A 92,602-nucleotide genomic window follows, 5' to 3' on the forward strand; every position below is an offset into this window, starting at 1 on the left:
GCTTAAATTCAGATGGTAGTATTGATATGGGTTTTAATGTTGGAACTGCTTTTAATGATGAAATCCATGCAATGTCCTTACAATCAGATGGAAAAATTATACTGGGAGGTGAATTTACAGATTATAACGGAATTGCTGCTAACAGGATTATTCGGCTGAATTCAGATGGATCAATCGATTCTGGTTTTCTTTCAGGAACAGGTTTCAATAACGGTACTGTAAACGCTATAAAAACAGATCTGTCAGGAAATATTATGCTCGGAGGTTCTTTTACAGCTTTATATAATGGAATTGAAGTAAACAGATTAATACTTTTAAATCCAGACGGGATAATTAAAACGGACTTCAATGCAGAAGGCGGACCTGGCTCAGCATCAGTATTTAGTTTAGAAAATTCAGATGATGGAAGTTGGTACATTGGCGGGTCATTTTCAGTATTTGATTCTTTAAATCAGGGAAAACTGGCTAAAACAGATGCTAGTGGAATTCACGATATTAGTTATCTGTCGGCGGGAGTCGGATTTGATAATTCGGTTTCAAAAGTATTACCATTGCCTGATAATACTACAATGGTTTTTGGTAATTTCTCAAATTTTAACGGAGTTGCGTGTTCAAAAATTGCGCGTATTTTGCCAGAGGGAGATTTAGATAATACATTTAATTCAGCACAATCAGGAGCTAATAATGGTATCAAAACGGCAGCCTGGCAACTCGATGGAAAAATGATTATAGCTGGAAGTTTTACGACTTACAACAATACAGTCTGCAATCGCATTGCCCGAATCTTACCTGATGGAAGCTTAGATAACAGTTTTGTTTCCGGAAGTGGTTTTAATGGTCAGGTATATTCAGTAACGATTCAATCAGATGGGAAAATATTAGCAGCAGGTAATTTCACGAAATATAATGGTGTTACGTTTGGTCGCATAGTGCGCCTAATGCAGGACGGTACAATTGATGGTACTTTTAATGCTGCTGTAGGTGCAAATGGAATCGTAGATGCTATGATAGTCCAGCCAGACGGAAAAATTATATTAGGAGGAAGATTTGATACATTCGACGGCATAGTATATTCGAAGTTAGTACGGTTAAATGCGGACGGAAGTATAGATAGCAGTTTTTCTACAGGTACTGGGTTTGACAAAAATGTATATGCACTTGATTTGCAATCTGATGGGAAAATTATTGTGGGTGGTTCTTTTTTAAATTATAATGGAGTTTCAAAAAAACGAATTTTAAGACTTAATTCAGATGGTACTTTAGATATGGCTTTTAATTCCGGAACCGGTTTTAGTAACGGTGACGTACGAAGTATTTTAGTACAGCCCGATAACAGGATTTTGATTGGAGGAACATTTTCAGGAAATTATAACGGAACAGCTTCTTTACGATTATTACGGTTATCTTCTAATGGTGTTTTTGATTCCTCATTTTCAGTGGGTTTAAATGGGGCTTTATATACTATGGGTTTTACATCTGATTATAAACTGATTATCGGGGGGAATTTTAACTCGGTATCAGGAATGGCAAAACATAGAATTGCCCGTTTGAAGTTATGTACTAATAGCTCAAAATGGAATGGCACGAATTGGTCAAATGGATTTCCTTCATTCGAAAAAGAATTAACTTTTGAAGATGATCATTTGTTTTCTTCTTCAACAAATGCATGTAGTTGTAATATAAAATCTGGTAAGACAGTGACAATTTCAGCAGGAAAAACTTTGGGATTAAACTTTGATTATTCGGGATCCGGAATTTTGACTTTAGAAGATACAGCAGCTTTATATCAATCTGATGATGAAATAGTAAATACAGGTATTATTTATCTTAAACGCAAAACTACACCCATTCGAAAATTTGATTATACTTATTGGTCTTCACCGGTTGAAAACCATAAACTAATCGATGTTTCTCCAAATACATTATTAGATAAATTTTTCTCTTTTGATTTTAATGCAAATAATTGGAAAGAGGAAAATCCATCAGGAAATATGGAATTAGGGAAAGGTTATATTATTCGTGGGCCACAGGATTTCTCAGTTACGGTTCCGGAAAAATATGAGGCAACTTTTAAAGGAATACCAGTTAACGGAAAAGTAAAAATAAATGTTGGCAATACAGATAGTTTCAATTTAATTGGAAACCCATATCCCTCAGCTCTTGATGCGGATATATTTTTAAAAGACAACAAAGATGTTATCAAAGGAACTCTTTATTTCTGGACCCATAACACACCTTTTGCTGATAAATACACTTCTGATGATTATGCGGTTTATAATCTATTGGGCGGTGTGGGTACAAGAGCAGCAATGGCTTCAGGTGAAAATGAAACTTTGCCTGACGGAAAAATTGCTTCAGCACAATCTTTTTTTGTTCAGGGTTTAACTGCTGGGGAAGTGAAATTTGAAAATAGTATGCGAATTACAGAAAACAATTCACTCTTTTTTAAACCTGCAAAAAGCGCTAAAAAAATGAGTAAAGTGCAAAAAAGCAGAATATGGCTTAATCTTACCAGCCAAGAAAGTGCATTCAAACAGCTTTTAATTGGTTATATTGAAGGAGCAACAAACGGGTACGATTCGGCTTTTGACGGAGAGTCATTCAATGGAAACAAGTATATTGATTTTTATAGTTTTAATGAAGAAAAAAGGTGGACTATACAAGGCAGGGAATTCCCTTTTGAAGATTCAGATGAAATAGTCCTGGGTTATAAAACAGAAATCAAGGGAAATTTTACCATAAGTATAGATCAATTGGATCAAACTTTTACGGACCAATCCATTTATCTTGAAGATAAGGACAAAATGATTTTACATGATTTAAAAAAAGAACCTTATGTATTTTCTACTGAAAAAGGAATTTTTAATACTCGTTTTGTTTTAAAATTTACAGCTAAAACATTGCAGGTAGAAGACATTTCGCCAAATAAAAAAGATCTTGTAATCTATCAAAAGAAAGGACAATTAGTCATAGAATCAGAAGATTCAAATATTCAAAAAGTTCAGGTTTTCGATATAACTGGAAAATTAATTTTAGAACAAAATGCCAGCCAAAAATCAATAATAATTTCTAATCTTAAACCAGAAAATCAGCTTCTTTTACTTAAAATTCAAACAGCAGACAGCCTGAAAATGGAAAAAATAATATATTAATTATATCGGTAAAATTAAGATAGAAGAACAATGGAGTCAAAGGTTTTTCCTTTTTAAAAAGTCTTTGACTCCGATTATATAAATTAAATCAGATTTAAATTCGTCTTTTTCAGTGGATTTAAACAGCTTCTTTTAATAGATTTTCATGTGTATTCTGAATTGCCTTTTCATTTTTATAGTCAATCCATTTTTGACCTTTGAATTTTCGCATCAAAATATCAAAATGGCGCATGATAAAAACATTATAAGCCGCCTTGGATAAGTTGGTAATGTTTTTAGGAAAAGAGCGTAAGCTCATTGAAAACCCTGGTGTAAGATACTTCATGTAGTGCCAGTAACCTTCAGGCATATATAACATTTCACCATGTTTCAGGTTTGTGATGTATCCCTGGGCATTTTTCAGTGCAGGGAATTTTTCATAATCAGGATTGTCAAAATCAATATCTTCCCTCGAAATTAACGCATGAGGAACCTTATACATATATTTTGACTGATCAGGAGGAAAAATCATGCATTGCTTTTCTCCATGAAAATGGAAATGAAGAATATTGGAATAATCTATATCAAAATGCATAAACACTTTGGAATTTTGACCACCAAAAAACAGCATAGGCATTTGCTTGACTAATTTTAAGCCAATATCCGGCCATAAAAAATCATTTTTTAAGACAGGAACATCTTTCAATAAATTGTAAAGAAAAATGCGGTAATTGGTTGGTTTTTTTTCAAGTAAATCAATATAATCGCTCATCTTCATAGAAGTATGTGCTTCATTAAAACCATCTTCGTGGTTTACCGGTCTGTCATCATATAAAGGAACTATTTTATCGCCTGCTATTTCTTTGATATAGGACAATTTCCATTTTTGATAGGCTGGCCAGTCTTCTGTCAACTGTTCAATAACAACCGGTATTTGATTTTTTACATATTTGGATATAAACTCAGACCTTGAGATTTTCTTTACCCTTTCTATTTGTGTTAATTTCATCTGTTTTAAAAATAAAAAAAAATGCTTATAGTATTAGCTATAAGCAAGTTAGGGATATTTATTTAGATTTGTTAACTCTATTGATTAAATTTTTGACTTTATCGAATGTTCAACATTTCTTTCAATAGTGTGTCCAGGTCTTGACCATTTTGGTTTTTCTCCAAGAGGAATAAATTGAGAATCAGCAGCTTCAACTGTTTTAGGCTGAGATACTTTTGTAAAAGGCTTTTGCGGATTTAATCCTAATAACTCGAACATTTTCATGTCTTCATGTACATCCGGATTTGGAGTAGTAAGCAATTTATCTCCTGCAAAAATAGAATTGGCTCCTGCAAAGAAACACATTGCCTGACCTTCGCGGCTCATATTGGTTCTTCCTGCAGATAAACGTACCTGCGTTTCAGGCATTACGATTCTGGTAGTGGCTACCATTCGGATCATCTCCCAGATTTCTACCGGTTTTTCATCTTCCATAGGAGTTCCTTCAACGGCAACCAAAGCATTAATCGGCACTGATTCCGGCTGTGGATTTAAAGTAGAAAGCGCAACCAGCATTCCGGCTCTGTCTTCGATACTTTCTCCCATTCCGATAATTCCTCCGCTGCAAACAGTAACGTTAGTTTTACGAACATTTTCAATTGTTTCTAAACGGTCTTCAAAAGCACGTGTTGAAATAACATCTTTATAATAATCTTCAGAAGTATCTAAGTTGTGATTGTAAGCATATAATCCTGCTTCTGCCAGACGCTGCGCCTGATTTTCGGTAATCATACCCAAAGTACAGCAAACTTCCATATCCAGTTTGTTGATGGTACGAACCATTTCTAAAACCTGATCAAATTCTTCACCGTCTTTTACATTTCTCCAGGCCGCTCCCATACAAACACGGGATGATCCGCTGGATTTGGCACGTAAAGCCTGAGCTTTCACCTGACTCACACTCATTAAATCGTTTCCTTCAACGCCTGTATTGTAACGTGCAGCTTGTGGGCAATACCCGCAATCTTCCGGACAGCCTCCTGTTTTGATAGAAAGTAAAGTAGATACCTGAACTACGTTCGGATCGTGTTTTTGTCTGTGAATCGTTGCTGCTTCATACAGCAAGTCCATCATAGGTTTGTTATATATGGCGATTATTTCGTCTTTTGTCCAGTTGTGTTTTGTAACGCTCATTGATACATTGTTTTTGATGCTTCAAAAGTAGTTAAATAGTTCTAATCAACCAATGGTGATTGCTGTAAATGAATATTTGGTAGTTATTTTCAAAAAAGAAACACCCTAAATCATAGAATTGTAGTTTTTTATGATTTTAGAGTGCTTAATAACCCTTTTATATTTTAAAAATTTAATCGGCTATATATTTGTTGTTCCAGTATAACATCATCATCAAGGTAACAATAACTGAAGACGCAAGTCCTTCAAATAACAAGCAGATGCAATAAGTAGGTACTGAAGGATTTCCTCCAAACATAAAGGTCTCAGATAAAGACTGAACGTAAGCATCTCCGCCTCTTGCATAGCTGTAAACTAACAGACCAAAAACGCTCATCGATACACCAACTACAGACGTAGCCATAGCTGAAACAGCATTGGATACAAAATTAGTTTCTCCTTCGTGAAGGTTCATCTGCATGGTTCTGTTTACTCCGTAAAAAATAAACAACACATTCAGGGTACGTAAATAAAATAAATCGGCTAAACCTAGTACATTCATCAATAAAAAATAAATGCCTATACCAAGGAATATTAGTGATCCGTTGACAATTTCTTTTGGTAATTTCATGATGGTTATTTTTAAAGAGATTAATAGTAAATATTTGGTATTCAGTAAAGTGTATTAAATTTACTAAAAAAATAAATACGATGATTTAAAAATAACGAAAAGTATAGTATTGGAATTTTTAGCTTTTGCTTATGAATTCTAATGCCGTTTTTTTGTCCTGATTTAATTGGTCTTTTAACAAATCAACCGAACCAAATTTTTGTTCTTCCCGAAGGTATTTTAGTAGTGAAATCTCCAGTTTTTGCCCATAAATGTCAGCATCAAAATCAAAAAGATGTACTTCGATGGTTTGTTTTTGCCCATTTACAGTTGGATTGAAACCAATATTCATCATTCCGAAAACTTCTTTTTCATTAATAAAAGTCTTTACAACATAAACACCATTTTTTGGAATCAGTTTGTAGTCTTCTTCAATCTGAATATTAGCCGTTGGAAAACCAATTGTTCTTCCCAGCTGTTTTCCTTTTACAACTTCGCCGGTTAAAAAATAAGTATAACCCAGATATTCATTCGCTAAGGACATTTTACCGTCCTGCAATGCTTTTCTGATTTTGGTTGAACTTACCGAAACATCCTGAATTTCCTGAGCTGAAATTTGTTCCACCTCAAAACCATATTCAGCTCCAAAAGCGATTAAATTATCAATATTGGCTGTTCTGTTTCTCCCAAAACGATGGTCATGGCCAATAATTATTTTATGGATATGAAACTGCTCTACTAAAATGGAGTGTACGAATTCTTCGGCGGTTAATCTTGAAAAGTTTTCGTTAAACGGATGGATAACAAGATTTTCAATTCCGGTTGCTTCCAGAAGTTTAGATTTTTCCTGAATGGTATTTAAAAGTTTTATCTCTGATTTTTCCTGAAGGACCATTCGGGGATGTGGAAAAAAAGTAAGTACCAGACTTTCATATTTTCCGTTTTCAGTGTTTTGAGTAATTCTTTCCAGAATTTTTTTATGACCAATGTGCACGCCATCAAAAGTGCCAAGAGTTAAAATGGTTTTCTTGGCCGAGTGGAAATCGTTAATAGAATGAAAGAGCTTCAAAACAAATTATTTAAGATGCTGCAAATTTATACTATCTATTTTAAATCTGATAATAACCTGAATTGATTTTTAATTTGTTTCTTTTAGTTTTTGTGAAAAAGGAGTAATTTGTCGATCCAAAATAAATATCTGTCGAGAATAGGGAAGAATTTGACTTAATTAATTTAATTTTGATTCTCTAAATAACCTCTTGATTATGAAAAAACAGCTACTAATTCTGCTTTCTATTTTTTTCTGTATTACAGTTCATGCGCAAACCAATGTTCTTTGGGAGAAAGTGAATTCGGTTTCGGCAAAAAAAACAGGAAACGTTCTTAATCAGGAAAAGCTATATTATAAGCTAAATGAAAATCTTTTAATTCAGAAAATTGCCGATTCAGGCAAAACGGCAAAAAGTGCCTTTTCTGAAATCACGGTTCCAAATGCTGAAGGTGTTTTAGAACGATTTATGGTTTGGGAATCCTCCAATTTTGATCCGGAATTGCAGGCACAATATCCTGAAATCAGGGCTTATTCAGGTACGGGATTAGATGATAAAACTGCAAAAATCCATTTTAGTGTAGCTCCAATAGGAGTTCAGACTATGGTAGTCCGTTCAGGAAAAGCATCTGAATTTATAGAGCAAAATCCAGAGAATAAGTCAGAATATGTATTGTTTACCTCTAAAAATAAAGATACTTCAAAATCGCTGATTTGTAAAACAAAAGGGGAAACCACTAAAAAAACTTCTGATAAAACAGCAAAAACGACATCTAATACTAAAACCTTAAAAACGCTTCGGCTTGCATTATCATGTACAGGAGAATACACAGCATTTTTTGGAGGTACAAAAGCAGGCGCATTAGCCGGAATGAATGCCACTATGACAAGAGTCAATGCTGTTTTTAATAAAGATTTAGCTGTGCAATTAACTATAATACCAAATAATGTAGATATTATTTATACAAATGCATCAACAGATCCTTATTCTAACGCACAGCAGGGTGCAAGTGGCGCCTGGAACTTAGAAGTTCAGCAAACATTAACTACAGTTATTGGCAACAGTGGTTATGATATTGGACATTTATTTGGCCATTCAGGTGGTGGAGGTGATGCAGGTTGTATAGGTTGTGTATGTGATAATCCTGTTTCTTCGTCAGATGACCAGGCAAAAGGGAGTGCATATACCTCTCCTTCAGACGGAAAACCTCAGGGAGACACATTTGATATTGATTTTGTAGCACATGAAATGGGGCATCAGTTAGGAGGGACTCATACTTTTTCTCATGAAATTGAAGGAACAGGGACAAATGTAGAACCGGGTAGTGGTTCGACTATTATGGGATATGCAGGTGTAACAAATGATTATGATATCCAAAATATTTCGGATGATTATTTTGCGTACGCAAGTATTTTACAAATCCAGGATAATCTTGCTACTAAATCATGCCCGGTTAATTCGGCAATCAATAATAATCCGCCGGTTGTAAGTGCAGGTTCCGATTATACCATTCCATTTAACACCCCATTTATTTTAACGGGAACAGGCTCTGATCCCGATGGCGATACTGTTACTTATTGCTGGGAGCAAAATGACAGTGCGACCACTACATCCGGAAGTAATAGTATTGCTTATCCGGCTAAACCAGACGGGCCATTATTTCGATCTCTTCCGCCAAACAATTCCCCTGTTAGGTATATGCCAAGCTTAAATACAGTACTTCAAAACAGGTTAACCACAACCTGGGAATCAGTTTCGTCAGTCGCAAGAACTTTGCATTTTTCACTTACAGGAAGAGATAATGCAGCCTTAACAATACCTCAGACTAATACTGATAACATGATTGTTACCGTAAATACTGCGGTCGGTCCGTTTGCAGTAACTTCACAAAATGCCAACGATATAGGATGGCAAAAAGGTTCTTTTCAGACCATAAACTGGGATGTAAAAAATACGAATACATTATCTGGTTCCAACAATGTTAATATTAAATTGTCTATAGATGGAGGTTTGACTTTTCCTGTCATTCTTGAAGCAAACACACCAAATGATGGCTCACAGACCATAACGGTACCTTCGGATATTGCCGCTACAAATTGCAGGCTGCTAATTGAGCCGGTTGCTAACATTTATTATGCTTTAAACGCTAGCCCTTTTGCTATAGGTTATACGTCAGCAACGGCTTGCGATTCTTATAGTTTCGGAAGTTCTTTTACTATACCGTTTGGATCTTCCTTTACTACAAAAACAGTAAATGTGCCTGCTTCCACAGGAATAGTTTCTGATGTAAAAGTCGCTGTAAATGTAACACACGAAAGGTTTTCAGATTTAGAAATTCAAATAGTAAGTCCATTAGGAACAGTCGTAAAATTGTTTGAAAAAAATTGTGGCAGCACTAATTCTACTTTAACACTGAATTACGATGATTCAGGGGCCGAATTAGATTGTTCTAAAACAACGAGTCAGATGGTTGTGCCTGCAGAATTTTTAAACGCATTCAAAGGGCAAAATCCTCAGGGGACATGGAAATTTGAGGTTCGTGATGCTGTTTCGGGACGTTTCGGAACTATAAATTCGGCATCTGTAACTATTTGCAGTCAGACATTTACTCTGGATGATTCTGAATTCGAAAGTGTGGATTTTGCATTATATCCAAATCCAAATAATGGTAATTTTACTGTTCAGTTCGAATGTGAGCCTACTAAAGATGTAGAAGTATTAGTACATGATATCCTTGGCCAAAATGTATATGATGAAAATTTTGGTAAAGGAGCTTATTTTAATCAAAACATTCAGTTAAAAAAAGCATCTGCCGGATTATATTTAGTAACCATCCTTAATGGCAGCAAAAAGATTGTCAAAAAGATACTGATAAACTAATTTAAGAATTTGCCATTGCCATACATACTATACTGATTTTTGTCCCGGGAATTTTGAGTAATGCCCGTGAGCAGGCTTCTAATGTGGCACCTGTTGTGAGAACATCATCAACCAGTAAGAAATGTTTGTTATGATTTTCTTCTGAAAAATACACATCAAATAAGTTTTCTATTCCTTCTGATCTTCCCAAAAGATTCTTTTTGGATTGGGTTTTAGAATATTTTTTCCGAAATAAAACAGTATCATCATAAGCAATATCCAATCCTTTGGATAAAGCATTCCCAAAAGTGGCTACCTGATTATAGCCCCTTTCCTTAAATTTCTTTCGATGCAGTGGTACAGGAATTACAGCATCAAAAGGTACTTTAGGCTGAATGGTTTTTAAATCTTCCACATACCAGTCTCCCAGGACTGTTCCAATTTCTTCGCATCCTTTGTATTTCAGATTGTGTATCAGCTCCTGTACAATTCCTTTTTTGTTGAAATACAAAAATGCCGATGCATGTTCAATGTCAATTTTCCCATAAAATTTCTTGACTGCTTCATTATTTGTATCTAAATAGTATTGAGTCAAAGGCATTTCATGGCGACAGCTGGTACATAAGACATTTTCATTTGTCATTAAAAGCGAATGGCAGCCGGCACAAACTTTAGGAAAAAATAGGTTAATAAGGTAATTAAGCACAGTTGAATGATTTAGTTAAAAAACAGGAATAATATCATAAAAAAAAGACTGATGTTGTGACGATAAAACGCTATCGACTTTTGAATAAATATAACTAAAATATTAATTTTAATAAAAATATTTTTACAATAAAATTTCGTAGGAAGTAGCTGAAAAGATTTCAAGTTTGAGATTTATAATTTAAAAGGTTCTTCATGCTATTTTACTAATAAAAATATCAAAGTTTTCAGAGTCACTTTGGTATTAGATATCTTAATATTTCAAAAGAGATGAATAATACTGCCCATCTTTAAATTATTTACCCTACCCTACAGGTTAGATATGTAAAATCTCATAATCTAACGCTGAAACACAATTAAAAAGGTGAACAATTTACTCACCTTTTTAATTGATTTTGATTTAATAAATTGTTTAAAAGCCTTTTTAAATCATAATGTTTTTTTTAAGATCATTGAAACTTATTCATTGCACTTAATATTTCGTGGCTTTTAAGAGGTATGAATTTTTTCGTATAAATAATAGATCCTTTATTCTCAGGATAGGTAACTATGAGTTTGATGACTTCTCCTTTAAACTTGTCTTCAATCCCGGCAAACAAAACCAACGTTTTATTCTCTGTCACATTCTGGCGTAGAAATATCTCATACCCCTTGCCGGTTTTACTATTAGATATAACTTTTTTGATTCTTTCTCCTTTGTAAATGGTGTCAGTTATTTTATAACTTTCATTTTCAAGCCATTTATTGTGAAAATAAAATCCTAACTCTTTTTTTGCAAGCTGTATCCATGGAATATTTTTAGGATCTTTTTCTAGATTTTTTCCAATATCCTTGTATTGTCCTTTTTTGAAGTCAATAAAATAATATGTGTCAACAGATTCTTTTACATCACTTTTATCATTGAAAATAAATTCATCTAATCTCATTATTTTTTCAACAGCCAATTCCTTGTAAACAAAAATGCTGTCGTCGGGAAATGTGATAGATTTAGTTGTATGGCTTTCAAGAGATATCACATATACACCTTTTGTATTTTGTTCGCTACGACAGTTTACAAAAAAAAGTACTAGAAGAATAACCGAAGTAATTACTTGATTGTAAGTAAAAGTGTAATAATGCCAAAAAGGGTGGAAATATTTTTGTTAAAAAAAACATAATTTTTCAAGTATTTTATTTAATTATTTGTTTTCCAGTGAGTTGTTGAAATTATAATTTTTAGCACTTTAGAATAAGTCAATATCAAATTGAAATTAAGAGATTCTTTGAATATTGCTTTTACCGGAAGATAAATTTTAAGGCTGCTTAAATAAAAATCTTAGAGTTATAAAAAAGCAAATTATATTAATGAATTTAAAACATTAGCAGTCGATTAAATTACCAGCGAGAAATGTATTCTGGTAGAACTTATTAAATGAAGGGAACAAGTAAGAGTCAAAAACTCATTCGCACACAAATCTCTGTGTATATTGTATAATGATTTGAATAAAAAAATTAAAGTCTGTTACTAATAATTAACTTTGAAAAGAAATAATATTCAAGTAAAAATGGAATAATTTCATTTATATTCGTCCAAAAATGTATTTATTAATAAAAAACTTCAAATAAAGGTTTCAATCTTAGTTGATTTCCTTTTTTTTAAATTCACTTTTTATATTTTTGCACCACTATGGCAAAACAAGAAGATATATTTAAGAATGTGGTTTCGCACGCAAAAGAGTACGGATTTATTTTTCCGTCAAGCGAAGTGTACGATGGACTGAGTGCTGTATATGATTATGCACAAAATGGCGTCGAATTAAAAAAGAATATCCGTGAATATTGGTGGAAATCAATGGTTCAGATGAATGAAAATATTGTTGGCCTTGATGCTGCAATATTGATGCATCCAACAACCTGGAAAGCTTCAGGCCACGTTGATGCCTTCAATGATCCGTTAATTGATAATAAAGATTCCAAAAAAAGATACAGAGCAGACGTCCTGGTTGAAGATTATGCTGAAAAGTTAAATCAAAAAGCTCAAAAAGAAATCGAAAAAGCGAAAGCTCGTTTTGGAGATGCTTTTAATGAAGAAGAATTTGTTACAACCAATGCACGTGTTGTAGAATATCTTTCAAAAAAGAAAGAAATTTTGGCAAGGCTTGCAAAAGGGATGAGTGAAGATCTTCAGGATGTAAAAGCTTTAATTGAAGAATTGGAGATTGCTGATCCTGAAACCGGTTCTAAAAACTGGACAGATGTAAAGCAGTTTAACCTGATGTTCGGAACAAAACTGGGAGCTTCTGCAGATTCTGCAATGGATCTTTATTTGCGTCCGGAAACGGCTCAGGGTATTTTTGTAAATTTCCTGAATGTACAGAAATCTGGCCGTATGAAAGTTCCTTTTGGAATTGCACAAACCGGTAAGGCATTCAGAAACGAAATTGTGGCAAGACAATTCATTTTCCGTATGCGTGAATTCGAACAAATGGAAATGCAGTTTTTTGTACGTCCGGGAGAAGAAATGCAATGGTACCACCACTGGAAAGAAGCACGTTTGAAATGGCATTTGTCTTTAGGATTAGGGAAAGAAAATTACCGTTTTCACGATCACGAAAAATTAGCGCACTACGCTAATGCCGCTGCAGATATTGAATTCAACTTTCCATTTGGATTTAAAGAATTGGAAGGAATTCATTCCCGTACCGATTTTGACCTAAAAGCACACGAACAATATTCAGGAAGAAAACTGCAGTATTTTGATCCGGAACTGAATGAAAACTATGTTCCGTATGTTGTAGAAACCTCTGTAGGTCTGGATCGTATGTTTTTGGCAGTTTTTGCAACTTCATTGCAGGAAGAAACTTTAGAAGATGGCTCATCAAGAACAGTGCTGAAATTGCCTGCAGTTTTAGCCCCAACAAAAGCAGCAGTTTTACCACTGGTTAAAAAAGACGGATTACCAGAAATTTCTAAAAAAATCATTGAAGATTTGAAATGGGATTTCAATGTAGCGTATGATGAAAAAGATGCTGTAGGACGTCGTTACAGAAGAGCAGATGCTCTTGGAACGCCATTCTGTATAACAGTAGATCATCAAACTATTGAAGACGAAACGGTAACAATTCGTCATAGGGATACCATGAAACAAGATCGTGTGAAAATTTCTGAATTAAGAGATATTATTGAAAACGAAGTTTCGATGAAAAACTGGTTGATGAAAATGTAATTTTTTAATTTTCAACATATTAAATCCCAAATTCCGAATAGGAGTTTGGGATTTTTTTATACGTTTAACTCAAGTGTTTTTGTTTATGTGGACAGGTATTTCAATATTTTTTATAACTTTAGATGTTCTCTTTTAAGAAAAAATAGCTCCAAATTTAAGATTAACCCCAAAATTTAATCCAAAAGCAATGAATTACACCTACATTATTTTAGATGATGATCCGGCAAGCGTTGAACGAATCAGGACACTAGCAAATGAGTTTTCAGAGCTGAATTTTATAGCTTCTGCAGACAATTATACTGATGGTATAAACCTGATTTTAAAACACATGCCTGATCTGGTTTTTTTAGAGATTGATCCCAAAGATAAAGCCAGCGGACTCTCTCTGACTTTAATTAATGGTTTATTAATGTATTTAAAAGAGCTGCCAAAAATTATTATCACAACAAAAAGTAAAGATTTAGCGTTTGACTGTATTCAGTATGAAGTAAATGATTATTTTCTAAAACCAATTGAAGCAATTGATCTGGTAAAGTTGATTCATAAATTGAATAAATTATACAATGAGGATGAAGTGCTTCTGGTTCAGAAACTCAAGCCAAAAGAAAAAAAACAAAATCAGGAAGAGGGAATTCAAATCAATAAAAATCGAAAATCCTTTATTTTATGTGTAAAATCATATGGCGATCACCGTTATATTGATTCAAATGAAATCTGTTATTTTCAGGCTGATAATAATTCGACTGATATTCATCTGAAAAATGGAGAAATGATTACGGCTTTTAAAACCTTAAAACATTTTGAAACCGTTTTGTCAAATCCATTTATCAGGATTCATAATAGTTATATCGTAAACAGAAATTATATTTCAAGAATCCATACAGGGAACTCCTTATGTTATATAAAAAAAACGACTATAAAGCTTCCTTTTTCAAAGTCTTATAAAGCAAATGTTGATTTTATAATTAGTGAATTTGCCAATGAAAATTATATAGAAACTTAAAATAAAACCATCTGCCCTGATTTGCTATCCATTCACTAATGAACGGATAGCATTGACCATAAACGCCTTTTTTTTAGGTGATTGTTGCGCTTTACTGTTTAGTTTTACCAAAGAATTCCGAACAAAACGGGATAAAAAAGTAAAAAAGTATAACAATATAAAACTCGACAATCATGAAAAAATTAGCTTTAACAACTGGATTATTTTCTTTAGTAATGGTATTAACTTCTTTTAATACTTCTGCAAAAACTACTAATGATGTTATAGTAAACAATACAACAATTGGTATTGATGGAAATCAGTCAGCAGGACAAAGCAGAAAAGTGGATATGATGGGTTCTGATTTATCAAATCAAAAACTAAGCATTGACGGGAATCAGTCAGCAGGACAAAGCAGAAAAGTGGATTAATTAGCTGTAATTCATTTAAATATAGAAAGGACCGTCTAAATTAGACGGTCTTTTTCTTTATGTCTAATGTATAGTTTTGTATTTTTGAGTAAATTTTTAAGACAGAATTGAAAAAAAACTATCTGATATTACTTCTATTTTTTATTGGCTGTACAAAGCAAAATGAAAACACTCGTGTGTCCAGTCAGTCCAGAGATAGTCTTGATCTGTATTTGTCATTGGCTAACGAATACAAACTGCCCGTCGCGATAAAGCAAAAATACAATCAAAAAGCTTTTGAAGTCATTATGAGTCAGCCCGATGATTCAATGAAAAGGGTAAATCTTTTTAAGGTGGCCAATCGTTATTTTAATATGAGGGATTGGAACAATTATAATAAAACCGTTAAAATTGTATTAGAGAAAGCTGAAAAAGCAAAGGATTCGGTTTCAATGTCTAAAGCTTATATTTATTTAGGGGATTATTACAGCTCTCAAACATCTTCAGACAGTGCATTTGCCTTTTATTATAAAGCCGAAAAACTGTATTTAGCAAGTAATGACTATTATAATTTAGCTAAAACAAGACTTAGCAAAGCTTTACTGCAATATAACGAAGGAGATTTTTACGGCAGTGAGAAGGCTATTTTCAATGCCTTAAGGGTCATTAGGGGGAAAAACAATAATGATATTTTATATGAGGCTTATAACCTGCTTGGAATTCTATACAATGAATTAGGCGAGTATGAAAAGGCGATTGAATTTCATAATAAAGCGATTGCGAGTATAGATGATAAGATCATTCCGGCTGAATTCCAGTCAAAAGCAACGTCATTAAACAACCTTGGATTCGTATATCAAAACCTTAACGATTACAAAAAAGCTAATTTTTATTTTCAGGAAGGATTAAAAGAAAAAAACCTCTTTAATCAAAAACCTGAATTGTATGCCATTCTTATGGATAATTTAGCGTATTCGCAGTTTAAACTAAATCAAAACAAAGAGCTTCCCGGTTTATTTTACAAGGCACTCAAAATAAGGGATAGTTTGAAGCTGACAGCAGGTATAACAGCGAGTAAAATGCATTTATCTGAGTACTTTGCAGCAAAGAAAGATACGGCTAAAGCTTTACACTATTCAAATCAGGCACTTATAGTTTCAAAACGCACTAAAAATTATCGTAATGTACTGGCCGCTTTGAAGCAGTTATCTTTAATTCATCCCAAAAAAGCTTCAAAATTTTCAGAAGATTATATTCGCATAAATGACAGTCTGCAAATGGCTGAACGTAAAATGGGGGATAAGTTTACCCGAATAGAATATGAAACCAATGAAATAAAAAGCGAAAATTCGAGTTTAGAAATACAGAACAGGACTTTGGTGTATGTTTTTTGTGTTCTTTCACTGATAGGTTTGTTTTTATACATTTACAAAACACAGCAGGCAAGAAACAGGGAATTGCTTTTCAAGCAGCAACAGCAAATTGCAAACGAAGATATTTATAATTTGATGATTTCGCAGCAAAACGCAATCGAAACTATGCGAATCAGGGAAAAGAAAAAAGTAGCCCAGGAGCTGCACGATGGAGTTTTAGGAAGAATGTTTGGTGTCAGGATCAGTTTAGACAGCCTTGATAAATTAGATGAAGAAACTGCTGCTGATAAAAGAAAAAAATACCTGCTTGAATTAAAAGAGATTGAACAGGATATACGGGAAATTTCGCATGATCTGAACAAAGAAAAATCCGGGTTGATTAATAATTTTGTTGCGATTCTGGAAAAGTTATTTCAAAATCAAATCAATACATTCAATACCAGACTGGTTTATAACATTGATTCGAATATCAAATGGGACCTGGTAAGCAATGTCGTCAAAATTAATTTATACAGAATAATTCAGGAAGCACTTCAGAATTGTAACAAATATGCAAAGGCAAAAACAATTACTGTTGAATTTAAAAGTGAGATCAATTATTTAGTTTTATCAATATCTGATGATGGAATAGGGTTTAATACCCATAAAACCAAAAAAGGGATCGGACTGCAAAATATTGATTACAGAACAGCAGAATGTGACGGAAATGTCGAAATAAACTCGGCAAAGGGGGAAGGAACTGCTATTTTGGTAAAGATACCAATAGATCAAAAAATAAATAAAATTCATAATGAAAGCTGATTTAACACCATCGCTTAAGCAAACAAGCAATATTTTAATTGTAGACGACCATCCGTTTATTATTGAGGGTTATAAAAATGCTATAACACGTTATAATCCTGAAACCCATGAATTTTTGATTTCACAGGCCAAAGATTGTAAATCGGCTTATGAAATTATTACCAACCCTGAAACTATTCCTTTCGATATCGCATTTTTAGACATCAGCATGCCTGCTTATGATGAAAAAGAAATATTTTCAGGAGAGGATATCGCAAAACTAATCCTGGAATACATGCCAAACTGCAAGATTATCCTGCTGACCATGTATACCGAATTGCTCAAAATTAAAACCATCATCCGTACCATACAGCCCAATGGCCTTATTATTAAAAATGACCTGACGTTTGATGAATTGCTTTTTGCTTTTGATAAAGTAATGAAAAGCGATAAATATTACAGTCAGTCTGTTCAGAAAATGCTCAATCAGTCACTTCATAATGCTATTGAAGTTGATGAATTCGATAAACAGATTTTATTTCATTTGTCTAAAGGGACTTCTGAAGAAGAAATGCCACATTATATTCCTATTTCTATCAATGCTATAAAAAGAAGAAAAAAAGGACTTAAAGAGCTCCTCAAAATAAAAACGGATTCAGACGATGATTTGGTAAAAGAAGCCAAAAACAAGGGACTTTTTTAAAGTAAAATCCAAAAAAATAAAAATTCCAAATTCCAATATTTTGTATGGAATTTGGAATTTTTTTATTTGAAATTTTTAAAATTACTCACTCAGGGCATCCCAGCCACGAGCTTTTAAAGCGATTTTAGTATTCGCCCTTGTTACCAGATGAATTCCTTCACTTTCATCTGTCATGTGGCCAATTATGGAGAAGTTTGGATTTCCTTTTATTTTGTCAAAATCATTAATGTCGATTGTAAAAAGCAATTCATAATCTTCACCGCCATTAATGGCAACTGTTGTGCTGTCAATATTAAATTCTTCGCAAGTCGAAATAAACTGTGGATCCAGCGGCAATTTATCTTCGTATAAATTACAGCCCACTTTTGACTGTTTGCACAAATGAATGATTTCAGATGAAAGTCCGTCTGAAATGTCAATCATTGAGGTTGGTTTAATTCCCAGTGCATGTAAAAGAGTTCGGACATCTTTTCGGGCTTCCGGTTTTAATTGTCTTTCAACAAGATATGTGTAAGGATCCAAATCTGGCTGATTGTTTGGGTTTACCTGAAAGACCTGTTTTTCGCGTTCCAAAACCTGCAATCCCATATAGGCAGCGCCAATATCTCCGGTTACAACTAACAAATCGGTTTGTTTGGCACCGTTTCGGTACACAATTTCGTCTGCATCAGCTTCGCCAATTGCCGTGATGCTGATAATTAGGCCTTTTTGAGATGAGGTCGTATCACCGCCAATAACATCTACTTTATATTCATTTGCAGCGCGTGTAATTCCTTCAAACAACTCCTCTAAGGCTTCCAGTGGGAAGCGGTTCGAAACGGCTACAGAAACCGTTATTTGTGTTGGTTTGGCATTCATGGCACAAATGTCGGATACATTTACCACTACAGATTTATATCCCAAATGTTTCAATGGCATGTATGCCAGATCAAAATGTACGCCTTCAATCAGTAAATCGGTCGAAACCACTACTTTTTTATCCTTGAAATCAAGGACAGCTGCGTCATCGCCAATACTTTTTAAGGTCGATTCTTGTTTTACATCAAAATGTCTGGTTAAATGTTCAATTAAACCAAACTCGCCTAATTGCGCTATACTGGTACGTTGTGGGTTTTTATCTTCGATCATGTTTCTATTGCTTTTGGTTTTACCAAGGCTGCAAAGGTACGAAGTTGAGGATTAATAACTAAAATGGAGTTCGATTATTAATTTGAATCAGGAATATTTGGCTTTTTTTTCGCTTAAATAGTACCGTTGTAATTTGGGTCAAATTCTACTATCCATTCGATACCAAATTTATCCCTGAACATCCCGAAATACGAACCCCACGGACTATCGGCAATCGGCATTTCTATTGCTCCTCCGGCTGAAAGACTGTTAAATAATTTATCTGCTTCTTCTTTGCTTTCTGCAGTTATGGAAATTTTGCTTCTGTTTTCATTCTCGTTTACTTTTCCTAAAAAATCCGGAACATCATTTCCAATCAGCCTGTTGCTTTTACCGATAGGTAAAGAAATATGTAAAATCTTATTTTCATCATTTTGAGCTACCGGAAAATCCGGACCGGCTAAATCCTTTAAACGGACTACTTTTGAAAATTCCCCGCCAAATGCAGCTCTGTAAAATTCAAAAGCTTCGAGAGCATTGCCATTAAAATTAATATGTGGATTGATAAGTGCCATAGTTTTATGTTTGATAGTTGTGGTTTATTTTATGAGGCTTTGTAATAATGTTTCGTCTTTTTTACTAAAGAATTTTGGTGCTGGCAAATGTCTCTGACTTGCGATATTTTTAAATTTTATTGAAATAGCAATCAGGCAAAACCGCTGTTGATTTTCAATACTTTTAATCTTCTATTCGTTCGTATTCTAATGTTTTCAAAATAGGATCAAAACTTGCGATAACAATAATTGCAACGTATTCTCCATTTTTAAAATAGCTTTCCCTTATAAATTTATCATTCCAACAATAATTGGAAATAATGATTTTGTTAGTATTTTCATTGTGAACGCTTCCTCGATTCAGAAGCCAACTTTCTTTAGATTCCTTAAAATCAGAAGCATCTTTAATCTCAAGGACGATTCGGAAAAAATCAGCATCTGAAATTTTGAGTTTTGTTTTTTGAAATCTTTCTGGAAATCCAACCACTGAATTTTCTAGTATTTCAAAATCTTCATTTAAATTTATCTTCGCATTTTTGAGATCATTTTTCACATCAGATTTAGAAATTAAAAGCTCATCTAAATTATTAATAAAAAGACAATATAGGACTAGTGAAAGTATTGGTAATGAAATTAAGAATCCAATTTTAGCCTTACCTTTTCTTTTAAAAAAAGAAATGATAAGTACAGCAATAATTGTCAAAATCAGCAGTATAATTAAGCCGTAAATTATTATCATTCCCATTTTTTTCGTTGTATCTATAATTCGTTTGTTTTAAATCTGGTGCTCGTTTGCAACAGAGTATCTGTTTACTTATAGAAAACTAAACAAAGCGTTTGTAACGCGGCTATTTAAATAAATTGGCTATATAAAAATCTTTAAGGGAACTTTTCAGTTAATAACCACGTTATAAACGCTACGACTTATCTTTCTAATTTATGTAGGTACTCGTTGCAGTAGCTGTTAGCGGAAGTTTTTTATGATAGTTATTCCTTTTTAAAATAAAGTTGTCCATTATATTTTCTCAAAATTGGTTCAAATGCTTTAAATGCTATTCCTTGAGGACTGCTTTTTGATTTAGTATAGCTCCAATCAGTCCATTCCAACTGAAGATTTGATAAACTACTTCCAAAAAGAAGATAGTTACACCTTGGACGAATGGAAATTATAGAGTCTTTGAAAGAAACTGCGAGATTATATTTATACCCACCAGTTGAAGTTCTTTCATTTGTAGTTAAACTTAGAAAATCTTTATCCTTTGTTGCAAATGAAAAACCTTGTTCAATCAAGAACTTTCCAAATTTTACAAAATTCTCTTCTGCAGTTTGATTTTCGATAATCAAAATTACATTGTCGTTTTTCACTGGAATAGTACTTTGGGCAATCAAAGTATTTACACTGCTAAGGAAAAAGAATGTATATAAAAACAATTTGCTAATTAAATTTCTCTTTTTCATTTAAATATTTATTAATTTTTGGCTTGTCCGTTTGAGTAAAATTTCCGCTAATTCGCCTATCTACCCAAATTTAGGTGTATATACGAATGTTTGTTTCGTATTATTTCTTCAAATATATAAAAATAATAATCTCAACCTTACAAAAATGTTCTTGTGTCCGCGTGAAGGATGGAAGCAGGTTACCGAAGTAACGCGGACAGCCTGACAGTATCCCGGTAAGTGGGCGAATAATCATACTGTGAGTTAGCCCGCTTATCGGGATGGTGGCACGCCCAAATTTTTATCGTCATACTAAAACGAGCACCAGATGGCGTTGCTAATATTTATACTAATATTAGTTATGTTCTTAAAAACTAATTCAATAAGGTGGTAAATTAGCCTCTTTCATCTTCTCTATAAAAATGTTAATTTCTTTCAGGTTATTATTCTTCAGCTTGAACGAATAAAATAGTTTTTGCTCTATTATTTTAGAAGACTTAATGGGTGTTTTAATTAAATTTTTGTCTAACTCTTCATCACATAAATGTTTAGGAACTATACTAAATCCGCTATTGTTTTTTAAAGCTTCTATGATGTCCAGATAAGAGGGCAATATATATCTTGGGACTATTCTGGGACTGGTATTAAATCTGGAATCCCAGAACTTTTTTATATCATTTTGGTTATTGTCATAGGTAAACCAGGTTTGCTTTTGCAGCCATGTGATGAATTGGGTAACATTTTTTTCAATATTCTCCGGAATAACAATAGAATTGGAGCAGATTAATTCTAACTCTTCATTCTTTAAGTATGTGAATTGGTGGTCGTAAGTATCGTGTTTTTTTATTCCAGCCAATAATTGAATTTTTTCCATTTCAAGAGCTTCAATCAATTCTTTTTCATTTCCAAAATGGATCACTATATACATGTCAAAAGTATAAATATGATGTATTAATTCTTTCCTGAAAAAGTCTGTAGTACAGCCTATTGTTATCGCAGATCGTTGTTTTTTTGCTCTTTGACCTGAATAATATTCTACTTTTTCTAATTCACTTAATGGATTATTGATTTGTGAATATAAAAATTTTCCATATTCGGTAGGCGCTAATTTCCGGGTAGTTCTTTCAAATAGTTTTTTTCCAATATGGCTTTCCAGAGCAGATAAATGTTTACTAACTCCAGGTTGCGTCATATTTAATTTTTTTGAAGCTTCTGTTATATTTTTACATTCATATATAGCGCTGAATGTTCTCAACCATTCTAAATTAATCATAACAAATATTATAAATAGGCAAACAAAAATAATTAAAATTATTAATGTGTTGACTCTATATTTGTAAAAAAAATAGAACAAATGACAAAAACATTAGTAATAAATTACACCCCTAGAAAAGGCTCTTACACCAAAATTTTATTTGATGAGTTTGTGGAACTGGCAAAAGGAAAAACAGAAATGAAACATTTAAATTTAACTGAAACCCCACCAGAATTATTATTAGAGAAAAATTTGAATTTAATAATGGAATGGAACATGGGTAAAAGAGACTTTTCGGAGACAGAACTCTTAACGCTGTCTAATCATCACAAACTTATAGAGGAAGTTATTGCAGCTGATAATATTGTATTGGCTTTTCCAATTTACAATTTTTCAATGCCGGCAACAGTAAAGGCCTGGGTAGATGCTATTGTGGTTAGTGATAAGACATTTTCTTTTAGCCCTGAAACAGGTTTTAGCGGTCTTTGTAAAGATAAAAAAGCTTTATCAATAGTAGTTAGTGGATTCGATTATAATAATTCCGGTACTATCAGGGAATTTGCTTCCTCTACACTAAAACAAAATTTTGATTTTATGGGCATCTCTTCAGAACAGATTTCGGCTTTTGGGGTTGACCAAAACAGAGACCAATTAGATTCAATTCTTGAAAAGGCGAAACTGGAAATAAAAACTTTGATTGACAGATGGTTTCCAAGTTAATCCTGCTATTTCAGTATCCCGCTCTCCATCTGGTGCTCGTTGCAAAGAAGCACCAGATGGAGATTTTCTATTCATGATTTGTTTTCTGCTTCATGAAATTCTTTAAGTATTTTTAAATTTTCACTATAAAAATAGTTGTAGTTTGCTATTACTTCTTCTTCATTTTTTTGAATTGTTAGTTCTCCAGTTTCAATGCTTTTTACTTGTTTGAGGGAAATACATTCGTTTTCTAAATAAATTGATTTAGTGTCAAAAGTGATTTTTTTAAATTTTAATATCTTTTTTATAAATACAAAATACAAAAAGATATTCAAGCCTAAACAAGTCAAAATTGCACTCATTTCATTTATAATTACACTGTAAATTAGAAAACCCAGGAATCCAATTCCGATTATATAAATTACATAAACAAAAACTTCGCCTAAAGTTGAAGTTAAATTATATTTTTTCGATATCATTCTGCTTTTGTGAATTTTCTTTTAGTGGTAAATTTTCTCCTAAACTAGGATAGAACGTTAGGACGCTTCACGACGTTGCCGATAAGCGGATTGAGTTCTCTCTGCCAAGATAAAACTTTCTTTGTGAAAACAAACGTCAACTTACCGAAATCTCGGCAATATCGATGAAACCGCAGTTGTACGCAGTTATTCTCGCATTATTCTTTTATGATAAATATGCTGAAAATTTTCAAAATGGGTTTTAACTTTTTCAATAGTTTCATGCTTCAAATTCGGGTTGAAATATCCTTTTCCAAAATCTGAGAATTTAACTGAACAGCTATCCATTACATATTCACCCATTGTGTTTTTACTTAATCCAAAGCACAAAAGATTCACATACTTTGGGACATCTGTTGAAATTAATCTTTTCATTTGCTGATCAGCAGAATACCACTGAAAAGTATCCATTTTGACTTTGACAAGATAATCTTCTAATGTTTTACCTTTAGCAATTTTTTCATCACCATTTGCTGGAATTGTACAAAAATCTATTTCCCATTTTTCATGGTTGAGTAGAGGTTCTGTCATTGAAATATGCATCAATCCTACAAAAGGAAATCCATCACTAATCAAACCTTTCAATTGAGTTAATCCTAATGAATTTGCATTTCTTTGTGGCTTTGCTCTTGTAGGTCTTACAATTTTAACTTCGCATGCACCTGTTCTTTCGAAGAGTATTTTTTCTTTCGTGAACGGAATAATTACCAAATCAAAATCTCCAGGTTTTTCATTTTTATCAAAACCTAAATCCTGACGCAAGACATTTGTCGCTATATATAAGCCCTTTATTTCTAGATACTCCTGAATTTCTAAATCTGGAGCTACAATGGAATGTAAATGTCTTAAATCGTAAAACTTACCATCTTTCCAGTTTATTAAGACATCAATTGCATCCTTTTCCTCTAATTCGAGTTTTTCTCTATCAAAACTTTCTTGGTAATTTTCATGATTCATTACAGGTAAATTTATTTCGAAATATTCTGAAGCGTCTTTATAATTATTGCCAACGTTCCGGCGCTTGGCGAGGTTGCGAGCTTCGGAACTGATTATTTTCTGTTAAACATAAAATTTTCTTGCGAAATCTAAACGTGAATTTACCACAAAATTCGCAATCTTGCCAAACGCATGTTGTACCTCGTTGTTTTATTTAGTTTGATTTTTTTGTCAATTTATTTTGGGATTGTATAAAAAAACCGCTAATAATGATAGCGGTTAGTTATTTTGTTTTTAAGACTATTAAGTCAAAATACATTAATCTTGTGTGTAAATTTTCATTTAAAATAGGTTTTAAACTTAATTTTTTTCTAAAAAAGTTAATAATTTTTTCTCTTTTTGAAAGATTAAGTTTTAATCCGGCATATATTTTTTCTTCGTCCTCATTATCAAATAAAAATTCAAAACCATTTCTTTTGTAATAATTTATAGGTTTTTCTTTATTATATGCATCAACAACAATATATCTACAACCTGTTTTGTTTTTATCATTAATAAACCAATATTTTATGAAGTCCATGCATTCATCTCCAGCTCTTTTATCTCTGTAATTTACATCGACACCTAATCTGCCGATTAAAACTGCAGGGTAAGAACGCATTTTCTTTTTTTGAGGTATTTTACGTTCTAATTTGTTTTTCTTAGGTTTAGGAATAAAATTTGTTTTAATGCTGTCATTTGAAACAGAAAAAGAACAAACTATTGTTGATGGGTCAGAAATTAACGTAAAACAATAACTTTTCCCAAGTAGTTTTTGTGAATATGCTTCACAATCATTACTGAAAAAATCATCTAAATCATTGTCGCCACAAGAAAAAGATTTACAAGATTCTAAAAGTACTTGGTTTAAAGGGACAAGTGTGCATTCGTCTGCGAGAAACCCCAAATTTAAAATGCTTAAAGGTTAGCTTTCTCAAGTATTTTCTTAGCAACAGCAGACTGAGCAGAAAAATCAACAGTGTGTTTTTTCGCTATAGCATCTTCAGCTTTCTTATTAAAGACTGAAGCTATTTTACCTTTAAGAACTGGTATTTGTCTAATTGCAATTGCCATTATAAATTAATTTTATACAAAAGTAAAAACAAAGAGAGTTTAATAGCAATATAATCGATATTATTTATTGATCAAGAACTGCATCTGTAATTGGTTTAATCTATTTGATTCTTTGTTTTTAGAGGGGTGCTTTTTTTTTTTTGAGGTACAACTTATTTATATACGAACAAACATTCGCCTATCTACCCAAATTTAGGTGTATATACGAACGTTTGTTTCGTATTATTTCTTCCAAATATAAAAAATAAATAATCTCAACCTTACAAAAATGTTCTTCTGCCAGCGTGAAGGATGGGAGCAGGTTACCGAAGTAACGAGTACAGCCTGACAGCATCCTGATAAAAGGGCGAATAATCGTTATGTTGATCTTTCCCTTTTATCGGGATGGTGGCACGCCCAAAAGCTTATCGTTTCATGCTAAAATGTGCCCTGAAAACCTGAGGAGTTCCGTTTAGGGTATAAAAAACCTGAAACCAGTAGTCGGTAGAGGGAAGCAGATCGCCATTGTACTTACCGTCCCAGCCGGCACCGGAAGGTTTTATCTGTTTGATGGTTTTTCCGTAGCGGTCGAAGATATTGATGACGGCATCGGGCTGAAAAGCGAGATCGGGAATGTTCCAGGTGTCATTGTATCCGTCGTTGTTGGGAGTGAAAAATTTAGGGTATTTGAGTACATTGATAATGAGAATCTGGTCGTCGCAGTTTCCTTTGACATCTCGTACTGTGATAACATGCTCTCCGGAAGCAACATCATAAAATACATTGCTGGTTTGAAAACTGCCGTCATCGAGCTGATATTCATAGGTTCCAAAACCATTGTGCAGTGTTACGGTAACATCGGTATTTTCCCGAAAGGAGTCGGTCATGTTTATACTTGCAACTGCAGGACTTGATTTTTCGACGATAATCGTAGCCGGATTGTACCCACAATCATCACCAACATCGGGTGTGTTTTTGGTGATTTGAAGGGTATAAGTTCCATCTTTGGCAGCGGTATAATTCGGACCTGTGCCTACTTTATTGCCGGCTAGATACCAGTCAACAGTGTAAATGGCAGGATTAAGTCCTGACCTTAATTCCGCCGAACGAAGCGTGGTTCCCGTCTGGAAATCAACACAGATAATTTCGTTTGGTAATACCAGATTTTTCAAAGGATATACTGTGATATTAAAATCGTCCTGAGCCGTACAATTGGGGTTTGTTGGAGATGCGGCGTAAATATAGATTTGCTGACTGGCAGTTATTTGCTGCCCGGATGAATAGCGCGTTCCGGTTGCATTTGGCCCGCTGTAATAATTTCCAACAGATAAAGGCGGTAATGTATAGCTTCCGCAAATGGCAACATCTGGAGCGCTTGCGATTACAGGAGTTGCAGAAATGTTGACTAAAAAAATCTTTTCGCTTGTGCAGGTCAGTCGGTTACCGGAAACGGCATAAACATATATTCTTTGTGAGCTTGTTAAAACAGTTCCCGCCGGAATAGCAGTGCCTTTTCCTCCGGGCTGTGGGTAATAATTACCTAATTGCAAGGGTGGCAGGGTGTAGCTGTCGCAAGCATTAACATCGGCAAAGGTACCAACATCTATTCCGTTGTAATTCACCCTGAAAAAAGTTTCATTACTGCAGCTTGTAAAATCGGCCCATTCATTATAGATGTAAATTGTTTGATTGGTGTTGATGAGTGTTCCTTCGGGGATTTGGGTTCCCTGGCCATGCGGACCTCCGGTTGCAGTGAAGTATTTTCCGTTTTTCAATACAGGAAGTTTAAAGGCGTTACAGGTTACCACATCTGTAAAACTATCGACCAGAGGACGTTTTCTGATTTCGACCACAAAACTATGTTCATTGGTACACTCAGGGCCAACTGCATAAATATAAATGGTCTGGGTTGAGGTAATCACATCCCCGGCTTTTAATGCGGTTCCTCCGCCGTTTGTTTTGGTATAATATTTTCCGTTTACCAAAGGAGGCAGGACATAACGCTCGCATTCCAGTCTATTGGGCGGTGTATCTACTAATGGCAGTGTTTTGATGGTAATTTCATAATTTAGGTTGTCAGTACAATTAGGAGAGGTTGTAGTATTGGCATAATAATACACGGTTTGCGAAGTAGTAATGTTGGTTCCAGCCGGAATATTTCGACCCTGTCCGGCCGGGGCAGTGTAATAACCACCCACAGCAACGGGAGGTAAAATATAATTTCCGCATCTGGTAACTGGAACAAAAACGGACGAATTAATGATTTCGATTCTAAAGGAATATTCATTGGTGCATCTTCCGTCATTTGCAAAAACAAATACCATCTGGCTAGTTGTTACATTAGTTCCGGCATTTAAACGAGTTCCTTTACCTCCTGTTGCCGTGTAATAATTCCCATTTACTAAAGGAGGCAGAATATAAGAGTTACAGGTTACCACATTGCCGGGTTTATCGACTATAGGCAAAGGATAAACAATAAATGATAACGCTTCATCACGACAAACTGTTCCATTAATTCTGGCATAATAATAAATAGTCTGACTTGTGGTATAAATTGTTCCTGCAGGAATAGCATTTCCCTGTCCTCCGGGAGCAGTAAAAAAACCACCAGCAGCTACACGAGGAACTGTATATTGACCGCAGGCTTCTTTTTTAAAACTAAGTTCGTATATCAGAATTACATTAAAAGAAGTCTCATTGGTACAACCGTTGGCTGCAGATCTGTTGAAAATATAGTAGGCACCACTTTTGGTAATAATATCTCCAGGATTCAGTTTAGCACCTGTTCCATTTGGTCCCGTATAATATTCCCCAGATGTAATTGGTAGTAAAGTGTAGCTGTTGCAGGCTACTACATCCGGAATATCATCTACTGTTGGAAGAGAAAAAATGTTTATATTAAAATTGACCGTAGCATAACAAACCGAACTCGAAATGTTTTCAACCCGCACCCAAATCGTTTGTGGTGTTTGTGCTGTGGAAGTGTTGAAAGCCTTTGGATCTGCTATGTTATTCGTTGCACTGTTTGCGGCTGTCTGGCTGGTGTAATATCTGATTTTGTAATCCGAAGGGTTCTGCCCATTTAGTATGGTACTTTCCTGAGTAGTTAAATCTACAATGACTCTTCCGGAAATGTTGTTGCAAACGTTAATGTCAGAAGGTTTTACAATATTGATAGCAGGTGTTACCAGCAAATTGAAAGAGATTAAGTTGTTACAGAAAAAGCTATTGTTGTTTACCGGTACGGCTTTTATATAAATAGTCTGGTTTCCTGAACTTGTAAAAGAGTTTAACTGATTCTGAGGAATCGCAGGACCGTTTGCATTGGCTGCCGCTAAAGAATCAAAATAATAAATGGCATATTTAGCAGGGTCAACCCCCAAAGCAGCTATATTATTTTGTGTTAAATCATATTGATATACGCCATTTGTATTGTAGCAGGCGATTAAATCTTTGGGAGTTTTAACGACCAAATCTTTAATCACTACTTCATCTTTGATCACACAGCCTGAAAGTGTTGCTGTAAGTCCGTATATTCCGGCTCTGTTAAGCGTAAGGGAGCTGCTTGTTTCCCCGGGAATTACAGCTCCGTTGAGAGTCCACACATAATCATAATTGCCCACAAGTCCAGATTGCAGTGTGATAGTTTCTCCCTCGCAAATAATTCTGTCAGGACCTAAATCCATTGTCGTTATAAAACTGCCTCCTTTTATAAAAACTGCCGAATCATAATTACTGTCGTTATAATCGCCAATGGCGAGTTTTATGCTGTATGTCCGATTTGGAATCACAGATGAAGAAGCTTTCAAAACTTTGGTTTCCCCTCTCATATTGATGGCCGAAACTGTGGGATTGGTTACATTATAACGGTCAAATAAATTGGCATTGGCAGACAAACAGGCAGAATTGTACTGCTGATCCCGAATGTTTTTAACGGAAACGGGTGTTGTTGTGCCCGGGACTACAGCAAGATTTTTAGAAATTCCCGTTGTTAAATCGGTCAGGATAAAGGCAAAAACATCACTAAAGCCGCATTGAAATTCGCCATATTCATTCGAAGCAAAAAGAAAATCAAAACTAAAATTACTCGACAAAGGGGTGAAATCAAACTGAAGATAACTCACATCGGTAACAGGAACAATTTGACCATTCTCATTGCTAATATTCTGCAAATCGGCATCATTATTATTATTTAACCGACTGCTTTCATTCAAGCCTGTATAAGATCCTTCAGTATGTTTGGCAATACCGTTCCGAATAATAATTCCGTTTGTAATGGGAAAATTAGGATTGGTATTGGTAAATTTTCCAATGCCCAGCCGTGATGAGAATTTGAAATTGCTTTCACTGGCACAGGCATTTTGCATCAGCTCTTGCCGAACCAGTTCCGGTATAGCCAAAGTTGTAGTGTCAACTATGATTCCCTGTGATGAAGATATAGCCGAATAAAATAATAAAAATAGAAGTAGAGCAGATCTCATAATTCATAATTTTATTAGTTGTGCTACTTAAAGTTACGAAATTATTTCTTTTTAATGTTATGATTGTCAGTATTTTATAATTTCGCTATTGATTTCAGAAAAACAGTTCTGATTTGGTTTTGCTAAAAATGGAATGGCAAACGATTCCCTGTAAAGGTGGACTGTGCCACATCTAATCTTTTATTGTGATTAGAGGGTTTTAGAGGCACGACTGTGCGTCTCTACGGCAGGAAATAAAAAAATATTTATTTTTTATTTCCTGCTGACAAACTGTTGTCACCGACCCTCGATAATTTTGAAGTGTTAAACAAATTAAAACTTTAAAATCATGAAAACATTAGAAGCACAAGTAATTTCTTCACAAGATTTATTGAAGCACTGGCAGGGACACAGAGCATTAACACGTCGTTTAATTGAGATTTTCCCTGAAAAGGATTTCTTCGAATTTTCAATAGGAGGAATGCGCCCATTTGCAAAGTTGATTGATGAACTTTTGGCAATTGCAGCTCCGGGACTTAAAGCAATTGTAAACCGCGACAGCCAGCCTTATACTGAAGGAGAGGAAAAACTGATTTTTAAAGCGCAATATCTTGAAAAATGGGATGAAGCTACAGCAGAAATCAATAAATACTGGGAGCAATTGTCTGTAGAAGATTTCAATGAGACTTTTAAGCTTTTCGGACAGTATGAATTTCCGATTATTCAGAATATCTTATATTTTATAGACAACGAGATCCACCACCGCGGACAGGCTTATGTCTATTTAAGAGCTTTAAATATCGAGCCGCCATTTTTTTGGGAAAGATAGTCAGATGAAATTTTCATCGTAACTTTATTAATAAATCTAAAAATAACGGCTATGAGTTTAAAGAAAATAATGTCCAATTATGCAGATTATAATTTATGGGTAAACCACCAATTCGTAAACTGGCTTTCGCCGAAATCTGATGAATTGCTGTATGCAGAAGTATCTTCAAGTTTTTCAACAATTATAAAAACACTGGATCATATCTGGTCAACTGAAGAATATTGGTTTTCTGTTATTTCTGAAACTGATTTATCAGAGAAGAAACCGGAAAGTGAATTGTCGAAAGAAGAAATCTTTGAAGGTTTATTAAATTCATCTCTAAAATTGAAACATTTAATCAATTCATTGTCCGAAGAAGATTTAATGAAAGAAGTCAAAATCGTTAATCCGTGGTTTGAATGCGAATTGCCTATTTCGGATTATCTGCTTCAGGTTATTAATCACGGCACTTATCACAGAGGCCAGATTGTAACGATGGGCCGTAATATCGGAATTACAGATGCCTCAAATACCGATTATAATTTCTATAATGTTGTAAAACAGCAGCATTAAAGACCAAAAAACTCCTAATGCAACTTAGTTTCTTTAGGAGTTTTTTTCTATAAAAGCCTTTGTTTGTTGATTTCTAACAGTTCTAAAGTTCTTGTTTTAAGACTTTCAGGCTCAAGAATTGTGGCATAATCTCCAAACATCAAAAACCATCGGGGAAAACCATTATCAATATCACGGCACATAAAAGTCATTTCGATTTGTCCGTCAACTTCTTTTTCTGAAATGAAACCATGGTATTTTCGTTCTGTAGCTAAATAATGAATTATCTTTCTATCCACTAAAATTCGGACTTTAGTGGTAGGGCAGGTTTCTGTTTTAGTAAGATAGGTTTCCAGTGAATCGTGTTCAATGGTGAAATCCAGTTCTGTTTTTTTAATACCCTGAATCCGGTCAGTTCTAAACTGTCTATAATCTTTTCGCAAATGACAGTATCCCAGAAAATACCAGTTGTTATTGTCGTGAAAAACACCTACAGGTTCTAAATTTCGTTGCGTTGTTTCCTCCTTTGAAAATGTTTTGTACGTTAGCAGTATCTGCTTTTTCTCGGCAATTCCTTCAAAAAGAACCGCTAAAGTATTGGGAGAATTGTCATTAAACATGGGTTCAGCAGTCTGCATCATGACCCTCGATTCAATATTCGAAAGATAATCTTTATCTGTACTTCTCAAAACTGATTTCAGTTTATACATCGCCGATGCATAATGATTTCCAAGAGTCGGATCCGTAAATTTCTGCATCAGTTTTTCGGCAGCTATAAAACTGCTGACTTCTTCACGCGTAAACATCACCGGAGGCAATCGGTAGCCTTCCATCAAAGCATAACCAACTCCGGCTTCGCTATAAATAGGAACTCCAGAAGCTTCAAGTGTTCGAATGTCTCGATAAATCGTTCGCAAACTGCAATCAAAACGATCCGCCAATTCCTGCGCTTTTACAATTTTTTTCGATTGCAACTGAATCAGGATGGCGACAATTCGGTCAAATCGTTTTGGGGTTTCGTCCATTTTAAAAACATTTTTTCAAAGATACTATTTTACGATAAAGAGTTAAAAACAATAAATTTTTGCATCTTTACAGAATTGTAATGTTAAAACACAATTTGAATCGCAATTAATGAAGCTTCCGTTTGAACCAGTCTTGTTTGGTTATGAAATTAATATCCATTTAGTTCTAGAATACCTGGCCTTTTTTATAGGCTATCGGTACTATGCTTTTTTACGAAAAAGAACTACAGACAGCATCATAACAATCAATAGGTTATCTATTATTTTAGGCGCAGCACTCGGCGCTTTTTTGGGTTCCAGGATTGTAGGTTTCTTAGAACATCCTGTTGTTATTCCGGATATTAAATCTTTTTTGAGTCTTTTCAACACTAAAACCATTATGGGCGGATTGTTTGGCGGGCTTTTAGGAGTTGAGATTGCTAAAAAAATCATTGGTGAAAAAGAATCATCGGGCGATTTGTTTACGTTTCCGATTATTCTGGGAATTTTTATCGGAAGAATTGGCTGTTTTTTATCTGGAACAAATGAATTTACGTATGGAAAAGCAACAACTTTTTTTCTGGGTATGAATCTGGGTGATAATATAAAGCGTCATCCGATTGCCTTGTATGAGTTGCTTTTTTTGGTCGTATTATTTATTTTTCTCAAAAATATACAAAGCAAAAACCTGAAAAACGGCTTGTTATTTCAGTATTTTATGATTGCTTATTTTACATTCCGATTTTGTATAGAATTTATAAAACCCAATCATTTCTTTGTTGCAGGCCTGAGTTCCATTCAGATTTTATGCTTAATTTGTCTGCTTTATTATTACAAAACAATTTTAAATTTATTCGTAAAAAATGCCAGTTAGAAAATACACTTATTATGATTTTACCTTAAGCCTTTGTCCGGAATGTTTAAAGCGCATTGATGCTAAAATTGTTTTTGAAGATGAGAATGTGTACATGCTCAAAAGATGTCCGGAACACGGAAATTCAAAAGTGCTGATTGCAGATGATATCCAATATTACAAAAACATCCGAAACTACAACAAACCTTCTGAAACACCTTATACTTTTAATACCAAAACACATTACGGATGCCCATATGATTGTGGACTTTGTCCGGATCATGAACAGCATTCCTGTCTGACGGTTGTTGAAGTTACAGACCGATGCAATTTGACTTGTCCGACCTGTTATGCCGGTTCATCGCCTTCTTATGGAAGACACAGGACTTTAGAGGAAGTAAAAACAATGCTAGACACGATAGTTTTAAATGAAAAAGAACCTGATGTCGTACAGATTAGTGGAGGTGAACCGACAATTCATCCTCAGTTTTTTGAAATTCTGGATTATGCAAAGTCACTACCAATCAGGCATTTAATGATTAACACTAACGGAATCAAAATTGCAAAAGACAAAGCATTTGCCCAAAGGCTAAAAAGCTATTCGCCGGATTTTGAAATTTACCTGCAGTTTGATTCTTTTGAAGATAGCGTATTGCAGGAACTCCGCGGTGCCGATTTGAGCGAAATTCGGAAACAGGCATTAGAAAACCTCAATGAACTTAATTTATCCACAACACTGGTTGTTACGCTTCAAAAAGGTTTGAATGATAATGAAATTGGTAAAATAGTTGAATTTGCGCTAAAGCAGAAATGTGTAAGAGGCGTTACTTTTCAACCCACACAAATTGCCGGAAGACTGGAAAACTTCAATCCCGAAAAGGACCGGATGACACTAACCGAGGTAAGAAGGAAAATTTTAGAACAAACTTCCATTTTCAATTCAGATGATTTGCTGCCGGTTCCCTGTAATCCGGATGCTTTGGTGATGGGATATGCTTTGAAACTGGGTGATGAGGTTTTCCCGTTAACCCGATACATTAATCCGAATGATTTATTGGACAATAGCAAAAACACCATTATTTACGAACAGGATGAAGTGCTTCGCGGAAAAATGATAGAATTATTCAGTACAGGAAATTCAGTAGAAGTGGCTCAGGAAAATCTTAAGTCAATCCTTTGCTGCCTGCCTAATATCGATGCTCCTGAGTTAGGTTACGATAACTTGTTCAGAATTATCATTATGCAGTTTATTGATGCTTATAATTTTGATGTAAGGGCGATTAAAAAATCATGTGTGCATATTGTCAATAAGGATAATAAAATAATTCCGTTTGAAACGATGAATTTGTTTTACAGAGACGAAAAAATAGAAAGATTAGAAGAACTTAGAAGTACTATATAAATTATGATAGCATTAGAAGTAGGCAATTTAGACGGATTGATCGTATTTTTCGTTGCCATTATGTTTGGGCCGCCGGTTGTATTTACAATTATTGGATTCCTTGTAAAAAGAAACAATCCAAAGACCGCAAAAGTGTTGTTTATCTTGGGTGCGGTTTATTTATTGATCGGATTAGGAATTTGTGGCGGATTTCTTTAGTGAAAAAGGAAAACCCAATAACTTTTAGGTTATTGGGTTTGTATTAATTACAAATCTGATTCAGTTATAAATTTTAGAAACTTCCTCCCAGTCTAAAAGCCTTTCAGGATTTGATTTGGCTTTATCCATTCTGTCTAAAACTATTTTCTGATGTTCAGCAGGAATCTCTATTAATGTTGATTTTTTTAGTTTCCATAATTATGAGATTAATTAAAAAATGTTTTTTAGGCTTTAAATTTTCTAAAGGATTGAATCATTTCGTAAATCCCGAAAGCAATTACAATTTTTCCAAATATGAAGATTAGCCAACTGAAAGGATTTGTTAAGTAAACTCTATCTGTTTCTAGGGGATTATAAAAATCGGTTACTAATAGAAATCTAAAGAAACCAGAAAACAATCTTGCCCAATTATCCCAATTTAAGAAATCAATTAAAAAATTACGATTCTCAATAAAGTATAGTATTAAGTAAATTAAAAAACCGCTAACTATTGTAAATCGCAATGCTTTCCTCCAGCTATTGCCAAAATCAGTTGAAATTTTAGTAACATATAAAATTGATTTATCGATAAATCCTGAATTCCATTTCCAATCCAATTCCTTATAATGAGCAGCAAGTTCATATGCTCGAAAGCGATTAAAGTCAATTCGATTTTCAGCCTTTTGAAGTTGCTGTTTGATTGTTCGAATTGTTCTTCTATTACAATCTTCAATTTTTTTTATTTGAATATCATCGAAAAAAGCTCCCTTTTCAAAATTCGTTTTATCTATTTCAATAATGTCAAAGTAGGTTTCTTGAAATGAAACAAAATCATGAAATTTAATTTTATCCAATTTTATTTTGTGAATTTTTGATTTATCAAAATCAGTGAATTTAGTAAAGTCACAAGATGTAAATCTAAAATTCCCATTGATTTCATTATTAATAGATTGAAAATTAATAGGGTTGTTAAATGTACAATTATTAAAATGAGTATCATCATTAAAATTTGTTTCAAAAAAACTAGAACTTGAAAAGTTGCAATGGTTAAAGAAACATTTATTAGCATTAGAAATTACTTTATTTCCTATATAATGAAAATAACTATTAAAGATACAATGAGTAAAAACAACGGTATTTAAAGTTGACTTTATAATCGAGCAGCTTTCAGTATAATTTAAATTTGATATTCCTAATGACCCGTTATTAAAAATTATATTTTCAATATCAATAGTTCTAATTTTGCCTCCATTAATTTTTAAATATCCCGATTCTACTATAGTTGGAATTATATCAGTAAAGTTTTCATTATTCTCTTCAAATAAAAGGTTTTCTACTTTGCAATTTGCAATTTGAAAAGACTTATTGTTTATTTTAGATGAAATGAATTTTAAATATTTGAAAGAACAAGAAGAAAAAAGTATATCGCAAAAGAAAGTACAGTTGTCAAAAACGCAAAATCTATTTAGTGGATCTTCAGAATTTCTATCATGAAAAACAAGAGATTCTCCTTTAAATATCACATTTTTAAATGTCAGTTCAAAGTTGAGACTTTGCATTTGAAGAATAGTCTTGTGTTCTATTTTAATGGTTAAATCACTAAAAGATTTTTCATTAGATGTAATCTTTTGTTTAAAGTCTTCTCCGCTTATTTCTGTCATTTTATTTTTAATTACTCTTTCAAAAATAAACAAAAAACCCAACAACTTTTACGTTATTGGGTTAGTCTATATTCTTTATTCTTTCTTCTAAAAAATCTAATCATTCAATTTCAAAACAGCCATAAACGCCTCCTGAGGAATTTCAACATTTCCAACCTGTCTCATACGTTTTTTACCTTTTTTCTGTTTTTCAAGCAGTTTACGCTTACGCGAAATATCTCCACCGTAACATTTTGCGGTAACGTCTTTACGAAGTGCTTTAATGGTTTCACGAGCTATAATCTTTGCTCCAATTGAAGCCTGAATCGGAATTTCAAATTGCTGACGCGGAATTAATTCACGCAATTTTTCACACATTTTCTTACCAATAGTATAGGCATTATCAGCGTGAATTAAGGCAGAAAGTGCATCTAATTGATTGGCATTTAGTAAAATATCCATTTTAACCAATTTTGATTCTCTCATTCCAATTGGAGAATAATCAAACGATGCATATCCTTTTGAAACGGTTTTTAACCTGTCATAGAAATCAAATACAATCTCCGCCAATGGCATGTCAAAATTCAATTCAACACGTTCTGTAGTTAAATACGTTTGATTGGTAATTTGTCCACGTTTTTCAATACACAAACTCATCACATTACCCACAAAATCAGCTTTGGTAATAATAGTTGCTTTGATATAAGGTTCTTCTACACGATCTAATTTTGTAGCCTCAGGCAAGTCGCTTGGGTTGTTTACGATAATCGGAGTATCTGGTTCTTTTTTAGTATAAGCCAAATACGAAACGTTTGGAACAGTTGTAATTACGGTCATGTTAAACTCACGCTCTAAACGTTCCTGGATAATTTCCATGTGTAACATTCCTAAGAATCCGCAACGGAAACCAAAACCTAATGCGGCCGAACTTTCTGCAGAAAATACCAGCGAAGCGTCATTTAACTGTAGTTTTTCCATTGATGCACGTAAATCTTCAAAATCTTCCGTGTCAACAGGGTAAATTCCGGCGAAAACCATTGGTTTTACATCCTCAAAACCTGTAATCATATTGGTAGTCGGTGCTTTGGCATCTGTAATCGTATCACCCACTTTTACCTCTTTTGCTTCTTTAATCCCCGAAATTAAATACCCAACATCTCCTGTCGAAATCACATTTTTCGGAACCTGATTCAGTTTCAAAGTACCTACTTCATCGGCAAAATACTCATTGCCTGTAGCCATGAACTTAATTTTTTGTCCTTTTCTGATCTCGCCGTTTACAACTCTAAAGATTACTTCAATTCCGCGAAACGGATTATAATGCGAGTCAAAAATCAACGCTTGTAAAGGCTCTTCCGGATTTCCTTTTGGAGCTGGAATTTTTTCAATAATGGCAGCCAAAATATTTTCAACACCAAAACCAGTTTTTCCCGAAGCATGAATAATATCTTCTAATTTACATCCTAATAAATCGATAATATCATCGCTAACTTCTTCCGGATTAGCACTTGGCAAATCGACTTTATTTAAAACCGGAATAATTTCCAGGTCATTTTCTAAAGCCAGGTATAAGTTTGAAATCGTTTGTGCCTGAATGCTTTGTGCAGCATCCACAATCAAAAGCGCACCTTCACAAGCCGCAATCGAACGGGAAACTTCATATGAAAAGTCAACGTGACCGGGAGTGTCAATTAAATTTAAAATGTATTCTTCTCCCTTGTATTTATATTCCATTTGAATGGCATGACTTTTAATGGTGATTCCGCGCTCACGTTCCAGGTCCATGTTGTCAAGCAATTGTGCTTTTTCTTCACGAGCCGAAACGGTTTGTGTGGCACTTAGTAATCGGTCTGCCAGTGTACTTTTACCGTGGTCAATATGTGCAATAATGCAAAAGTTACGTATCTTCTTCATTTTATATTCAGTTCTCTAAACGAGTTTTTAGTAATTTTTGGGTATGAATCTGCCCTGCTGTAAATACTTCAGGGCATGTTATTAAGGCGCAAATATAACGCAAAGTTTTGGATTCTGGAATCTAGTTGCCGGATAGTTAATTTTTGAAAATCAATTTCAGTCTTAAAATTCAAAATTGAACCCTTTTTCAGTCAGTTTTTTGTAAATTTCCGAATCAAATTTGTACAATTTTGCGGCTCTGTGCGATACATCTTGTTGTTTTTCATCTAAGGCAACAAGCAATTTCATATGCAGAATTTTTCTTCGGAAATTGGATTTGTCGAGTTCGATTCCTAATATTTCTTCATAAAGGTGCATCAATTGTAATAAAGTAAATTTTTCAGGTAAAAGATTGAATCCTATTGGGGCCTGACGCACTCTGTTACGAAGTTGCATTAAGCTGAATTGCAGGATTTCATTGTGGTCAAAAATCAGGTCAGGCAGTTCGTTAATCTTGTACCACGTGGCTTCCATCAGGGTAAGTCCAGCCTTTACATTGTAATCTTCACGGTTCACCAATGTATAATAACCAATGGTTACTACCCTTCTTCCCGGCACACGGTTTGGATCCGTAAACGCTTTTAACTGTTCCAGATAGATGTTGTCCAGACTCGTTAATTCATATAAAATTCTTTGCGCTGCGTCATCAGAACTCTCTTCTTTTTTGAGCCAGCCTCCAAGAAGTCCCCATTTTCCCATACTTTCTCCTTCAGCATGATGTGCCAGAAGTACTTCGAGGTTCCCTTTGTTGAATCCAAATATCACGCAGTCAATCGTTACTCCGTCGATTACGGGATTTTGAATATCAGAAGGTCCTCCTACATAAGTTTTAGAAGCTTTCTTTGAGTGTAAAAATGCCATTTGTTGCTTTTATAAGGCTGTTTTAAAATTCAAAATTAAATCCTTTTTCAGTAAGTTTTGTATAAATTTCCGAATCAAATTTGTAGAGTTTGGCTGCTCTGTGAGAAACATCCTGCTGTTTTTCGTCAAGTGCTACAAGCAATTTCATGTGAAGGATTTTCCGCCTGAAATTAGATTTGTCCATTTCTATTCCCAATATTTCTTCATACAAATGCATCAATTGCAGCAATGTAAATTTTTCTGGTAAAAGATTAAATCCAATTGGTGCCTGGCGAACCCTTTCACGCAGCTGTTTTAGACTATAAGTCAGTATTTCACTGTGATCATAAATCAGATCGGGAATCTGGTTAATCTTATACCACTTTGCATCCGATGCCGTAAAACCGGGCTGAATATTATAATTCTCTCTTTTGATTAAGGCATAATAACCAATTGTGATAACACGTCTGAGAGGAAATCTATCTGGATTTCCAAATGCTTTCAACTGTTCAAGATAGATGTGGTCTAACGCCGTAAGTTCATTCAATAGCCGGTGTGCAGCATCATCTATACTCTCTTTTTTATTAATCCATCCTCCGGGGAGTCCCCATTTTCCTTTACTAATACCCTCTCCGTGCTGAATTAAAAGAACTTCGAGGCTTCCCTTATCAAAACCAAATATGACGCAATCAATCGTAATGGCATTCATCACTGAAGGATCATTTTTTACGAAAATGCCATTATTCAAATTGTCGGTCATCTGTTAAAATTTTGACAAATTAAATAAATAAAATAACACTTTGTGCTTAAAGAGTTATATATTTTTCAATATCATGATGTTTGTATGTAAAATTTAAGAATAATGCATGATAATGATGATAAATTACTGAAATAATTACTTTTTTGAATGATTAAATTAATATTTATAAATAATAGTCAATAGAATTTTATGGTTTTAAATGATTTATATATAAAAATGGTTTGGTTATTATTTTAATTACAAAAAAATAAAGGTAATTTTTTGTTAATATATAAAAATTCCCTACACTTGTAGTCAAATTAACCATAAGATAAGTTTATTTTGACCATAAGTTAATATGGTGTATCAAAAAAAACTTACTTAGGAAGTTCTCGAATGATTCATGTGTATTTCATTAAAAAGTTCACCAAAGTACATTTCATAAAATTCAACCTCGATACAGATAGAAATTTAGTAAACTGAGAATGTTAGCAGCTGACAAAAAATGTGACAAATTTTAATGCGTGTTAATTAGATTAAAAACAACTAACAACAAACTTTAACCAAATTATTAATGATTATGAAAAGCAATTATTGTATTAAACCAACGATGCTCCAGTTTTATCTGATGCTGTTGCTTAGCGTGTTTACGATGCAGTCGGGTTTTGCACAAGAGCAATCCCAATTTGTAAGCGGAAATGTAAAATCGGCAGACGACGGAATGGGAATTCCCGGAGCAACTGTAGCAATTGAAGGAACCAAAAGAGCAACTTCAACAGATTTTGACGGGAATTTCAGGATTGAGGCAAAAACTGGTGATGTAATAGCCATCAGCTTTATGGGGTTCAAGACTCAGCGCGTAACTGTCGGAGCACAAAAGACAATTAATGTAACCCTTCAAACAGAATCGGCTGAACTTAAGGAAGTAGTCGTTATTGGGTATGGGACACAGAAGAAAAAGGTAAATACTGCCGCAACCTCATTAGTATCTGGAAAAGATATCCAGCAGGTTGCCAGCCTTGATGTGGTAAATGCTTTGCAAGGTCAGGCTTCGGGGGTTTCTGTAACATCTTCTTCAGGACAGCCGGGAGCTAACATGGTGGTAAACATTCGTGGTGCTGGTACAGCAGGAAACAGTGATCCGTTGTATGTAGTTGACGGAGTTGTGGTTGATAATGGTATAGGATATCTGGATCCCTCCATTATCGAAAGGGTTGATGTTTTAAAAGATGCTTCGGCGGCTTCTATTTACGGTGCGAGAGCTGCAAACGGAGTTATTTTGGTAACAACCAAAAAAGGAAAAGACGGAAAAATGAATGTTTCTCTTAATTCATATGCTGGATTTCAACACGTAGCTAAAAAACTGGATTTAATGAATACGCAGGAGTATACCACTATTATGAACGAAGCCCGTGTCAATTCAGGATATACTCCTTTATATACTAAAGCTCAGGTTGCTGTATTCCCAAACCACGACTGGCAGGATGACTTGTTTAATGAAGGTGCGGTCAAACAAAACCACTCTCTTTTAATTTCTGGCGGTGATAAAAAATCAACCATTGCAACTGGATTATCGTACTACGGACAAGAAGGTATGATTGGCGGTGTTGCCAATCAATCACAATACGATCGTGTTACTTTTAGTGTGAACTCCACTTCAGAAGTAATCGAAAATCATTTAAAAATTGGTGAAAACTTCACATTCGCAAACACAAAAAGCAGCGGAATTGCCGATGACGGAATTTACAGCAACGGTATTAGAAGCTTCTTAAATGCCGCTCCAATTGATGCTGCGTATGATGCAAACGGAGATTTTGCGCATTCTGTTATTTCAGCAGATATCAGCAACCCAGTGGGATCATTGTATTACAACAACTTCAATCAAACGAAAAACAACCGTTATGTAGGTAACATTTTTGCAGAATTAAAATTCTTAAAAAACTTTACGTATCGAACTAGTTTTGGTGTTGATATGACAGATAGTAATTATCGTTCTTTCAAGCCGGTTTATTCACTTTCTTCAAATGATAATAATACGGTTTCGAGCGTAACACAAAGCGCAACGAAATCAATGGGATGGATTTTTGAGAATACACTTCAATACAAAGTAATCATTGCAAATTCTCATAATTTTGATGTTCTGGTAGGTACATCGGCTAAAAAAAATACAGCCGATTATATGGAAGGTCAGGGAAGAAACTTAATCTTCGACGATTTTAAACACGCTTATTTAGATAACGCAAAAGATCCTACTTCAAATGTGGTAAAAGGAAATCGTAGAGATTATGCAATTCAGTCTTACTTCGGACGTTTGCTTTACGATTACAATAATAAATATTTATTCTCTGCCACTATTCGTCGTGACGGTTCTTCAGAATTTGGTCCGGATAATAAATATGCAATTTTTCCATCATTTTCTGCAGGATGGAATTTAGACAAAGAAGCTTTCTTTACAGAAAACAAAGTTTTAAATACCTTCAAATTAAGAGCAAGCTGGGGACAAAATGGTAACGATCAGTTTGCCAGAAGATTTGCTTATATGTCAACGGTAAACTCTACCGATAAAACATATCATTTTGGTACAGGAGACGAGACACTTTTGGTAGGTTCAAGCCCAGATCAGCTCGCGAATCGTGATTTAAAATGGGAAACTTCAGAACAGTTAGACTTAGGTTTTGATGCTACTTTGTTTACCAACTTTACTTTAACTTTTGATTACTATGATAAGAAAACAAAAGATTGGTTAGTACTGGCTTCAATTCCTGCTTATGCTGGAGCAACTGCGCCTTATATTAACGGAGGTGATGTAAGCAACAAAGGTTTTGAGATTGGTTTGGCATACCGTACACATTTTGGAAAAGATTGGAATTTTAATATTAATGCCAACCTTTCGCGCAACCAGAATAAAGTACTTAGAATTGCCAATAATGAGGGAATTATTCATGGAGAAAGTAACGTTTTATTTCAGGGTTTAGACGAGATGAACCGTGTTGAAGTTGGAAAACCAATGGGGTATTTCTACGGATTAAAAACTGATGGAATTTTTCAAAATGCTACTGAAGTTGCTGCAGGAGTTCAGCCAAATGCACAGCCGGGAGATGTTCGTTTTGTGGATTTAAATGACGATGGAAAAATTGATGCTAATGATAAAACGCAGGTTGGTAATCCCAATCCAGATATTAATTACGGGGTTAATTTAGAATTATCATACAAAGCTTTTGACTTGTCGATTAATACATACGGTATTGCAGGTGGACAAAACGTTTTCGGAATCCACGATTACACACGTGCTTACACGAATAATACAACTGATGTTTTAAACAGATGGACATCTGAAGGAACTTCAAACAGAATTCCAAGAGTGACATACGGAACTGATGCAAACGGAAACTACACGAAATTCTCAGATTTATATATTCAGAATTCAGATTTCTTTAGAATTAAAAATGCGACTATCGGATGTGATTTGACAAAACTAACCAACAAGTTAAGTTTCTTCACAAAATTCAGATTGTATGTTGCCGGAAATAACATTTACACATTTACGAAGTATAAAGGAATGGACCCTGAAATTGGTTTCGGAAACGTAAATCAGTCTTGGGCAAAAGGAATTGATGTTGGATATTATCCACAGCCCAGAACCTATATGATGGGGTTAAATGTTAACTTTTAAATTATGAAAACCATGAAAAGATATATAAAATTATTTGCTCTTTCAAGCGTACTTGTTTTAGGTGCTTGTTCAGAGGATTTTTTGGAAAATGAACCATATACAGATAAAGTAACCGAGAATTTTTATAAAACACCATCTGATGCTCTTGAAGGATTGGTAGCAGTTTACGACATATTACAGCGTGAAGCATACGGCGGGCCTTTGTTAATTAGCGAGCAGGCTTCTGATGATTGTTTTGGAGGTTATGGTATCGCCGATGCCCAAACAGATATTGAATGGGATCGTTTCCTATATGTTTCAGATAAAGACATGAACAAAGATGTTTGGTCAAATGCTTATTTAGGAATTTACAGAGCCAATGTTTTATTAGAAAATCTTGACCGTGTAAACTGGGGTTCAACTCCTGAATTAAAAACGCGTTACGAAGCAGAAGCTCGTTTTTTAAGAGCGCACTTTCATTTTACAGCAGCTAAAATGTTTGGGGATATTGTTCCTCTTGATCATACTGTAAATACAAGTGAGTTCGAATTGCCAAGACAATCATCAGAAGTTACCTATGCATTAATTGCAAACGATTTAAAATTTGCAGCTGATAATTTAGGACCAGAGAATTATTCTCAAAACGGAAATGCAAACTATGGTCGTATTACAAAATGGGCTGCAGAAGCATATTTAGCAAGAACATTTTTATTCTATACAGGTGTTTACAACAAAACAGATTTAGCTGGAGTAGTTACAAAACCTCAGGTCATAAACTATATTAATGATGTCGTAAACAACAGTGGCCATGCATTAGTTCCAGATTTTGCAAACCTTTGGCTGGCGGCTTCTTTTGAAAATTTTGCCGGAGAAGATAATACCGAAATGGTTTGGGCTGTTCGTTTTAACGGTTCAGGAAAAGGGAACTGGGATTTACACGAAGGAAACCGTTTTCAGGTAAACATCGCGCCTCGTGGTGGTGCAATTGGAAAATATGCAACAGGATGGGGAGGAGCAACTGTAAACCCGAAATTGGTTGGAGAATACAGCGCTACTGATACAAGAAAAGCCGCTTCATTTATTGACTATGCGGGTGAAGGTTTAAATTTTAATGCCGAAGCCAGAGAACAACGTCAGTACACCGGATATTCATGGAAAAAATATTGCCCCATTACCAACGCTGCTGGTGTAAGCGTAGTAGAAGCAAACGGAGGAAATTTCCAAATAGACAACTATCAGGACTATGCCATCATTCGTTTTGCGGATGTGCTATTAATGGCAGCCGAATTGAATTTAGAGTCAAATCCGACTTTAGCACAAACCTATTTAGACAGAGTTCGTGACCGTGCATTCAAAAATACAACTAACCGTGTTACAGCTACAATTGACAATATTATGAAAGAGCGTCAACTAGAATTGGCACTTGAAGGCTTGCGTTATTTCGATTTATTGAGACAAGGAATGGCAAAAACAAAAACCGCTATTGATAACACAATAGGAGGTTCTCAGTTTGCTGTAACTTTTAGAACAGAAACTCAAGGGTGGTTTCCATTGCCTCAATCGCAGATCATTCTTTCAAATAACACGATAACTCAAAACCCGGGTTGGAATTAATTTTTAAAACAAATGATTATGAAACGTCTATTATATATATTGATTGCGGTAGTAACAATTGGTTCACTTTTGTTTTCATGTGAACCGGTTGAAGATCGTGAAAGCCTGCCAGCCGTAAGTCTTACACCAGAAACCATTAAGTTTTCGGTAACGCAGAATGCTACCAACAAAAACGAGATTATTTTAAAGAATAATGATGCGACTGTAATTCCGTACTGGAAATATGTAGATGCAAGTGGTAATGAATTGGGACACTCGAATAAAAGTGATGATAAAATCACGTTTCCGTTTGCTGGAAAATACACCATTTATTACACTGCTTATGTAAGAGGCGGTTCTATAGATGCTGCGCCTGTAACTGTTGATGTGCCTGAAAATGATGAAACATTCTTCAGTGATCCAAGATGGGAAATGCTGACAAATGGTGCTGCAGGTAAAACATGGGTTTTAGATTTTATTGATCCAGTTGGCTGGTCTGGTTTAGACTATCCGGGAACATCAGGCGATAACTGGAACTGGTTTCCAGATTACGCAAGTAACTCCTGGGTTATGCCCAATAAAAACTGGGGAGAAATGCAATTTAACTTAAATGGAGGATACAATACAAAAGTAATTCAGACCGCTCAAACATCAAGTGCGCAAACAACCAAAGCCGGAACTTTCAGTCTTGATTTGACCAACAACAGACTGATTTTCAACAACGGAGTTGAAATGCAGTATGGAGGAGATTATTACCCTGATTGCAGCAACTGGACGAATGTAAAACTGGTTCAACTTACTTCAACCTCATTACGTCTGGGAGTAAAACGTGATCAGAGCAGAACAGGCGAAGGAGTTTGTCTGATTGTTTTCCATTTTAAACCAAAACCGTAATGAGTTAGTTTTAAAGTCTCAGTCCTAAAAATAACATTTTATAATGTTCTTTAAGACTGAGACTTAAGTTATTTTAGTACGAAATAAGTGAAATCGTTTTTTATTTCTATCTTCAAATTCCAAAATAAAAAAGTACTGATGCATATTAGAAAAAACATAAAATATATAAGTTTATGGGCAGTTACGGTCGGAGTTCTTTTCCTGAATTCCTGTACTAAAAAAGAGAATGCATTTGAAAACCGTAAAGTTTCTTTTAATTCAGATTGGAGTTTTCATCTAAATGATAGCCTTATTGATAAAGATACTATCGGAACTTCAACAAAATGGAGAACTTTAGACGTTCCTCATGATTGGAGCATCGAAGGAAAGTTTAATGAAAAAAGTCCGGCAGGATATGGAGGGGGATCTCTCGATGGAGGTTTAGGCTGGTATAAAAAAACATTTAAAGTCGCTGCAGAAGACAGCACAAAAATTACTTCAATTACTTTCGACGGCGTTTACAGAAACAGCGAAGTCTGGATAAACGGACATTATTTAGGAAAACGCCCAAACGGCTATATTGGCTTTCAATATGAAATGACTCCATACTTAAATTACGGAGACAAAAACAACGAACTCATTGTTAAGGTTGACAATTCAAAACAACCCAATTCACGCTGGTATTCAGGATCAGGAATTTTTAGAAATGTCTGGATCGAAACCACGGATAAACTTCATGTTGGACAATGGGGAACGTACATTACAACTCCAAAAGTTACAGATGAAAAAGCTTCAGTAAATATTGAAACAACGATTAAAAATCAATACAAAGAAGCTAAAAAAGCAAAAGTAACCATAACTATTTTTAAAGAAGACACCAAAGTAACATCGGTTACTCAAGATATAACAATCAATGCCAACGGAAATCAAACTTTGAACCAATCAGCTGAGGTTGAAAATCCTGCTTTATGGTCAGATGAAAAACCGGAATTGTACACAGCAGTTACGGAAATTTCGCTTGACAATAAAATAATTGATCAATACAAAACCACTTTCGGAATCAGGGATTTTAAATTCGATTTGAATAAAGGGTTTATTTTAAATGGAAAACAAGTCAAAATAAAAGGAGTTTGCATGCACCACGATTTAGGTCCGTTAGGTTCTGCAATCAATACGCGCGCTATCGAACGCCAATTGGAGATTTTGAAAGAAATGGGCGTAAACGGAATCAGAACTTCACATAATCCACCTGCACCTGAACTTTTAGTTTTATGCGACAAAATGGGTTTCATCGTAATGGATGAAGCTTTTGACATGTGGAAACAAAACAAAACCAAATACGATTATGCAAACGATTGGGACAAATGGCACAAGCAAGATTTAGCAGATCAACTTCGCCGTGACCGTAATCACCCAAGCATTTTTATGTGGAGTATCGGAAATGAAATTCCGGAACAATGGAACGAAGAAGGTATTAAAATTGCCAAAGAATTAGCAGAAATTGTTCGTTTAAATGATAAAACAAGACCAATTACAGCTGGAATGAATCCGCCGGTAAATATGAATATTGATGCGGTAACTTTACAGTTTGAAAAAAAGAATGTCTCTATTAATCCGCTTGCTGGATCTGGAGTTTTAGATTTGATCGGATACAATTATGCGCATCAAACATTCGAATATCATCAAAAAAACTTTCCAAAAACGCCTTTCATAGCAACTGAAACCACTTCAGGTTTGCAGACAAGAGGTTATTACGATGCCGTTTCAGACACCATCAAAAAATGGCCAGTAAGATGGGATCTTAAATTCACAGGAGGAAACACAGGAAATACGGTTTCAGCTTACGATCAGGTTCAGGCGCCTTGGGGATCTACACACGAAGCCACCTGGAAAGTGGTAAAAAAATATGATTTCCTTTCAGGAATGTATATCTGGACAGGTTTTGATTATATCGGAGAACCAACTCCATACGAATGGCCATCGGTAAGTTCCTATTTCGGAATTGTCGATTTAGCCGGTTTCCCGAAAGACGTTTATTATATGTACCAAAGTGAATGGACAAAAAAAGATGTGCTGCACATTTTCCCACATTGGAATTGGAAAGCCGGACAAACCGTTGACGTTTGGGCCTATTACAATAATGCAGATGAAGTTGAACTTTTCGTAAACGGAAAATCAGTTGGAAAAAGAGCTAAAAAAGGAGATGATTTACACGTAATGTGGAGAATTCCTTTCGAATCGGGAACATTAAAAGCTATTTCCCGTAAAGGCGGAAAAGTAGTTTTAGAAAAAGAAATCAAAACGGCCGGAAATCCGTCACAATTAAAATTAACGGCAGACAGAAGTACGATCAAAGCAGATAAAAATGATTTGTCATTTGTAACGGTAGATATTTTGGATGCAAACGGAACTTTAGCACCAAATGCAAACAACGAAATTAATTTCTCTTTAAAAGGGAACGGAAAAATAGTTGGCGTTTGCAGCGGCGATCCCGTAAGTCACGAACCGTACAAAGGAACAAAACATACGGCTTTGGCAGGAAAATGTCTGGTAATTGTACAATCTGGAGATAAATCAGGAAGATTGGAATTAACCGCCAAAGCGAATGGACTAAAACAAGCGACAATTGTAATTACGACAGAATAATAAGTTACGTATCCTAACAGGTTTCCAAAACATGTTAGGTATGATTTAGACTTTTGATTAAGATAGAAAATAAAATACCACGTTCCTGCAAGGTTTCCAAAAACCTTGTAGATATAAAATAAGTTTTCGAATAAAAATAGTAAGACCTACATGGTTTTGGAAACCTTGCAGGACAGAAAATGTAAAAATTAACTAATGAAAAACTCACAACTAACCACATTGTTTTCAGCTTTTATGTTCGGATGTTTTCTGACACCAAAAGCAACAGCACAAATTCAAAATGCAGATGTACTGAATGCACCAATAGATATCAGTAAAGATTTTCAGAATTATCTGAATACTTTTTATTTCGCTGATGAATTAGCTTCTTTTGATCCCGCAACAGCAAAAGGAACTATAAAATATTTGCGATACAATTATAAAACACGTCAGGCTTTCAACAATATGATGATGAAGCCAGATGTTGAAAAAGCAAACGAATTCCCAACCACAGAATATGCAGAATCTCCAGTTTTGCCATTTGAAATTCAGTTTGTTTCAGATCGAACAGTTCGTATCAAAACCACTTCAGGGCCACAATTTCACCCAGAAAAAGAATCTCTAATGTTGGTTGACGGCGTTGCTCCAAATCATCCGGAATTATGGAAATACGCTAAAATCGAAGGCGGACACAGCTACACAAGCAAACACGGAAAAGTTGAAATTTTGACAAAACCCTGGCACGTAAAAATCTACGACGAAAAAGGAAAATTGCTGACAAGTACGCTTCACGATACTGATTTTAAAAACACATACACACCAACACTTCCGTTTTCTTACGTTCGCAGAAATAGCGATTATTCAAGAAGTATGGGTGCGGCTTTCAGTTTAGAACCAGATGAAAAAATATTTGGTTGCGGTGAATCATTCACACAATTCAACAAACGCGGTTCGAAAGTAGTTTTGTGGACGGATGACGCCAACGGAATCCAAAATGAAACGATGTACAAACCAATTCCGTTTTACATGAGCAGCCGCGGTTACGGCGTTTTCATGCACCATTCAACACCAATTACAGTTGACTTCGGAAAATATTTTGGAAGCGCCAACGAAATGTACATTGGCGACGACGAAGCCGATTTATTTTTCTTTATCGGAGAACCAAAAGATATTTTAGATCAATACACTAATTTGACTGGAAAAGCTGCCATGCCGCCGCTTTGGTCATTTGGTTTTTGGATGAGTCGTATTACCTATTTCTCAGAAAAAGAAGGACGTGAAGTTGCGAAAGATTTACGTAAATACAAAATCCCAACAGATGTAATTCACTTTGATACAGGCTGGTTTGATGTAGATTGGAGAAACAATTACGAGTTTGCAAAATCTCGTTTCCCGGACGCAACCAAAATGATGTCTGATTTAAAGAAAGACGGTTTTCAGGTTTGTCTTTGGCAATTGCCTTATTTCACGCCAAAGAATACTTTGTTCCCAGAAATTATGGATAAAAATTTGGCGGTAAGAGATAGAAAAGGAAATCTTCCGTACGAAGATGCCGTTTTAGATTTCTCAAATCCGGAAACGGTTTCCTGGTACCAGGGAAAATTAAAAAAGTTATTTGATGAAGGAGTTGCAGTTTTCAAAGTAGATTTTGGAGAAGCAGCACCACCGGACGGAATTTACCATTCGGGAAGAACTGGTTTCTACGAGCACAATTTATATCCATTACGATACAACAAAGCCGTTGCCGAAATCACGCAGAAAGAAAAAGGCTATACGTTGATTTGGGCTAGAAGTACTTGGGCAGGATCGCAGCGTTATCCTTTACATTGGGGTGGAGATGCCGAAACTTCAAACGGAGCCATGTCGGCAGAATTGCGCGGCGGACTTTCATTAGGTCTTAGCGGATTCAGTTTTTGGAGTCATGATGTTGGAGGATTTGCAACTAAATCTCCTGAGAATATTTACAGAAGATGGACACCATTCGGAATGTTTACTTCACATGTAAGAAGCCACGGAGAACCACCTCGCGAACCTTGGTTGTACAGCAAAGAATTTTTAGAAGGATTTAGAAAAGCAGATAATATGCGTTACGAATTAATGCCATACATCTATGCTCAGGCAAAAGAAAGTTCTCAAAAAGGATTGCCAATGATGCGCGCCTTGTTCGTAGAATATCCAAATGATCCGGGAGCCTGGTTGGTTGATAATCAATATTTATTTGGTTCAAGTATGTTGGTTGCGCCACTTTTTGAAGAAGTGGAAGAAAGAGACGTTTACCTTCCAGAAGGAACGTGGATCGATTATCAAACTAAAAAAGTCTATCAATCTGGCTGGCATAAAATCAAAGCTGGAGAAGTGCCAATCGTAGTTTTAGTAAAAGACGGAACTGCATTGCCTCACATTGGTTTAGCACAGTCTACAAAAGATATGGATTGGAGCAAGCTGACATTAAAAGTTTATGCAAGTGATAAAACAACTTCGGCTTCAGCCAAAGTTTATTTACCAAACGGAGATGCTTTACAAGAAATAAAAGTGACCAAAACAGGAAACAATTTTGACGTAAACGCAAATCCATTAAACGGAAAAACCACTTTTAAAACCGAGTGGGCAAAGTAAAGGAAGTCTGCCACGAATTACACTAATTTCCACGAATTGAATTTGTGATAATTTGTGGAATTTGTGGTAAAAAAAATAATACCACAGATTAAAGGATTAAAAAAGGATAAAATAAAATTTGCTCAATCTGCAAAATCTGCGAGAGAGAAAAAAATCCTCTCTAATCATTTTAATCAGTGGCAAAAATTAAACGCATAGAAACATAGGTTTTGTTTGTGAATAGAAGGAAGTAGAAAGAAACTAGTTTCTAACACATAGAAAGCTATGTGAATTTAAACAAGTGAAACGCCTTTTTTTAAAGATTCCAATGAGCTATGATTCTATGTGTTAAAAAAGTTAACCACAAATAGCAAAAATTTAATTCGTGGAAATTCGTGCGATTTGTGGCAAAAAAACATAATACCAAAAAACATGAAAAACTATCTTATTCTCCCAGCCGTAATGTTTTCAATGACAATCGGCTACAGCCAAAAAACTAAGAATGCTTACGAATTGGCATCGCCAAACGGACAAAACAAAATCAAATTTGAGCTGGTAAAAAACGCCCCAAAATATGCAGTTTCTCACGGAAAAACTGAAGTGATTTCTCCATCAGAAATGGGATTTGTATTAAAAGGAAACGAAGATTTAAGTACCAACTTCGAAATCAAAGGAGCAAAAACATCAAAGTTTGACGAAACTTGGGAACAAGTTTGGGGAGAAAAGAAAAACATTAGAAATCACTACAATCAATTGGTAGTCGATTTACAGCAAAAAACAGGAAACAAAAGAAAATTACAAATTCAGTTTCGTGCTTTTGATGATGGGGTAGCTTTTAGATACGTTTATCCAAAACAAAATGTAAAAGATAGTATTTTCATCATGGATGAAAAAACGACTTTCAACTTAAAAGAAGACGGAAAAGCGTGGTGGATTCCTGCCAACAGAGAAAACCGTGACGAATATTTGTTTAAAGATGCTCCAGTTAGTACGCTTGATACAGTTTTAACTCCATTAACAATCGAAAGCAAAAGCGGATTGGCTTTAAGTTTCCACGAAGCAAACTTGTATGATTTTGCGAGTATGACTTTGGTCAACACAAAGGGAACAGAATTAAAATCAGATTTAGTGCCTTGGGCAGATGGCGTAAAAGTTCGTGTGAAAGATTCGTTTACTTCTTCTTGGAGAACGATTCAAATTGGAGAAAATCCAGGAGAATTAATTACTTCTTATTTGGTTTTAAACTTGAATGAGCCAAACAAATTAAAGAATACAAACAGCTATTTCAAACCGTATAAATATTTAGGAATTTGGTGGGGGATGCACATTGGGAAATATACTTTCTGGGAAAGCGACAAACAAGGTGCGACAACCAAACATGCTGAAGAATATATTGATTTTACAGCAAAAGAAGGTTTTCACCATTTATTAATCGAAGGATGGAACAAAGGTTGGACGCCGGGCTGGTACGAAAACCGTATGCACATGTTCAGTTTCACAAAAAGTGCTGACAATTTCGACTTAGAAAAAGTAGTGGAATACGGAAAAAGCAAAAACATCGAATTAATCGGTTACCACGAAACAGGTTCCAACTTAATTAACTACTTAAAAGAAGTTGACGAAGGTTTTGCTTTATATAAAAAACTAGGAATTCATACGGTGAAAATCGGTCACGTAGGTTCTAAATTGAACATGAAACAAATGCACTTCGGACAATTTGGAGTGAATTATTTCAGATACATTTTAGAAAAAGCGGCACAATATGATTTAGCAGTTTTATACCACGAATCAATTAAAGATACAGGAGAAAGAAGAACCTACCCAAACATGGTTTCGAGAGAAGCAGCGCGTGGACAAGAATACAACGCCTGGAGCGAAGGAAATCCGCCAAACCATTTGAGTATTATTCCGTTTACAAGATTGCTTTCCGGACCAATGGATTTTACACCGGGGATTTTTGATGTTGAGGTAAAACAAGGTTATCCCGGAAAAAGAATTCAGGGAACCGTTGGGCAGCAATTGGCATTGTATGTAACCATTTATTCTCCAATTCAAATGTTAGCTGATCTTCCTGAAAACTACAAAGGAAAACCAGCTTTACAATTCTTAAAAGACGTTCCAACAGATTGGGAAGACACCAAAATCTTAGAAGGAAAAATTGGCGAATACATTACAACAGCTAGAAAAGACAGAAACAGCGCAGACTGGTATTTAGGAACTTTGACAAATGAAAATCCAAGAAACGTAAATGTTTCTTTATCATTCTTAGATCCAAACGCGACTTACGAAGCACAGATTTATGTGGATGCCGAAGGAACAAATCAAAAAAACAATCCAGAAGCAGTAGCAATTTCTAAGAAAACGGTAAAATCTACAGACTCTCTAAAATTGAATTTAGGCGGAGCTGGCGGTGGAGCCGTAAGATTTAAGAAATTGTAATTTGTAGAGACGCACTGCAGTGCGTCTAACATATAGTTAGAGAATAAAATATTTAGCCACAGATTAAAAAGATTGAAAAGGATTTTTTTCTCTCTCGCAGATTGTGCAGATTTAATCTTTTTAATCTGTGGCATATTTTTTTTACAGATTAGAAAAAATAAAAAAATCTGCTTGATCTGCTAAATCTGCGAGAGTAAAAGAAAAAAAATCCTCTAAAATCCTATTAATCTGTGGCAAAAAAACAAAACCATTTTCAGATGAAAAAACTTTTAATAATAACAGCAGTTTTAATTTCTTCGATCCATTTGTTCGCGCAAAATGAAAACCGAACCATAAAAGTCGATTTCAACAAAACTTCAGGCAAACTAAACACCATGTTTAAAGAATGCATCGGTGCAGGAAGAGCAAACGAAGGTCTTCGCGCCGACTGGCAGCAGCAATTGGCATTGGCGAAAAAAGAATGTGATTTTAAATACATCCGTTTTCATGGATTATTGTCTGATGATATGGCAGTTTACCGTGAAGATTCAAAAGGAAATCCAGAATACAATTACCAATATGTAGATGTTCTATTCGATTATATTTTGAGTTTGAAAATGAAACCCTTTGTTGAATTAGGTTTTATGCCGAATGCATTGGCAAGCGGAAAAGAAACCATTTTTTGGTGGAAGGGAAATGTTACGCCTCCAAAAGATTATAAAAAATGGGAAGATTTAATTAGAAATCTAACCGCACATTTTAAAGAACGTTACGGAGACGAAGAAGTAAAAACGTGGTATTTTGAAGTGTGGAACGAACCGAATCTTTCGCCAGGATTCTGGACAGGAACTCAGGCCGAATATTTTAAATTATACGATTATGCAGCGCATGGTGTAAAAGCCATAAACGCGGCTTATAAAGTTGGCGGACCAGCAACGGCAGGAGCAGGATGGGTTCCGGAAACAATTGATTTTTGTGCTAAAAATAATGTGCCTTTAGATTTTATTTCAACACACACCTATGGCGTAAATCAAGGATATTTGGACGAATTCGGAACTTCTGGCACCGTTTTGAGCCCAGATGTAAACAGTGTCAACGGAGATATTATTAATTCGCGTAAGCAGATTACCAATTCGGCAAAACCAAATTTAGAGTTGCATTACACAGAGTGGAGTTCATCCTACACGCCCGCAGATCCCATTCACGACAGTTATCATTCTGCAGCATATATTTTGCAGAAATTAAAACAAGTTGGAAATGCAGCGACTTCAATGTCGTATTGGGTTTTTACCGATATTTTTGAAGAATCGGGTCCAAGATTTACGCCTTTTCACGGCGGTTTCGGATTATTGAATACGCAGGGAATCAAAAAACCAGCTTATTTCTCCTACCAGTTCTTAAACAAATTAGGAGAAACTGAACTTCAAAATACGGATAAAACGTCATGGACGACTAAAAATGCAAAAGGCGATGTACAACTTTTGTTTTGGGATTTTACCAATACACATCCTGGAGATAAAGTTTGGAATCAGACGTATTATGTTCAGGATCTTCCATCAAAAGAAAAAGGAACCGTAAAAGTTGAAGTTGACGGATTGCAGAAAGGAAAATATACTTTAGAAATCTATAAAGTAGGTTACAAAGTAAATGATGTTTATGCGGATTATCTGGCTTTGAATAAACCAAGTCAGTTAACACGTGAACAGGTAAATGCGATGAAAAAGAAAAATAATGGCGACCCGATTGCAACAGAAAAAATCACAATTGATGCAAAAGGAACATTCAGCAGAGAATTCAAAATCAATGAAAATGATGTTTTCATGCTGAATTTAATCAAACAATAAACTAAAAACAAAAACCACAAACAATATAATATTAACGGGATTTATAGATGATGTGTGAGGAATCAAAATCTTTAAATCTAAAAACATCTAACGATCTATGAAAAACAAAATGATCATGTTATCAGCAGTTGTTTTGGCATTATTTACTTCTTGTAAAAATGATGCTCAAACAACAGCTTCAAATTCGGCGGAGACCGAAGAATACATTGGAAAAGAAATAGGTACAGAACATGATGCAGAAATCGACAAACTGATTTCGCAAATGACATTAGAAGAAAAAATAGGAATGCTTCACGGGAACAGCATGTTTGCTAACGCAGGCGTAAAACGTTTGGGAATTCCGGAATTAAAAATGGCAGATGGACCTTTGGGAGTTCGCGAAGAAATTTCAAGAGACAACTGGGCACCAGCTGGTTTAACAAACGATTTTGCAACGTATTATCCGGCAGGAGGTGCTTTAGCAGCTACTTTTAATGCAGAAATGGCGCATACTTTCGGAACCAGTTTAGGAGAAGAATTACGTGCAAGAGACAAAGACATGTTACTTTCGCCAGCGATCAATATGGTAAGAACACCGCTTGGAGGAAGAACGTACGAATACATGTCAGAAGATCCGTTTTTGAATAAAAAAATCGCTGTGCCTTTGGTGGTTGGTTTACAGGAAAAAGATGTAATGGCTTGTGTAAAACATTACGCAGCAAACAATCAGGAAACGAATCGTGATTTTGTCGATGTGCAGATTGATGAGCGTACGCTTCGCGAAATTTATCTTCCAGCTTTTGAAGCTACTGTAAAAGAAGCAAAAGCATACAGTATCATGGGAGCTTACAACAAATTCAGAGGTGAATATTTATGTGAAAACGATTATATGCTGAACAAAATTCTTCGCGACGAATGGGGATTTAAAGGAATTGTGGTTTCAGATTGGGCTGCGGTACATTCTACAGCAAAAGCTTTGAAAAATGGTTTGGATATCGAAATGGGAACACCAAAACCATTCAACGAATTTTTCTTAGCAGATAAATTAATTGCTGCAGTTAAATCGGGAGAAGTTTCAGAAAAAGAAATTGATCTTCACGTAAAACGTATTTTACGCGGTTTATTCCATATTAAAGCAATGGGTGGCGGAACGCGTGCAAAAGGAAGCATCGCAACAGAAGCACATTACCAAGACGCTTATGATATTGCTGCCGAAGCAATTGTTTTATTGAAAAATGAAAATAATGCGCTTCCGCTAAAATTAGACGGAGTAAAATCGATCGCCGTTATCGGAAACAATGCTACAAAGAAAAACGCGCTTGGCGGATTTGGTGCCGGAGTAAAAACAAAAAGAGAAGTTACGCCTCTTGAAGGTCTTAAAAATAGACTGCCTTCATCAGTAAAAATCAATTATGCTGAAGGATATTTAGAGCGTTATGATGAGAAAAATAAAGGAAACTTAGGAAATATTACAGCGAACGGGCCCGTTACAATCGATAAATTAGACGATGCAAAAGTTCAGGAAGCCGTTGAAGCAGCTAAAAACTCAGATGTAGCGATCATTTTTGGGGGATCCAACCGTGATTACGAAACAGAAGCTTCAGACAGAAGAGATTTACACTTGCCTTTCGGACAAGAAGAATTAATCAAAAAAGTATTGGCGGTTAATCCAAAAACAATTGTGGTAATGATTGCCGGCGCTCCGTTTGATATTAATGAAGTAAGCCAAAAAACGTCTGCTTTAGTTTGGAGCTGGTTTAACGGTTCTGAAGGTGGAAATGCTTTGGCAGATGTGATTTTAGGAAAAGTAAATCCTTCAGGAAAATTACCCTGGACAATGCCTAAGAAAATTCAAGATTCTCCTGCACACGCCACAAAAAGTTTCCCTGGAAACAAAGCGGTAAATTATGCAGAAGGACTTTTAATCGGATATCGTTGGTTTGATACCAAAAATGTCGCTCCATTATATCCTTTTGGTTACGGATTATCATACACGACTTTTGCTTTAGAAAATGCTAAAACAAACAAAACAGATTACGCGCAAAATGATGTAATCGAAATTTCTGTTGATGTTAAAAACACTGGAAAAGTTGACGGAAAAGAAGTGGTACAGGTTTATACTTCAAAATCAGATTCTAAAGTTACACGTGCTGCAAAAGAACTAAAAGGTTTCAAAAAAGCGGCCGTAAAAGGAGGAAGTTCAGAAACAGTAACGATTAAAATTCCTGTAAAAGAATTAGCGTACTACGACGTTGCTTCAAAAAAATGGACAGTGGAACCAGGAAAATATACTTTGAAAGTAGGAACTTCTTCAAGAGATATTAAAAAAGAAATCACAGTAACAATCAAGTAATTTTTTAAACCATATATGTTCGTTTAAAGTCAAATTTATAATTACTTACATCACTTGTATGATTTAGATTAAACAAACTAAACCTTAAGTTTAAAATGAAAAAAACAATCAAAGATTACTTAATAACTGCTATGTTTTTTATCTTTTTTGGAGGCGTTTTTGCTTGCAGTTCAGACAAAGAAACAGCAGAAATAATAGTCCCGGAAACAGTTGGGTTATATCCAAGTTATAATACCAATCCAATTGCAGCAGATCAAACTGGAATGTCGAGTACAGCTGTACAATTAGCAGCAAAAATTAAATTAGGATGGAACATCGGCAACACTTTGGAAGCAACCGGAGGCGAAACTGCCTGGGGAAATCCAAAAGTGACCAAAGCCTTAATCGACGCTGTAAAAGCAAACGGATTTAATGCCATCAGAATTCCATGTTCTTGGAACCAGAATTTAGAAAATGCTGCAACGGCAAAAATCAAAATAGATTGGTTAAACCGCGTAAAGGAAGTGGTTCAATATTGTGTAGATAACGATATGTATGTTTTGGTGAATATTCACTGGGATGGCGGTTGGCTGGAGAATAATATTACCGAAGCCAAAAAAGTAGAAAACAATGCCAAACAAAAAGCTTTTTGGGAACAAATTGCAACACACTTAAGAGGTTTTGATGAGCATTTACTTTTTGCAAGTGCCAACGAACCAGCGGTTGAAGATGCAACGCAAATGGCGGTTTTAAAGTCTTATCATCAAACTTTTATTGATGCCGTTCGTTCAACAGGAGGAAAAAACGCGTACAGAACTTTGGTAGTTCAAGGGCCAACAACTGATATCGAAAAAACAAACAAATTAATGACTTCATTGCCAACAGATAAGACGGCAAATAAAATGATGGTCGAAGTACATTATTATTCTCCTTGGAATTTCGCTGGTTTGACCAAAGACGAAACCTGGGGTAAAATGTTTTATTATTGGGGAGCTGGTTTTCATTCTACAACCGATACCGAACGAAATGCAACTTGGGGAGAAGAAGCCGATTTAGAAAAGAATTTCAAATTAATGAAAACGCAGTTTGTCGATAAAGGAATTCCTGTTTTGTTAGGAGAATTTGGAGCAATCAGAAGAACGACTTTAACCGGAGATGCTTTAACTTTACATTTAAACTCCAGAGCCTATTATTTAAAAACGGTGGTAAAAACAGCAAAAGCAAACGGATTATTACCTTTTTATTGGGACGAAGGAAGCTTAACAAATAATGGTTTTGGAATCATAAACAGAAGCAATAATACCGTCTTCGATACTCAAGCGTTAAACGCTTTAAAAGAAGGATTACTGTAAAAATCTTTTGAAAACCACATAAGTGATATAAGGTATTTTAAGTTTTTGATTTTCACCTGCTTAAATTTACTTATATCACTTATGTGGTTTAAATCATTTAATAAATAGAAAAATGAAAAAGTTAATTGTTTTTATTTTGTTGATATTTAGTGTTATAGTTAATGCTAAAGTGCGAATGCCTTTGCTGTTTTCTGACGGAATGGTGTTACAAAGAGACAAGCAAATTCCGATTTTGGGTTTTGCTGATGCAAATGAAAGTATCGAAGTGCATTTTAACAAACAAATCAAAAAGACAACAGCCGATAAAAATGGAAAATGGACATTAAATTTAAATCCAGAAAAAGCAGGTGGACCATTCGAATTAATCATTATCGGAAAAAATACAATCACGATAAAAAATGTTTTGGTTGGAGAAGTCTGGATTTGCAGCGGACAATCGAATATGGAATTTCAGGTTTCCAAAACACTGAACTCCGAAAAAGAAATTGCAGACGCCAATTATCCAATGATTCGTCATTTTGGTGTAGCGCAGGATTTAAGCGGAACTCCAAAAGACGATTTAAAACAAGGAAAATGGGAAGAAGCCAATAAACAAAACGTTGGTAATTTTACAGCTGTCGGATATTATTTCGCCAGAAAATTATATTCAGAATTAAAAATTCCAATCGGAATCATCAATACTTCCTGGGGCGGAACGAATGTAGAAACCTGGACAAGCCGTGAAGCATTTTTAAATAGTCCTGATTTTAAAGCAATGATTGTCGATGTTCCCGTGATGAACGTGGATTCAATTTCGAAACTGTACGCTAAAAAAATGAAAGAAAGAGTTGAAAAGATTCAAGGAACGGAAGTAAGTACCGCAAATGAAAATGCATTTAAAGAACTTTCTTTCGATGATAAAAATTGGGGCGATTTAAAAACACCGAGTTTATGGGAAAATCAGCCATTAGGCGATTTAGACGGCGTGGTCTGGATGAGAAAAACGATAACGCTTTCAGCGGATGATCTTAAAAATAAAGCTGTTTTGAGTCTCTCAAAAATTGACGATGAAGATATCACCTATGTAAATGGAATTGAAGTTGGTAAAAACAAGGTTTATGATGCTAAAAGAGTATATACCATTCCTACTACTATTTTAAGAGAAGGAACTAACGTAATTGCAGTAAGAATTGTCGATACCGGAGGAGGTGGCGGAATTTATGGAGAAGCTTCCGATTTAAAAATAACTCTCGGTACTAAAATTATTCCGCTTGACGGAAAATGGAAATTTAAAGTGATTGCCGTAAAAACAGCTCTGTCGCCAAATAGTTATCCGTCATTATTATACAACGCGATGGTAAATCCGTTGGTTCCCTATGCTGTTCAGGGTGTTTTATGGTATCAGGGCGAAGCGAATGTTTGGAGAGCTAATCAATACAAAAAAGCATTTCCTTTACTGATTACTGATTGGAGAACCAAATTCAAACAAGGTAATTTTCCATTCTATTTCGTTCAATTATCGACTTTCGACGAATTTGGTGGCAACAGCCAGAAAGGAAGCCGTTGGGCAGAACTTCGCGAAGCACAATCCGAGACTTTAAAATTGCCAAATACAGGAATGGCCGTTACAACCGATATCGGAAACGCAAAAGACATTCACCCAACCAACAAACAAGACATTGGTTTGCGTTTGGCGGCCATTGCGATGAACAATATTTACGGTAAAAAGCAAGTTTACAGCGGACCAACTTATAAATCTCAGGAAATAAAAGGAAACCAAATCATTCTGACTTTCGATAACATCGGGAGCGGACTTTCAACGCCTAATAACGATGAGTTAAAAGGTTTCGAAATTGCCGGTGCGGACAAAGTTTTTCATTCCGCGAAAGCGATCATCAAAGACAACAAAGTAATCGTTTCAATTGGAAATGTTTTAAATCCGGTTGCTGTTCGTTACGGATGGGCAGACGACGATACGGCAATCAATCTTTTCAATAAAGAAAAATTTCCGGCTTCGCCATTTAGAACCGATAATTGGGAAATGATTACAGTAAATGAAAAATATCAGGTGAGTAAATAGTGTGCAGTGCAATATTCCGGCAAGAGTCTGAATCTTTCTTACTATTTCTTTTTGCCGGATAGCCGTACGGCTTGGCAGTTGCTTCAAAAGAAGGTCAACGAACTCTGATGAAATGATTGTTTCAACGAAGAAAAACCTCACGTAACACCTGTATTCTCAAGAACTGGTAGGATTGAAGGGCTACTTACTGCAAAAAGGTATTATATTGCACATCCAATCTGAATGGACAATACATTAAGTTAAATCAAAAACCTTGTAAATGAATTCCAATTTCATTAAAAAAATAATCGTAGGATGCGGACTCTTCTTTTTTTTCCAGAATGCAACAGCACAATCCAGTCATGTTTTATGGTACAATAAGCCTGCTGAATATTTTGAAGAAAGCCTCGTTTTAGGAAACGGAAAAATGGGAGCGACCGTTTTTGGCGGAGTAAATACAGATAAAATTTATCTGAACGACATCACACTTTGGTCAGGTGAACCCGTAAATGCCAATATGAATCCTGAAGCCTATAAAAATGTACCTGCTATCAGGGCAGCATTGAAGAATGAGGACTATAAGTTAGCGGATGAATTAAATAGAAAATTAGAAGGATCTTATTCTCAGTCTTTTTCGCCACTTGGGACAATGCATATTTCGCATTTTAAAGACGGTACTAAAGCCACTAATTATTACAGGGAATTAGATATAAATGATGCAGTTTCAAAAGTAAATTATGAAATTGATAATGTAAAATACACCCGTGAATATTTTGTTTCAGCCCCTGATCAGATCATGGTTATTAAGATAACAGCTGATAAAAAAAACAGTCTGAATTTTTTAATAGATTTTGAAAGCTTATTGAAATTTAAAACGGATACTAGTAATAACCAATTAAAAATTAATGGTTATGCACCGTATCATGCAGAGCCAAGTTATGTTGAAAGTAGTAATCCAATTCTTTTTGATGAAAATAGAGGTACTCGTTTTACAAGTTTGGTTCAGATTAAAAATACGGATGGTTCTGTTATTACTTCAGATACTAAAATTGGCGTAAAAAATGCAACAGAAGCTTTGATTTTTGTTGCTATAGCTACAAGTTTTAATGGTTTTGACAAAAATCCTAGGACAGAAGGATTGGATGATAAGGCAATTGCAGCTGAAAATATGGCGAAAGCCATTTCTAAATCATATACTTCATTAAAAAAAGCTCATATTCTAGATTACCACAAATTATTCAAAAGAGTTAGCTTGGATTTAGGAAAGACAACTGCTCCTAATTTGCCTACAGACGAGCGTTTATTACGTTATTCAAATGGTGAAGAAGATAAAAATTTAGAGACTCTTTATTTTCAATATGGACGATATTTACTTATAAGTAGTTCCAGGACATTAGGTGTCCCTGCTAATCTGCAAGGTGTTTGGAATCCTTACATGCGTCCGCCCTGGAGCAGTAATTATACCACAAACATCAATGTTCAGGAGAATTACTGGCTCGCAGAAAACACAAATCTTTCTGAGTTACACAGGCCTCTTTTGAGTTTTATAAAAAATATTTCTGAAACTGGTAAAATAACAGCAAAAACATTTTATGGAGTAAATGGCTGGGCAGTGGCTCATAATTCTGATATCTGGGCGATGAGTAATCCTGTTGGAAATTTTGGTGGCGGAGATCCTAACTGGGCTTGTTGGAATATGGGAGGTGCCTGGTTGAGTACGCATATTTGGGAACACTATTTATTTTCTCAGGATTTAAATTACCTTAAAAATGAAGGTTATGATTTAATGCGGGGAGCAGCACAATTTTGTTTAGAATGGTTAGTTGAAGATAAGAATGGTAATTTAGTTACTTCTCCATCTACTTCTCCCGAAAACATGTATATTACTCCGAGTGGTTATGCGGGTGCTACTTTGTACGGTGGTAGTGCTGATTTAGCCATGATTAGACAGTGTTTCTCTAATGCAATTGAAGCTTCTAAAGTTTTAAATACTGATGCTGAATTTAGAACGAAACTTGAAAAGGCACTTTCAAAATTATATCCTTACCAAATTGGTAAAGCTGGAAATTTGCAAGAATGGTATTTTGACTGGAAAGACCAGGAACCGAAACACCGTCATCAATCTCATTTATTTGGATTGTTTCCCGGGAATCATATTTCGCCTTTAACAACACCTGACTTAGCCAATGCTGCCAGAACAACTTTAGAGATAAAAGGGGATGAAACCACAGGTTGGTCAAAAGGCTGGAGGATTAATCTTTGGGCAAGACTTTTAGACGGAAACAGAGCTTATAAAATGTACCGTGAATTACTTCGTTACGTTGATCCTGATGGAAAGAAAACAGAAAATCCGAGAAGAGGTGGAGGTACTTATCCTAATTTGTTTGATGCGCACCCGCCGTTTCAAATTGATGGAAATTTTGGCGGAGCTGCTGCTGTTGCAGAAATGTTGGTACAATCAGATGAAAACGAAATCCGATTACTTCCTGCTCTTCCAGATGCCTGGGAAACCGGTTCCGTAAAAGGGCTTTGCGCTCGGGGAGGATTCGAAATCGAAATGAAGTGGAGTAATAAAACACTGAAAAAAGTAACAGTATTTTCTAAAAACGGAGGGAAAACAACTTTAATCAGCGGTGATAAAAAACAAATTGTCACATTGAAAAAAGGACAAAAATTAGAAATAAACTGGTAATAAAATAAACCATATGTTGCAAACCCGACAGATTTTAAAATCTTTCGGGTTTTATATTTTAAGGAGTACAGATTATGATATTCAATTGTGTATTATTTAAAGGTTATAAAGAAAGATTTTGTCATTCTAACGCATCTTGGTAGATTTGTAAAAAGCATCTCATTAGCAAAACAACAACCATAAATTAAAAAAGCAATTGATTTTTAATTAACTTTGAAAATATATTTTATAATTATGGCTTACAATCCAACAACAGTGGCTAATTATTTCATAGAGAAGTATTCCAAAAACGGAGATCTTACCCCTATGAAAATTATCAAGCTAACCTACATTGCATATGGCTGGTATCTGGCGCTGACAGATAAACAGCAAAAGCTTATTGATGAAAACCCGATTGCCTGGGATTTTGGCCCTGTTTTTCCTTCTTTGTATTACAGTATTAAACAATACAAGAAAGAAAAAATCACTGAAAAAATTCCGAATGCTGTTAAGAATGAAAAGATATCAAGTGAAGATGAACAGTTTTTAGATAAGATTTGGGAGGTATATGGGAGATTTGACGGAGTATATTTAAGTGCCTTAACGCATATTGATGGAACGCCATGGCAAAAAGTATATCGGAAGGATTTAAATGCTGTGATTTCTGATGACGATATTTTTGAACATTATAAAAAGTTAAAACCAATTTCTAACTAAGATGTCGTTACTCAATTTAAGCCAGATTTCTATTGAAAATAGCGCTGCAGTAAGTCCTGTAGATATCGATAATGCCCGTATACAAAATCAAATCCTTGAAAACAGGCTGGGAAATGCGAAAGTAGGAAGGTTTATGGAAGACACAATCCTGCGAAGATATCTTACTTATATTTTTTCTTTTATCATTTTCCTTTGGCTGGCGGCTGTCATCTCAATTTTGTATTTTAATCACAATCTGGAGCTGAACCTTTCAGAGAGTGTGCTGATTACTTTATTGACCACTTCATCTGTAAATGTAATCGGAATGATGCTGATTATTCTGAAAAATTTATTTCCTCAGTCACCAAATTAGAACCGTTAAGCTCTATTTTTTAAGGTGATTAAGTTTTATTGATTTAATGTCAACTCAAAGATTGACCCTTAAATTATTTTAGTGCTTAAGCTAATTACTCTTCACTAATTACTCTTCACTAATTACTCTTCACTAATTACTCTTCACTAATTACTAAGACTAAATTAATCATTCTTTTCCTGTCGATTCCTCAGCATTCGCTTTTTTCAGTTTTTCATACCCTTTTTCAATCGAAGGATATACAAAAGCGGCTACTTTTTTAATCGGATTATAAAAAATATAATGGTCTAAAGTTTCTTTTTTAGCAAAAGTGTGGTTGAAATTAATTTTTTCAAACAGCGCTATAAAAATACTCACAATCAAAACAGTTTTCAAAACCCTGAAGACGCCCCCGCCCAACTTGTTGATCCATCCCAAATAAGCAAAATCAGCTATTCCGGTTAAAATTTTTGCTAAGAAATAAACCCCAATTACCACTAAAATAAAAGTCAGGATAAAAGCGGTAACCTGTACTGTGTTGGGATTCCAGGAAACATATTTTACAATGATGTTTTTTAAAAAAGAAGAGAATTTAATGGCTATATAAATTCCTAACAATAAAGAAATAAAAGAAGCAACTTCTACAAAAAGACCATTTTTAATGCCTTTGTATAGACTGAAGGCTAAAAGCGCGCCTAAAATGATATCGAAAAAACTCATGCTTACTGTCATTTTAATGAGGCGCAAATATAAAAGAATTTATCAGGGATATGTTGTCAAATTTCAACTCCGTATCTTTGCAGGCTAAATTTTATGGTTTTGAATTTATAATTCACAATTCATAATTTATAATTATTAAAAAATGTCAAGAGATACACAACTAAAAGAACGCTGGGAAAAGCTCGTCGATATATTGTCCAATCAGTTTTCACAGGGAGAAGACTTAGATTTGGATGCCATTATTTACCTTATTGGAGTTCAGGAACTCGGAAAAGTACACCGTGAATTTAAAAAAGATGAAAAACTAAACCTGATGCATATTGCAATCTGTCGATTGTTAGAGCCTTATGGGTTTTATGAATTCGAATATTTTGACGAAGAAGGCTGGCCGCATTATAAAGTAAAAGAACAATTACCATCCTTAAAAGCAGGGGAACAGTCGGTTTTGATGAAAGAAGCGATTGTGAATTATTTTCTGGAACGAGAACTTATTGATTAAAAACAGATGTTGGGGAGAAGATTTTATATTTTGGTCTGAAAATATAACAGAACTTTAGAAATACTTCTGACTTCTCACACCTAATATCTGACTTTTTTCCTTAAATTTGTACCCTCAATTGAAGAATGGAAATGATAGACAAGATAAAAGAACATATCGAGGAAGCTAAAGCCTTTAACGAGAAAAACAAAGAATCTTTAGAGAAGTTCCGTGTTAAATATTTAGGAAGTAAAGGTTTGTTGAAGGAACTTTTTACAGAGTTCAAAAACATACCAAACGATCAGAAAAAAGATTTTGGACAGGTAATAAATACTTTAAAAGCGGTTGCTGAAGAAAAAGTAAGAACGATTCAGGAAGAATTGGAAAGCAAGGAAGAAGTAAAAGGCTTTTTTGGAGACTTAACGCGTTCGCCTGAGCCTGTAATTATTGGTTCACGTCATCCTATTTCGATTGTTAAAAATCAAATTATAGATATTTTCGCCAACATCGGCTTCAACGTTTCCGAAGGTCCGGAAATCGAAGACGACTGGCATAACTTTACGGCATTGAACTTACCGGAATACCATCCGGCGCGTGATATGCAGGATACGTTTTTCATCCAGACCAATCCTGATGTGCTGTTGCGTACGCATACATCCTCTGTTCAGGTGCGTTATATGGAAAATCACAAACCGCCAATCCGTACGATTTCTCCGGGACGTGTGTTTCGCAACGAAGCCATTTCGTCACGTTCGCATTGTATTTTCCATCAGGTAGAAGGTTTGTACATTGACAAAGATGTTTCTTTTGCCGATTTAAAACAGACCTTGCTTTATTTTACTAAAGAAATGTTCGGAAAATCTAAGATTCGTTTGCGTCCGTCTTACTTTCCGTTTACAGAACCAAGTGCCGAAATTGATATTTACTGGGGCTTAAAAACCGAAACCGATTACCGTATCACTAAAGGAACAGGCTGGCTGGAAATTGGTGGCTGCGGAATGGTAGATCCAAATGTTCTTAAAAACTGTGATATCAACCCTGATGAATTCAATGGTTTTGCTTTCGGAATGGGAGTAGAACGTATTGCGATGCTGCTGTACCAAATTGGGGATATCCGTATGTTTTACGAAAATGATGTTCGCTTCTTAGAGCAATTCAAAGCAAATATTTAAAATAAAAATTATAAGTGAAAAGTGATTAGTTAGAAGTTCTGCTTCCTAATCACTTTTTACATTTTACAGCTCACAAAAAAATGAAAAAAGATATCATAATCCCCGAAGTTGAAAACGTATTCTTAGCCGCCGTTCAGGAGTGGAGCGACGATTTTATGGAAAAAGTATGGTACGCTTATCTGGTAAACGACAGCGACTTCAATTTAGACAGTGTCATGGTGGTTTCAAAAGCATTTGGAACTATTGATGGTGAAATGAAAAAAACATCTATTCTCCGTCATGCCTTTGTTGAGGTTCCAGCAGTTTCAGTAGTAAAAATCGAAATGATCGAAAAGAGCCTTTTGGTTTTAAACAACGAATTTATGGTAACTTTCTTTATCGGAAATACGTTGTACGATAAGAAATTCATTTTCAAATCAAACTTAATTAACGAAAACAATACCGAAGAAGTGCCGATTCTTTTTGTTGAAGGGATTATGGTGAAATAGGTTTTTAAAAAATCGCTGATTGTAATTATGAAATTCGTCAGTTCGAGTGTTTTTTGAGCAGAGAAACGAATCAAAAAATGTATCGAGAACCCTTGTGAAACGAAGACTTCTCGATACATTTTTGGCTAATAAAATCTATTTTCCAAAACTCGAAGTGACGTAAGTTGTGTTATTTTCAAAACCTATAAACCTTCTCAGGCGTCACGCAATAATCCAGTTTTATGTCCGATTCAAAAACATCATCAATCTGGGCTACAGCTTCAAAAAAAGAAAGCCCAATTTTGATGGTTTCTGGTTTGCATTCGGCTAAAAATTTATCGTAAAATCCTTTTCCGTAGCCAATACGGTTTCCAAAAACATCAAAAGCCAAAAGCGGTACAAAAACCACTTCGATAGTTTGAGAAGGAACTGGCAAACCATTTACAGGTTCTGGAATATTGTATTCGTTTTTTCTGATTTTGGTATTGTCAGTAAGTAAAAAGTGCGACATGATTCGGGTGTCAAAATCACTTTTAGAAATCACAATTTCTTTGTCTTTTCCGGAAAGTAAATGCAGAATGAACTCGGTATTTACTTCTTTTTGTTCTTCAATCGGAAGAAAAACATGATAATAAGTTTTATCCCAAATAGGTAAGGAGATCAATTGATTGCTTATTTCAAGGCTTTTTTCTTCAATAACTTCCTCAGTAAGTTCTTTTCGGAGCTTTTTATAGTGTATGCGAAGTTCTTTTTTAGTCGTCGGCATTGTCGTCTACATTTTTAGAAATATGGTAAATAGCATCGCCTTCATAAACAATTGGCGAATGATTGGCGTTGATGACAAAACCGTCATGCGGCGCTTTTACTTTTTGCTCAAATTTACCAAAAGGATCTGTAATGATGGCTAAAATAGTTCCTTTCGTAACAAATCGGCTTACCATATTATAATCGTGTAATAACCCGGATTGTTTGGCTCTCAGCCAGACTGAATTTTTAATATAAATAGAAGGAAAATCAGCTTTTTCCACTACATGTTTCGGGTCGAGCATATTTAAATAAGCAAGCAGACGTTTGGTACCTTTTACACCTTCATTGGCCACAGGGTTATTGATGTCCAATGATTTTCCGCCTTCAAAAAGCAGCATTTTTACATTCGCTTTTTCAGAAGTATTTCTAAAAGAACCATTGATGTTTTTCGAATACAAGGTAAACGGAGCATTAAAAACATCTGCCAGAAGTTTTAATTCGGGATTGTTCTCTGTAATTCGAATTTGCGGAGCATTAAAACGGCTTGCGCCTCCGGCATGAAAATCCACAGCATAATCAATAATAGGCAATATCTGATTGGTGATATGAAAAGCAAAACGGCTTGCAAGTGATCCTTTTTTGCTTCCGGGAAAAACACGGTTTAGGTCGCGCCCATCAGGAAATTCCCTTGATTTATTGACAAAACCGTAAATATTGATAATCGGAATGCAAATAATAGTGCCTCTTGTGGGACGGTTTATTTTTTTACTGATGATCTGGCGTACCACTTCGACACCATTTATCTCATCGCCGTGAATTCCGGCTGAAAATAAAACTACGGGGCCATCAATCTTAGACCTTCGAACAATAATCGGAATATTAAGCTTGGTTGTAGTATGTAATCTGGCGATTTCTACATTGATCGTTTTGTTTTCTCCGGGCAAAATCGATTCGCCAAAAAGAACCATTGGGGCATTGTTTTTCATGTCGGATTTTAAACAGGCTCTAAATATAGAAATTATTCTTTTGATTTCGTAAATTTGAAAAGATTTCAGTGTTAAGCTTTCCAGTACACACCGGAATGTTGTCTTGACAATGATATTTTAATATTCTCCAGAAATAAAACAGCATGCCAATACCGTCTTTAGAACTTCAAATTCAAACCCTGCCGGACAATCCCGGTGTCTATCAGTATTATGATAAAGACGGAAAGATTTTATATGTTGGAAAAGCAAAAAATCTGAAAAAAAGGGTTTCTTCGTATTTTAATAAAATTCATGATACAAGGAAAACCAATGTGTTGGTACGCAAAATCGTAACCATTAAACATATTGTAGTTCCTACAGAAACAGATGCGCTTTTATTAGAAAACAACTTAATCAAAAGCCTGCAGCCCCGTTATAACGTGCTTTTACGTGACGACAAAAGTTATCCGTGGATCTGTATCAAAAAAGAGCCTTTCTCCAGGATATTCCTGACCAGAAGAATGATAAAAGACGGATCTGAATATTTTGGTCCGTACACCAATTTCAAAATGGTATATACGATTCTGGATTTAATTAAAGAATTGTATCCGTTAAGAACCTGCAATTATGATTTGAGCGAATCGAATATCAATTCTGGAAAGTTCAAGGTTTGCCTGGAATATCATATCGGAAATTGCAAAGGGCCATGTGAAGGATTGGAGCCTTTAGAAGAATACCAAAGACAAGTCAACGCCATTCGTGAAATTCTGAAAGGGAATTTTAAAGAAAGTTTAAAGGATTTCAAAAAATTGATGAACACTTATGCGCAGAATTTGCAATTTGAAGAAGCGCAGAAAATAAAGGAAAAGATAGAAATTCTTGAAAATTATCAATCCAGATCGACCATCATCAATCCGAAGATTACCAACATTGATGTTTTCTCGATTGTATCTGACGAAAGTGCGGCGTATGTTAACTTTTTACAGATTTCGCACGGATCGATTATTCGTTCGCATACTTTAGAAATAAAGAAAAAGCTGGATGAGAGCGACGAAGAATTATTGGAACTGGCCATTGTAGAATTGCGGGAACGTTTTCAATTATTATCAAAAGAAATCATTGTTCCTTTTGAACTGGATTTAGGGGAGAACCTAAAAGTAACCGTTCCGCAGCTTGGAGACAAAAAACAGATTCTGGACTTGTCAATTCGAAATGCCAAATTCTACCGGATCGAACAATTGAAACAATTGCAGATTGTAGATCCGGATCGTCACGTAAACCGTATCATGTCGCAAATGCAGAAAGATTTACGTCTTCCTTCTGAACCTCGACATATCGAATGTTTTGATAACTCAAACATTCAGGGGACAAATCCTGTGGCTGCCTGTGTGGTTTTTAAAGACGGAAAACCAAGCAAGAAAGATTATCGCCATTTTAACGTAAAAACCGTTGTAGGTCCAGACGATTTTGCCTCTATGACCGAAATTGTATATCGCCGTTACAAAAGATTACTCGACGAAAACGAACCGCTTCCGCAGCTGATTATTATTGACGGAGGAAAAGGACAATTATCGGCCGCCCTGAAAAGTATTGATGAACTCGGATTACGAGGTAAAATTGCCATTATCGGAATCGCAAAACGCCTTGAAGAGCTGTTTTATCCCGGCGATTCTATTCCGTTGTATCTCGACAAAAAATCTGAAACCCTGAAGATCATCCAGCAATTGCGAAATGAAGCACACCGATTCGGAATCACTTTTCACCGTGATAAACGAAGCAAAGCGGCTCTTAATTCATCTGTTGAAAGTATTCCCGGAATTGGCGAAAAAACGATGCTTGCGTTAATACAACATTTCAAAAGTGTTAAAAGATTAAAATTGGCCACTGAAAAAGAAATTTCTGATGTAATAGGGGTATCAAAAGCCAAAAAAATTGTCGAATTTTACAAAACCAATTAGCAAATTTTTATGCGCCTAATCCAGCTGTCCATTTCAAACGCCCGGTCAAAAAGCTTTTTTTCTGCTGCAAAAAAAGGAGCTTCTATGGTCGCTCTTTTTTTACACGAAAAAATAGCTTTTTGTCTCTCGCGGTTTTCCATTTCCATCTGGGGCGGGGCATCAGTGTTTTTAATGCTAGTATCACTTAATCCGCAAAATTCATTTTCACAAGAAAAAAAACAGGACAGTATTAAAAGGCCAAAAATTGGTTTGGTATTGAGTGGTGGCGGGGCTAAAGGATTTGCCCACATCGGGGTTTTAAAAGTGCTTGAAGAAGCCGGATTAAAAGTAGATTACATTGGCGGAACCAGTATGGGTTCCATTATAGGAGGGCTTTATGCGACAGGATACAATGCAGCACAAATTGATTCTATTTTTAGACGAACTAATTTTGACGAACTCATTAATGATTATATACCAAGGGCTTCCAAAAATTTCTATGGTAAACGAAATGATGAATTATATGCTATTGTTTTGCCTTTTAGTAATTTAAGGGTTGGAATTCCCGAAGCACTTTCTAAAGGAATGTATAATTATAATTTACTAAGCAGTCTGACCCGGAATGTACGTCATGTACGTGATTTTAACAAACTGCCAACTCCTTTTTTATGTATCGGAACAGATATAGAAACAGGTGAGGAGGTATTACTGAATAAAGGAAATCTGGCCCAGGCAATGGTGGCAAGTGCCGCTTTTCCGTCTTTATTTTCTCCTGTTGAAGTAGATGGGAAATTACTGGTTGACGGAGGTGTTGTGAACAATTATCCTATTAAGGAGGTTCGTGATTTAGGAGCAGATATTATCATAGGAGTTGATGTGCAGGATGATTTGCTAAACAGAAAAGGCCTGAAAAATGCAACCCGTATTCTTGTTCAGATTACAAATATGCAGTCGATTGAAAAAATGAAGGCCAAAAGGGCAGATACAGATATTTATATTAAACCCGATATTCGTGATTTTGGCGTTATTTCATTTGACAGAGGCGGAGAAATTATCAGAAGAGGCGAAGATGCCACATTTGAAGTATATGAAAAAATTAAAGCTCTGGCAGAAGGGCAAAATTTTTATAGAAAGCCCAAATTAAAAATAGGTTCTGATACTCTTGAAATAGAAAAAATAAACAATACAAAGCTGACGGATTATACGAAAGAATATTTAACAAGCAAGCTTCGCTTTAAACCAGGAAGCACCATAACATATGAAGATCTTCGCGTAGGAATAAATAACATAGATGCAACACACAACTTTAGTGCTATTTCTTATTCGCTGGAGCCAAACGGAAATAAAGATGATTTGAATCTCGTACTGAAAGAGAATCCAACACATACTTATTTAAAACTGGGACTTCATTATGACGGACTTTATAAAAGTGCTGTTCTGCTAAACCTTACCCATAGAAAGACATTTTTAAAAAACGATAATACTTCACTGGATATCATTTTGGGCGATAATTTCAGGTACGATTTCAATTATTATGTCGAAAACGGTTTTAATATCAGTTTTGGTTTCAACTCAAGGCTTAATCAGTTTAACCGGAATGTAACAGAAAGTATTAGTAATCAGTTGGCAGGAAATCTGGATAATTTGATTAATGTTGATTTTTTAGATATCTCACACCAGGCTTATTTTCAAACTATTTTCGTGCAAAAATTCCTTATGGGCGGTGGACTTGAATATAAGTTCCTGAAAATAAAATCCCCAACACTGGATACTAATAAAACTATTGATGAAAGTAATTATTTTAGTGTTTTTGGTTATTTAAAATACGATTCTTTTGATAATAAAAGTTTCCCAAAAACAGGATGGTATTTTTCAGGTGACGTTCAGACTTATCTTGCATCATCGGATTATACACATCAATTCTATCCTTTTTCTACGGCAAAAGCCGAAATCGGTATTGCCAGAACAGTTTTTAACAGAGCTACAATAAAGTTTCAGTCGGATGCCGGGCTTGCTTTCGGGAATGACAGCGTACCCTTCTTCGATTATATACTGGGAGGATATGGTTATAATAAAGTAAATAATTTTAATTATTTTTATGGTTATGACTTCCTGAGTATTGCCGGTGATAGTTATATAAAAGCTGGTATAACGTTCGATTATGAAATATTCAGAAAAAATCACCTTAATTTTTCTGCCAATTATGCTAATCTGGGAGATGATCTTTTTAGCACAGTAGACTGGATTGATATGCCCAAATATTCGGGTTATGCAATAGGATATGGGCTGGAAACCATGATTGGTCCAATAGAAGTAAAGTATTCATGGTCGCCGGAAAATGCTAAAGGATATACCTGGTTCAATATTGGATTTTCGTTTTAATTTATAATTTAGCTCAATAAAAATTACGATATTTGTTGTAATGAAAACAAAATGGACAGGTTTATTAGAGTATCTTCAATTCCTCATCAAGAGAAATCCTGAGTAGGCTATCGAATTGAGGTAATTTGGGTCATCTAAAAATGATCAGATTATCTGTTCACTCAATTCTAATTTTTCGAATTATCTAATTTATAAATTATCTAATTGAAAAGCCATGCCATTATACCATAAACTCGGAAATTTTCCGCAAAAGCGACACACCCAGTTTGAAAAACCAAACGGAGGTTTTTATTACGAACAATTGTTTGGGACCGAAGGTTTTCACGGCCATTCATCATTGTCTTACCACATACACAGACCAACACAGATCAAAGAAATTTTAAATTCCTATTCGGTTGAGCCTAAAATTGCAATCGGAAAAAATATAAAATCATTATTATTTAAAGGTTTCGAATTAAAACCGGAGAATGATTTTCTGGACAGTCGAAAACCAATGTTGGTCAACAAAGACTGCATTATTGGTCTTGCCGCGCCAAAAGAATCACTTCGAAATTATTTCTACAAAAACGCCGATGCAGACGAAATGATTTTTATTCACAAAGGAAAAGGAAAACTTCGCACCATGTTGGGCAATATTCCTTTCGAATATGGTGATTACTTAATTATTCCACGTGGCATCATTTATCAAATTGATTTCGAGTCAGTAGAAAACCGTTTATTTTACGTAGAATCCTATGCTCCATTTTACACCCCAAAACGTTATAAAAACCAATCCGGCCAGCATTTAGAACATTCGCCATTTTGCGAACGTGATTTTATTCTGCCAAACGAATTGGAAACACACGATCAAAAAGGTGATTTTTTAATCAAAATCAAAAAAGAAGGAATGATTCACGAAGTGGTTTATGCCACACATCCGTTTGATGTTGTTGGCTGGGACGGCTATAATTTTCCATACGGATTCTCCATTCATAATTTCGAACCTATAACGGGACGTGTGCACCAGCCGCCTCCGGTACATCAAACTTTTGAAACAGCTGCTTTTGTAGTTTGTTCATTCTGTCCAAGACTTTACGATTATCACCCAAAAGCAATTCCGGCGCCCTACAATCACAGCAATATAGATTCTGATGAAGTGCTTTATTATGTTGATGGAGATTTTATGAGTCGTAATAACATCGAACAAGGTCATATCACTTTACACCCAAAAGGAATTCCACACGGACCCGCACCTGGAGCGATGGAAAGAAGCATTGGGCACAAAGAAACCCAGGAATTAGCTGTAATGGTGGATACTTTCCGTCCACTTATGGTTACTGAAGAAGCGATGAGATTGGATGATGGTCAGTACTACAAATCCTGGTGTGAATAATTAGTCAATGTGCCGATGAGATAATTAGAAAATTTTTAAATACGTCAATTAGGAAATTCGATAATTAAATATTGTAATTTTAAACCTACAAATAAATTATCTAATTGTCACATTTTCTAATTATCAAATTAAACAATGACCTTTAACGAAAAATACAAAGACAACGCTCTTTTAATTAAAACTTTCAATTTTGCATTAAATATTATTGACTACACAGCAGAACTTCAAGAACAAAAGAAGTTTGTTATCGCAAATCAATTATTAAAAAGCGGAACATCAATTGGAGCTAATTCAAAAGAATCACAAAATGCAGAAAGTAAAGCTGATTTCATTCATAAATTAAAAATAGCAATTAAAGAAGCAGACGAAACGGAATATTGGCTTTTTTTATGTGATGCACACAAAAGCTATCCTGACTGCAAAAATTTATTGAATGAACTCTCAGAAATATTAAAAATTTTAAACAAAATAATAGCAACATCTAAGAGAAATTAGATAATTAGTCAATGTGTCAATTAGGAAATTATCACATTCACTCATTTCAAAATTATCTAATTATCTAATTGACAAATTATCTCATTATGAAACAAGTAAAATCAGTAGAATACGGATTAGAAAAAATATTCGAAGGTGCTCAGGACTTCCTTCCATTATTAGGGACAGATTATGTGGAATTCTATGTTGGGAACGCCAAACAATCTGCACATTATTACAAAACAGCTTTTGGTTATCAGTCACTGGCTTACGCCGGATTAGAAACGGGAGTAAAAGACAGGGCGTCTTATGTTTTGAAGCAGGGCAAAATCAGGATTGTTTTGACAACACCTCTTACCGCAGATTCTCCAATCAATGAACATTTGAAAAAACATGGCGACGGCGTAAAAGTGGCAGCACTTTGGGTTGAAGATGCTACAAAATCGTATGAAGAGACTATGAAACGAGGGGCTCGCTCTTTTATGGAACCAACGGTTGAAGAAGATGAATTTGGCCAGGTAATTCGTTCCGGAATTTATACATATGGAGAAACCGTCCACATTTTTGTAGAAAGAAAAAATTACAATGGCGTTTTCCTTCCAGGTTATAAAGAATGGAAATCAGATTATAATCCCGAACCTACCGGATTAAAATACATCGATCACATGGTTGGAAATGTGGGCTGGAACGAAATGAATATCTGGGTAAAATTCTACGAAGAGGTGATGGGATTCGTAAATTTCCTGTCTTTTGACGACAAGCAAATTACCACAGAATATTCGGCATTGATGAGCAAAGTAATGTCAAACGGAAATGGAAGGATTAAATTTCCAATCAACGAACCGGCTGAAGGAAAGAAAAAATCTCAGATCGAAGAATATTTAGATTTCTATGGCGGACCCGGAATACAGCATATTGCTATTGCAACAGATGATATTATTAAAACAGTATCACAATTAAGAGCTCGCGGTGTTGAATTTTTATCAGCTCCTCCACATACTTATTATGAGGCCATCCCAGAAAGATTGGGTGTTCACATGGATATGATGAAAGAAGATATTAATGAAATTGAAAAATTAGCTATCATGGTAGATGCTGATGAAGATGGTTATTTATTACAGATATTTACCAAGCCAGTTCAGGACAGACCAACGCTTTTTTTCGAAATAATACAAAGAATGGGGGCGAAAGGCTTTGGCGCTGGTAACTTTAAAGCCTTGTTTGAATCAATAGAAAGGGAGCAGGCGTTAAGAGGTACATTGTAAATTTATGTTTTTTTTACATTATGTAAAAAAATCCCCTGTAAATTGATGATTTTAATGCAAATGTTTTGTTAAACTGCCTTTTTGCTATTTATTATTTAAACTTTGTATCTATCTTTGCACTCGCAAATCAGGAAGGGGTGGTTTCCTTCCTAAATTGATATAAATTTTCATAATTTATAGTTTTTTGGTTAGTTAATAGCATAAAAACTCAGTCATTCTTTTGACTGAGTTTTTTTGTTTTGGTATATTTGGAATAAAATTTGCGTTTATGGCTAGTAAACAGTAAATATCTTATTATGAAAAAACTAATTCTATTCATATTTATACTCACCACACTAAGTTTTGATACCTACAAAGAAGATGCTTTTGATGTGGGGGAATATTTTAAATTCAGGATCCACTACGGAATTGTTAATGCAGGTTATGCTACTTTAGAAGTTAAAGAAGCTGTTGTGAACAACAAAAAAGTTTTTCACGCAGTGGGTAAAGGATACACAACCGGAATGTCAAAATTTTTTTTCAAAGTAGAAGATTTATATGAAAGCTATTTTGATAAAGAAAGCGGTGATCCATACCGATACATCCGAAAAATAAACGAAGGAGGTTACACGAAAAATCAGGAAGGTTTTTTCATGCAGTCACAAAATCGTGTTTTGGTAAAAGATTATAAACGTAAAACCGAAAAAACGATTGTTGTTAATGATAATGTACAGGATATAATTTCGGCTTTTTATTACCTGCGCAATCATCCTAATATCGACAAACTAAAATCGGGTGAGTCCATTACAATTGATATGTTTTTTGATGAAGAGATCACAAAATTTAAGTTAAAATATATAGGTCGTCAGGATATTACAACTAAATTTGGCACCGTTTCTACTATGGTTTTTAAACCTTTAGTACAGACAGGCCGGGTTTTCAAAGAAAAAGAAAGTGTAACGCTTTGGATAACAGACGATAATAATAAAGTTCCGGTTAGAATAAAAGCAGATTTAGCAGTTGGATCACTTAAGGCTGATATTGACGAATATAAGGGATTAAAATATCCATTTAAAGTAAAAAAATAATGAATACCACGGATAATTCTGAATCAATCCTAAAAGAAATTGATCTTAAATATAAAGCCATAAATCAAAAAACAGATGTCCAGCTTGAAGGGTTGCTTTGGTCCAAACCAATCACCTATTGGGATTATATTCAGACTGATGCACTTTTAAACCTTCAGATACAGCGTACCACACTTCCTGATGAAATGGTTTTTATTATGTATCATCAGGTAAACGAACTGATCTTTAAAATGATTCTGTGGGAAATTGACCAGATTGCCGATACAGAAAATATTCAGGTTGATTTTTTTAGCGAAAGACTTTCCAGGATTACCCGTTATTTTGATATGTTGACCAACTCTTTCAGTATTATGGAAAACGGAATGGATGTAGAGCAATACATGAAGTTCAGAAACACCCTGACTCCCGCAAGTGGTTTCCAGAGTGCCCAGTATAGAATGATAGAATTTGCTTCGACTGATGTTATTAACTTGACAGATAGAAGATATAAAGTTAATTTTGATGAAAACACAGATTTAGAAACCTCTTTTGAACATTTATACTGGCAGGCAGCAGGGAAAGATTATCAGACAGGCGAGAAATCATATTTGCTTCAGGAATTTGAAAAGAAATATAAAGGACAGTTTTTACGTCAGATGTCAGAGTTCAAAACGAAGAATATCTGGCAAAAATTTACCCAGTTGCCTGTCGAAGACCAGCAAAATCCCGATTTGATTCTGGCAATGCGTCATTATGATTATACTGTTAATATTACCTGGGTAATGCAGCATTTAAATACAGCTATAAAATATATTCTGGAAAGCGGAAAAGGAAACGGAGAAGCTACAGGTGGAAGCGACTGGCAAAAATATATGCATCCAAAATACCAAAGACGCATCTTTTTTCCTAAATTGTGGACCGAAGAAGAATTGTCCAATTGGGGGAATGAGCCGACGGCTTAGTTTTCCAGAAAAAAATAAAAGTTTGAAAAAAGCATTCGTAATTATAATACTCTTATTTTCAATAATTTCTTGTAATAAAAAAGAAGAAAAAGTTGAAATTAAAATTACTAAACCAAAAACTAAAAAAGTAGAATTTGGATTTAATTACAATGATTTTAATGTGGTTCACGATACTGTAAAAAAGGGTGATTCTTTTGGATCCATAATTCAGCGTCAAAATATTGGCTCAAAACAGGTCTATAATATCGTTGAACAGGTGAAAGATTCTTTTAATGTAAGGTCTATTCGCTATAATAAGCCTTACACTATTCTTCGTTCAAAAAATAAAACCAATAAACTACAGTTTTTTATTTATCAGCCGGATGCCCTTACTTATTACGTTATTGATTTTAGGGATACGGTTGCAAATGCTTATAAAAAAGTAAAACCGGTTACGTTTAAACGTAAAATAATTGGCGGGGTTTTAAAAAGCTCCTTATCTGAAACTTTGGGAAATAATAGTGTAGAAGCCGCACTTGCAAACCGAATTACGAAAGTATTTTCCTGGTCAATTGATTTCTTTAAACTTAAAAAAGGGGATCGTTACGGTTTGATTTTTACAGAACGTTTCATCAATGGTAAAACTTATGATGGTGTAGAAGATCTACAAGCTGCTTTTTTTGAATACAAAGGAAAAATCGTTTATGCTTTTCCGTTTGAAAAAGACACGCTGTCCGGAAAAATTGAATATTATGATGATGAAGGAAAGACACTGAAAAACTTCTTCTTAAAAACACCAATAAAATTCAGTCGAATCACTTCCAGATTTACGATGAACAGGTTTCACCCTGTACAGCACAGATGGAAAGCCCATAAAGGAACTGACTATGCAGCTCCAAGAGGAACTCCAATTTCTACAACAGCATCAGGAGTAGTAGAGCAGACAGGCTACACCGCCGGAAACGGAAACTTTGTAAAGGTAAAACACAACGGTACTTATTCGACCCAATACTTACACATGTCTAAAATTCTGGTACGCCGCGGACAGCGTGTTACACAAGGGCAGACTATTGGTCTGGTTGGAAGTACAGGATTGGCTTCCGGTCCTCATGTTTGTTACCGTTTCTGGAAAAACGGCATTCAGGTAGATGCCCTTCGATTAAACCTTCCAACAGGAGAATCATTAACAGGAAATGATAAAACCCGTTTCTTAAAACAAATGGAACCTTTAAAGAGAGAGTTGGATAGTATTGGGAATCTTTAGTTTTGAAATATGAAAAACAAACGCATTAAAGAAACTCTTGACGAGACTTTTTCAGATTTAAAACTATTTTACAGAGATACAAATCTTCCTGAAAACCTGATTTCAAATTATAAAATTGGGCAAATAATCAAGGAAAAAGGCTTTACCGATATGACTTCTATGGGTGGAGGACTTTCTGGAAACTTCAGATATTTAATTGCAAGTGCCAATGCAAAAGATTTATCGAAATTTAATCCTGATTCTGCGAAAATCGGGCATTTCCTTTTGGATGAGATTACATTTTTCAAAGTTTTGGATATCCAAAAAATCGAAAATAAAACACAGGTTTTTCTGCTTCATATTCCTGATAATTCACTTTCGCTTTTTAAAAACTCAACTTCTAATATTGAAGAAGAAATAACAGAAAAAGCCAGACAAAAATTTAGCTCCAAAATCAATGCTGCCTTAATTCCTGAATTGCAGACAGAAAACTGGAAAGAAAGGACAAAATCGCCTATTGGAATGAACGATCAGGGCGAAATGTTTTTCGATGATGCAACCATAAAAACGGAAGAACCAAAAAGAATTGAGATTAATAAGGATAAAAAGATCATTGAGATCAATAAGAAGCCGTGGTGGAAGATTTGGTAACATGAAAGCTACTGGCAATTTCTTTTATAAATCGTTTTCGTAACTAATTGCCCTGCAAAGAAGTATTAAGAGCTAATTTCAGTATTTTTGTGTTTCTAAAAAAACTACAATCTTATTAAAAATGGCTTTAAATACAACAAATCCAACAGGAACTGATGCGTGGAAAAATCTTCAAAACCACTTCAAAGCAATTCAGCAGACTACAATACAGGAATTATTTCAAAAAGATAGTGCACGTGCAGAAAAATTCAATTTGCAATGGAATGACTTTTTAGTCGATTATTCTAAAAATAATATTAGTGAAGAAACAATTTCACTTTTGCTGGAATTGGCAAATTCAATTGAATTAAAAAGTGCAATTGCTGATTATTTCGGAGGAGAAATTATCAATCAGACAGAAAACAGAGCGGTTTTGCATACTGCATTGCGTGCTCCTGAGTCTGCAGTTATAAAAGTGGACGGAGAAAATGTAATCCCGGAAGTTTATGAAGTAAAAAATAAAATTAAAAGCTTTACAAACGAAGTAATTTCGGGAGAAAGAAAAGGATATACCGGAAAGATGTTTACTGATATTGTAAATATTGGTATTGGAGGTTCTGACCTTGGTCCTGCAATGGCTGTGGAAGCGTTGCAATTTTATAAAAATCACTTAAATATACATTTCGTTTCGAATGTAGATGGTGATCACGTTAATGAAGTAATCAAAAAATTAAATCCTGAAACCACATTATTTTTAATTGTTTCTAAAACTTTCACGACTCAGGAAACATTATCGAACTCAGAAACGATAAAAGAATGGTTTTTGAAATCGGCTTCTCAGGAAGACATTGCTAAACATTTTGTGGCAGTTTCAACCAATATTCAAAAAGTAACGGAATTCGGAATTAATCCTGATAATATTTTTCCAATGTGGGACTGGGTTGGAGGAAGATTCTCTTTATGGAGCGCTGTTGGTTTGAGTATTGCTTTAGCGATTGGATTTGATAATTATAACGAATTATTAAAGGGAGCCAATGAAATGGATGAACATTTCAAATCGGCAGAATTTGATCAAAACATTCCGGTAATTTTAGCTTTGTTAAGTGTTTGGTACAATAATTTTTACGGTGCCGAAAGTGAAGCTTTGATTCCGTACACACAGTATTTACAAAAATTAGCCCCATACCTGCAGCAGGCAACCATGGAAAGCAACGGAAAAAGTGTTGGCCGTGACGGAAAACCGGTAAACTATCAAACCGGAACAATTATCTGGGGTGAGCCTGGGACAAATTCGCAGCACGCCTTTTTTCAGTTAATCCATCAGGGAACAAAATTGATTCCAACAGATTTTATCGGATTCATAAAACCATTATACGGTAACGAAGATCATCATGATAAACTAATGTCCAACTTTTTTGCACAGACAGAAGCTTTGCTAAACGGAAAAACAGCAGCACAGGTTCAGGCAGAATTTGACAAACAAGAGCTTCCTGCAGAAAAAGCATCTTATTTGTTGCCATTTAAAGTTTTTACAGGCAACAAACCGACCAATACAATTCTAATTGAAAAATTGACACCTAAAAGCTTAGGCTCTTTGATTGCTTTATACGAGCATAAAATTTTTGTTCAGGGAGTAATTTGGAATATCTTTAGTTTTGACCAATGGGGAGTGGAACTAGGAAAACAGCTGGCCAATTCTATTTTAGAAGAAATAAATACAAAAACGGTAAAAACGCACGATAGTTCGACTTCATTTTTGCTTAATCATTTTTTAAACAAAAAATAATCTTATTATCAGTTTGAAAATACAAACGTCTTAATTTTTTTAATTAAGGCGTTTTTTTGTTAAGTAATTTTAATAATTCTTACAAAAGATACTGGTTTTTACATGATTATATACATTCATCATGGAGTATTGTTATTCTTTTAATAAAAAAAATAAACATTAAATGGAAATATTATATTTTATTTATCATTAAAAGATAAAATCGTTTTAATGTTCAATACAATGCATAAAACTTGTTATTCTTAACTTTTTGATAACATTATCTGATTAATTTGTTATAATTTTGCCAAAAACAATAAACTAAATAGCAAATGAAGACAATGAAAAATTGGTTACTTACTGGACTGTTGTTCATGATAGTTTCAACCGCATTTTCTCAGGGAAAAGTTACAGGTACAATTACCGATGGCACGAACTCGCTGCCGGGCGCAAATGTAGTTATCAAAGGATCTACAGTTGCAACTTCTACAGACTTTGACGGTAAATTTATGTTAGACTCTCAAAACAGTTCTGGAGAATTGGTTATTACCTACTTAGGTTATAATACACAAACAGTTAAATTTTCAGTTTCAAATGGAGCAACAACTAATCTTGGAGTGATTCTATTAGAATCGGATTCAAATCAATTGGAAGAAATAGTTGTAATGGGTAAAGGAATTATCGATTTAGCCAAAGAAAGAAAAACTCCTATTGCTGTTTCTACAATTAAAGCAGCTGATATTCAGGCAAAAATTGGTACAGCAGATATTACTCAGACAATGGTTAATACACCCTCTGTGTATGTTGCAGGACAGGCCTCGGGGTATGGCGATTCAAGAATAACTGTACGTGGATTTGCTCAGGACAATACAGCTTTTTTATTAAATGGTCAGCCAATTAACGGAATGGAAGACGGAAAAATGTACTGGTCTAACTGGTCAGGTATGTCTGATATTGCAAATGCCATACAAATTCAAAGAGGTTTAGGATCTTCTAAACTAGCAATATCTTCTGTTGGAGGAACGGTTAACTTTATTACAAAAGCTACTGATAAAAGAGAAGGTGGTTTTGTGTCTTTAAATGTTGCTAATGATAAATTCTTTAAAAGTACTGCTGCTTACAATACAGGTATGAGTAAATCAGGCTGGGGAACCAGTGTAATGCTTTCTCATTGGCAGGGAGATGGTTATAATGATGGGACAAAAGGTGAAGGTCAGACTTACTTTATTTCTGTTGGTTACAAAGCTAATGATAAGCACAGTTTTAACTTCCTTTTGACAGGTGCACCTCAATGGCATGATCAAAACTTTACTAAATCGATTGACAGTTATTTAAAATACGGAAGAAAATATAATAATAACTGGGGAACTCAAAACGGAGAATACAAATCTGAAAGAACTAATTATTACCATAAACCAGTTCTTAATTTAAACTGGGATTACGACATCACTGAAAAAACTCAGCTTTCTACCGTTTTATATGCATCTTGGGGAAGAGGGGGATCAACAGGAGGTTACGGAACAAGACTAACTTCACTTAATACTCCTGCTGGAGGTCAGGTAAATTTTGATGGAATATATGCTAACAATTTAACTGTTGTTGATGGTGTAGGTACGGGTGACGGAAAAAGTACTAAAGGTGCATATGTATTAAGGGCAAGTGCAAACAATCATGCTTGGTATGGTTTAGTTTCTAACTTAAAAAATCAACTTACTGACAATTTAGCTTTAAATGTTGGTCTTGATTTAAGAACATACAAAGGAACTCACTTTAGACAGGTTGCTGATTATTTAGGATTATCAAGCTGGACTGACTCAAGAAATCTTAAAGGTGATGATGATAAGCCAAGTGGTACTATTGTTAGTACTAAAGTGACCGACTCTGCAAAAGCAAGGCCTTGGCCAGCAACTTTCAGTGCAGTTGATGAAAATCAAAGAATTGACTACGATTATGGAGAAACTATTTCTTATGGTGGAGTATTCGGCCAATTAGAATATTCAAACGAAAGTTTTTCTGCTTTTTTTCAAGGATCTCTTTCAAATCAATCACATTCAAGAGTAGATAGATTTGATTATTTACCTGAATTTCAAGATTCAGAAAAAGTTAATAATGTAGGGTACAATGTAAAAGGAGGGACCAGCTATAAATTTGCTGAAAACCATAATGTATATGTAAATGCTGGTTACTATAATCGTCAGCCATATCACGATAACATTTACTTAAACTTTACAAATAAAGTGAATCCTTTTACTGAAAATGAAAAAATTCTTGGTTTGGAAGCAGGATATACTTTTACATCAAAAATAGTAACCGCAAGTGTTAACGGATATAGAACTACCTGGAAAGATAGAGTAACTACGACAACTAACGTTGCTACAGCCGGTCAGGTTATTGGTGGTGTCACTCTTAATGCAGGAGATTTAATATTAATTACTAACCAAGGGGTTGAACAGGTTCATACTGGTGTTGAGTTAGATATAGTTGCAAAACCTATGGATAAACTTGATGTTACAGGATTTCTTTCAGTTGGAAATTATGAATATAAAGGGCAGACTTTAACGACCAGAAGAAATGAAAGTTTAGAAACTCTAGATGAGACGGTTAAAGATGTTGATGGTGGAAAAGTTGGAGATGCTGCGCAAACTACTTATGGTTTAGGTTTTAAATATGAGTTTGTAAGAAACTTGTCGATAGATGCTGATTGGAGATACTATGATAAATTGTACTCAACAGTTGTCACTAAAGATAATATTCAATTGCCAACTTATGATTTAGTAGATGCAGGTATTTCTTATAAATTGTTTATTGGTAAAGGTAATAAAGACTCTATAAATTTTAGAGTTAACGTGAATAACGTATTTGACGAGGTTTATTTATCTGAATTAACTTCTGCGACAGCTGTAACGCCAACGTCAGTTAACTATAGGGGAATCAATGTTGTTAACAACGGTTACTTCGGTTTAGGTAGAACATGGAACGTAAGCTTACGTTATAACTTCTAAAATTTAGAACCAAAATAAATATCAAAACGGCACTGACTTTATAGGTCATTGCCGTTTTTTTATACCCTTTTTTGTTATATTTGTTTTAAACAAAATATTAATCTATGTATCATTTTCTTCAAAAACTCCACTCAGGCTGGGCTTATTTGGCATTACTACTTTTACTAATTGCAGTTGTAAACGCCATTCTTGGATTCTCATCAAAAAAAGATTTCACAGCTAAGGACCGAAAAATTGCCTTGTTCGCTTTAATAGGTACACATACACAACTATTAATCGGTTTGATTCTTTATTTTGTATCTCCGTTAGGAAAAGATGCTTTGGGTCAAATGTCTAACGCAGCACTTCGATTAACATCATTAGAACATCCATTGATTAATTTAATTGCTATTGCCCTAATCACAATAGGATGGTCAAAACATAAAAAACTAATTAACAGCGAAGCAAAATTTAAAACATTTGCTATATTTTACGGAATTGGTTTGGTGCTTATTTTAAGCAGAATTCCATGGAACTTATGGTTCTAAAAACACCAAAATAAGCCCTCCTACAGGGCTTTTTTTATCTCGGCATATTATTTGTACAAGTCCCCCCAAGTCTGAAAAAAAATAAATTATGAGGAATAAAAAAAATATTTTGCTCTCTCTCCTTTCGGTGACTTTATTAAGTTGCTTTACCTACGTTATGAGTCAGAGTAAACCGGTTGAAACGAAGGTTTCTCAGGATACTTTAAAAACAGATAAACTAAAAATGGTGCCTTTAAACGATTCTGTTTTTAGCGTTGAAGGCCTGAAATTGAAAATTTACAAAAAATCAGCTCATGCTTCTTATTACCATGATCGTTTTAATGGAAAAAGAACAGCAAGCGGAGCACGTTTCAATAATAATAAATATACTGCCGCCCACAAAAAATTACCTTTCGGTACCAAAGTAAAAGTTACAAATGAAGCCAATGGCAAATTTGTAATTGTTGAAATTACAGACCGAGGACCATTTGTTAAAACCAGAGAAATAGATTTATCTAAAAGAGCTTTTATGGAGATTGCCAAAAACAAAGGAGCAGGCGCCATGAATGTTACAATTGAAACTATTGAAAAATAAAAAATCCGAAAGTTCTAAACCAACTTTCGGATACTCATTATTATTCCGGTGTGTGTGCCTTCATGGTAATTATTGAATGAGAGGGCATCTTCAATATTTCGAAGTGTAAATCCCATACTTGTGGTGTACTCAGTATAGTTTGTGAAAATTTTATCTGCGTAATCTTTTTCAGCCTGATGTAAGGTGTCTGAAAGCAATCTTCTGATTTCATCGACTTCATTTTGTGAAACGTCGCCTTCCGGTTTGGTGTCTTTTCTGTATTTAGCAATAAACTCATCAGAGACTATTGAAGGCAGACCTGATAATTTATAAACTAAAGCTTGTTGGGCAGCTATACAATGTGCAATATTCCAAATAAGGTTGTTTTTAAAACCTTGTGGAATTTTATTTAATTGTTCTAATGAGTGATTGTCTAAAACTTTCAGAAGAATTTCCCTGCTTGTTTTTTGTACTTCGAAAACTGAATTCATAAATTTATTTTTTAATAAAATTAGGCAATTTTAAGTTGCAATGAATTTTCTTTGTATTCAAAATAAATTAAAATTATGAACAAAATATACTACTTAGCCTCTTGCGATACATGCCGTAAAATAATCAAAAGCCTGCCAAAAGATAATGATTTAGTTTTTCATGACATCAAGCAAAATCCGATTACTGAAGCTGAACTGGAAGAAATGTACCAGCTTTCCGGAAGCTACGAAACGTTATTCAGCAAAAAAGCGCAATTGTACAAGTCCATGGATTTAAAAAACAAATCACTGACTGAAGCTGATTTTAAAAAATACATTTTGGAACATTATACGTTTTTAAGCCGTCCGGTTTTTATCATTGATGGCAAAATTTATATCGGAAACAGCCAGCAGAATATTTTGCAGGTGATGAAAGCTTTAGAAGAAAAGTAAACATATTACTCTTCAGTTCGAGTGTTTTGTTTAAAAATGAGATAGTTTTTTTAAACAAAATGTATCGAGAACCTTAGTGCCAAAAAGCTTCTCGATACAATTTTTAATCATAAAGCTATCGCATTATTCTTAAAAATCACTCGAAGTGACGAATGCAATTTTTTAAGTTAATGACATTGTAACGGATAGTCCGGCCTTTAGGCAACGCCCAAATAATTTATAACTTAGACCTTGCGTAACTAGAAATTAACCCTGTAAAGTTTTTTAGTATCTTTGCGCCTTTATACTCAATATATGATACAATCGATGACGGGTTTTGGTAAAGCTTCTTTGCAATTGCCAACGAAAAAAATTACTGTAGAAGTAAAATCTTTAAATAGTAAAGGTTTAGACCTGAATGTGAGAATGCCATCAGTTTACCGAGAAATGGAATTGGGTTTGCGAACCATGATTTCGACCAGACTGGAAAGAGGAAAAGTCGATTTTGCGATTTATGTTGAAAGTACTTCAGAGCAGACTTCTACCAAGGTAAATGTTCCGGTTGTAAAAAATTATATAGCCCAGTTAAGGGAAGTTTATCCGGATGCTGACGAAACCGAATTGATGAAAATGGCGGTCCGTATGCCGGATGTTCTGAAAACAGAGCGTGAGGAAATTGACGAAAACGACTGGGAGCAGATTCAGGTAATCGTTGATGAGGCATTGCAAAATATTTTAAGTTTCAGAAAAGACGAAGGAGAATCTCTTGAAAAAGAATTCAATCTTCGAATTGGAAATATCCGTCAATATATGAATGATGCCCTGGCTCTTGATCCGGAACGTGTCCAGGCAATAAAGGACCGTTTGCATACTGCCATTTCTGAATTGCAGGTAAATGTTGACGAAAATCGTTTTGAGCAGGAACTGATTTATTACTTGGAGAAATTGGATATTACTGAGGAGAAAGTTCGTTTAACCAATCACCTGGATTATTTTCTGGAAACCATAAAAGGAACTGAGGCCAACGGTAGAAAACTTGGTTTTATCACTCAGGAAATGGGACGCGAAATCAACACCATGGGTTCAAAATCAAACCATGCACAGATGCAGAAACTGGTAGTGATGATGAAAGATGAACTCGAGAAGATTAAGGAACAGGTTTTGAATGTATTATAAAGTAATTTAAAAAGTGAATTGTAATTAGCTATTCACTTTTTACTAATTACTAATTACTTATAAAAATGAACAAAGGAAAATTAATTGTTTTTTCAGCACCTTCGGGATCGGGAAAAACAACGATAGTAAAGCATTTACTAAAACAGGAAGATTTAAATTTAGAATTTTCAATCTCAGCAGCTTCACGTGATCCTCGTGGAGAAGAAGTCAACGGAAAAGATTATTATTTTATTTCGCTGGAAGAATTCAAGAAGCATATTAAAGCCGAAGATTTCCTGGAATGGGAAGAAGTATACCGAGATAACTTTTACGGTACTTTAAAATCGGAAATTGAAAGAATCTGGGCTTTGGGTAAAAATGTCATCTTCGACATTGATGTTGCCGGCGGACTGCGTATCAAACACAAATTCCCGGAACAGACTTTAGCCGTTTTCGTAAAACCGCCAAGTGTTGACGAACTTAAACGAAGATTAAAAGAACGCTCTACAGAAAGCGAAGACAAAATCAATATGCGTATTGCAAAAGCTTCGGTTGAGCTTGCAACTGCTCCACAATTTGACGTGATTATTAAAAACTACGATCTGGCTGTTGCCTTGGAAGAAGCACATCAGCTGGTGAAAGACTTCGTAAATAAGTAATTATTCCGCAGAGTTTCACAAAGGTAATACACAAAGATTCGCAAAGTATTTTTAAACTTTGCGAATCTTTGTGCTATCTTAGCGATTCTCTGTGAAACCTCAAAAGATGAAAATAGGCCTCTACTTCGGAACATACAATCCCATTCATATTGGTCATTTGATTATTGCCAATCACATGGCTGAATTTGCCGGTTTAGATCAGATTTGGATGGTGGTTACGCCTCATAATCCTTTGAAAAAGAAAGCTACTTTACTTGATGACCATCATCGTCTGCAAATGGTTTATCTGGCTACGGAGGATTTCCCAAAAATAAAACCTTCGGATATTGAGTTTAAATTACTTCAGCCGAATTATACTGTAAACACACTGTCGCATTTGCAGGACAAATATCCAAACCACGAATTTTCACTCATTATGGGTGAGGATAATCTGAAGACACTCCACAAATGGAAAAACTATCAGGTGATTTTAGAGAATCATAATATTTTTGTGTATCCGCGCATTTCATCAGAACCAGAAAATACTGAATTGAAATCACATCCTAAAGTTCATATCATTGACGCGCCGGTTGTAGAAATTTCGTCTACTTTTATTCGGGAAAATATTAAAAAAGGAAAAAATATCCAGCCGCTTTTGCCTTCAAAAGTCTGGGAATATATTGATCACAATAATTTTTATAAAAAGTAAAACGCAATTTTGTCATTTCGAGGAACGAGAAATCACATAAAGTAAGGAAATGCAGTACGTCGCTCTCTGAATGTGATTTCTCGTCCCTCGAAATGACAAACTATTACAAAAAAAAGCCTGAATCCTATCAATTCAGGCTTTTTAGCTTAAACGATTTGTATTATTTCATTTCCGTTCCTTCAAACGTTATTCTGGAATCATTTACATTTACGAGTTCATCGAGCTCGTAGATATTTTTATAACCGTATCCATAAAGGTTAATGTGCGTTGGAATATTCAATGCCAGCATAATGGGTTTTCTGTTGGACAGAATTTGCGTTTCGATATTGGTTTTTGGTTTCGCCATTTTCGAAGCAAAATCTATTGGATCTCCATCAAAATTATTATTGCAGTAAATCAAGATTCTGGTATTGGGATCCGGAATCAATTTTAAAAGATTTTCCTGTGTAAAATCAGTAAAATCCAGATGAATTGCGCCTTTCAGATGTTTTCTGTTAAATCGAAAATCAGAACGCGTGTCTAAGATAACAACATTTTCTTCTTTCGCCATTTTAAGGAAAACATCAAGACTTACCAGATTTTTTTCTCTTTGCTTTTCTAATTCGGTTACCAGATTTTTAAAATCTTCGTAATCAACCAGCGCCTTTGGATATTGGGTATCTTTTTGCATCTTTTTTCTTTGATTTACTTGTGAATGGATAATGCCGGTTATAAAACAGCAGCCGGCTAAAATGATAAGAGCTGTAATTTTCATAGTTTTATATTTTAGTTCGGATTAAAATCTGTTTATAACCGGTATTTTTTATGCTTCAATACTTATGCCTGCACTAACGCGTGCCCTGATTTCATTTAAAGACTGATCTGCCAAAAGTTTCCCGTCTCTGAAAATTTCTTTCAGTTCTCCTTGTTTTTCTTCTTCCCAAGAAACATTATCAGTTAAATGATACTTACCGTCGATTAATTCGATTTTCATTAATCCTTTAGCCGATTTTTTAGTTCCGTCGTCAGTAATTGGATCTTTGAAGATAGCTCTTCCTTCGCCATCAACTTCACCATAAGTGGCTTTCATTGCAAAACCAAAAGTATCTCTGGTGTTGTACTGATAGGTAAAAGATCCAATCCCTAAAACCACATTGGTAGAAGCGAACCCTTTTGCTTTTAAACGCTCGCAAATCTGAATTGCTCTTGCTACGGTAATACTATCTCCATAAATGGCTCCAATTTGCGGCACCAATTCTTTGAATCCTTTAGCATTTGTAGTCCCGCCAAAAACATCCCAAAGCAATTCGATAACCCCTTTTTTCTCTTGTTCTGTTTTTCCGTTTGGATTTCCGCAGATAATATCTACCGGATCACCACTGTCAGGACGAATTACTACTTTACCTTCTCTTGAAACGATTTCTTCTTTTAATCTTGGAAGATAATCCGTTAGAACTTTCCATAAATCCCAAGTATCAGAAACGATAGAAACAATTCCTTTTGGATAAACTTCTGTAATCAATCTTTTGAAAGTTTCACATTCGCCTTCCGTAGTTCCCATACACATTACAGAATGTTCAGTAGCGGCAACAGAACCTGCGATTAATTCGGTGTCAGAATTGGCGTTGTAATATTCTTCAAAGAAATCAATCGCTGGAATCGTATCTGATCCTGTAAAGCTCAATAAATGTCCGGCTGCAGAAGTTACTGCAGCTTCAATACCACCCATTCCTCTCATAGAGAAATCGTGTCCCTGCCAGTTTACAAAATCAGGTGCAGAAGAAGTTTCTTCCGCATATTTATCCAGTACTTTTCTATATTCCCTTGCAATCGTAGCAGAGTTACAAGGCAGCCAGATTACGGCAGAAAGTAAGGTTTCGAAATAATTCGTCAGCCAGAAAAACTCCGGAATCGTATTATACATCGTAAACATTGGTACTCTCAAAGGCACACTGGCACCTTCTGGCAACGCTTTAAAAACCATCGGGATATAGCCTAAATCGTGTAAATCTTCGATATGTTTGGTTCCAACCTGATTTTCGCCTAAATAATTATTGATTCTGCGGGCGTATTTTTTAACTACTTCTTCTTTTGGCTGTTTGAAGAAATGCGTATCGAAATCATGAATAATGTATTTTTTGATGAAATACTGCAATCCGAAAAACACAACTTCCTCAAGACCTTCAATTCTTGATTTTCTGGGTGTCCAGTTAGAATATACTAAAGTGGTTTTGTTAGGATACTGTCTTCTATGGTCAACTTTGTAACCGTCTGTTAATAATAGTGGGTTCATATTATTTATAATTTAGGCTTTAAAAATACTATTTAAAATCAATATATTTTGTTGGAACTTCATCTGTCAGCCAGACATTATTTTCGGATAAATAAAATTTATTGAGTTATACACTTACTATCTGTTTTATTTCTTTTTGATATATGGGTTTGGTATTTACCATTCTTTCTATCGATTTATGAAAAATACTTGTTTTAAATTGAGAACGGTTTATTCTAAAACAAAA

General features: G+C 34.9%; 74 protein-coding genes and 1 pseudogene (1 of these 75 running past the window's edge). 46 read left to right on the forward strand and 29 right to left on the reverse strand.

Translation table 11 applies throughout. From position 1 onward, the window contains the following. A protein-coding gene (locus tag K8B81_RS13345) for a calcium-binding protein (RefSeq protein WP_223682091.1) crosses the window boundary here: on the forward strand, positions 1 to 3,152 show its 3' portion. 691 nt of this gene lie to the left of the window's left edge; the window shows 3,152 of its 3,843 coding nt (coding positions 692–3,843); its start codon lies beyond the left edge, outside the window; it ends in the stop codon at positions 3,150 to 3,152. Positions 3,153 to 3,270: 118 nt separating this feature from the next. Here K8B81_RS13345 and K8B81_RS13350 read toward each other — a convergent pair whose 3' ends face one another. The 4 genes from K8B81_RS13350 to K8B81_RS13365 all read right to left on the reverse strand — a co-directional run bounded on the left by K8B81_RS13350 (position 3,271) and on the right by K8B81_RS13365 (position 6,971). Continuing rightward, positions 3,271 to 4,140 (reverse strand): cupin-like domain-containing protein, encoded by an 870-nt coding sequence (locus K8B81_RS13350; protein WP_223682092.1) that lies wholly within the window; start codon positions 4,138 to 4,140, stop codon positions 3,271 to 3,273. Between the two features lie 84 nt (positions 4,141 to 4,224). Continuing rightward, entirely contained in the window at positions 4,225 to 5,313 is a 1,089-nt protein-coding gene (bioB, locus tag K8B81_RS13355; protein WP_223682093.1) for a biotin synthase BioB, read from the reverse strand. A 172-nt stretch (positions 5,314 to 5,485) separates the two neighbouring features. Next, entirely contained in the window at positions 5,486 to 5,923 is a 438-nt protein-coding gene (locus K8B81_RS13360; RefSeq protein WP_223682094.1) for a hypothetical protein, read from the reverse strand. 118 nt (positions 5,924 to 6,041) lie between these two features. Then, the gene (locus K8B81_RS13365) at positions 6,042 to 6,971 is read right to left on the reverse strand and encodes a bifunctional riboflavin kinase/FAD synthetase (protein WP_223682095.1); all 930 of its coding nucleotides are present in this window, start codon (positions 6,969 to 6,971) and stop codon (positions 6,042 to 6,044) included. A gap of 196 nt (positions 6,972 to 7,167) precedes the next feature. Between K8B81_RS13365 and K8B81_RS13370 the strand changes: the two genes are divergently transcribed. Next, a complete protein-coding gene (locus K8B81_RS13370) occupies positions 7,168 to 9,831 on the forward strand; it encodes a zinc-dependent metalloprotease (RefSeq protein WP_223682096.1) in 2,664 nt (887 codons plus the stop codon). Between the two features lies 1 nt (position 9,832). Here K8B81_RS13370 and K8B81_RS13375 read toward each other — a convergent pair whose 3' ends face one another. Beyond that, the gene (locus K8B81_RS13375; RefSeq protein ID WP_223682097.1) at positions 9,833 to 10,516 is read right to left on the reverse strand and encodes a ComF family protein; all 684 of its coding nucleotides are present in this window, start codon (positions 10,514 to 10,516) and stop codon (positions 9,833 to 9,835) included. Between the two features lie 448 nt (positions 10,517 to 10,964). Then, the gene (locus K8B81_RS13380; RefSeq protein ID WP_223682098.1) at positions 10,965 to 11,531 is read right to left on the reverse strand and encodes a hypothetical protein; all 567 of its coding nucleotides are present in this window, start codon (positions 11,529 to 11,531) and stop codon (positions 10,965 to 10,967) included. A gap of 650 nt (positions 11,532 to 12,181) precedes the next feature. Here K8B81_RS13380 and K8B81_RS13385 point away from each other — a divergent pair. The 5 genes from K8B81_RS13385 (at position 12,182) to K8B81_RS13405 (ending at position 17,968) form a co-directional block, all read left to right on the forward strand. Further along, positions 12,182 to 13,720: a glycine--tRNA ligase gene (locus K8B81_RS13385; protein WP_223682099.1), complete on the forward strand. Its 1,539-nt coding sequence runs from the start codon at positions 12,182 to 12,184 to the stop codon at positions 13,718 to 13,720. Between the two features lie 187 nt (positions 13,721 to 13,907). Further along, positions 13,908 to 14,723, forward strand: a complete 816-nt coding sequence (locus K8B81_RS13390) for a LytR/AlgR family response regulator transcription factor (protein ID WP_223682100.1) — start codon at positions 13,908 to 13,910, stop codon at positions 14,721 to 14,723. Between the two features lie 173 nt (positions 14,724 to 14,896). Beyond that, positions 14,897 to 15,133 (forward strand): hypothetical protein, encoded by a 237-nt coding sequence (locus K8B81_RS13395; RefSeq protein ID WP_223682101.1) that lies wholly within the window; start codon positions 14,897 to 14,899, stop codon positions 15,131 to 15,133. A 107-nt stretch (positions 15,134 to 15,240) separates the two neighbouring features. After that, positions 15,241 to 17,286 carry an ATP-binding protein gene (locus K8B81_RS13400; RefSeq protein ID WP_223682102.1) on the forward strand — a complete coding sequence of 682 codons (2,046 nt, stop codon included), beginning with the start codon at positions 15,241 to 15,243 and terminating at the stop codon, positions 17,284 to 17,286. Then, positions 17,276 to 17,968 carry a response regulator gene (locus tag K8B81_RS13405; protein ID WP_223682103.1) on the forward strand — a complete coding sequence of 231 codons (693 nt, stop codon included), beginning with the start codon at positions 17,276 to 17,278 and terminating at the stop codon, positions 17,966 to 17,968. Before K8B81_RS13400 ends, K8B81_RS13405 begins: the two co-directional genes overlap by 11 nt. Positions 17,969 to 18,049: 81 nt before the next feature. Here the strand turns inward: K8B81_RS13405 and thiL are convergent, their stop codons facing one another. The 5 genes from thiL to K8B81_RS13430 all read right to left on the reverse strand — a co-directional run bounded on the left by thiL (position 18,050) and on the right by K8B81_RS13430 (position 22,339). Next, positions 18,050 to 19,096 (reverse strand): thiamine-phosphate kinase, encoded by a 1,047-nt coding sequence (gene thiL / locus K8B81_RS13410; RefSeq protein ID WP_223682104.1) that lies wholly within the window; start codon positions 19,094 to 19,096, stop codon positions 18,050 to 18,052. A gap of 113 nt (positions 19,097 to 19,209) precedes the next feature. Further along, complete coding sequence (locus K8B81_RS13415; protein WP_223682105.1) at positions 19,210 to 19,650, reverse strand: VOC family protein; 441 nt, start codon at positions 19,648 to 19,650, stop codon at positions 19,210 to 19,212. A 163-nt stretch (positions 19,651 to 19,813) separates the two neighbouring features. After that, positions 19,814 to 20,368 carry a hypothetical protein gene (locus K8B81_RS13420; RefSeq protein WP_223682106.1) on the reverse strand — a complete coding sequence of 185 codons (555 nt, stop codon included), beginning with the start codon at positions 20,366 to 20,368 and terminating at the stop codon, positions 19,814 to 19,816. Between the two features lie 248 nt (positions 20,369 to 20,616). After that, complete coding sequence (locus K8B81_RS13425) at positions 20,617 to 21,087, reverse strand: hypothetical protein (RefSeq protein ID WP_223682107.1); 471 nt, start codon at positions 21,085 to 21,087, stop codon at positions 20,617 to 20,619. A gap of 358 nt (positions 21,088 to 21,445) precedes the next feature. Further along, on the reverse strand, positions 21,446 to 22,339 hold the full coding sequence (locus K8B81_RS13430; RefSeq protein ID WP_223682108.1) for a LysR family transcriptional regulator: 894 nt from the start codon (positions 22,337 to 22,339) through the stop codon (positions 21,446 to 21,448). 81 nt (positions 22,340 to 22,420) lie between these two features. Between K8B81_RS13430 and K8B81_RS13435 the strand changes: the two genes are divergently transcribed. Continuing rightward, complete coding sequence (locus K8B81_RS13435) at positions 22,421 to 23,041, forward strand: FMN-dependent NADH-azoreductase (protein WP_223682109.1); 621 nt, start codon at positions 22,421 to 22,423, stop codon at positions 23,039 to 23,041. 71 nt (positions 23,042 to 23,112) lie between these two features. On the opposite strand, the gene K8B81_RS13440 is transcribed toward K8B81_RS13435, so the two are convergent. From K8B81_RS13440 to K8B81_RS13460, 5 genes are all read right to left on the reverse strand, one after another. After that, a complete protein-coding gene (locus K8B81_RS13440; RefSeq protein ID WP_223682110.1) occupies positions 23,113 to 23,382 on the reverse strand; it encodes a hypothetical protein in 270 nt (89 codons plus the stop codon). Between the two features lie 303 nt (positions 23,383 to 23,685). Further along, a complete protein-coding gene (locus tag K8B81_RS13445) occupies positions 23,686 to 24,495 on the reverse strand; it encodes a hypothetical protein (RefSeq protein WP_223682111.1) in 810 nt (269 codons plus the stop codon). A gap of 262 nt (positions 24,496 to 24,757) precedes the next feature. Continuing rightward, positions 24,758 to 25,135 (reverse strand): hypothetical protein, encoded by a 378-nt coding sequence (locus tag K8B81_RS13450; RefSeq protein WP_223682112.1) that lies wholly within the window; start codon positions 25,133 to 25,135, stop codon positions 24,758 to 24,760. 296 nt (positions 25,136 to 25,431) lie between these two features. Then, a complete protein-coding gene (locus tag K8B81_RS13455; RefSeq protein ID WP_223682113.1) occupies positions 25,432 to 25,587 on the reverse strand; it encodes a hypothetical protein in 156 nt (51 codons plus the stop codon). Positions 25,588 to 25,991: 404 nt separating this feature from the next. Next, positions 25,992 to 30,047: a T9SS type B sorting domain-containing protein gene (locus K8B81_RS13460; protein ID WP_223682114.1), complete on the reverse strand. Its 4,056-nt coding sequence runs from the start codon at positions 30,045 to 30,047 to the stop codon at positions 25,992 to 25,994. Between the two features lie 328 nt (positions 30,048 to 30,375). Between K8B81_RS13460 and K8B81_RS13465 the strand changes: the two genes are divergently transcribed. Both K8B81_RS13465 and K8B81_RS13470 read left to right on the forward strand, forming a co-directional pair. After that, complete coding sequence (locus K8B81_RS13465; RefSeq protein WP_025572388.1) at positions 30,376 to 30,855, forward strand: DinB family protein; 480 nt, start codon at positions 30,376 to 30,378, stop codon at positions 30,853 to 30,855. 51 nt (positions 30,856 to 30,906) lie between these two features. Beyond that, positions 30,907 to 31,407, forward strand: a complete 501-nt coding sequence (locus K8B81_RS13470; protein ID WP_025572386.1) for a DinB family protein — start codon at positions 30,907 to 30,909, stop codon at positions 31,405 to 31,407. 47 nt (positions 31,408 to 31,454) lie between these two features. Here the strand turns inward: K8B81_RS13470 and K8B81_RS13475 are convergent, their stop codons facing one another. Beyond that, a complete protein-coding gene (locus tag K8B81_RS13475) occupies positions 31,455 to 32,411 on the reverse strand; it encodes a helix-turn-helix transcriptional regulator (RefSeq protein WP_223682115.1) in 957 nt (318 codons plus the stop codon). Positions 32,412 to 32,520: 109 nt separating this feature from the next. Here K8B81_RS13475 and K8B81_RS13480 point away from each other — a divergent pair, with 109 nt between their 5' ends. From K8B81_RS13480 to K8B81_RS13490, 3 genes are read left to right on the forward strand one after another with little or no spacing between them, the layout of a single operon-like run. Continuing rightward, a complete protein-coding gene (locus K8B81_RS13480) occupies positions 32,521 to 33,264 on the forward strand; it encodes a prolipoprotein diacylglyceryl transferase (RefSeq protein ID WP_223682116.1) in 744 nt (247 codons plus the stop codon). After that, positions 33,254 to 34,645: a radical SAM protein gene (locus K8B81_RS13485; RefSeq protein WP_223682117.1), complete on the forward strand. Its 1,392-nt coding sequence runs from the start codon at positions 33,254 to 33,256 to the stop codon at positions 34,643 to 34,645. Before K8B81_RS13480 ends, K8B81_RS13485 begins: the two co-directional genes overlap by 11 nt. Positions 34,646 to 34,648: 3 nt before the next feature. Then, positions 34,649 to 34,843: a hypothetical protein gene (locus K8B81_RS13490; RefSeq protein WP_223682118.1), complete on the forward strand. Its 195-nt coding sequence runs from the start codon at positions 34,649 to 34,651 to the stop codon at positions 34,841 to 34,843. Positions 34,844 to 34,903: 60 nt separating this feature from the next. Here K8B81_RS13490 and K8B81_RS21095 read toward each other — a convergent pair whose 3' ends face one another. The 5 genes from K8B81_RS21095 to K8B81_RS13515 form a co-directional block, all read right to left on the reverse strand. Next, positions 34,904 to 35,014, reverse strand: a complete 111-nt coding sequence (locus K8B81_RS21095; RefSeq protein ID WP_223682152.1) for an addiction module protein — start codon at positions 35,012 to 35,014, stop codon at positions 34,904 to 34,906. A 53-nt stretch (positions 35,015 to 35,067) separates the two neighbouring features. Continuing rightward, positions 35,068 to 36,483: a hypothetical protein gene (locus K8B81_RS13500; RefSeq protein ID WP_223682119.1), complete on the reverse strand. Its 1,416-nt coding sequence runs from the start codon at positions 36,481 to 36,483 to the stop codon at positions 35,068 to 35,070. Between the two features lie 96 nt (positions 36,484 to 36,579). Further along, complete coding sequence (gene lepA, locus K8B81_RS13505; RefSeq protein ID WP_223682120.1) at positions 36,580 to 38,376, reverse strand: translation elongation factor 4; 1,797 nt, start codon at positions 38,374 to 38,376, stop codon at positions 36,580 to 36,582. Between the two features lie 162 nt (positions 38,377 to 38,538). Further along, positions 38,539 to 39,276 (reverse strand): NUDIX hydrolase, encoded by a 738-nt coding sequence (locus K8B81_RS13510; protein ID WP_223682121.1) that lies wholly within the window; start codon positions 39,274 to 39,276, stop codon positions 38,539 to 38,541. 22 nt (positions 39,277 to 39,298) lie between these two features. Continuing rightward, positions 39,299 to 40,015 carry an NUDIX hydrolase gene (locus K8B81_RS13515; protein ID WP_025572377.1) on the reverse strand — a complete coding sequence of 239 codons (717 nt, stop codon included), beginning with the start codon at positions 40,013 to 40,015 and terminating at the stop codon, positions 39,299 to 39,301. 559 nt (positions 40,016 to 40,574) lie between these two features. Between K8B81_RS13515 and K8B81_RS13520 the strand changes: the two genes are divergently transcribed. The 13 genes from K8B81_RS13520 (at position 40,575) to K8B81_RS13580 (ending at position 65,035) form a co-directional block, all read left to right on the forward strand. Continuing rightward, a complete protein-coding gene (locus K8B81_RS13520; protein ID WP_223682122.1) occupies positions 40,575 to 43,667 on the forward strand; it encodes a SusC/RagA family TonB-linked outer membrane protein in 3,093 nt (1,030 codons plus the stop codon). Between the two features lie 12 nt (positions 43,668 to 43,679). Beyond that, positions 43,680 to 45,260, forward strand: coding sequence for a RagB/SusD family nutrient uptake outer membrane protein (locus tag K8B81_RS13525; protein WP_223682123.1), 1,581 nt, complete (start codon positions 43,680 to 43,682; stop codon positions 45,258 to 45,260). Between the two features lie 18 nt (positions 45,261 to 45,278). Next, positions 45,279 to 46,133 carry a hypothetical protein gene (locus K8B81_RS13530; RefSeq protein WP_223682124.1) on the forward strand — a complete coding sequence of 285 codons (855 nt, stop codon included), beginning with the start codon at positions 45,279 to 45,281 and terminating at the stop codon, positions 46,131 to 46,133. Positions 46,134 to 46,271: 138 nt separating this feature from the next. Beyond that, positions 46,272 to 48,758 (forward strand): glycoside hydrolase family 2 TIM barrel-domain containing protein, encoded by a 2,487-nt coding sequence (locus K8B81_RS13535; protein WP_223682125.1) that lies wholly within the window; start codon positions 46,272 to 46,274, stop codon positions 48,756 to 48,758. 195 nt (positions 48,759 to 48,953) lie between these two features. After that, positions 48,954 to 51,353 carry a glycoside hydrolase family 31 protein gene (locus K8B81_RS13540; RefSeq protein ID WP_223682126.1) on the forward strand — a complete coding sequence of 800 codons (2,400 nt, stop codon included), beginning with the start codon at positions 48,954 to 48,956 and terminating at the stop codon, positions 51,351 to 51,353. 411 nt (positions 51,354 to 51,764) lie between these two features. After that, complete coding sequence (locus K8B81_RS13545) at positions 51,765 to 53,771, forward strand: glycoside hydrolase family 97 protein (RefSeq protein WP_223682127.1); 2,007 nt, start codon at positions 51,765 to 51,767, stop codon at positions 53,769 to 53,771. A gap of 257 nt (positions 53,772 to 54,028) precedes the next feature. Next, positions 54,029 to 55,594 carry a GH39 family glycosyl hydrolase gene (locus K8B81_RS13550; protein ID WP_223682128.1) on the forward strand — a complete coding sequence of 522 codons (1,566 nt, stop codon included), beginning with the start codon at positions 54,029 to 54,031 and terminating at the stop codon, positions 55,592 to 55,594. 97 nt (positions 55,595 to 55,691) lie between these two features. After that, positions 55,692 to 57,926 carry a glycoside hydrolase family 3 C-terminal domain-containing protein gene (locus K8B81_RS13555; protein ID WP_223682129.1) on the forward strand — a complete coding sequence of 745 codons (2,235 nt, stop codon included), beginning with the start codon at positions 55,692 to 55,694 and terminating at the stop codon, positions 57,924 to 57,926. Positions 57,927 to 58,021: 95 nt separating this feature from the next. After that, complete coding sequence (locus K8B81_RS13560; RefSeq protein ID WP_223682130.1) at positions 58,022 to 59,257, forward strand: glycoside hydrolase family 5 protein; 1,236 nt, start codon at positions 58,022 to 58,024, stop codon at positions 59,255 to 59,257. A gap of 112 nt (positions 59,258 to 59,369) precedes the next feature. Continuing rightward, positions 59,370 to 61,316, forward strand: a complete 1,947-nt coding sequence (locus K8B81_RS13565) for a sialate O-acetylesterase (RefSeq protein WP_223682131.1) — start codon at positions 59,370 to 59,372, stop codon at positions 61,314 to 61,316. Between the two features lie 259 nt (positions 61,317 to 61,575). Beyond that, positions 61,576 to 63,987 carry a glycoside hydrolase family 95 protein gene (locus tag K8B81_RS13570; protein WP_223682132.1) on the forward strand — a complete coding sequence of 804 codons (2,412 nt, stop codon included), beginning with the start codon at positions 61,576 to 61,578 and terminating at the stop codon, positions 63,985 to 63,987. Between the two features lie 234 nt (positions 63,988 to 64,221). After that, on the forward strand, positions 64,222 to 64,683 hold the full coding sequence (locus tag K8B81_RS13575) for a Panacea domain-containing protein (RefSeq protein WP_025539873.1): 462 nt from the start codon (positions 64,222 to 64,224) through the stop codon (positions 64,681 to 64,683). Between the two features lies 1 nt (position 64,684). Then, positions 64,685 to 65,035 (forward strand): hypothetical protein, encoded by a 351-nt coding sequence (locus K8B81_RS13580; RefSeq protein ID WP_223682133.1) that lies wholly within the window; start codon positions 64,685 to 64,687, stop codon positions 65,033 to 65,035. Between the two features lie 168 nt (positions 65,036 to 65,203). Here the strand turns inward: K8B81_RS13580 and K8B81_RS13585 are convergent, their stop codons facing one another. Beyond that, positions 65,204 to 65,734, reverse strand: coding sequence for a CvpA family protein (locus K8B81_RS13585; protein WP_025539870.1), 531 nt, complete (start codon positions 65,732 to 65,734; stop codon positions 65,204 to 65,206). Positions 65,735 to 65,876: 142 nt separating this feature from the next. On the opposite strand from K8B81_RS13585, the gene K8B81_RS13590 reads away from it, so the two are divergent. From K8B81_RS13590 to K8B81_RS13600, 3 genes are all read left to right on the forward strand, one after another. Beyond that, the gene (locus K8B81_RS13590; RefSeq protein ID WP_223682134.1) at positions 65,877 to 66,233 is read left to right on the forward strand and encodes a hypothetical protein; all 357 of its coding nucleotides are present in this window, start codon (positions 65,877 to 65,879) and stop codon (positions 66,231 to 66,233) included. 131 nt (positions 66,234 to 66,364) lie between these two features. Then, a complete protein-coding gene (pheS, locus tag K8B81_RS13595; protein ID WP_223682135.1) occupies positions 66,365 to 67,384 on the forward strand; it encodes a phenylalanine--tRNA ligase subunit alpha in 1,020 nt (339 codons plus the stop codon). A gap of 80 nt (positions 67,385 to 67,464) precedes the next feature. Then, the gene (locus tag K8B81_RS13600; protein WP_025572189.1) at positions 67,465 to 67,872 is read left to right on the forward strand and encodes a hypothetical protein; all 408 of its coding nucleotides are present in this window, start codon (positions 67,465 to 67,467) and stop codon (positions 67,870 to 67,872) included. A gap of 175 nt (positions 67,873 to 68,047) precedes the next feature. Here the strand turns inward: K8B81_RS13600 and K8B81_RS13605 are convergent, their stop codons facing one another. Continuing rightward, positions 68,048 to 68,617, reverse strand: coding sequence for a 5-formyltetrahydrofolate cyclo-ligase (locus K8B81_RS13605; RefSeq protein WP_223682136.1), 570 nt, complete (start codon positions 68,615 to 68,617; stop codon positions 68,048 to 68,050). Further along, positions 68,604 to 69,584 (reverse strand): succinylglutamate desuccinylase/aspartoacylase family protein, encoded by a 981-nt coding sequence (locus K8B81_RS13610; RefSeq protein ID WP_025572192.1) that lies wholly within the window; start codon positions 69,582 to 69,584, stop codon positions 68,604 to 68,606. The genes K8B81_RS13605 and K8B81_RS13610 overlap by 14 nt, the downstream gene beginning before the upstream one ends. A 143-nt stretch (positions 69,585 to 69,727) precedes the next feature. On the opposite strand from K8B81_RS13610, the gene uvrC reads away from it, so the two are divergent. The 13 genes from uvrC to K8B81_RS13675 all read left to right on the forward strand — a co-directional run bounded on the left by uvrC (position 69,728) and on the right by K8B81_RS13675 (position 86,721). Continuing rightward, positions 69,728 to 71,521, forward strand: a complete 1,794-nt coding sequence (uvrC, locus tag K8B81_RS13615; RefSeq protein WP_223682137.1) for an excinuclease ABC subunit UvrC — start codon at positions 69,728 to 69,730, stop codon at positions 71,519 to 71,521. A 171-nt stretch (positions 71,522 to 71,692) separates the two neighbouring features. Next, positions 71,693 to 73,882, forward strand: a complete 2,190-nt coding sequence (locus K8B81_RS13620) for a patatin-like phospholipase family protein (RefSeq protein WP_223682138.1) — start codon at positions 71,693 to 71,695, stop codon at positions 73,880 to 73,882. A gap of 214 nt (positions 73,883 to 74,096) precedes the next feature. Further along, the gene (locus tag K8B81_RS13625) at positions 74,097 to 75,254 is read left to right on the forward strand and encodes a homogentisate 1,2-dioxygenase (RefSeq protein WP_223682139.1); all 1,158 of its coding nucleotides are present in this window, start codon (positions 74,097 to 74,099) and stop codon (positions 75,252 to 75,254) included. Positions 75,255 to 75,389: 135 nt separating this feature from the next. Further along, a complete protein-coding gene (locus K8B81_RS13630) occupies positions 75,390 to 75,749 on the forward strand; it encodes a four helix bundle protein (RefSeq protein ID WP_223682140.1) in 360 nt (119 codons plus the stop codon). A gap of 83 nt (positions 75,750 to 75,832) precedes the next feature. Continuing rightward, positions 75,833 to 76,993: a 4-hydroxyphenylpyruvate dioxygenase gene (gene hppD, locus K8B81_RS13635; RefSeq protein ID WP_223682153.1), complete on the forward strand. Its 1,161-nt coding sequence runs from the start codon at positions 75,833 to 75,835 to the stop codon at positions 76,991 to 76,993. A 296-nt stretch (positions 76,994 to 77,289) separates the two neighbouring features. Further along, complete coding sequence (locus K8B81_RS13640) at positions 77,290 to 78,060, forward strand: DUF3108 domain-containing protein (protein WP_025571166.1); 771 nt, start codon at positions 77,290 to 77,292, stop codon at positions 78,058 to 78,060. Further along, on the forward strand, positions 78,060 to 79,001 hold the full coding sequence (locus K8B81_RS13645; protein ID WP_223682141.1) for a tryptophan 2,3-dioxygenase family protein: 942 nt from the start codon (positions 78,060 to 78,062) through the stop codon (positions 78,999 to 79,001). The genes K8B81_RS13640 and K8B81_RS13645 overlap by 1 nt, the downstream gene beginning before the upstream one ends. Positions 79,002 to 79,023: 22 nt before the next feature. Next, complete coding sequence (locus K8B81_RS13650) at positions 79,024 to 80,244, forward strand: peptidoglycan DD-metalloendopeptidase family protein (protein ID WP_223682142.1); 1,221 nt, start codon at positions 79,024 to 79,026, stop codon at positions 80,242 to 80,244. Positions 80,245 to 80,253: 9 nt separating this feature from the next. Next, positions 80,254 to 80,874 carry a hypothetical protein gene (locus K8B81_RS13655; RefSeq protein WP_223682143.1) on the forward strand — a complete coding sequence of 207 codons (621 nt, stop codon included), beginning with the start codon at positions 80,254 to 80,256 and terminating at the stop codon, positions 80,872 to 80,874. Between the two features lie 121 nt (positions 80,875 to 80,995). Continuing rightward, complete coding sequence (pgi, locus tag K8B81_RS13660; protein ID WP_223682144.1) at positions 80,996 to 82,639, forward strand: glucose-6-phosphate isomerase; 1,644 nt, start codon at positions 80,996 to 80,998, stop codon at positions 82,637 to 82,639. A 320-nt stretch (positions 82,640 to 82,959) separates the two neighbouring features. Beyond that, on the forward strand, positions 82,960 to 85,620 hold the full coding sequence (locus K8B81_RS13665) for a TonB-dependent receptor (RefSeq protein WP_317196962.1): 2,661 nt from the start codon (positions 82,960 to 82,962) through the stop codon (positions 85,618 to 85,620). A 104-nt stretch (positions 85,621 to 85,724) separates the two neighbouring features. Continuing rightward, positions 85,725 to 86,147 carry a hypothetical protein gene (locus tag K8B81_RS13670; RefSeq protein WP_223682146.1) on the forward strand — a complete coding sequence of 141 codons (423 nt, stop codon included), beginning with the start codon at positions 85,725 to 85,727 and terminating at the stop codon, positions 86,145 to 86,147. A gap of 88 nt (positions 86,148 to 86,235) precedes the next feature. Then, on the forward strand, positions 86,236 to 86,721 hold the full coding sequence (locus K8B81_RS13675) for a septal ring lytic transglycosylase RlpA family protein (protein WP_223682147.1): 486 nt from the start codon (positions 86,236 to 86,238) through the stop codon (positions 86,719 to 86,721). Positions 86,722 to 86,735: 14 nt separating this feature from the next. On the opposite strand, the gene K8B81_RS13680 is transcribed toward K8B81_RS13675, so the two are convergent. Next, positions 86,736 to 87,191, reverse strand: a complete 456-nt coding sequence (locus K8B81_RS13680; protein WP_223682148.1) for a DinB family protein — start codon at positions 87,189 to 87,191, stop codon at positions 86,736 to 86,738. A gap of 75 nt (positions 87,192 to 87,266) precedes the next feature. On the opposite strand from K8B81_RS13680, the gene K8B81_RS13685 reads away from it, so the two are divergent. The 4 genes from K8B81_RS13685 to nadD all read left to right on the forward strand — a co-directional run bounded on the left by K8B81_RS13685 (position 87,267) and on the right by nadD (position 90,104). Continuing rightward, the gene (locus tag K8B81_RS13685) at positions 87,267 to 87,623 is read left to right on the forward strand and encodes an arsenate reductase family protein (protein WP_223682149.1); all 357 of its coding nucleotides are present in this window, start codon (positions 87,267 to 87,269) and stop codon (positions 87,621 to 87,623) included. 294 nt (positions 87,624 to 87,917) lie between these two features. Next, entirely contained in the window at positions 87,918 to 88,778 is an 861-nt protein-coding gene (locus K8B81_RS13690; RefSeq protein WP_049817535.1) for a YicC/YloC family endoribonuclease, read from the forward strand. Between the two features lie 65 nt (positions 88,779 to 88,843). Further along, complete coding sequence (gene gmk, locus K8B81_RS13695) at positions 88,844 to 89,416, forward strand: guanylate kinase (protein WP_110347366.1); 573 nt, start codon at positions 88,844 to 88,846, stop codon at positions 89,414 to 89,416. Positions 89,417 to 89,522: 106 nt separating this feature from the next. After that, a complete protein-coding gene (gene nadD, locus K8B81_RS13700) occupies positions 89,523 to 90,104 on the forward strand; it encodes a nicotinate (nicotinamide) nucleotide adenylyltransferase (protein ID WP_223682150.1) in 582 nt (193 codons plus the stop codon). A gap of 160 nt (positions 90,105 to 90,264) precedes the next feature. Here the strand turns inward: nadD and K8B81_RS13705 are convergent, their stop codons facing one another. The 3 genes and pseudogenes from K8B81_RS13705 to K8B81_RS13715 form a co-directional block, all read right to left on the reverse strand. Then, a complete protein-coding gene (locus tag K8B81_RS13705) occupies positions 90,265 to 90,858 on the reverse strand; it encodes a rhodanese-like domain-containing protein (RefSeq protein WP_025572612.1) in 594 nt (197 codons plus the stop codon). A gap of 48 nt (positions 90,859 to 90,906) precedes the next feature. After that, positions 90,907 to 92,376, reverse strand: coding sequence for a nicotinate phosphoribosyltransferase (locus K8B81_RS13710; protein ID WP_223682151.1), 1,470 nt, complete (start codon positions 92,374 to 92,376; stop codon positions 90,907 to 90,909). Positions 92,377 to 92,482: 106 nt separating this feature from the next. Further along, a pseudogene (locus K8B81_RS13715) lies at positions 92,483 to 92,602 on the reverse strand (IS1595 family transposase); the annotation flags it as partial.

It is taken from the genome of Flavobacterium hibisci, assembly GCF_020026925.1.
GTDB lineage: Bacteria > Bacteroidota > Bacteroidia > Flavobacteriales > Flavobacteriaceae > Flavobacterium > Flavobacterium hibisci.

Excerpts from the sequence above, each read along its gene's own strand:
- K8B81_RS13350 (WP_223682092.1), bottom strand. The coding sequence starts at position 4,140 with ATGAAATTAACACAAATAGAAAGGGTAAAGAAAATCTCAAGGTCTGAG.
- bioB (WP_223682093.1), bottom strand. The coding sequence starts at position 5,313 with ATGAGCGTTACAAAACACAACTGGACAAAAGACGAAATAATCGCCATA.
- K8B81_RS13360 (WP_223682094.1), bottom strand. The coding sequence starts at position 5,923 with ATGAAATTACCAAAAGAAATTGTCAACGGATCACTAATATTCCTTGGT.
- K8B81_RS13370 (WP_223682096.1), top strand. The coding sequence starts at position 7,168 with ATGAAAAAACAGCTACTAATTCTGCTTTCTATTTTTTTCTGTATTACA.
- K8B81_RS13385 (WP_223682099.1), top strand. The coding sequence starts at position 12,182 with ATGGCAAAACAAGAAGATATATTTAAGAATGTGGTTTCGCACGCAAAA.
- K8B81_RS13390 (WP_223682100.1), top strand. The coding sequence starts at position 13,908 with ATGAATTACACCTACATTATTTTAGATGATGATCCGGCAAGCGTTGAA.
- K8B81_RS13395 (WP_223682101.1), top strand. The coding sequence starts at position 14,897 with ATGAAAAAATTAGCTTTAACAACTGGATTATTTTCTTTAGTAATGGTA.
- K8B81_RS13405 (WP_223682103.1), top strand. The coding sequence starts at position 17,276 with ATGAAAGCTGATTTAACACCATCGCTTAAGCAAACAAGCAATATTTTA.
- thiL (WP_223682104.1), bottom strand. The coding sequence starts at position 19,096 with ATGATCGAAGATAAAAACCCACAACGTACCAGTATAGCGCAATTAGGC.
- K8B81_RS13415 (WP_223682105.1), bottom strand. The coding sequence starts at position 19,650 with ATGGCACTTATCAATCCACATATTAATTTTAATGGCAATGCTCTCGAA.
- K8B81_RS13420 (WP_223682106.1), bottom strand. The coding sequence starts at position 20,368 with ATGATAATAATTTACGGCTTAATTATACTGCTGATTTTGACAATTATT.
- K8B81_RS13425 (WP_223682107.1), bottom strand. The coding sequence starts at position 21,087 with ATGAAAAAGAGAAATTTAATTAGCAAATTGTTTTTATATACATTCTTT.
- K8B81_RS13430 (WP_223682108.1), bottom strand. The coding sequence starts at position 22,339 with ATGATTAATTTAGAATGGTTGAGAACATTCAGCGCTATATATGAATGT.
- K8B81_RS13435 (WP_223682109.1), top strand. The coding sequence starts at position 22,421 with ATGACAAAAACATTAGTAATAAATTACACCCCTAGAAAAGGCTCTTAC.
- K8B81_RS13440 (WP_223682110.1), bottom strand. The coding sequence starts at position 23,382 with ATGAGTGCAATTTTGACTTGTTTAGGCTTGAATATCTTTTTGTATTTT.
- K8B81_RS13445 (WP_223682111.1), bottom strand. The coding sequence starts at position 24,495 with ATGAATCATGAAAATTACCAAGAAAGTTTTGATAGAGAAAAACTCGAA.
- K8B81_RS13450 (WP_223682112.1), bottom strand. The coding sequence starts at position 25,135 with ATGCGTTCTTACCCTGCAGTTTTAATCGGCAGATTAGGTGTCGATGTA.
- K8B81_RS13455 (WP_223682113.1), bottom strand. The coding sequence starts at position 25,587 with ATGGCAATTGCAATTAGACAAATACCAGTTCTTAAAGGTAAAATAGCT.
- K8B81_RS13460 (WP_223682114.1), bottom strand. The coding sequence starts at position 30,047 with ATGAGATCTGCTCTACTTCTATTTTTATTATTTTATTCGGCTATATCT.
- K8B81_RS13465 (WP_025572388.1), top strand. The coding sequence starts at position 30,376 with ATGAAAACATTAGAAGCACAAGTAATTTCTTCACAAGATTTATTGAAG.
- K8B81_RS13470 (WP_025572386.1), top strand. The coding sequence starts at position 30,907 with ATGAGTTTAAAGAAAATAATGTCCAATTATGCAGATTATAATTTATGG.
- K8B81_RS13475 (WP_223682115.1), bottom strand. The coding sequence starts at position 32,411 with ATGGACGAAACCCCAAAACGATTTGACCGAATTGTCGCCATCCTGATT.
- K8B81_RS13480 (WP_223682116.1), top strand. The coding sequence starts at position 32,521 with ATGAAGCTTCCGTTTGAACCAGTCTTGTTTGGTTATGAAATTAATATC.
- K8B81_RS13485 (WP_223682117.1), top strand. The coding sequence starts at position 33,254 with ATGCCAGTTAGAAAATACACTTATTATGATTTTACCTTAAGCCTTTGT.
- K8B81_RS13490 (WP_223682118.1), top strand. The coding sequence starts at position 34,649 with ATGATAGCATTAGAAGTAGGCAATTTAGACGGATTGATCGTATTTTTC.
- K8B81_RS13500 (WP_223682119.1), bottom strand. The coding sequence starts at position 36,483 with ATGACAGAAATAAGCGGAGAAGACTTTAAACAAAAGATTACATCTAAT.
- lepA (WP_223682120.1), bottom strand. The coding sequence starts at position 38,376 with ATGAAGAAGATACGTAACTTTTGCATTATTGCACATATTGACCACGGT.
- K8B81_RS13510 (WP_223682121.1), bottom strand. The coding sequence starts at position 39,276 with ATGGCATTTTTACACTCAAAGAAAGCTTCTAAAACTTATGTAGGAGGA.
- K8B81_RS13515 (WP_025572377.1), bottom strand. The coding sequence starts at position 40,015 with ATGACCGACAATTTGAATAATGGCATTTTCGTAAAAAATGATCCTTCA.
- K8B81_RS13520 (WP_223682122.1), top strand. The coding sequence starts at position 40,575 with ATGAAAAGCAATTATTGTATTAAACCAACGATGCTCCAGTTTTATCTG.
- K8B81_RS13525 (WP_223682123.1), top strand. The coding sequence starts at position 43,680 with ATGAAAAGATATATAAAATTATTTGCTCTTTCAAGCGTACTTGTTTTA.
- K8B81_RS13530 (WP_223682124.1), top strand. The coding sequence starts at position 45,279 with ATGAAACGTCTATTATATATATTGATTGCGGTAGTAACAATTGGTTCA.
- K8B81_RS13535 (WP_223682125.1), top strand. The coding sequence starts at position 46,272 with ATGCATATTAGAAAAAACATAAAATATATAAGTTTATGGGCAGTTACG.
- K8B81_RS13540 (WP_223682126.1), top strand. The coding sequence starts at position 48,954 with ATGAAAAACTCACAACTAACCACATTGTTTTCAGCTTTTATGTTCGGA.
- K8B81_RS13545 (WP_223682127.1), top strand. The coding sequence starts at position 51,765 with ATGAAAAACTATCTTATTCTCCCAGCCGTAATGTTTTCAATGACAATC.
- K8B81_RS13550 (WP_223682128.1), top strand. The coding sequence starts at position 54,029 with ATGAAAAAACTTTTAATAATAACAGCAGTTTTAATTTCTTCGATCCAT.
- K8B81_RS13555 (WP_223682129.1), top strand. The coding sequence starts at position 55,692 with ATGAAAAACAAAATGATCATGTTATCAGCAGTTGTTTTGGCATTATTT.
- K8B81_RS13560 (WP_223682130.1), top strand. The coding sequence starts at position 58,022 with ATGAAAAAAACAATCAAAGATTACTTAATAACTGCTATGTTTTTTATC.
- K8B81_RS13565 (WP_223682131.1), top strand. The coding sequence starts at position 59,370 with ATGAAAAAGTTAATTGTTTTTATTTTGTTGATATTTAGTGTTATAGTT.
- K8B81_RS13570 (WP_223682132.1), top strand. The coding sequence starts at position 61,576 with ATGAATTCCAATTTCATTAAAAAAATAATCGTAGGATGCGGACTCTTC.
- K8B81_RS13575 (WP_025539873.1), top strand. The coding sequence starts at position 64,222 with ATGGCTTACAATCCAACAACAGTGGCTAATTATTTCATAGAGAAGTAT.
- K8B81_RS13580 (WP_223682133.1), top strand. The coding sequence starts at position 64,685 with ATGTCGTTACTCAATTTAAGCCAGATTTCTATTGAAAATAGCGCTGCA.
- K8B81_RS13585 (WP_025539870.1), bottom strand. The coding sequence starts at position 65,734 with ATGAGTTTTTTCGATATCATTTTAGGCGCGCTTTTAGCCTTCAGTCTA.
- K8B81_RS13590 (WP_223682134.1), top strand. The coding sequence starts at position 65,877 with ATGTCAAGAGATACACAACTAAAAGAACGCTGGGAAAAGCTCGTCGAT.
- pheS (WP_223682135.1), top strand. The coding sequence starts at position 66,365 with ATGATAGACAAGATAAAAGAACATATCGAGGAAGCTAAAGCCTTTAAC.
- K8B81_RS13600 (WP_025572189.1), top strand. The coding sequence starts at position 67,465 with ATGAAAAAAGATATCATAATCCCCGAAGTTGAAAACGTATTCTTAGCC.
- K8B81_RS13605 (WP_223682136.1), bottom strand. The coding sequence starts at position 68,617 with ATGCCGACGACTAAAAAAGAACTTCGCATACACTATAAAAAGCTCCGA.
- K8B81_RS13610 (WP_025572192.1), bottom strand. The coding sequence starts at position 69,584 with ATGAAAAACAATGCCCCAATGGTTCTTTTTGGCGAATCGATTTTGCCC.
- uvrC (WP_223682137.1), top strand. The coding sequence starts at position 69,728 with ATGCCAATACCGTCTTTAGAACTTCAAATTCAAACCCTGCCGGACAAT.
- K8B81_RS13620 (WP_223682138.1), top strand. The coding sequence starts at position 71,693 with ATGCTAGTATCACTTAATCCGCAAAATTCATTTTCACAAGAAAAAAAA.
- K8B81_RS13625 (WP_223682139.1), top strand. The coding sequence starts at position 74,097 with ATGCCATTATACCATAAACTCGGAAATTTTCCGCAAAAGCGACACACC.
- K8B81_RS13630 (WP_223682140.1), top strand. The coding sequence starts at position 75,390 with ATGACCTTTAACGAAAAATACAAAGACAACGCTCTTTTAATTAAAACT.
- K8B81_RS13640 (WP_025571166.1), top strand. The coding sequence starts at position 77,290 with ATGAAAAAACTAATTCTATTCATATTTATACTCACCACACTAAGTTTT.
- K8B81_RS13645 (WP_223682141.1), top strand. The coding sequence starts at position 78,060 with ATGAATACCACGGATAATTCTGAATCAATCCTAAAAGAAATTGATCTT.
- K8B81_RS13655 (WP_223682143.1), top strand. The coding sequence starts at position 80,254 with ATGAAAAACAAACGCATTAAAGAAACTCTTGACGAGACTTTTTCAGAT.
- pgi (WP_223682144.1), top strand. The coding sequence starts at position 80,996 with ATGGCTTTAAATACAACAAATCCAACAGGAACTGATGCGTGGAAAAAT.
- K8B81_RS13665 (WP_317196962.1), top strand. The coding sequence starts at position 82,960 with ATGAAAAATTGGTTACTTACTGGACTGTTGTTCATGATAGTTTCAACC.
- K8B81_RS13670 (WP_223682146.1), top strand. The coding sequence starts at position 85,725 with ATGTATCATTTTCTTCAAAAACTCCACTCAGGCTGGGCTTATTTGGCA.
- K8B81_RS13675 (WP_223682147.1), top strand. The coding sequence starts at position 86,236 with ATGAGGAATAAAAAAAATATTTTGCTCTCTCTCCTTTCGGTGACTTTA.
- K8B81_RS13680 (WP_223682148.1), bottom strand. The coding sequence starts at position 87,191 with ATGAATTCAGTTTTCGAAGTACAAAAAACAAGCAGGGAAATTCTTCTG.
- K8B81_RS13685 (WP_223682149.1), top strand. The coding sequence starts at position 87,267 with ATGAACAAAATATACTACTTAGCCTCTTGCGATACATGCCGTAAAATA.
- K8B81_RS13690 (WP_049817535.1), top strand. The coding sequence starts at position 87,918 with ATGATACAATCGATGACGGGTTTTGGTAAAGCTTCTTTGCAATTGCCA.
- gmk (WP_110347366.1), top strand. The coding sequence starts at position 88,844 with ATGAACAAAGGAAAATTAATTGTTTTTTCAGCACCTTCGGGATCGGGA.
- nadD (WP_223682150.1), top strand. The coding sequence starts at position 89,523 with ATGAAAATAGGCCTCTACTTCGGAACATACAATCCCATTCATATTGGT.
- K8B81_RS13705 (WP_025572612.1), bottom strand. The coding sequence starts at position 90,858 with ATGAAAATTACAGCTCTTATCATTTTAGCCGGCTGCTGTTTTATAACC.
- K8B81_RS13710 (WP_223682151.1), bottom strand. The coding sequence starts at position 92,376 with ATGAACCCACTATTATTAACAGACGGTTACAAAGTTGACCATAGAAGA.